Source organism: Streptomyces ardesiacus, assembly GCF_003112575.1.
Taxonomy (GTDB): Bacteria; Actinomycetota; Actinomycetes; order Streptomycetales; family Streptomycetaceae; genus Streptomyces; species Streptomyces ardesiacus.
On record NZ_BEWC01000002.1, the window covers coordinates 1,196,351 to 1,304,108 of the forward strand.

Sequence of the window (107,758 nt, forward strand, 5' to 3'; positions counted from 1 at the left end):
TGCGCGGCGACGCGGTGCTCGTCGGGGACGCCGCCGAGGTGGTCGAGCTGGTCGGCGCCATGGGAGAGCTGGCCCCGGAGCGGCGTGGACCGGTCCTGCCCACCGATCTCCTGGAGCCCCCCACCCGCCGGACACTGGCCGCACTCCCCGGGCGGGGAGCGGCGACGGCGGCCGAGGTGGCCCGCGGCGCGCAGACCACCACGGACGACGCGACCGCGAGACTGTACGAGCTTCGAGCGCTTGGTTACGTCGAACGACACGGCGACGGCTGGAAGTTGACACGCCAGGCGATGATCTCGATTCGCGGAGGTCGCAGCCCGCGCTGACGCACCGTGTTCGGCCGTCCGGGGGAAGCCCGACGCCCGTGGGGTTGGGGGCAGTTGAGGTATTCGAGTGATCACCGAGAGCGATCATCATCCCCCCTGCGGAGCGTTCAGCGGAACGTATCTGCGTAGGGTGGCCGCCCACTCCTTCGCACACCGCGACGGCCCAGTCACGCTACGCTCACGATGACCCCCACGCAGACGGCCGACAGCAGGTGACAACCAGAAAGCAGAACGGCGGCCTCACGCGCACGACATCACGGCAGAACGGCACTAGGCGACGAATGCCCCAGCACACCTCCGGGTCCGACCGGGCGGCGATCCCCCCAGCCGCCCGCGACGGTGGCAGCGTGCGACCGTCCGCCCCCTCGACGCTCGACGAGCTGTGGCGGTCGTACAAGGCGACCGGCGACGAGCGGCTGCGGGAACAGCTCATCCTGCACTACTCGCCCCTCGTGAAGTACGTGGCGGGCCGGGTCAGCGTGGGGCTGCCGTCCAACGTCGAGCAGGCCGACTTCGTCTCCTCCGGAGTCTTCGGACTGATCGACGCCATCGAGAAGTTCGACGTCGACCGCGAGATCAAGTTCGAGACGTACGCGATCACCCGGATCCGGGGCGCGATGATCGACGAGCTGCGCGCGCTGGACTGGATCCCGCGGTCGGTGCGGCAGAAGGCGCGCAACGTGGAGCGTGCGTACGCGACGCTGGAGGCACGGCTGCGCCGCACCCCGACGGAGAGCGAGGTCGCCGGGGAGATGGGGATCGCCGTGGAGGATCTCCACGCGGTCTTCAGCCAGTTGTCGCTGGCCAATGTGGTGGCCCTGGAGGAGTTGCTGCACGCGGGCGGCGAGGGCGGCGACCGGCTGAGCCTGATGGACACGCTGGAGGACACCGCCGCCGACAACCCGGTGGAGGTCGCCGAGGACCGGGAGCTGCGGCGGCTCCTGGCCCGGGCGATCAACACGCTGCCGGAGCGGGAGAAGACCGTCGTCACGCTCTACTACTACGAGGGCCTCACACTCGCCGAGATCGGCAACGTGTTGGGCGTGACCGAGAGCAGAGTCAGCCAGATTCACACCAAGTCGGTGTTGCAGCTCCGCGCCAAGCTCGCCGGTTTCGGCCGCTGACCTGGGCCTACGGCGCACGGGAGACCCGGCCGGCGCACCCGGCGGCGAGCGTCCGGCCGGTGCGTGACTCCCGTCCGGGGGGCCGCGTCCGTAAAGTGGTGACGTGCCAAGGATTCGAGCGGCCTCCGTGGCCGAGCACCGGTCGATGCAGCGTGCCGCCCTGCTGGACGCGGCACGCTCCCTGCTGTCCGACGGCGGAACGGAGGCCCTGACCTTCCCCGCCCTCGCCGAACGAACGGGTCTTGCCCGGTCGTCCGTCTACGAGTACTTCCGGTCCCGGGCGGCCGTGGTCGAGGAGCTGTGCGCCGTCGACTTCCCCGTCTGGGCCGCGGAGGTCGAGGCGGCGATGGAGCGCGAGACGGCTCCCGAGGCCAAGGTCGAGGCGTATGTGCGCACCCAGCTCGACCTGGTCGGGGACCGGCGGCACCGGGCCGTCGTGGCCATCTCCGCGAGCGAACTCGACGCCGGTGCGCGGGAGAAGATCCGGGCCGCGCACGGTGGTCTGGTCGCGATGGTCGTCGAGGCGCTGGGCGAACTGGGGCACGACCAGCCCCGGCTGGCGGCGATGCTCGTCCAGGGCGTCGTGGACGCGGCCGTCCGGCGGATCGAGCTGGGCGCGGCGGAGGAACCGGCGGCGATCACGGATGCGGCGGTCTCCATGGCGCTGCGGGGCGTGCGGGGCTGACGCCCGTGCGGCCGGGCAGCGGCACTCCGAGGACCGGGAGCAGCCTCGACGGGCTCCCGTTCAGCAGCCAGGGCGGGAGCAGGGACAGCGGGTTCAGGTAGACGTCGCCCCGCAGCAGGCCCCAGTGCAGGCAGTCCGGGCAGTGCGAGCCCGCCGGCCGCACCGTGCCGAGCACCTCGCCGGCCGCGACCTCGTCGCCCTTCTCCACCGTCGCCTCGACGGGCGTGTACGTCGTCCGCAGGGGTGGTTCGCCCGTCCCCGCCAGCTCCAGCGAGACCACGCCCCGGCCCGCGACCGGCCCCGCGAAGGACACCCGCCCGGCGGCCACGGCCCGCACCGGTGTCCCGCCCGCCGCGGCGAGGTCGACCCCGCGGTGGCCCGGCCCGTACGGGGTCGCCGGGGGCTCCCAGCCCCGCAGGACCGCGGGCCGGACACCGACCGGCCAACAGCGGGCCAGAGCCGGGACGGCCGGGGCCGGCGCCTTCCGCAGCCCCCCGCCCGCCGAAGCCGCCGAGTCCGCCTGGCCGGCCTGACCGGCCCGGCCGTCCTGACCGGCCGGACCCGTCCGCTCCCCGGGCACCGTCGCCGGAGCCGTCACCGCGGCCCCCGCCGACGTCGGACGCGGCGGCCCCGGGGTCAGAACGGCCAGAACGGCCAGAACGGCCAGGACGGTCCCGGCGGCCGGCAGGAGCGCCGGCCGGGCACACGCGCTCACCCATCGCCTCATTCGCATGCGGGCACCGTCCCGCACCAGGACCGATCCGCGCCGGGCCCTGTGGACCGCGCCCCGGTTGTGGACAGCCGCGTCACCCGGTACCCCTCGGGTCCCGTACACTTCTGGTGGCGATCCGGGTCACCGGGTCGACTTCGCACGCCCCGACACGAGGCCCGCACAGGTCCGTGTCAGCGCCCCTCGGTCCCTAGCGGCAGGCGCATCCGGGCGTCAGGCGCGGGAGCCGTCCGGCTCGCGCGGCACAACCGAGAAACTCGAGGAGATACGGCCATGGCCGTCGTCACGATGCGGGAGCTGCTGGAAAGCGGCGTCCACTTCGGTCACCAGACCCGTCGTTGGAACCCGAAGATGAAGCGCTTCATCTTCACGGAGCGCAACGGCATCTACATCATCGACCTGCTCCAGTCGCTGTCGTACATCGACCGCGCCTACGAGTTCGTCAAGGAGACCGTCGCCCACGGCGGCACGGTCATGTTCGTCGGCACGAAGAAGCAGGCGCAGGAGGCCATCGCCGAGCAGGCCACCCGCGTCGGCATGCCCTACGTCAACCAGCGCTGGCTGGGCGGCATGCTCACCAACTTCTCGACCGTCTACAAGCGCCTGCAGCGCCTCAAGGAGCTCGAGCAGATCGACTTCGAGGACGTGGCCGCCTCCGGCCTCACCAAGAAGGAGCTGCTGGTCCTCTCCCGCGAGAAGGCCAAGCTGGAGAAGACCCTCGGCGGTATCCGCGAGATGTCCAAGGTGCCCAGCGCCGTCTGGATCGTGGACACCAAGAAGGAGCACATCGCGGTCGGCGAGGCCCGGAAGCTCAACATCCCGGTCGTCGCCATCCTCGACACCAACTGCGACCCCGACGAGGTCGACTACAAGATCCCGGGCAACGACGACGCGATCCGCTCCGTCACCCTGCTCACCCGCGTGATCGCCGACGCCGTCGCCGAGGGCCTCATCGCCCGTTCCGGTGCCGCCGGTGGCGCCAAGGGCGAGAAGGCCGCCGGCGAGCCGCTCGCCGAGTGGGAGCGCGACCTGCTCGAGGGCGAGAAGGCCGAGAAGGCCGAGAAGAAGGACGACGTCGAGGCCGCCGAGAAGCCCGCCGAGGCCCCCGCCGCCGAGGCCGCCCCGGCCGCCGAGGCGCCCGCCGCCGAGGCTCCGGCCGCGGACGCCGAGCAGGCCTGACCCCTCACCCCTTCGGGTTCTGGACGGCGGGGGCCCACGAAGCCCCCGCCGTCCGGCCCGTAGATCTTCAGACTTCGAGAGAGATTCCGGAATCATGGCGAACTACACCGCCGCCGACGTCAAGAAGCTCCGCGAGCTCACCGGCGCCGGCATGATGGACTGCAAGAAGGCGCTGGACGAGGCCGAGGGCAACGTCGAGAAGGCCGTCGAGGCGCTCCGCATCAAGGGCCAGAAGGGCGTCGCCAAGCGCGAGGGCCGCTCTGCCGAGAACGGCGCCGTCGTCTCGATCATCGCCGACGACAACACCTCGGGTGTCCTCGTCGAGCTGAAGTGCGAGACGGACTTCGTCGCCAAGGGCGAGAAGTTCCAGAACGTCGCCAAGGCCATCGCCGAGCACGTCGCCAAGGCCGCCCCGGCCGACCTCGAGGCCCTGCTCGCCTCCGAGATCGAGGCCGGCAAGACCGTCCAGGCTTACGTCGACGAGGCCAACGCCAACCTCGGCGAGAAGATCGTCCTGGACCGCTTCGCGCAGTTCTCCGGCGGCTACGTGACCGCGTACATGCACCGCACGATGCCCGACCTGCCCCCGCAGATCGGTGTCCTCGTCGAGCTGGACAAGCCCAACGCCGAGATCGCCAAGGGCGTCGCCCAGCACATCGCCGCCTTCGCGCCGAAGTACCTCTCCAAGGAGGACGTCCCGGCCGAGGTCGTCGAGTCCGAGCGCCGCGTCGCCGAGGAGACCACCCGCGCCGAGGGCAAGCCCGAGGCCGCCCTGCCGAAGATCGTCGAGGGTCGCCTCAACGGCTTCTTCAAGGACGCCACCCTGCTCGGCCAGCCCTACGCCCTGGACAACAAGAAGTCCGTCCAGAAGGTCCTGGAAGAGGCCGGTGTCAGCCTGAAGCGCTTCACGCGCATCAAGGTCGGCATCTGAGTCCGTACCGCGACGGACGTACGACCCCGGTAGGGTCGACCGCAGTCGTCGGCGCCGTTCGCGTATGCCGTTGCGTACGCGCGCGTGGCGGCGGACGACAGCAGATCTGACGAGGAGGCCATTGCCGCGTATGGGATGCGAAACACGCCCCCACCGGCAGTGGCCTTCTTCGTGTGTGTGACCCACGTAAAAGAGGCGAGATCTCCATGACCACCAAGGCCGAGAAGAGCGACGACGGCAAAGTACGCGGCCGCTTCATGCTGAAGCTGTCCGGAGAGGCCTTCTCCGGCGGTGGGGGCCTGGGCGTCGACCCCGACGTGGTGCACGCCATCGCCCGTGAGATCGCCGCCGTCGTGCGGGACGGCGCGCAGATCGCGATCGTCATCGGCGGCGGCAACTTCTTCCGCGGCGCCGAGCTGCAGGTGCGCGGCATGGACCGCGCCCGCTCCGACTACATGGGCATGCTCGGCACCGTGATGAACTGCCTGGCCCTCCAGGACTTCCTGGAGAAGGAGGGCGTCGACTGCCGCGTGCAGACCGCCATCACCATGGGCCAGGTCGCCGAGCCCTACATCCCGCTGCGCGCCGTGCGCCACCTGGAGAAGGGCCGCGTGGTGATCTTCGGCGCCGGAATGGGCATGCCGTACTTCTCCACCGACACCACCGCCGCCCAGCGCGCCCTCGAGATCGACGCCGAAGCCCTGCTCATGGGCAAGAACGGCGTGGACGGGGTCTACGACTCCGACCCGAAGACCAACCCGGACGCCGTGAAGTTCGACGCGCTCGGCTACGGCGAGGTCATCACCCGCGACCTGAAGGTCGCCGACGCCACGGCCGTCACCCTCTGCCGCGACAACAGCCTCCCGATCGTGGTCTTCGAGCTGTTGAAGGAGGGCAATATCGCCCGCGCCGTCAAGGGTGAGAAGATCGGCACGCTCGTGGGGGACCAGGGCAGCCGGGACTGACCGGAGAACACCCCCCCCGTCCGCGGACGCCACCTGTCCGGGGGACGGACGGGACGGGACCGGGCCGGGGGATGGACAATGTCCCGCCGGTCGGGAACCGTGCAGGAAGAACGCGACGCAGCCGGCCGCAGCTCCGACAGGGGACCGCAGCCGGGCCTACTCAAGACACGCAGGAGCAAGTGGTGATCGAAGAGACCCTCCTCGAGGCCGAGGAGAAGATGGAGAAGGCCGTCGTGGTCGCCAAGGAGGACTTCGCCGCGATCCGCACCGGCCGTGCGCACCCGGCGATGTTCAACAAGATCGTGGCCGACTATTACGGCGCGCCGACGCCGATCAACCAGTTGGCCTCGTTCTCCGTGCCCGAGCCGCGCATGGCCGTGGTGACCCCCTTCGACAAGAGCGCCCTGCGCAACATCGAGCAGGCGATCCGCGACTCCGACCTGGGCGTCAACCCGAGCAACGACGGCAACATCATCCGGGTGGTCTTCCCCGAGCTGACCGAGGACCGCCGCCGCGAGTACATCAAGGTCGCCAAGGGGAAGGGCGAGGACGCCAAGGTCTCCATCCGCTCCGTGCGCCGCAAGGCCAAGGACGCCATCGACAAGATGGTCAAGGACGGCGAGGTCGGCGAGGACGAGGGCCGCCGTGCGGAGAAGGAGCTCGACGACACCACCGCCAAGTACGTCGCGCAGGTGGACGAGCTCCTGAAGCACAAGGAAGCCGAACTGCTCGAGGTCTGATGAACGACTCTTCCTGGGGAGCGCCGCCACAAGCCGGGTACTGGGGGCCGTCCGACCAGGGACCCGCCCAGGGCGCCGGCCCGGCGGGTCCCGCGTACGATGCGCACTACGCGCAGCAGACTCGCCCCATGCCCATCGTGCCCGACGTACCCGAACACGGCGGAGACCAGGACGACGACCAGGGGACCGCTCGGCTGAGCGGTCCCTTGTTCCGGGACGAGCCGTTCCACGACCAGCCCGGTCGCGACGAGCCGTATCGCGACCAGAACCCGTCGGCGCAGCCGTATGCGGTGGTGCCGCAGAATCCGGAGCCCATGCCCGTCGCCCCGCAGCCGGCGCAGCCGCAGCCGCCGCAGAAGAAGAGCGCGGGGCGCGACCTCGGGGCCGCGATAGGGGTCGGCGTCGGCCTCGGCGTGGTGATCATCGCCTCGCTGTTCTTCGTCAAGGCCGTCTTCGTCGGCGTGATCGCGGTCGCCGTCGTAGTGGGCCTGTGGGAGCTGACCAAGCGGCTGGAGGAGCGCAAGAGCATCAAGGCGCCCCTCGTCCCGCTCGCCGTCGGCGGCGCGGCGATGGTGGTCGCCGGGTACGCGCGCGGAGCCGAGGGCGCGTGGACCGCCATGGCGCTCACGGCGCTGGCGGTCCTGGTCTGGCGGATGACGGAGCCCCCCGAGGGCTATCTCAGGGACGTCACCGCGGGGGTCTTCGCCGCGTTCTACGTGCCGTTCCTGGCCACCTTCGTCGCCATGATGCTGGCGGCGGACGACGGCGCCTGGCGCGTCCTGGTCTTCCTGATACTGACGGTCGTCAGCGACACCGGGGCGTACGCCGTCGGCTGGCGCTTCGGCAGGAAGAAGCTCGCCCCGCGCATCAGCCCCGGCAAGACCCGCGAGGGCCTGCTCGGAGCGGTGGCGTTCGCGATGGCGGCGGGCGCGCTGTGCACGCAGTTCCTGATCGACGACGGCACCTGGTGGCAGGGCCTGCTGCTGGGCCTCGCGGTCGCCGTCAGCGCCACGCTGGGCGACCTCGGCGAGTCCATGATCAAGCGCGACCTCGGCATCAAGGACATGGGCACCCTCCTGCCGGGTCACGGCGGCATCATGGACCGGCTGGACTCGCTGCTGCCGACGGCACCGGTGGTGTGGCTGCTGCTGGTGATCTTCGTCGGGTCGGGTTGACAGCGATCAGGTAGTCTGGGAAGGGCCTGCGGCTTCCGGCCGCGGGCCCTTCCGTGTGTCCCCGCCGACGCGGGGGTCTTCCAGTGAGGTCTCCTGGCTCCGGCACGGCCCTGCCGTTGGCCCCGCAGACGCGGGGGGTTGCCACAGGCCCGCCGTCCTGAGGAGTTGTCCGACCGTGGCCCGTCCAGCCCCCGGTGAGCTGACCTTCGCCGCACCCCGCGGAGCGAAGCGGCCGCCGCGGCACCTTGCCGATCTCACGCCTGCCGAGCGCAAGGAGGCCGTCGCCGCGATCGGTGAGAAGCCGTTCCGTGCCAAGCAGCTCTCGCAGCACTACTTCGCGCGGTACGCGCACGCCCCCGAGCAGTGGACCGACATCCCCGCCGGCTCGCGCGAGGGGCTGCGCGAGGCGCTGCTGCCCGAGCTGATGACGGTCGTGCGGCACCTGTCGACCGACGAGGGGACCACGCGCAAGACGCTGTGGAAGCTGTTCGACGGGACGCTCGTCGAGTCCGTGCTCATGCGCTACCCGGACCGGGTCACCATGTGCATCAGCTCCCAGGCGGGCTGCGGCATGAACTGCCCCTTCTGCGCCACCGGCCAGGCCGGACTCGACCGGAACCTGTCGACCGCCGAGATCGTGCACCAGATCGTGGACGGCATGCGGGCGCTCAGGGACGGCGAGGTCCCCGGAGGTCCCGCACGGCTCAGCAACATCGTGTTCATGGGCATGGGCGAGCCCCTCGCCAACTACAACCGCGTCGTCGGCGCCGTCCGCCGTCTCACCGACCCCGAGCCCGACGGGCTGGGGCTCTCCCAGCGCGGCATCACCGTCTCCACGGTCGGCCTCGTCCCGGCGATCCACCGCTTCGCCGACGAGGGCTTCAAGTGCCGCCTCGCCATCTCCCTGCACGCGCCCGACGACGAGCTGCGCGACACCCTCGTCCCCGTCAACACGCGGTGGAAGGTGCGCGAGGTGCTGGACGCCGGGTTCGCGTACGCGGCGAAGTCCGGGCGCCGGCTGTCCATCGAGTACGCCCTGATCCGTGACATCAACGACCAGGCCTGGCGCGGTGACCGGCTCGGGCGGCTGCTCAAGGGCAGGCCCGTGCACGTCAACCTGATCCCGCTCAACCCCACGCCCGGCTCCAAGTGGACCGCGTCGCGGCCCGAGGACGAGAAGGCGTTCGTGGAGGCGATCGCGGCGCACGGTGTGCCGGTGACGATCCGGGACACCCGTGGGCAGGAGATCGACGGGGCGTGTGGTCAGCTCGCCGCGAGCGAGCGGTAACCTGACCGACGGAAGTACGTCCGCACAGTCACATCTTCATATTCCGACAGGGGAGCGCCACAGCGCTGAGAGTGCGGCACCGGCCGCAGACCCTCCGAACCTGGCCCAGGTCATTCTGGGTAGGGAGATCGGTCACCACTCGAGCTGTTGCGCCCTGCCCGGGCCCCTCGCCAGGGGTTCCGGGCGGGGCCGCGTCTTCTCCTGGTCACCCAGGAGGAATTCAGTGAGCATCACCAAGAAGGTCAGTGTCCTGGCCGTCGGGCTCGGCATGGTCGGCACGCTGGCCGCCTGCGGATCGTCCTCCGACGACGGGGGCGGCAGCGGCTCCGGCGGGTCCGGGACCGTGACGCTCGTCAGCCACGACTCGTGGGCGGCGTCGAAGGACGTCCTCGCGGCCTTCGAGAAGCAGTCGGGCTACAAGGTCAAGGTCCTGGAGGACGGCGACGCCGGGCAGGCCGTCAACAAGGCGATCCTCACCAAGGACAACCCGCAGGGCGACGTTTTCTTCGGCGTCGACAACACCCTGCTGTCCCGCGCTCTGGACAACGGCCTGTTCCAGCCGTACGAGGCCAAGGGCTCCGACCGGATCCGGCCCGAGTACCGGGCCGACCGGGACAAGCACCGGGTCACGCCCGTCGACACCGGCGACGTCTGCGTCAACTACGACAAGGCCTACTTCGCCAAGCACCGGCTGAGCCCGCCCAAGACCTTCGACGACCTGGCCAAGCCCGCCTACAAGGACCTGCTCGTCACCGAGAACGCGGGCAGTTCCTCGCCGGGCCTGGGCTTCCTGCTCGGCACCGCCGCCAAGTACGGGGACGACGGCTGGGAGGGCTACTGGAAGAAGCTCAAGGCGAACGGCGTCAAGGTCGTCGACAGCTGGGAGCAGGCGTACAACGAGGAGTTCTCCGGCTCGGCCGGCGGCAAGAAGGCGGGAGGCGACCGCCCGCTCGTCGTCTCCTACGCCTCCTCCCCGCCCGCCGAGGTCGTCTACGCCGACCCGCAGCCGGACACCGCCCCCACGGGCGTCGCCGACGGGACCTGCTTCCGGCAGGTCGAGTACGCGGGCCTGCTCGCCAACGCCAAGAATCCCGAGGGCGGCAAGGCGCTCCTGGACTTCCTGGTGAGCAAGACCTTCCAGGAGGACATGCCGCTGAACATGTTCGTCTACCCGGTGCGCAAGGACGCGCAGGTCCCCGAGGCGTTCGCGAAGTTCGGGCCGCAGGCCGAGGACCCGCAGACCCTCGACCCGGCGAAGATCGCCGGCCACCGCGACCCGTGGGTCAAGTCGTGGACCTCGCTCGTACTGAAGTGAGCCGGGAGGGCGAGCAGGCGGTGAAGGCGCCGGTGCGACGGGCGGGGAACGTGCGCGGGAGCGCGGCGCGGCTCGGTCTGATGGCCGTGCCGGTCGCGTTCTTCGCGGTGTTCTTCGCCTACCCCGTCGCGGCCATCGTCGCGCGCGGCCTGAAGGCCGACGGGGCCTGGCGGCTGGGGCGGATCGGGGACGTGCTCGCGCAGTCCGACGTGCGGCACGTCCTGTGGTTCACCACCTGGCAGGCGCTGGCGTCCACCGCGCTCACGCTGCTGGTCGCGCTGCCCGGCGCGTACGTCTTCGCCCGCTTCGAGTTCCCCGGCAAACAGGTGCTGCGGGCCGTGGTGACCGTGCCGTTCGTGCTGCCGACGGTCGTAGTCGGCACGGCGTTCCTGGCGCTGGTCGGGCGGGGCGGGCTGCTGGACGAGCTGTGGGGCCTGCGCCTGGACACCACGGTGTGGGCGATCCTGCTCGCGCACGTCTTCTTCAACTACGCCGTCGTCGTGCGCACCGTGGGCGGCCTCTGGGCGCAACTGGATCCGCGGCAGGAGGAGGCCGCGCGGATGCTCGGCGCCTCCCGGCTGCGGGCCTGGCGGCAGGTGACGCTGCCCGCGCTGGCGCCCGCCGTGGCCGCCGCCGCGCTGATGGTCTTCCTGTTCACCTTCACCTCCTTCGGCGTCGTCCAGATCCTCGGCGGGCCCACCTTCTCCACCCTCGAGGTGGAGATCTACCGCCAGACCTCCCAAGTCTTCGACCTGTCCACGGCCGCCGTGCTGACGCTGGTCCAGTTCGCGGCCGTCGCCGCCGTCCTCGCCGTGCACGCCTGGACGGTACGGCGGCGCGAGACGGCCCTGCGGCTGGTGGACGCGGGCACGACCGCGCGCCGGCCGCGCGGAGCGGGGCAGTGGGCGCTGCTCGCCGGGGTCCTGGGCGTCATCGTCGTCCTGCTGGTGCTGCCGCTCGCGGTGCTGGTCCAGCGGTCGCTGGGCGCCTCCGGCTTCGGCTACTACCGGGCGCTGACCCGCGAGGACGGCGGCACCTTCCTCGTCCCGCCGATCGAGGCGATCGGCAACTCCCTCCAGTACGCCGTCGCCGCCACCGCCATCGCCGTGGTGATCGGCGGCCTGGCCGCGGCCGCGCTCACCCGGCGCGACGCGGGCCGCTTCGTGCGCGGGTTCGACGCGCTGCTGATGCTGCCGCTCGGGGTGTCGGCCGTGACGGTCGGCTTCGGCTTCCTGATCGCGCTGGACGAACCCCCGCTGGACCTCAGGGCCTCGTGGATCCTGGTGCCGCTCGTGCAGGCGCTGGTGGGCGTCCCCTTCGTCGTACGGACCATGCTGCCGGTGCTGCGGGCGGTGGACGGGCGGCTGCGGGAGGCGGCGGCCGTGCTGGGGGCGTCGCCGTGGCGGGTGTGGCGGGAGGTGGATCTGCCGATGGTGCGGCGGGCGCTCCTGGTGGCGGCGGGGTTCGCCTTCGCCGTCTCGCTCGGGGAGTTCGGCGCGACCGTCTTCATCGCGCGGCCCGACAACCCGACGCTGCCGGTCGCCGTGGCGCGGCTGCTTGGACGGCCCGGGGACATGAACTACGGCCAGGCGATGGCCCTTTCGACGATTCTGATGCTGGTGTGCGCCGTGGCCCTGGTGGTGCTGGAGCGGCTGCGGACCGACCGGAGCGGGGAGTTCTGACATGCCGTCCAGCCTGCTGGGCCTCGAAGGCGCCACGGTCCGCTTCGGCGGGCGGGCCGTGCTCGACGACGTCGACCTGGCGGTCGCCGAGCACGAGGTGGTGTGCGTGCTCGGGCCCAGCGGCAGCGGCAAGTCGACGCTCCTGCGGGCGGTCGCCGGACTCCAGCCGCTGGACACCGGGCGGGTGACGCTGGACGGACGCGACCAGGCCGGGGTGCCCGCGCACAAGCGCGAGGTCGGGCTGATGTTCCAGGACCACCAACTGTTCCCGCAGCGCGACGTGGCCCAGAACATCGCCTTCGGGCCGCGGATGCGCGGCGCGACCCGGGCCGAACAGCAGGACCGGGTACGGGAGTTGCTGGAGCTGGTCGGGCTGCCGGCCGCCGGCCGCCGGTCCGTCGGCGCGCTCTCCGGCGGTGAACAGCAGCGGGTGGCGCTGGCCCGCGCCCTCGCGCCCCGCCCGCGGCTGCTGATGCTCGACGAGCCGCTCGGCCAGCTCGACCGCTCGCTGCGGGAGCGCCTGGTGGTGGAACTGCGGGAGCTGTTCGACCGGTTGGGCACCACGGTGCTGGCCGTGACGCACGACCAGGGCGAGGCCTTCGCGCTGGCCGACCGGGTGGTGGTGATGCGGGACGGGCGGATCGCCCAGTCGGGGACGCCCCTGGAGGTCTGGCGGCGGCCGGCGGACGCCTTCGTGGCCCGTTTCCTCGGTTTCGACAACGTGGCCGAGGCCTCCGTCGCCGGTCGGGCCGCGGACACCCCCTGGGGCAAGGTGCCGGTCCCCGAGGACGCCCCCCAGGGCACGCGGACGGTGCTCGTGCGGCCGGCCGGGGTGCGGGTCGTCGGGGCCGACGCGGGCCTGCGCTGCACGGTCGCGGCCCGCACCTTCCGCGGCACGCACGTCGCCGTGCACCTCCAGCCGGAGGACGCGCCCCGTCTGGAGGCGGCGTGCGCGCTGCGGGACGCGCCGGAGGTCGGGGACGCGGTCGGGGTGGAGTTCGACGCGGCGGAAATCGTGGTGCTCGGGTGATCGTCGCGCTCGTAGGGTGAGTGCATGACACTCCTCGCGCACGAGCGGTACTGCGACGAAATCGCCCACCAGGTGGGCGCGCTCAGGGCCGTGGTCACGTCCGGAGCCGACCTGGCCGGCACGGTACCGACCTGCCCGGACTGGTCCCTGGAGGATCTGGTGCGGCACGTGGGCCGGGCCCTGCGCTGGACCGGGCTGATCGTCCGCACCCGCGCCGAGGAGGAGGTGCCGCTGGACCGGGCGCCGGGCGCGGCGGGACCCGCGGCGCCCGGGGACGCGGCGGCGCTGGACGCGTGGCTGGCGGAGTCCGGCGAGGTGGTCGTCGGCGCGCTGCGGGAGGCCGGTCCCCACGCGCGTGCGTGGTCCTGGGCGGGCATCGACACGGCGGGCTTCTGGGCCCGGCGGATGACCCACGAACTGGTCGTCCACGGTGCGGACGCGGTACTGGCGGCGGGCCTGCCCGTCCGGCCGGTCGCGCCGGACGTGGCGGCCGACGCGGTCGACGAGTGGCTGGACATCGTGCGGTTCGTGCAGCGGGTGCTGCCCGGCGCGGCTGCGGACGACCTGCGCCGCCCGGGCAGCAGCATCCACCTGCACGCCACCGACACCCCGGCCGAGCTGAACGCCGAGTGGCTCGTCGAACTGCCCGACGACGGCATCACCTGGCGCCGCGGCCACGACAAGGCCGACGTCGCGCTGCGCGGGCCGCTCACGGACGTGCTGCTGGCCTTCTACGGCCGGCTGCCGCTGGACTCACCGGGACTCGACGTGCTCGGCGACCGCGAGCTGCTCGAACTCTGGCTGGAGAAGGCGACGTTCGGCTGACACGACGGTGGCCCGCCCCGGCCGGGACGGGCCACCGCGTGTGCACCGGTGTGCGGGCGTCAGCGGTTGCTGTTCGCTCCGCGACGGCGCAGGCCGAAGAAGACCGCGCCGCCACCGACGACGACCAGGGCCGCCGCGATACCGGCGATCATGCCGGTGTTGGAACTGGCGCCGGTCTCGGCGAGGTTGGACTCACCGGCCGCCGGGGACGGGGCGTTGTCGCCCGGGACGGCCGCCGGGGCGGTGCTCTCCGGCTGCGAGGGCGCCGGGGCCGACGTGGACGGCTCGGGGGCCGGGGACTCCGTCTCGTCGGACGGGGTCGAGGAGCTCTCCGACGGGGTCGGCGTCGGGGTCGGGGTGTCCTCCGTCTTGCACGGGGTCGACGGGGTCGTGACGTCCGGCTTGATGTACTCGTCGACGTACCGGTCGGCCTTGACGTGGACGCGGTACTCCGTGTTCGGCTGCCAGTCCACGGCGAAGGTGACGGTGGTGCCCTCCTTGGAGCCCTTGACCGTCTCCTGGCCGACCTGCTCGCCGGTGCTCTTCAGGGTGACGGTGACGGTGGCCGGGATGCCGGCGGGGTCCACGTCGGTGACGGAGATGACACCGTTGTCGCCGTCGCACTGGGCCTTGGCGGAGAACTCGTTGATGTTGCAGGCGAGGGCGGAGCCGGAGGCGCTGAGCGCGAGGGCCGCGGAGGCGGCGACGACGCCGAGGGCGCGGACGCCTCGGCGGGATGCCGTACGGCTGATTATGGACAGGGCTGCCACGTTTGTCCTTTACGGGAGCGCGGATGCGGGGGGTGGTGGGGTGCCGACGCCCGATGGCGCGGCATCAGCACACCCATGAGCCTCACTGGTCTATAAGCGCGGCGTAAGAAGTGTCAACGCATATGCCGGACACGGTCGTTGACTTTGCCGTCTTATTAAGCGCCGAGACGTTTCAGCGCCGCGGGAGCCTCATGGATCCGGCCAACAGGCGCGATTCGAGACTCCCGTGTCCGCCCCTCCATGAGCCGCGCACCCGGCTCCGGTCAGCCCTGGACCGCCGACGGGTCCATCCACACGACCTCGAAGGTGTGGCCGTCGGGGTCGTCGAAGGCCCGGCCGTACATGAAGCCGTGGTCCTGGGTCTCGCCCGAGACCGAGCCGCCCGCCGCGACCGCCCTGTCCACCAGCTCGTCGACCTTCTCGCGGCTCTCCGCGCTCAGCGCGATCAGCACCTCGCTGGTCTTCGTCGAGTCCGCGATCTCCTTCTTGGTGAACTGGAGGTACTTCTGCGGCGTGTGCACCATCACGACGATGGTGTCGCTCACCGGGAAGGACACGGTGCTGTCGTCGCTGAACCGGGCGTTGGGCTCCCACCCCAGTCCGGTGAAGAACTTCCTGGCGGCGTCGAGGTCGTTGGTGGCCAGGTTCACGAAGATCATCTGCTGGTACATGGAGGCTGCTCCCGTTGGCTGTGCCGCTGCGTCGCTGTGGTCGTGCGGTGCGTGTGTCGCGCCGTTCGAAGAGGTAGACGGAAGGCGGCCCCGGAACTCATCGCGAGTCCGGGGCCTTTTTCGAACAGTCCTGCGCGGCTCAGTGCTCCAGCGGCAGCGCGGCCAGCACCGCGACGAGCAGGGTCAGCGGACCGAACAGGGCGAGCAGGGCGGCGGCGCGTACGGCGGCGGCGCCGCGCAGGGTCGCCGGGGGCGCGCCCAGGCGCAGCAGGGCGTCCGTGGTGCCGGCGCGGGCGTGCCTGGCGGCGACGGCCGCGGTGAGGAGGGTGGCCACGGTGCAGCCGGCGACCAGGGAGGCGCCCAGGGTGGCGAGCGGGCCGAAGGCCGGTCCGTCGCCGTCGTACACCGTGGCGGCCACGTAGGCCGCGGCGGCGACGGCGGCGACGACGCCGAGGGGGCGGCCGACGCGGTGGGACTCCTCCATGAGGACGCGGCCGGCCAGCAGCCGCAGGGCGCCGGGGCGCACGGCCTGGAGCAGCCGGCCGCACAGGTGGGTGAGGCCCGGGCCGGCCAGGGCGAGGCCCAGGGCGGTGAGGGCCCAGCCGATCAGCACGCCGGCGGAGGGAGCGGTGCCGGGGGTGGGGGCGGCGGACGCGTTGCCGGTGTACGTCTCGACGGTGAGGCCTGCGGCGAGGACGGCGATGCCCCAGGGAAGGGCGGTGGTGTTCTGGGGCAGGGGGGCCGGCACGGTGTCCGCCGCCGTCGGGAGGGCCGCGTCCGGCGGCTCCGTGGCGCCGTCCGTCGGGGCCGGGTCCGGGGCCGGGGCCGGGGGTTCTCCGGACTGCGTCTGCAGGGTGCCGCCTGCGCCCACCAGTGCCGCCCCACCGGCATGACTGCCCGCAGCCGCGGGACGTGCCGCGGCCACGGCGGTCCGGGAGCCGAAGCGGCCGTAGGCGCCGAAGGTCTCGCGGGCCTTGCCCCAGCCGTAGGCGCCGAAGCGGCCGTAGCCGCGCGGGGCGGCGGACGGGGCGGGCCGGGGGTCGCGCGGGCGCAGCGCCTGGGCCACCGCGGCCGACGCGCAGGCCGGCACGAGGACCAGCAGGGTCAGGACGGCCGGGGCGGGCAGCGACTGGCCGACGGCCAGGGCGTCGGCGGCCACGCGCCCGGAGGGCGGACGCGAGGTCAGGTCGCCGCGCAGATGGAGGTAGGCGAGCAGGGCCGCCACGGAGCCGAGGGACGCGGACAGGGCCGTCGTCGTCGCCGACACGGCCATCAGCCGGCCCGGACCCAGGCCGATCGCCGACAGTCCCGAGCGGGGCCGGGTGCCGGGATCGGTGCGGGCCACGGCGACCGCGAGCTGCACCGCGGCGGCCAGCGGGGCCGCGCACCAGGCCAGGCGGAGCGCGGCGGCGCCGGGGGTGTCCGGGTGGCTCAGCGCGTGACCGAGGGCGCACAGCAGCAGGAAGCCCGTGCCCGCCGAGGCCACCGCGACCAGCAGGCGGCGCAGGTGGACGGCGAGGTGGGCGGTGCGGGTCAGGCGGAGAGCGAGCACGCCGCCCGGCCTTCCGTTCCAGGAGTCCCGGCGGCACCGTCGGCCACCGTGGTCTCGGCGAGCGGGGGCAGGTGCACGGTCCGCACCCGGCGTCCGTCGAGCAGCGCCACCGCGCGGTCCGCCAGGGCGGCGGTCTGCGTGTCGTGCGTGGCGAGCAGGACGGTGATGCCGTGCGAGCGGGCCGCGGTGGTGAGCGTCCGCAGCACCTGGGCGCGGTCGGCGCGGTGCAGGGGGGCCGTCGGCTCGTCGGCGAAGAGGACCGCCGGGGCGACGGCGAGGGCGCGGGCGATGCAGACGCGCTGCCGTTCGGCCTGCCGGAGTTCGTGCGGGCGCCTGCGGGCCCTGTCGCCGACGTCCAGGCGGTCCAGCCACTCCAGGGCGGCGGTCTTGGCCCGGCGGCGGCCCGTGCCGCGCAGCATGAGGGGGAGCGCGGCGTTCTCCCAGGCGTTCAGCTCGGGGACGAGCGCCGGGGCCGGGTCGATCCAGCCGAAGCGGTCGCGGCGCAGCCGTTCGCGGCTGAGCGGGCCCATGGTGTGCACCGGCACGCTGTTGAACCACACCTCGCCGCCCTGCGGCTTGACCAGCCCGGACAGGCACCGCAGCAGCGTGGTCTTGCCGCTGCCGCGCGGTCCGCTCACGGCGAGGATCTCGCCCTCGCGCACGCCGAGCGACACGCCCTGCAGCGCGGGGGAGCCGTCGTGGTGCTGGAAGTGCAGGGCGCGGGCCCAGAGCACGTCGTTGTCCGGCGGGGCCTCCATGGGCGTACACCTCGGTTCTGATCCGTATTTCCCCGGTCGGGTCGTCCCCCTTCCGGGGGAACGAAGACGGGGCCGATCGGTCACTGGGCACGCTAGGCAGTCCCCGCGCGGGGGCCGGTCAGCACGAGGCCCCGGGCCGCCGTGTCTCACTCGAACGGGCGGCGCCGGGGCCGGTGATGATCCTCTCGGCGGATGATCGGGACGATCAGAGCTTCGTCCACGCCTCCGTGAGCGTGGCGCGCAGGATCTGCTCGATCTCGTCGAAGGTCTCCTGCTGGGAGATCAGCGGCGGGGCGAGCTGGATGACCGGGTCGCCGCGGTCGTCGGCACGGCAGTACAGGCCGTTGTCGAACAGCTTCTTCGACAGGAAGCCGTACAGGACCCGCTCGGTCTCCTCCTCGTCGAAGGACTCCTTGGTGGTCTTGTCCTTGACCAGCTCGATGCCGTAGAAGAAGCCGTTGCCGCGGACGTCGCCGACGATCGGCAGGTCGTGCAGCTTCTCCAGGGTGGCGCGGAAGGCGCCCTCGTTGTCCAGCACGTGCTGGTTGAGGCCCTCGCGCTCGAACAGGTCGAGGTTGGCGATGCCGACCGCCGCGGAGACCGGGTGGCCGCCGAAGGTGTAGCCGTGCAGGAAGGTGTTGTCGCCCTGGTAGAACGGCTCGGCCAGGCGGTCGGAGACGACGCACGCGCCGATGGGGGAGTAGCCCGAGGTCATGCCCTTGGCACAGGTGATCATGTCCGGCACGTAGCCGAACTTGTCGCAGGCGAAGGTCGTGCCCAGGCGGCCGAAGGCGCAGATGACCTCGTCGGAGACGAGCAGCACGTCGTGGCGGTCGCAGATCTCGCGCACCCGCTGGAAGTAGCCGGGCGGGGGCGGGAAGCAGCCGCCCGCGTTCTGCACGGGCTCCAGGAACACCGCCGCGACCGTGTCCGGGCCCTCGAAGAGGATCTGCTGCTCGATCTGGTCGGCGGCCCAGCGGCCGAAGGCCTCGGGGTCGTCGCCGAAGAGCGGGGCGCGGTAGATGTTGGTGTTCGGCACCTTGTGCGCGCCGGGCACCAGCGGCTCGAAGGGGGCCTTGAGCCCCGGCAGGCCGGTGATGGACAGGGCTCCCTGCGGGGTGCCGTGGTAGGCCACCGCGCGGGAGATCACCTTGTACTTGGTGGGCTTGCCGGTCAGCTTGAAGTACTGCTTGGCGAGCTTCCAGGCGGTCTCCACGGCCTCGCCGCCGCCGGTGGTGAAGAAGACCTTGTTGAGGTCGCCGGGGGCCTCGTTCGCCAGGCGCTCGGCCAGCTCGACGGCCTTGGGGTGGGCGTAGGACCAGACGGGGAAGAAGGCCAGCTCCCGCGCCTGCTTCGCGGCGGTCTCCGCCAGCTCCTGGCGGCCGTGTCCGGCCTGGACGACGAACAGGCCGGCGAGCCCGTCGAGGTAGCGCTTGCCCTTGTCGTCGTAGATGTGGGTGCCCTCACCGCGGACGATGGTGGGGACGGGGGCGTTCTCGTACGACGACATGCGGGTGAAGTGCATCCACAGGTGGTCGTAGGCGGTGCGGCTGAGGTCCTTGGGGCTGTCGGTGCTCACGATTATCGGGTTCCCCACATGTAGGTCTGCTTCTTGAGCTTGAGGTAGACGAAGCTCTCGGTGGACCGCACCCCGGGGACGGCCCGGATGCGTCGGTTGATGACCTCCAGGAGGTGGTCGTCGTCCTCGCAGACGACCTCCACCATCAGGTCGAAGGAGCCCGCGGTCATCACCACGTACTCGCACTCGGACATGGCGGCCAGCGCCTCGGCCACGGACTCCACGTCGCCCTCGACGTTGACACCGACCATCGCCTGGCGCCGGAAGCCCACCGTGAGCGGGTCCGTGACGGCGACGATCTGCATCACGCCCTGGTCGAGCAGCTTCTGGACGCGCTGGCGCACGGCCGCCTCCGACAGGCCCACGGCCTTGCCGATGGCGGCGTAGGGGCGGCGGCCGTCCTCCTGGAGCTGCTCGATGATGGCGAGGGAGACGGCGTCCAACTGGGGACCGCCGTTCCGGGACTCGCGGGTGTCCTTCTGGTCTGCGCTTCGACTGGCCACGGCTTCACTGTGCACGACGTATCGACAGTTTCGCAAGGTCGCAGCGATGAAATTCGTTGTTTGAATAGCTTGAAGCTGCGGATATCGCAACCGCGAGGGGAGTGGGGGTGTTGAAAACGTCGGCACTCCGTCTAGGGTGGGTGTCTCAGTTACTGGACACCCGAACTTGGAGGGCCGGCAGTGAGCACCGAGCTGCGTCGTCTGCGCAATTACATCGACGGTGAGTTCCGGGACGCCGCCGACGGACGGACCACGGAAGTGGTCAACCCCGCCACGGGCGAGGCCTACGCGACCGCCCCCCTGTCCGGGCGGGCCGACGTGGACGCGGCCATGGCAGCCGCCGCCGCGGCCTTCCCGGCGTGGCGGGACACGACCCCGGCCGAGCGGCAGAAGGCCCTGCTGAAGATCGCGGACGCGTTCGAGGAGCGGGCCGAGGAGCTGATCGCGGCCGAGGTGGAGAACACGGGCAAGCCGATCGGGCTGACCCGCTCCGAGGAGATCCCGCCGATGGTCGACCAGATCCGCTTCTTCGCGGGCGCGGCGCGGATGCTCGAAGGCCGCGGCGCCGGCGAGTACATGGAGGGACTGACCTCCTTCGTGCGCCGCGAGCCCATCGGCGTCTGCGCGCAGGTCGCGCCGTGGAACTACCCGATGATGATGGCCGTGTGGAAGTTCGCCCCGGCGCTCGCCGCGGGCAACACCGTCGTCCTCAAGCCCTCGGACACCACCCCCGCCTCCACGGCGCTGATGGCCGACATCATCGGCTCCATCGTGCCCAAGGGCGTCTTCAACGTCGTCTGCGGCGACCGCGACACCGGCCGCCTCATGGTCGAGCACGAGACCCCGGCGATGGCCTCCATCACCGGCTCCGTGCGGGCCGGCATGTCGGTCGCCGAGTCGGCGTCGAAGGACCTCAAGCGCGTCCACCTGGAGCTGGGCGGCAAGGCGCCGGTCGTCGTCTTCGAGGACACCGACATCCCCAAGGCCGTCGAGGGCATCTCGGAGGCGGGGTACTTCAACGCCGGCCAGGACTGCACCGCCGCCACCCGCGTGCTGGTCCACGAGTCGGTCCACGACGAGTTCGTGAGCGCGCTCGCCAAGGCCGCGTCCGAGATCAAGACCGGACAGCCGGACGACGAGGACGTGCTCTACGGCCCGCTCAACAACCCCAACCAGCTCAAGCAGGTCTCCGGGTTCATCGAGCGGCTGCCCGCCCACGCCAAGGTCGAGGCGGGCGGCCACCGGGTGGGCGACAAGGGGTACTTCTACGCCCCGACCGTCGTCTCGGGCCTCAAGCAGGACGACGAGATCATCCAGCAGGAGGTCTTCGGCCCGGTCATCACCGTCCAGTCCTTCCGCGACGAGGACCAGGCCGTCGAGTGGGCCAACGGCGTGGAGTACGCGCTGGCCTCCTCGGTGTGGACCAGGGACCACGGCCGTGCGATGCGGATGTCCAAGAGGCTGGACTTCGGCTGCGTGTGGATCAACACCCACATCCCGCTGGTCGCCGAGATGCCGCACGGCGGCTTCAAGAAGTCCGGCTACGGCAAGGACCTGTCGGCGTACGGCTTCGACGACTACACCCGGATCAAGCACGTGATGACGTCGCTGGACGCGTGACCCCCACCGGTCGGGCGCGGCCCCGGACACAGGCGTGCGGCGCGTGTCCGGGGCCGCGGCGCGTCTTTGGCGCCCCGGCGCGTGCGGGGCGAACTCCGCGCGCTCGACAGGGTGTCGGGCCTGGCCGGGCCCGCTCGACGCAGCGTCGATTGTCCCGGCGGGCGCGCGACGGGATGCTCGTGCCATGCCCCTGCTCCCCAAGACGCCCCCGTTCTCCCGCCGTACCCTGCTGCGCGGCCTGGGCGGCTCCGCCGCGCTCGGCGCGCTGGCCGGCTGCGGTGTCCCCGCCGCGTATGTGGCCCCGGGCGACCGGGCCGCCCCCGACCGGTCCGCCGCCGAACCCAGGCTGACCTGGGCCAACTGGCCGCTGTACATCGACACCGACGACGAGCACCCGCGCCGGCGGCCCACGCTGGAGGCGTTCGAGAAGGAGACGGGGGTCTCCGTCGCCTACGTCGAGGAGATCAACGACAACGACGAGTTCTTCGGCAAGGTCAGCCCGGCCCTGATGAACCACCGGCCCACCGACCGGGACCTGATCGTCATCAGCGACTGGATGTGCGGGCGGTTCGTACGGCTGGGCTGGGTGCAGGAGATGGACCGGGAGCGCCAGCCGAACGTCGCCACGTACCTGGACCCGCTGCTGCGTTCGCCCGCCTTCGACCCCGGCCGGAGGTTCACCGTGCCCTGGCAGTCGGGCATCACCGGGATCGCCTACAACCGGCGCAGGCTCGGGCGGGAGATCCGGCACGTGTCCGACCTGTGGGCGGGCGACCTCAAGGGCCGCGTCACCCTGCTGTCGGGCATGGACGAGGCGTTCGCGCTGCTGATGCAGGGCAACGGCGTGGACATCACCGACTGGCGGTCCGACGACTTCCACCTGATCTGCGAGCAGGTGGAGCAGCAGGTCGCCAAGGGGCAGATCCGCCGCTTCACCGGCAACGACTACATCAAGGACCTCTCCAGCGGCGACGTCCTCGCCTGCCAGGCCTACTCCGGCGACGTGATCCAGCTCCAGGCGGACGACCCGGACATCGAGTTCGTCGTCCCGGAGGAGGGCGCCGAACTGTGGGCGGAGTCCCTCATGATCCCCGGCCTGGCCCGCCACAAGGCCAACGCCGAGCGGCTGATCGACTACTACTACCGCCCCGAGGTCGCCGCCGAGCTGGCCGCGTGGGTCAACTACGTCTGCCCGGTCCCCGCCGCCCAGGACGTGCTCGGCTCCTCCGACGACGAGGAGACCGCCGCCCTGGCCGAGGACCCGCTGATCTTCCCGGACGCGGCGATGCGCGAACGGCTCGCCATCGCCCGGGACATCTCGGCGGCGGAGCGGGCGGAGTTCGCGAAGCGGTGGAACGGGATCGTAGGGGTGTAGCAGACTGATCATGTGATGAATTCATCGAGTGAGGAAGAGGTGACGGCCGCGGTCACACTGGGGCTGCTCGCCGCCTGGGCCCTGCACGACCTCGAGGAACTGGCGACCGTGCCGGGCTGGTGGCGGCGCAACCTCCCCGCCCTGCGCGAGCGTTGCCCGACCGTGCCCCAGGCCGTGTGGCGGCGGGCCGGGTCGGTGGACGGACGGGAGTTCGCGGTCGCGGTCGGCGCGATGGCCGCCGTCGTGGCCGCCGCGTCCGTGGCGGGACGGCTGACCGGGGGCCGCTCGGCCGTGTACCAGAGCGCGCTCAACGCCTTCGGCCTGCACGGCCTCGTCCACCTCGCCCAGGCGGCGCTGGTGCGCGGCTACACGCCCGGGTCGGCCACCTCGCCGCTGATCGTCGTCCCCTTCACCCTGTGGGCCCGTCACCGGCTGCGCCGCGCCGGTGTCCTGCGCGCCACGCGCCCGCGCGACCTCGCCGTGGGCCTGGGCTTCGCGGGCGCGGCGACCGTCGCGGCGCACGCGGCGGCGCGGCGGCTGACGAAGGGCTGAGGAGCGGCGGGCGAACGAACGGCGAGCGGCCGACGGGCGGCTGCCGCGGCCGGGGCTACTTCAGCGCGGCCGCGGTGATCGCGTCGAGCACCGGGTTCCGCGCCGCGCTCTTGGCGTCCGTGGCGTTGACCGAGTAGACGAGCGTGCGGGACAGGTCGCGGGTGCCGCCCATGAGCGCGCTGTAGCCGTAGCGCGAGCCCGACTTGCCCCAGAAGACCTGGTCGCCCACCTTCTCGTACTCCAGCCCGGCGCTGCGGGTCGCGTCCGGGAGGCCCGCCGGGGTCGTGAACATCTCCTCCAGCTGCGGCTGGGGCACGATCCGCCCCCGGAAGAGCGAGGTGAGCAGGCGCTCCAGGTCGGCCGTCGTCGAGATCATGTCACCGGCCGCCCACCGGTCCGCCTGGTTCCACTCGGTGACGTCGAGCAGCTCCGTCGTCCCGTCCGGCCGCTCCACCGTCTGGTAACCCCGGTTGTGCGGGCCCCGGATGCGCGGGTCGGTGCCCGGGAAGTACGTGTGCGTCATCCCGGCCGGGCGCAGGACCAGGCGCGTGGCCTCGGCGGCGTAGGAACGTCCCGTCACCTTCTCGATCAGGAAGCCGAGGATCGTGTAGTTGACGTTGAGGTAGTGCTGCCGCTCGCCCGGGCCGGACTCCGGCCCCTTCGCGATCGCCGACGCCACGTCCTCCCGCGGGCTGAGGGTGTCGAAGCGGCGCGGGTACAACGCGGCGAAGTCGTCGCCGAGCCCGTCGCCCGCCGGGATGCCGCTGGTGTGGTTGAGGAGCTGGCGGACGCTGATCGGCTGGTCGAAGTCCTCCGTGAACAGGTCCGGGAGGTAGTCCTGCACCGCCGCGTCCAGGTCGACGTCGCCCTCCGCCGCGAGCCGCAGGACGGTGGCGGCCGTGACGACCTTGGTGATCGAACCGGCCCGGAAGGACGCGTTCGGGTACGCCGGCCGGCCACTGGCCAGGTCGCGGACGCCCGCGCTGCCGCGCCGGCTTCCGTTCGTGCCGCCGACCCGCACGAGGGCGGCCGTGGCGTGGTCCCCCGGCACCATGGCGAGGGCGGCGCGCAGCGCGTTCGCGGCCGGGTCCGGCGACCGGTGCGCGGCGGCGGCCCCGGTGGGCGGCGCGGCGAAGGAGGGGGCCGCCAGCGGCCCGGCGGACAGCGCGAGCACCAGGGAGGCGGCGAGGACGGAGGAGGTACGGACACGCATCGACGGCATCGACGACTCCGGGTTCGGGGCGGACGGTCGTTGATCATCCTCGTCGCGCCGCCCGGCACACCGGATCGTCACCGGGGAGGGTCCCGGCCCCGGCCCGGGGCTCGGGGAACTCCCCTAGGAGGCGCGGGAGTCGTCCGGGTTCGCCCCTACGGGCGGTGCGGCGCCCCGGTCGCGCAGCGCGCACAGCACGTCGATGCGGTTGGTGGTGACCGAGTCGACGCCCGACGCGATCAGCCGGCGCATCGTACGGCGGGTGTCCGGGGTCCACACCGACAGCAGCAGACCGTCGGCGTGGACCCGGTCCGCCAGGGCCCGGTCCACCAGCCCGAACCGGTAGTTGAGCCACCGGGGCCGGACCGCCGCCAGCAGCGCGGGCCGGGGAGGGGCCGCCGTCGTCCAGGTCAGGGCGATCTCGGCGGCCGGGTCGGCGGCCCGCACGGCGAGCATGGCGGCGGCACCCGCGGTGTAGTACACCCGGTCCCGCGCCCCGCACGCGCGGACCACGTCCACGATGCGCCGCACCGCCCGCTCGCCCGGCCCGCCCGGCAGGTCCAGCATCAGCCGGCCGCCGTCCGTGGCCGCCAGCGCCTCCGCCAGCGTCGGCACCCCGCCCGCCGTCAGTGCGCGCACCTCCTCGGCCGACAGGGAGCGCAGCGGCCGGTCGGGCCCCCACAGCCGCTTCAGCGTCTCGTCGTGCAGCAGCACCGGCACGCCGTCCCGGGTCAGGCGTACGTCGGTCTCGACCGCGTCCGCGCCGCGCTCCAGGGCGGAACGCAGCGACACGAGCGTGTTCTCGCGGTGCCGGTAGGGGTCGCCGCGGTGGGCGACGGCGGTCAGGGCGCGCGGGGTGTCCATACGGGCGGCAACTCTCAGGAGGCGAGCCAGGCGGCGGTGTACGTGTCGATCTCGTCGGTGATCCGGGCCTTGCCCGGCGCGTCGAGGAACGACGCCTCGACCGCGTCCTTCGCCAGGTCGGCGAGGCCGCGCTCGTCGAGGCCCAGGAGCCGGGCGGCGACGGCGTACTCGTTGTTGAGGTCGGTGCCGAACATCGGCGGGTCGTCGGAGTTGATCGTCACCAGGACGCCGGCGCGGACGAACTCCTTGACCGGGTGCTCGTCCAGGCTGCGCACCGCGCGGGTGGCGATGTTCGAGGTCGGGCACACCTCCAGCGGGATGCGCCGCTCGGCGAGGTGGGCCAGGAGCTCCGGGTCCCGCGCCGAGCTGGTGCCGTGCCCGATGCGCTCGGCGCGCAGGTCGGTCAGGGCGTCCCACACCGTCTGCGGTCCCGTGGTCTCACCGGCGTGCGGCACCGAGTGCAGGCCCGCGGCGATCGCCCGGTCGAAGTACGGCTTGAACTGCGGGCGCGCCACCCCGATCTCGGGACCGCCGAGCCCGAAGGAGACCAGGCCCTCGGGGCGCAGCCGGTCGTCGGTGGCCAGCCGCGTCGTCTCCTCGGCGGACTCCAGACCGGCCTCGCCCGGAATGTCGAAGCACCAGCGCAGCACGGTCCCGAACTCCGCCTCGGCCGCCTTGCGGGCGTCCTCGATCGCGTCCATGAAGGCGCCCTCGTCGATGCCGCGGCGGGTGGAGGAGAACGGCGTGATGGTCAGCTCGGCGTACCGCACCTGCTGCCGGGCCATGTCCCGGGCCACCTCGTAGGTGAGCAGCCGGACGTCCTCCGGGGTGCGGATCAGGTCGACCACGGACAGGTACACGTCGATGAAGTGGGCGAAGTCCGTGAAGGTGAAGTAGTCGACCAGCGCCTCGGGGTCGGTGGGGACCTTGGAGTCGGGGTGGCGCGCGGCCAGTTCGGAGACGATGCGCGGGGAGGCGGAGCCGACGTGGTGGACGTGCAGTTCGGCCTTCGGCAGTCCGGCGACGAAGGCGTGCAGGTCACGCGGGACGCCGGGATCGACGAGGTGCTCGGTCATGGGTTCCTCCCCAGGGCGGCGCCCGGGACCGCGCGAGGCGGAGGTGGGGCGCGGGTGATCGGCTGATCGGTCGTTCGGGGATCATCGTAGGCCGGTCGCACACCCGGCGGCCCGGGACCGTAGCATGGCGGCACGAACGACCCGGGGGGACGAGAGATGACGGACGCGATACGGCCCGACGGCGACCCCGCCGGCGGTCACGATCCCTGGGCGCCCCCGGAGAGCGGGCCGTCCCTGGACAAGGGCGCCGCGGCGGGACCGGCGCAGGAGCCGCCCCGGCCGCCCGCCTCCGACGGGCCGCCGCCCTGGCAGCCGCCGCCGGGCGTGCACGACCACGCCACGGTCACGTCGATGCCGGGTGCCGGGTTCACCGCTCCCGAGTCCGCGGTGCCGCCCCCGCCGGTCGCGCCCGACGGCGCCGGTGCCTCCTACGGGTACGGCTATCCCGGGTACGGCCACGGCTACGGCTGGCCCGGCATGCCCATGGCCCCGCAGAACGGCATGGGCACCGCGTCGATGGTGCTGGGCATCCTGGCCTGCGCCCTGTTCTGCATGTACGGCGTGGTCTCCCTGGTGCTCGGCGTCCTCGCCATCGTCTTCGGGGTCAAGGGCCGCAAGAAGGCGGAGCAGGGCCTGGCCAACAACCACGGGCAGGCGCAGGCCGGGTTCGTGATGGGCATCGTCGGCGTCGTCCTCGGCGTCGCCGTGATCGTGCTGATCGCCGTCGGCATCACCGCCGCGATCAACGACGACTCGTACGACGACGACCCCTACTACGGTGCCTCGCGCCCCGTGGCCGTCTCCGTGACGGCGGAAAGCTGAGGCCCTCCCCTCGGCCTTGCCTCTACGATGTCAGCCGCCAACGAGGGGAGAGCAGTTTCCATGTCGTACTCCAATCCCGGACCCGGGGGATACGGGCCGCCGCCGCAGCAGGGCCAGCCGCCCGGCGGGGGTTACGCATACCCGCAGTCCGCGCCCGGGTACGGCTACCCGAACCAGGGCCCGTCCTACCCGGCCGCCCCGCCCGTGGGCCATCCGCAGGGCCCCGGCTACGGCATGCCGATGCAGCCGAGCAACGGCTTGGGAACCACGGGACTGGTCCTCGGCATCATCGGCGTGGTGTGCAGTCTGACCTTCTTCCTCTGGTTCTTCGGCGTGATCCTCGGCATCCTCGCGATCATCTTCGGTGCGACAGGCCGCGGGAAGGCCAACCGGGGCGAGGCCACCAACAAGGGCTCCGCGACCGCCGGCCTCGTGCTCGGCATCATCGCCACCGTGATCCTGCCGTTGCTCGGATTCCTCGCCTTCGCGAGTCTGATGAGCATCGCCTGAGCCGGGCGGTGCCGGAAAGGGGGGCGGCTTCCGGGCCGCCCCCTTTCGCCGCTCAGGAGCCGCTCGGCGGTCACTCACACGTCGCCCGCGCGCAGCCGCTCGCGGGCGGCCATCAGCGCGAAGCCCAGCAGATTCGGCCCCCGCCAGCGCTCGGGGTCTGTCGCCGCCTCGTCGCCCGCGGCCAGACCGATGCCCCACACCCGGTCCACGGGACTCGCCTCCACCAGCACCCTGTCGCCCGTGTTCAGCAGGAACGCCCGCAGGGCCGCGTCCGAGGCGAACTTGTGGACGCTGCCGTCCACGACGATCTTGAACCGCTCCCGCTCCCACACCGTCTCGTCGAAGCCGCGGACCAGCCGGCCCGCCTTCTTCGCCTGAGCGGGGTGAGCCGCCGCCAGCACCCGTCGCTCGGCCTCCGGGTCCCGGAAGAGGCGGGCCTTGCCGGCCATCATCCAGTGCTCGGCCGTCCGGTACTCCACCCCGGCCACCGTGAACGGCGACGGCCACCACTGGCTCAGACAGCTCGGCCCGACCCGGCCGTCCGGGAGCGGCCGGTGCCCCCAGAAGCACAGGTACGTGATCCGCTCGCCCGCTCTGACCCGCGCGACCAGCGCTTCCCGGCTGTCGACGGCCCCCATGGCCACCCCCGCGCTCCGCCCGGCCCCCGTGATCTTCTCCATGCACGCGAGTGTGGCACGCGCCACTGACACTCCGTCCGTCCTTTTCCGTGGCGACTCGACACCTGGTCGACAGATTCCGTCGCGTAACCAAATGGCAACAACGGAATCACTTGTTGGCGTCCTAGTGCTCTGTCAGGATCGGCACTCACATCGAGCCTGAGCCACGCCGGCCCCCGCCACGGGGAGACCGAGGAGAGCCGACATGCACAACCCGGGCAACGCCACTTCGGACCGATTCCCGGCCCAGGACCGCTTCGCGGACGGGGCCCAGTACATCGCGGGCCGTCTCACGAAGGGCACCTCCGGACACACGCACACCGTCGTCGACCCGGCCACCGGCGAGGAGGTCCTGACCTACGAACTCGCCGGACCCGGTGACGTCGACGCGGCCGTCGCCGCCGCGCGGGAGGCCTTTCCCGGCTGGGCCGGCGCCACCCCCGCCGAGCGCTCCGACGCCCTGCACCGGTTCGCCGCCGTCCTCGCCGAGCGCGCCGAGGACTTCGCCCGCGCGGAGTCCCTGCAGTGCGGCAAGCCGCTGAAGCTGACCCGGGAGTTCGACGTGCCGGGCACCGTCGACAACGCGGCCTTCTTCGCCGGCGCCGCCCGGCACCTGCAGGGACAGTCGGCGGGGGAGTACTCCGGCGACCACACCTCGTACGTGCGCCGCGAGCCGATCGGCGTCGTCGGGTCGGTCGCGCCCTGGAACTACCCGCTCCAGATGGCCGCCTGGAAGATCCTCCCGGCGATCGCCGCGGGCAACACCGTCGTGCTCAAGCCCGCCGAGGTCACCCCGCTCACCTCCCTGATGTTCGCCCAGGCGGCCACGGAGGCCGGCCTTCCGGACGGTGTGATCAACATCGTCAGCGGCACCGGGCGGGAGGCCGGCGAGCACCTCGTCGCCCACCCCGACGTCGCCATGACCTCCTTCACCGGCTCCACCGCCGTCGGCAAGCGCGTCGCCGAGGTCGCCACCGCCACCGTCAAACGCCTCCACCTGGAACTGGGCGGCAAGGCCCCCTTCCTCGTCTTCGACGACGCCGACCTCGACGCCGCCGTCAACGGCGCGGTCGCGGGCGCACTCATCAACACCGGCCAGGACTGCACGGCCGCCACGCGCGCGTACGTGCAGCGGCCCCTGTACGAGGCGTTCGTCGAGCGGACCGCCGCGCTCATGGACACCGTCCGCGTCGGCGACCCCTTCGCCGACGGCACCGACCTCGGACCGCTGGTCAGCCACGTCCAGCGGGACCGCGTCGCCGGGTTCGTCGACCGGGCCCGCTCCTACGCGCGCGTGGTGACCGGCGGCGAGGCACCGCAGGGCGACCTCAAGGAGGGCGCCTACTACCGGCCCACCCTCATCGCGGACGCCGCCCAGGACAGCGAGGCCGTCCAGTGCGAGATCTTCGGGCCGGTGCTGGTCGTCCTGCCCTTCGACACCGACGACGAGGGCATCCGGCTGGCCAACGACACGCCGTACGGGCTCGCCGCCTCCGCCTGGAGCCGGGACGTGTACCGGGCGAACCGCGCCACCCGCGAGATCAAGGCGGGCTGCGTGTGGATCAACGACCACATCCCGATCATCAGCGAGATGCCGCACGGCGGTTACCGGGCGTCCGGCTTCGGCAAGGACATGTCCGCCTACTCCTTCGAGGAGTACACGCAGGTCAAGCACGTCATGTTCGACAACACCGCGGTGGCGGCCAAGGACTGGCACCGCACCGTCTTCGGGGACCGGTAGTCACGACGAGAGGCCGCCGACCACGGCCGACCCACCCGAAAGGGCAACCACGCGCATGGAGCAGTACGAGCCCGACCGCCTCTCCCCGGCCCAAGTGGCCGCCATGCGGCGCTCACTCAGGAGCGGCAGGGCCGCCCTCACCCGCCGTTCGCTGCTGCGCGCCGCCACGGGCACCGCGCTCGCGGCCGGGGGAGCCGGCCTGCTGAGCGGCTGCGGCATCCCGGCGGCCGGCAAGACCGAGGGCGGCGTCTCCGCCGAGGACCACTCCCAGTCGGAGAAGCAGGTGCGCTTCTCCAACTGGACCGAGTACATGGACGTCGACGAGAGCGGCAGGCGGCACCCCACACTGGAGGCGTTCACCGAGCGCACCGGCGTCAAGGTCACCTACACCGAGGACATCAACGACAACAGCGAGTTCTTCGGCAAGATCCAGCCGCAGCTCGCCGCCGGCCAGGAGACCGGGCGGGACATCATCGTCCTCACCGACTGGCTGGCCGCCCGCCTGATCCGCCTCGGCTGGGTCCAGAAACTGGACCCGGCCAACCTGCCGCACGCCTTCGCCAACCTCTCGCCCCAGTTCCGCAGCCCTGACTGGGACCCGGGCCGCGCCTACTCCTACCCCTGGCAGGGCATCTCCGCCGTCATCGCCTACAACCGCAAGGCCCTCGACGGCATCGAGGTCAAGACGGTCTCCGACCTGCTCGACGATCCGAAGCTCAAGGGCCGGGTCGGCTTCCTCACCGAGATGCGCGACACCATGGGCATGATGCTGCTCGACATGGGCAAGGACCCGGCCCGCTTCGGCGACGACGACTACGACGCGGGCATCGACCGGCTCCAGAAGGGCGTCGACCGCGGCCAGATACGCCGCTTCACCGGCAACGACTACACGTCCGACCTCAGCAAGGGCGACCTGGCGGCCTGTCTGGCCTGGGCCGGCGACGTGGTCCAGCTCAAGGCGGACAACCCGGACGTCGACTTCGTCATCCCGGACAGCGGCTACGTCACCTCCAGCGACAACCTGCTGATCCCCAACAAGGCACGGCACAAGACGAACGCCGAACGGCTCATCGACTACTACTACGAGCCGGGCCCGGCCGCGGAACTCGCCGCCTACATCAACTTCGTCTGCCCGGTCGACGGCGTGAAGGACGACCTGGCGAAGATCGACGAGGACGCGGCGAACAACCCGCTGATCATTCCCGACCGGGCCATGCAGGCCAAGTCGCACTCCTTCCGCTCCCTGAGCCCGAAGGAAGAGACCGCATACGAAGAGAAGTTCGCGAAGCTCACCGGGGCGTGACGACGATGACGACGCATACGACGACGAACCAGACGGCCGCGACGGACGGCGGCGGCGACGTCCGCCTCACCGGCATCAGCAAGGACTACGGCTCCTTCACCGCCGTGCACCCGCTCGACCTGACCGTGCCCCAGGGCTCCTTCTTCGCCCTGCTCGGCGCCTCCGGCTGCGGCAAGACCACGACCCTGCGCATGATCGCCGGGCTGGAGGAACCGAGCGCGGGCACCGTCCACCTCGGCGACCAGGACGTGACCGCGCTGCCGCCCTACAAACGGCCGGTCAACACCGTCTTCCAGTCCTACGCCCTCTTCCCGCACCTCGACATCTACGAGAACGTCGCCTTCGGCCTGCGCCGGCGCGGCATCAAGAGCGTGAAGAAGCAGGTCGGCGAGATGCTCGACCTGGTGCAGCTCGGCGAACAGGCCCGCAAGAAGCCGCACCAGCTCTCCGGCGGCCAGCAGCAGCGCGTCGCCGTGGCCCGCGCGCTGATCAACCACCCCAAGGTGCTGCTCCTCGACGAACCGCTCGGCGCCCTCGACCTCAAGCTGCGCCGCCAGATGCAACTGGAGCTCAAGCGCATCCAGACCGAGGTCGGCATCACCTTCGTGCACGTCACCCACGACCAGGAGGAGGCCATGACCATGGCCGACCGGGTCGCCGTGATGAACGCGGGCCGCGTCGAGCAACTGGGCGCCCCCGCCGACCTGTACGAGAACCCGCGCACCACCTTCGTCGCCAACTTCCTCGGCACCTCCAACCTCATCGAGGCCGAGGTCGACACCCGCAGCGGCGACGACGTCGTCGTCAAGGCGGCCGGCGACAAGCTGGTGCTGCCCGGCGCCCGGTGTTCCGCGCCCGCGAAGGCGGGCGGCAAGATCCTGGTCGGGGTCCGTCCCGAGAAGATCGGACTCACCCACGCGGACGACGCGGGCACCCTTCCCGAGGGCCGCAACCGCGTCACCGGCACGATCAGCAGCACCAGTTTCATCGGCGTCTCCACCCAGTACGTCGTCGACTGCGCGGCCTGCCCCCAGTTCGAGGTCTACGCCCAGAACATCGACCGCGACCCCCGCCTCGTGCCCGGCGCCGAGGTCGTCCTGCACTGGAACCCGGCGCACACCTTCGGACTCGACGCCGCCCAGTCCGTGCTCGCGGGGACGGCGGGCGACGCCGGTGCGGCCGAGGGCGAGGCCGTCTGATGTCCACCCTCACCGAGGCGCCACCGCCCCCGGCCCCGACCGGGACCGAGCCGAAGCCCCCGCGCAGGAGGGGCCGCTGGACGCCGTACTGGCTGCTGCTGCCCGGCATCCTGTGGCTGGTCGTGTTCTTCGCGGCGCCGATGGTCTACCAGGCCTCCACCTCCGTGCAGACGGGCTCGCTGGAGGAGGGCTACCAGGTCACCTGGCACTTCGCCACCTACTGGGACGCGCTGTCCGCGTACTGGCCGCAGTTCCTGCGCTCGGTCGCCTACGCGGCCTCCGCGACGGTGCTGTGCCTGCTGCTCGGCTATCCGCTCGCCTACCTCATCGCCTTCCGTGCGGGACGCTGGCGGAACCTGATCATGATCCTGGTGATCGCGCCGTTCTTCACGAGCTTCCTGATCCGCACCCTGGCCTGGAAGACGATCCTCGCGGACGGCGGCCCGGTCGTCGGCGCCCTGAACACGCTGCACGTCCTGGACGTCACCGGCTGGCTCGGCTGGACCTCCGGCGACCGCGTGCTGGCGACCCCGCTCGCCGTGGTCTGCGGCCTGACGTACAACTTCCTGCCGTTCATGATCCTGCCGCTGTACACCTCCCTGGAACGCATCGACGGCCGGCTGCACGAGGCGGCGGGCGACCTCTACGCGAAGCCGTCCACCGTCTTCCGCAAGGTCACCTTCCCGCTGTCGATGCCGGGCGTCGTCTCCGGCACCCTGCTGACCTTCATCCCGGCCACCGGCGACTACGTCAACGCCTCCCTGCTGGGCTCGGCCGACACCGGAATGATCGGCAACGTGATCCAGTCGCAGTTCCTCAGGGTCCTGGACTATCCGACGGCCGCCGCGCTCTCGTTCATCCTCATGGCCGCGATCCTCGCCATGGTCACCCTCTACATCCGCAAGTCCGGGACGGAGGACCTGGTTTAAATGGCCCTCGTCACCTCTTTCAAGAACTGGCTCAAACGCCATCTGGTCGTCATCGCCGGACTGCTGACCCTCGCCTATCTGCTGCTGCCCAACGTCGTCGTCACGGTCTTCTCCTTCAACAAGCCGAACGGGCGCTTCAATTACGAATGGCAGCAGTTCTCCACGGACGCCTGGAGGGATCCGTGCGGCGTGGCCGGGCTGTGCGGCTCGCTCTCGCTCAGCCTCCAGATCGCCCTGTGGGCGACCCTCGGCGCCACCGCGCTCGGCACCGCGATCGCCTTCGCGCTGGTCCGCTACCGCTTCCGCGCGCGGGGTGCGATCAACTCGCTGATCTTCCTGCCGATGGCGATGCCCGAGGTCGTGATGGCCGCCTCGCTGCTCACCCTGTTCCTCAACATGGGTGCTCGGCTGGGCTTCTGGACCATCCTGATCGCCCACATCATGTTCTGCCTGAGCTTCGTCGTGACGGCCGTCAAGGCGCGCGTGATGTCGATGGACCCGCGCCTGGAGCAGGCGGCGCAGGACCTGTACGCCGGTCCCTTCCAGACCTTCGTCCGGGTCACCCTGCCCATCGCCGCCCCCGGCATCGCGGCCGGCGCGCTGCTCGCCTTCGCGCTGTCCTTCGACGATTTCATCATCACCAATTTCAACGCGGGTTCCACCGTCACCTTCCCCATGTTCGTGTGGGGCTCGGCCCAGCGCGGAACGCCCGTTCAGATCAATGTCGTCGGTACGGCCATGTTCGTCGTCGCCGTACTGTTCGTCCTGGCCTCCATGGCCGTCGGCAACCGTCGCCATCGCCGCAAGGCATGAGCGCGCCAGCAGTATGCGTAGGGAGTTGAAATCATGGCCCCTGGAGCCATGAGCCGCAGCAACGACTGGACGAAATCCCTTTCCGACGCGCAGCCGGTCCCGTACTGGCTGGACGACCCCGGCCGCCCCCGCCCCGAGGCCGCCCTCACGGGTGCCGAGACCTGCGACCTGCTGGTGGTCGGCGGGGGCTACAGCGGACTGTGGACCGCGCTGATCGCCAAGGAGCGCGACCCGGACCGGGACGTGGTGCTGGTCGAGGGCCGCGAGGTGGGCTGGGCCGCCTCCGGGCGCAACGGCGGATTCTGCGCCGCCTCCCTCACCCACGGGCTGTCCAACGGCCTCACCCGCTGGCCGCGGGAGATCCACAGGCTGGAGGAGCTGGGCGCCCGCAACCTCGACGCGATCGAGGAGGCGGTCGCCCGCCACGGGATCGACTGCGGCTTCGAGCGCACCGGCGAGATCGACGTGGCCACCGAGCCCCACCAGGCCCGGGAACTGGAGGACTGGTACGGGGAGATCCGCGCCAAGGGCCTCGCCGGGGGCATCGAGTACCTGGACGCCGACGCGGTGCGGGAACAGGTCGACTCACCCACCTTCCGGGCCGGCCTCTGGGACCGGCGGGGCGTGGCGATGGTCGACCCCGCCAAGCTGGCCTGGGGCCTCAAGCGCGCCTGCCTCGCGCTCGGCGTCCGCCTCTACGAGCACACCCCCGCGCTCACCCTGCGGCCGTACGGCGCCGGCATGGCCGTCCGCACGCCCTACGGCGGGGTGCGCGCCCGCACGGTCGCGCTCGGCACCAACGTCTTCCCCAGCCTGGTCCGGCGGGTGCGTCCTTACACCGTTCCCGTCTACGACTACGCCCTGATGACCGAGCCGCTCTCCGACGCGCAGCTCGCCTCGGTCGGCTGGCGCAACCGGCAGGGCCTCGGCGACAGCGCCAACCAGTTCCACTACTTCCGCCTCTCCCAGGACAACCGGATCCTGTGGGGCGGTTACGACGCGGTCTACCCCTACGGCGGCCGGGTGCGCGCCGAGTACGACCACCGCCCCGAGACCTACGCCAAGCTCGCCGGGCACTTCTTCACCTGCTTCCCGCAGTTGGCCGGCGTCCGCTTCACCCACGCCTGGGGCGGCGCCATCGACACCTGCTCGCGCTTCTCGGCGTTCTTCGGCACCGCCCACCGGGGCAGGGTGGCGTACGCGGCCGGGTACACCGGCCTCGGTGTGGGCGCGACCCGGTTCGGCGCCGAGGTGATGCTCGACCTGCTGGCGGGAGAGCGCACCGAGCGGACCGGGCTGGAGATGGTGCGCAGCAAGCCGCTTCCCTTCCCGCCCGAGCCCTTCGCCTGGACCGGCATCGCCCTCACCAAGTGGTCGCTGGCCCGCGCGGACGCCCGGGACGGCCGGCGCAACCTGTGGCTGCGGACGATGGACCGGCTGGGGCTCGGCTTCGACAGCTGAGCCGGGCCGGCCGGCGGGCCTGTGACCCGGTTCACTCCAACGGGTTGCGGCAACCCGCGTAATGCCGCCGGGAGACCTCCCTCTCCCTCATGACGCACCCCGCGTCGAGGAGTGAAAGGGAGGTTTCACATGCCTGGTGCGAAGACGGCGGTCGCGTGGCTGGCATCCGTCGCGCCGGATCCCGAGTCCTGCCGCCGGGACTGGGAGCGCGACCCCTCGGGCGTCGCGCTGCTGCCCGCGGGCAAGGCCTGGGACGTGCTCATCCTGCCGTCCAGGCTCGGCTATCCGACCCTGGACGTGCTCTCGCGCGTCCTGGACCAGCCCGGCCCGGTGCTCGCCGACTTCGGCGACGCGCGCACGGGCTTCTTCGTCCCCGCCGGCACCGCGGCCCGCTGGGTCGGCACCGGCGTCCGGACGGCCGGGCCCGGCACCTGGATCGTGGTGCCGTACCCGGGCGGACTGTCGACCGGCGGCACCCGCTGGCTGATCCCGCCGGATGGCAGCGGCACCCTCACCGATCCCGCGCTCCTGGAGCTGGCGATGCACGAGGCGGCGGCGGCCCTCGCGGTGGAGGAGGGCGAGGGCCGCCGGGAGTGAGGTGCGCGAGGGGTTGACAACAGAATTGGTCTGGACCAAATTGGGCGCGCTCCGCCCTCCCCATCTCCCCCATGTCCGGAGGCACTTGTGGAACGCGCCAGCGCCAGACCTCTCACCCGTCGCCCCCTCGTCACCCTGCTCACGGCCGCGGCCCTGGCCGCGTCCGGCCTGACCGCGCTCACGTCGGCCGCCCGTGCGGCCGACGCGGACCTCGCCCGCAACGGCGGCTTCGAGTCCGCGCTCGACGGCTGGACCTGTACGGCCGGCACCACCGTGACCTCGCCCGTGCACGGCGGCACGGCGGCCCTGAAGGCCACCCCGGCCGGAGCCGACAACGCCCGCTGCGCGCAGACGGTGTCCGTGAAACCGGACTCCCAGTACACGCTCTCCGGCTACGTCCAGGGCACCTACGTCTACCTCGGCGCGAGCGGCACCGGCACCACCGACGTCTCCACCTGGGCCCAGTCGGCCCCCGACTGGAAGCAGCTGACGACCACCTTCCGCACCGGCCCGTCGACCACCAAGGTCACGATCTACACCCACGGCTGGTACGGCACCGGCGCCTACCACGCCGACGACATCTCCCTCACCGGCCCGGGCGGCGAGACGGGACAGCCCCCGGCCGTCCCCGGCGGCCTGAAGACCGGCTCGGTGACCTCTTCCAGCGTCGCCCTGTCCTGGTCACCGGTGCCGGGCGCGACGGGGTACGCCGTCTACCGCGACGGCACCAGGGTCAGCACGGTCACCGGCACGTCCACCACCGTGTCCGGCCTGACCCCGTCGACGGCGGACTCCTTCCAGGTCACCGCCGTCAACGACGCGGGCGAATCGGCGCGCTCCGCCACGGTCACCGCGACCACAGCCCAGCGCCCGGACGACGGCGGCGGCTCCTCCGGCCTCCCGGCCCACGCCCTGGTCGGCTACCTCCACGCCAGCTTCGCCAACGGCTCCGGCTACACCCGCATGGCCGACGTGCCCGACAGCTGGGACGTCATCGACCTGGCCTTCGGCGAGCCCACCTCGGTCACCTCCGGCGACATCCGCTTCGAGCGCTGCCCGGTCACCGAGTGCCCGAACGTGGAGAGCGACGCCGAGTTCAAGGCCGCGATCAAGGCCAAGCAGGCGGCCGGCAAGAAGGTGCTGATCTCCATCGGCGGCCAGAACGGCCAGGTGCAGCTCACCACCGCCGCCGCCCGCGACACGTTCGTCTCCTCCGTCTCCGCGATCATCGACGAGTACGGCCTGGACGGCCTCGACATCGACTTCGAGGGCCACTCCCTCTCCCTGAACGCCGACGACACCGACTTCAAGAACCCGAAGACCCCCGTCGTCGTCAACCTCATCTCGGCCGTGAAGACCCTCAAGGCCAAGTACGGCGAGCGCTTCGTGCTGACCATGGCGCCCGAGACCTTCTTCGTCCAGCTCGGCCACCAGTACTACGGCACCGGCAAGTGGGGCGGCCAGGACCCCCGGGCGGGCGCCTACCTGCCGGTCATCCACGCCCTGCGCGACGACCTGACCCTGCTGCACGTCCAGGACTACAACTCCGGCCCGATCATGGGCCTCGACAACCAGTACCACTCCATGGGCGGCGCCGACTTCCACATCGCCATGACCGACATGCTGCTCACCGGCTTCCCCGTCGCGGGCGACGCCGGCAACGTCTTCCCGCCGCTGCGCCCGGACCAGGTCGCGATCGGCATGCCGGCCTCCACCCAGGCGGGCAACGGCCACGTCTCCCCGGCCGAGGTCACCAAGACCCTGAACTGCCTGACGAAGAAGACCGACTGCGGTTCGTACGCCACCCACGGCACCTGGCCCGCCCTGCGCGGCCTGATGACGTGGTCGATCAACTGGGACCGGTACGCGAACTGGGAGTTCCAGAAGAACTTCGACGCGTACTTCGGCTGACGCCCGGCGGGGTCCGGCGGACCGCCGACCGGACCCCGGCCAGCAGGACCGTCCCCAGGCACCAACTGGCCACCACGTCCAGCGGCCAGTGGTACCCCCGGCGCACCAGCCCGTAGGAGGTGCCCAGCACCAGCACGGCGCAGAGCACGGCCAGCGTCCGGCGTGCGGCGGCCGAGCGCAGGAGCGGGAACAGCAGCAGCGTCGCGGCGCCGTACGCGACGAGGGCCGTGGCGGTGTGGCCCGAGGGGTAGTAACCGACCGCGGGCGGCACCGCCGGGGTGCCGGGGCGGTCGGTCCACTCCTTCAGCGGGACGACCAGCACCGGCACCAGGACCATCGCCAGGGCTCCGGCGAGCGGCGGCAGCCACCAGCGGTCCACGCCCGCCGCCCGCCCGCGCCACGCCGCCCACGCCAGTGCCACGGCGAGGACGGGCACCGCCACCTGCACATTGCCCAGGTCGGACAGCAGCTCGGAGAGCCGGTCCGGGTGGACGAGCACCCCGCTCAGCCGCTCGTCCGCCCCGGCCAGCGGGCCGTCGGCGACGATCTGCCAGGTGATCAGCGCGAAGACGAGCACGCAGAGCCCGACGAGGGCGGGCAGGACGCGAGGGCGGGCGGAGAGCGGCATGCGGCCCAGCTTCGCAGGCCCGCCGTCGCGTAGTCTCACCGCCCGTGACGACCATACGAACGGCACGGGACAGCCAGTGGGAAGAGACCTTCTCCCGGTTGCGGACCATGACCAGGGAGGGCCGGTACGAGGAGGTCGAGGCCGAGGCGCGGGCCCTGGCCGCCCTCCCGCGACGCCCCTGGCGCAGGCGTCCGCCGCACTGGGAGGCACGGGTGCTCGCCACGGGAACGGCCGTCATGCACGGCCGGCCGGCCGAGGCGCTGGACGAACTGGACGCGCTGATCGCGGAGCTGGAGCCGGTCGGCCTCAACTCGCAGATGCTGCGGCTGATCGCCCGCAGTCATCGCGTGGTGGCCCTGTCCGGGCTGCGGCGGTACGCGGAGGCGGAGACCGAGGCGCTCGCCGTCCTGGGCGAGCTGACCCGGATCGCCCACCGCGCCCCGGTGTCGGGGCTGGAGGTGAACACCCTGGGGCACCTGGCCGCCGTGCTGTGCGGGCTGGCCCGCTACCAAGAGGCGGAGGCGGTGGCCCGCGGCAACCTGCACCGCGCCGACGGACCCGCCGTCGCCGTCCTGCACACCACGCTGGCGCGCAGCCTGACCGGGCAGGGCCGCCACGAGGAGGCGCTGACCGAGCTGGGCCGGAGCCTGCCGCAGCCGCCCCGCCACGCCGCCGGGTACCTGGACCTGGCCACCGCCGAGGCCCTGTACGGCCTGGGACGCCGCGCCGAGGCGGAGGACGCCGTACGGCGGGCGCTGGCCGCCTGCGAGGGGCGGCTGCACCCGGCGCATCCGCGCACCGCCGAGGCCCGTGCCCTGCTCGCCCGTGTCACCGGGGGCGAGCAGGACGCGGCGTCCGGAGAAGGAGGAGATCCAGGAGATCCGGGGGAGTGACACCGAAGGGCCGGCACAAGGGGGGGAGTGTGCCGGCCCTTCGGTGAACCACCGTCCCGGGTGCCGGGGCGGTCGTCCTGACCGGAACGCCGCGCGCCCCGGGGGGTTTGGGGCGGGCGACCGTCCGATCGGTGAGGAAGCCGGAGCCCGTGGACTCCGGTTGTGTGCGCGAGGCACGACCAGGTCGAAGCTGGGGAGGCTCCGTCCTGATGATCCGCCCACAGTCCCCTGTGGGCGGGTCCATCTCTCATCTGCGTAGAACCTACGGCAGGGGGTCGGCTCAGGACAGGCTCATCGGCGTCCTGACATCCACCCCGCACACCTTCTTCACACGCTCTGCCGGTCGTCCCGCCAGGCGTGCGAAGCGCAGCTCAGATGCGCGTTCGATCCCTCGCGCAGACACTCGCCCCGGTCCTCGCGCCCGCCCTCGTTCAGATGCCGGCGAGGGCCTGCTCGATGATGTCGAGACCCTCGCCGAGCAGGTCGTCGCCGATCACCAGCGGGGGCAGGAAGCGCAGCACGTTGCCGTAGGTGCCGCAGGTCAGCACCAGCAGGCCGGCCTGGTGGCACGCCTTGGCGAGCGCGGCGGTGGCCTCGGGGGCCGGCTCCTTGGTGGCGCGGTCCTTGACCAGCTCGATCGCGATCATCGCGCCGCGGCCCCGGACGTCACCGATCACGTCGAACTTCTCCGCCATGGCGGACAGGCGGGACTTCATGACCGCCTCGATGGTCCGCGCCCGGGCGTTGAGGTCCAGCTCCTTCATCGTCTCGATGGCGCCGAGCGCGCCCGCGCAGGCCACCGGGTTGCCGCCGTAGGTGCCGCCGAGGCCGCCGGAGTGCGCGGCGTCCATGATCTCGGCGCGGCCGGTGACGGCGGACAGCGGGAGGCCGCCCGCGATGCCCTTGGCCGTCGTGATCAGGTCCGGGACGATGCCCTCGTCCTCGCAGGCGAACCACTGGCCGGTACGGCAGAAGCCGGACTGGATCTCGTCCGCGACGAAGACGATGCCGTGGTCCGAGGCGAACTCGCGGATCGCGGGCAGGAAGCCCTTGGCCGGCTCGATGAAGCCGCCCTCGCCGAGCACCGGCTCGATGACGATCGCGGCCACGTTCTCGGCGCCGACCTGCTTGGTGATCTGGTCGATCGCCTGGGCGGCGGCCTCCGGACCGGCGTTCTCGGCGCCGGTCGGCCAGCGGTAGCCGTAGGCGACCGGGACCCGGTACACCTCGGGCGCGAACGGGCCGAAGCCGTGCTTGTACGGCATGTTCTTCGCGGTCAGCGCCATCGTCAGGTTGGTCCGGCCGTGGTACCCGTGGTCGAAGACGACCACGGCCTGCCGCCCGGTGTGGGCCCGCGCGATCTTGACGGCGTTCTCGACGGCCTCGGCACCGCTGTTGAACAGGGCCGACTTCTTCGCGTGGTCGCCCGGCGTCAGTTCGGCCAGCGCCTCGGCGACGGCGACGTAGCCCTCGTAGGGCGTGACCATGAAGCAGGTGTGGGTGAAGTCGGCGAGCTGCGCGGACGCCTTGCGCACGACGGCCTCGGCGGAGGCGCCGACGGAGGTCACCGCGATGCCGGAACCGAAGTCGATCAGGCGGTTGCCGTCGACGTCCTCGATGACGCCGCCGCCGGCCCGCGCCACGAAGACGGGCAGCGTGGATCCCACACCCTGCGCGACCACGGCCGTACGGCGGGCCTGCAGCTCCTGCGACTTCGGGCCGGGGATGGCGGTGACGACGCGGCGCTCCTGCGGAAGTGCGGTCATGAGGGCTCCTGGGGATCTTGCGGACGAACGCTTGCCTTCTTTCTCGCAGGCTAGGACCGGCGGTGGGGGGTGGGCATGCTCCATGTGGGCGTTGTCCGGACGGCCCCTTGTCCGCCGTGGACAGGTGGCCGGAACCGGCGGCACGGGGAAACGTCGGGACGGGCCCGGCCGCGTAAGCGGTGAACTCCCCTTGCGAGGGCGTTAGATTGGCTCGCTGATGGTGGACGGAGCGGCTGGTCAGGGGGCAAGGGCGATGGACGGCGACGGGACGCGGGACGCGCGGGGCACGCATGCGAATCCGGTACCGCGCCCGGCGGGGCCTCCCGAGGTGCCCCCCGCGCCGCCCCCGGTACCGCCCGCCGTGCCTCCCCGGCCGGCCGGCGTGCCGGGCGCGTCCGCCGTGCCCGAGCACACCCCCCGGTCCGGGTCCGCCGTCGCCACCTGGCTCGACACCGAGCGGCCGGCCGCCCGTCCCGGGATCTGGCGGTTCGGATACCGGCCCCCCGAGGAGGCTCCGCAGCGGGTCGCCCCCGTGACGGTCGTCGGCATGCTGGTTCCGCTCGGCCTGGCGATGCTGGTCTGGTCGCTGTGGCAGCGCGGTGTCACCTCGTACCAGTACGCCCTCCTGCGCCTGTTCACGCCGGACGACTGGTGGTGGGGCGGCACGCTCGCCTCGCCCAAGGTGTTCGAGGGGCGGAACGTGCCGGCCCCGGGGGCGGAAGCCCTGGTGATCTACGAGGGCCTCGCCTTCGCCGCGCTCGTGCTGCTGGTGGCGGTGCTCGGCAGCTGGCGCGCCGTCGTGAGCCACTACGTGACCCGCAGGCCCCAGCCCGCCCGCGCCCTGCTCGCGGCGCTGCTGGCCCTCCTGGCCCTGAGCTTCGTCTTCCCCGACGCCTTCCCGGTCGTCGGATGGTCCCCGGTGCCGGTCGTCGATCCCCTCCTGTCCTTCACGGTGCTCGTCTCGGACGGCTACGACCTGATGGCGTCCCGTCTGTACACGGACACGCTGTACACGGTCGTCACCCTGCTCGTGCTGTGGCCGTTCGCCCGTCTCGGCGGCTGGCTGCCGTACGCGCGGACACTGCTCGCCGCCCGCCGGGCCGTCCCCGCCGCCGTCACCCCGGCCGCCCGCCCCCGCTCGCAGTGGCCCGCGCTGCGGGACACCGGACAGCACGAGGCCGCCGACCTGCTCACCGGCGAGGTCGCCCGCGGCGGCGTGAACGACGTCGACTGCGCCCGGGTCGAGAACGCCTTCTCCGCCGCCCGGCGCGGCGCCACGCTGGACGCGTTCCGCGACACCGTGCTGCGCCGGGGCGGTGCGGCCTGGACCCACCCGTCCGGTGCCCGGGACCTGCGGCGCCGGACCGCCCGCCACGACCTGCTGACCGGGCAGGTGCGCATCGGACGCTGGGCGGCCGTCGAGCAGACCCCCCTGCCCTACCGGGACGCCGGGGCAGCCCTCGACCCGGAGGTGCTCGGCACCTCGCTGCTGGCCGTGGGCCCTCCCGGGTCCGGCAAGACCCGCGGCCTGGTCGAGCCGGTGACCGAGGCGCTCGCGCTGCAGGCGCTCACCGGGACCTGTGCCGTCGTGGCCGTGTCCGCGCCGGGGTCCCCCCTGTGCGACGACGACGCGTTCGACGTGATCGTCCGCATCGGTGACCGGTCCTCGGTGCACGACCTGGACCCGTACGCCGAGTCCGACGATCCGGACGACGCGGCCGCGATCCTCGCCGAAGCCCTGGTGGGCGACCTCGACACGGTCGGAGCACAGGGCGCCGTCACGGCCCTGGCGCAGCTGCTCGGCCCCTTCCGGGCGGTGCACGGCCGTTTCCCCTCCCTGCCGGAACTGCACGCGCTGCTGGAGGGCGAGGAGACGGCGCTGTCCCGGCTGGGGGAGGCGCTCGCGGCGAGCGGGAACGACGTCATGCGCCGCGAACTCGACGCACGCGTCCGGCAGACCGGCGCCCCGGGCGACGCGGGCCGGGCCCTGGCGGACCGGCTGGCCCTGCTGAACCGGCCGGTGTTCGCCGACTTCTTCGGCGGCCGCGGAAAGGCCCGCCCGTTCTCCCTGCGGGCGGTCGCCCACCATCCGCTGCGGGTCCGGATCGACGTCCCCGAGCGCGGGCACGACGAGGCCTCCCGGCTGATCACCCGGCTGATCCTCGCGCAGTTCCACGCCGTGGTCAGGGAGGGCCGCCGGGAGCACTTCGTCGGCCTGGTCCTGGACGACGCGACGGGCGCCGTCACGCGGCAGTCCGTGCGCCGCATCCAGCGGCTGCGCTCGCAGAACGCGGGCGTGCTGCTCGCCCTGCGGACCGTCGGCGACGTACCGGAGGCACTGCACGGCCCGCTGTACGGCGCCGTGGGCTGCCGCATGGCCTTCTGCGGCGTCTCCACCTGGGACGGCGGCCGGTTCGCGCAGGCCTGGGGCACCGAGTGGGTGGAGACGACCGAGGTCGCCAAGCACACGGTCTTCGCCGACCAGCCGATGACGAGGTTCTTCCACGCCGTGCGCAAGCTGGTGACGGGCAAGGCGGTGACGACGGACGCGGTGACCGTCCGCCAGGTCGAGCGGGAACGCTGGTCGGCCTCCGAGCTGGCGCACGCCGTGCCGGCCGGACACGCCGTGCTGTCGCTGACCAGCGTCAAGGGGGAGCACGCGCCGCCGCTGCTGGTGAACCTGCGCGGGTGAGCCCCGGGGGCTGCCAGGGGCGGGCACGCCGGCACCCGGGCAGCCCCGGAGCCGGGCAACCCCGGAGCCGGGCGCCCGGCACCCGGGCACCCCGGGACTTGAGGGCCCGGGGACCGTACAGTGAGGCAGAATCGACACACGCCGTTCATACGCGACGGCCAAAAGATCACAGCGACTCCACACCGACCCCGCAACCGGCCGCACCCAGGCCCCCGCCTCTGACGCAGACCCGAAGGCCAAGGCACCCATGCCCCCGACGCTCGCCTCGCTCGTCCACCACTCGGCGCTCAAGCTGGCCGTGCGCGCCGGCGAGGACCGCCTCGACGTGCCGGTGCGCTGGGCCCACGTCAGCGAACTCGCCGACCCCGTGCCCTACATGGAGGGCGGCGAACTGCTGCTGATCACCGCCCTCAAGCTGGACGCCGAGGACCCCGAGGCGATGCGCCGGTACGTGAAGCGGCTGGTGGGCGCCGGAGTGGTGGGCCTCGGATTCGCCGTCGGCGTCAACTACGACGACATCCCCGGGGCCCTGGTGGAAGCGGCCCGCGAGGAAGGCCTGCCGCTCCTGGAGGTGCCGCGCCGCACCCCCTTCCTCGCGATCAGCAAGGCCGTGTCCGCCGCGATCGCCGCCGACCAGTACCGCGCGGTCACCGCGGGCTTCGCCGCCCAGCGCGAGCTGACCCGGCGGACCCTGGCCGACGGCCCGGAGGGCCTGCTGGCCGCGCTCGCCGCGCAGGTCGACGGCTGGGCGGCCCTGTACGACGCCTCGGGCGCCGTCGTCGCCAGCGCGCCGGAGTGGGCGGGCCGCAGGGCCGCGCGGCTCACCGCGGACGTGCAGCGGCTGCGCGAGCGCCCGGCGCCGGCCTCGTCGGTGGTCGCCGGCGCCGGGAGCCCGGACCACCCCGAGAACGCCGACCGGGTCGAGCTGCACACCCTGGGCACCTCCCGCCGGCCCCGCTCCGCGCTCGCCGTCGGCACGGCCGCCGCCCTCGGCACCGCCGAGCGGTACGCCGTCCACTCCGCCATCGCCCTGCTGACCCTCACCACGGAACGCTCCCGCTCCCTGCACGAGGCCGGGCTGCGCATCGACGCCGCCGTCCTGCGCATGCTGCTGGCCGGCGAACCCGACCACGCGCGCACGGTCGCCGGGGACCTGTACGGCGGCCTGCTGGACGCGCCGTTCCGCATCGTCGTCGCCGAGTCGGCGGCCAGGGCCAGGGCCTCCACGGCCGCACGGGCCGGTGACCCGGGCGGCGAGACGGGCGACGCCCTCGGCACCCTCACCGAGGTCGTGGAATCCGCGGCGGCCCACGCCGGCGAGGCGGTGCTGGTCGTCCCCGAGGGCGAACGCCTGGTGATGCTGGCCACCGACCGGGGCGCGGCCGTCGCCGCCTGCGCCGAGTACGCCTCGGCCCTGGAGGCCGCCCGCCCGGCCTCCGACTCCCTCGCGGGCGGCGACGAGGAGAGCCTGGTCGTCGGCCTGTCGGCGCCGTCCGGGCCCATCGCCGCGTCCGCCGCCTACAAACAGGCCGAACAGGCCCTCTCGGTGGCCCGCCGGCGCGGCCGGGTCTGCGTGGAGCACGAACACCTGGCGGCCGGGTCCCTCGTGCCCCTCCTCGCGGACGACGCGGTACGCGCCTTCGCCGACGGTCTCCTGCGGGCGCTGCGCGACCACGACGCCACCGGCCGGGGCGACCTGGTGGCCTCCCTGCGCGCCTGGCTCTCCCGCCACGGCCAGTGGGACGCGGCCGCCGCCGACCTCGGGGTCCACCGCCACACCCTGCGCTACCGGATGCGCCGGGTGGAGGAGATCCTCGGCCGCTCCCTGGACGACCCGGACGTCCGCATGGAGCTGTGGCTGGCCCTGAAGGCAACGGCACCCGAGTAGGCCGTCCGGCGCGGCCGTCCGGCGTTTGTGGCCACCGCGTCGAACAGGCCACGCCCACCACTACACCCCGGACAAACGCCCCCCGCCCCGCCCCGTCCTACCGTGGACGCGCACCCGCAATCACCACCACACGACCCCCAACGCGGAAGGGCCGGGACTCGACAATGACTTCCACCCACGCCTTCTGGCTCGCCGGCCGCCAGGCCACCGGCGAGACCGGCTTCGACGTCACGTCCCCCTGGGACGGCACCACCGTCGGCACGGTGAGCCTCCCCACCGACGCCCAGGTCGAAGAGGCCGTGGCCGCCGCGTACGCCGTCCGCGAGGACTTCGCCGCGACCCCCGCCCACACCCGTGCCGCCGCCCTCGACCACGTCGGCCGCCGCCTGTCGGAGCGCGCCGAGGAGATCGCCCGCCTGATCTCCGCCGAGAACGGCAAGCCCGTCAAGTGGGCCCGCGGCGAGGTCGGCCGCGCCGTCTCGGTGTTCCGCTTCGCCGCCGAGGAGGCCCGCCGCTTCAACGGCGGCGAGGCCCAGCGCCTCGACACGGACGCCGGCGGCCAGGGTCGCCTCGCCCTCACCCGCCGCTTCCCCAAGGGCGTCGTCCTCGGCATCGCGCCCTTCAACTTCCCCCTCAACCTGTGCGCCCACAAGATCGCCCCCGCGATCGCGGCCGGTGCCCCCATCATCCTGAAGCCCGCCCCCGCCACCCCCCTCTCCGGCCTGATCCTCGGGGAACTCCTCGCCGAGACCGAGCTGCCCGCCGGCTCCTGGAGCATCCTTCCGGTGCCGAACGACCGCATGCCCGCCCTCGTCCAGGACGAGCGCCTGCCGGTCATCTCCTTCACCGGCTCGGAGACCGTCGGCTACGCGATCATGGACTCGGTGCCCCGCAAGCACTGCACCCTCGAACTGGGCGGCAACGGCGCGGCGGTCGTCCTCGGGGACTGGGCGAGCGACGAGGACCTGGCGTGGGCCGCGTCCCGCATCGCGACCTTCTCCAACTACCAGGGCGGCCAGTCCTGCATCTCCGTGCAGCGCGTCATCGCCGACGCCGCCGTCTACGACCGGCTGCTGCCCCGCATCGTCGCCGCCGTCGAGGCCCAGGTCACCGGCGACCCGAACGACGACGCGACGGACGTCGGCCCGCTGGTCAGCGAGGCCGCCGCCGAGCGCGTGGAGTCCTGGGTCGAGGAGGCCGTCGCCGCGGGCGCGAAGCTCCTCACCGGCGGCAAGCGCGACGGTGCCGCCTACGCCCCGACCGTCCTCACCGACCTGCCCGCCGGCACCACCCTCGCCCGCGAGGAGGTCTTCGGCCCGGTCCTCAGCGTGCAGAAGGTGACCGGCGAGGCCGAGGCGTTCGCCGCCGTCAACGACTCCAAGTACGGCCTCCAGGCAGGCGTGTTCACCCATGACCTCCAGGCCGCCTTCCGTGCCCACCGCGCCCTGGAGGTCGGCGGCGTCGTCATCGGCGACGTTCCCTCCTACCGCGCCGACCAGATGCCGTACGGCGGCGCCAAGCAGTCCGGCGTGGGCCGCGAGGGCGTGCGGTTCGCGATGGACGACTACACCTACGAGCGGGTGCTGGTCCTCACGGGGCTGGCGCTCTGACGTCCGGTCCCGTCCTGAGTCGAGCCGGTGGCCCGCCCGGACGTACGTCTCGGGCAGCAGGCCGGTGACGGGGACCGCGCGGATGCGGTCCCCGTCAGAACCTGGCGGCGCCGGCCACACGGCGGGACGCCCCCGTCCCTGGTCGCCGCCGGTGACCCGGCAGGCGTAGGCGGCCGTGACGGCCCGGCCGTCACGGGCACGGGCCGGGGCCGCCGGGGTGCGGTCGTCGCCGCGGCAAGGAGTGCCGGGCCGCGTGCCCGGGGTCGCCGGCCGATCCGCGGACTCGTACGGTTCGCCGCCGGTCGTGCGGTGGTGCTCCGCTGCCCGGACGATCGGCACACGCCTGGACGGCCGAGCCCGACGCGGCGCGTCCCGCCTCCCCGGGACGAAGGGAGGAACGGCAGGCCGTAGCGGCACCGGTGCCGAGCAGCCGGCCCACGTCCACCGACGTCACCCTGGTGACCGGCAGGACCACGCACCACCCCGGGGGCCGGGCCGGCGGCGAGTCGGGGGCCCGGTGCCGGTGGTCACCGGTGCCGGGCCCCGTCCCCGTGCCGGGCTTCTCCGGACCCTCAACCGGTGAAGCCGACGTGCGCGAGCCGCAGTGAGCCGCGCAGTCCGACGCGGAGGTCGTGGACGCCCCCGGCGGTGAAGGCGCCGTCCACCTCCACGTAGTCGTACGGTCCCGCGGTCGGCGCGGCCGGTGACAGCGCCGCCGTCCACGGGCCTCCGTCGAGGGCCAGCTCGACCGTGCCCTCGCCCGCCACCGAGACCGTCACCCCGGTCGTACCGGAACCGAAGTCGCAGGCACGGTAGACCAGTTCACCGGTGCCACCGGCCACCGGCGTCACCGCGTCGCCCGTCGTCCTCGTCCGGTCGACGATCTCCGTACCGCTCTGCTCGTCGAAGTCGGCCGCGTCCAGGCCGCGTTCGCGGACCGGGCGGGGTGCCGCGGGCTCGCCGTCGACCGTGACGGTCGTCGACAGGCGCACGTCCTCGCTCGACGCGCCCACCAGCAGGGCGTACGCGCCCGGCTCCAGCCGCCACCGGCCCTGCGCCACGTCCCAGAACGCGAGGGCGGACAGCGGGACGTCGAAGGAGACCCGGGCCGACGCGCCGGGCGCGAGGGGCAGCCGGCGGTGGGCCAGCAGTGCGCGGCGCGGCCGCGGGACCGACGGGGACTCGGCGCGGACGTAGAGCTGGGCCACCTCGTCGGCGGCCACCTCCCCGGTGTTGGTGACCGTGAAGGACACCGAGACCGCTTCCTCCCCCACCTCCGCCGTCAGGTCCGCGTACCCGAAGGACGTGTAGGACAGGCCGTGCCCGAACGGGAACAGCGGCGTCCCGTCGAAGTAGAGGTAGGTCTGCCGGCCGCCGATCACGTCGTAGTCGAGGAGAGCGGGCAGGTCGGCGTCGTCGGCGTACCAGGTCTGCGGGAGCCGGCCCGCCGGGGAGACGTCCCCGGCGAGGACACGGGCCAGCGCCGTGCCGGCCGCCTGGCCCCCGTGCGCGGTCCACAGCACCGCCGGGAGCGCCTCGACGTCGACCGCGTACGGGTAGGCCGACACCAGCGCGAGCACGGTCGCCGGGTTGGCGGCTCGGGCCGCGCGCAGCAGCCGTTCCTGGTGGGCGGGCAGGCGCAGCGTCGTACGGTCCTCGGTCTCGCGGCCGTTGATGTGCGGGTCGTTGCCCGCGACCACCACGACCAGGTCCGCCTCGGCCGCCGCCCGCGACACCGCCTCCTCACCGCGCTCGGCGACGACCAGCCCGAAGACCTCGCCGTCCGGGTCGTCCCCGTCGGCGGCGGCAACCTTCACGCCGTCGGCGGCGACCTGGACGAGGCGGCCCGTACCCGTGTGCCTCAGGAGGTGACCGTCGCCGTGGGGTTCCAGCCGGAACGTCTCCTGCACGACCCAGCCGCCGGGCTGGTCGGCGGCGGCGCGCACGAAGCCGTCCTCGGCGACGGACAGGTAGCGGCCGTCGGGCGCGCGCAGGGTGAGCACGCCCTCGCCCCAGTCGACGAGCGCCAGTTCGGTGCCTGCCGCGTCGGTGGTCAGGGGCGGCAGGTCGGTGCGGCCGGCGAGCAGGGCCGGATCGAGGGCGGCCTCCGTGCCGAGCCCCTCGGCGGGGGCGTCGTCCGACGGCAGGACGTGCAGGAAGGTGCCGTCGGACGTGCGGAGCCTGACCCGGTCCACGCCTTCCGCGAAGCTCACGCGGTCGGCGCCGAACCGCTCGTACAGGCCCTCCAGCGGGGTCGAGCGGTGGATGAGCGTGCCGCTGTACCAGTCGAGCTTGCACTCGTCGGCGAGCAGCCCGACGACGGCGACGCGGGCGTCGGGCGCCGACGGCAGGAGGCCGTCGTTCTTGAGCAGGACCACCGCCTGCTCGGCCGCCTCCCGCGCCAGCGCCCGGTGTTCCGGTGTGTCGAAGTCCCGTACGTCCGCGTACGGGTCGTGTTCCGGGTCGAACTCGCCGAGCCGGAAACGGACCGACAACTGCCGCCGCACGGCCGCGTCCACGTCCGCCTCCGTCAGCAGGCCCTGCTCCAGGGCGCCCCGGACCCGCGCGACGGTCTTCGAGGGGTCCGTGCCGTGGTCGGTGAAGCTGTCGACCCCGGCCCGCAGCGCGGCGGCGGTGGCCTCCTCGTGGGTGTCGAAGTAGTGCTCCGAGTCGACCAGGTTGGAGGGGGCGCCGGCGTCGGAGCAGACCAGGAGGTCCTCCTCGGTCCAGGTGCGCAGATGGCGGCCGAGGTGGGGCGAGAGGTGGTTGGGGCGGCCGTTGACCAGGTTGTAGGCCGGCATCACCCCGGCCACCGCGCCCGCCTCGACCGTTTCGCGGAAGGCCCGCAGGTCGTACTCGTGCAGCACGCGCGGGCGGACCGAGGACGAGGAGGTGTCCCGGGCGGTCTCGTTGTTGTGCGCGAGCCAGTGCTTGAGGACCGGCGCGGTGCGCCAGTAGACCGGGTGGTCGCCGCGCAGGCCCCGGGTGTAGGCGGTGGCGATGGCCGAGGTCAGCTTCGGGTCCTCCGAGTAGCCCTCCTCGTTGCGGCCCCACAGGGGGTGGCGCAGCAGGTTCACGGTCGGCGACCAGACGTTGAGGCCGACGCGCTCGTCCCGCGCGCGCATCGCCCGGGCCTCCTTGGAGACCGCCTCGCCGACCCGGTGCACGAGGTCCTCGTTCCAGGTGGCGCCGAGCCCGACGGCCTGCGGGAACACGGTCGCCGGGCCCATCCAGGCCACGCCGTGCAGTGCTTCCTGACCGGTGCGGAAGGCGGCGATGCCCAGACGCTCGACCGCGGGCGCGAACTGGTGCAGGAAGGCGGTCTTCTCGTCGAGCGTGAGCCGCGACATCAGGTCGTCGACGCGCTTCGCGAACGGCAGGTGCGGATCACGGAACGGCGGCGTGGGTGCGGTCACGAGGTGGTCCCCTTGCGGATGGTTCGGGCAGGACGTCGAAGCGCTTCGATGCTCAGTGCAGCCCAGGGCGGGTGTCAAGACGCCGCGGCGGATTGCGCCGTGACCCGGGCCGCGCCGCAACGGGGACTCGCCGTGGAAAGGAGGAGTGTGGTCAAGACCTTTCCCGGGGGTGCCGACCAGGAATCTTGGAAACGACTCTTGTGCCCCCCGGGGGGTTAACTTAACCTCGCTGCAACATCGAAGCGCTTCGACACGAACTGGTCCCAGTTCCCTCAAGACACCGCACCCGACGGCCGCCGTCGGGTGTCCCGGTGCGCCACGAAGGCACGAAGGGTTGACGCACATGACGCCGAACGCCGCCTCCGGTCCCAGCCGGAGAAGTTTCCTCGCCTCCACCGCGGTGGCCACCGCAGCGGTGGCGGGAGGCCTGCCCCTGCTCTCCGCCTGCGGCGGATCCGACGGAGGCTCGCGCGACGGCACCACGTCGGGCAAGGACGCCAAGAAGATCCTTCCCGCCTACGTGGCGAGCAACGTGGTCACGCCCGACATCCCCAGCAAGAACGGTTCCGCGGTCGGCTTCACCGGCAAGCTCGACCTGGCGGGCCTGAAGACCTCGGTGCCCGAGAAGCTCGGCAAGGGCGGCGAGGTCACCGTCATGTCGCCGTTCTGGGGGTCCCCGCCCAAGGAGGACAACGCCTACTACCGGGCGATGAACGACCTCATCGGCGTCGACGTGGTCTGGCAGAACCAGGACGGCAACACCTACGACCAGAAGCTCGGCGCCGTCCTCGCCTCCAGCGAGGTGCCCGACGTGGTGGTCGTGCCCGGCTGGAACATGACCGGCAAGATCCCCAGCGCCATCATCGGCAAGTTCGCCGACCTCGGCCCCTACCTCTCCGGCGACGCGGTCAAGGAGTACCCGAACCTCGCCGCGATCCCCACCGACGCCTGGCAGCGCTCCCTCTTCGGCGGCAAGCTGCGCGGCCTGCCGATGCCGTCCTCGTACGTCCCCGCGATCGTGCCGTTCTACCGCCAGGACATCTTCGAGAAGGAGGGCTACGAAGTCCCCCGCTCCTGCGACGAGTTCATGGCGCTGGCCAAGGAGGCCACCAACGCCAGGGCCAAGCGCTGGGCCTGCCTGGACATGAAGTGGACCGCCTTCAACGCCTTCGGCGTGCTCTCCGGCAACGAGAAGTCGCTCGGCTGGAACGAGGTCGACGGCAAGCTGGTCTACCGCATCGAGACCGACGAGTACCTCGAGGCCCTGGAGTGGACGCGCAAGCTGTTCGCCGCCGGCGTCGTGCACCCCGACGCCAAGCTCGGCAAGTCCAACGCCGCCGACCCCGGGCCCAAGTTCGCCGCCGGCGAGTTCCTGATCTACAACCAGGACATGTCCCAGTGGTGGAGCCGCACCGCCGAACAGGCCGTGCAGAACCCCGAGTTCAAGATCTGGGGCATGGACCTCTTCGGCCACGACGGCGGCGCCCCCACGCTGTGGGCGCAGAACCCGGCGAGCATCTTCGCCTTCGTCAACAAGAAGGCGTCCGAGGCCGTGATCCGTGACGTGCTGGCCGTCGCCAACGTCACCGCCGCGCCGTACGGCACCAAGGAGTACATGGCCACCAACTACGGTGTGGAGGGCACCCACTACACGGTCAAGGACGGTGTGCCCACCAAGACCGACCAGGGCAACATCGACGTGATGAACGCCTACGTGATGGTGGCGAGCCCCGCCGCGACCATCGCCCACCCCGACTTCCCCGCGGTCGCCAGGGGACAGGTCGAGTGGCAGCAGCGCATGGGCGCCGTCACGAAGAAGCCCGCGTTCTACGGCATGCAGATCACCGAGCCGGCCCGCTGGACCAACCTCTCCAACGACTTCGAGCAGCTGGAGGACGACGTCGTCCGCGGCCGCAAGAAGATCGGCGACGTGCAGCAGGCCGTCTCCGACTGGAAGAGCAAGGGCGGGGACAAACTCCGCGACTGGTACCGGAAGATCCTCGACGAGAACGGTCCGGCGGCCGGCTGACCGGGTACCGAGGCAAGGAGAACCGCCGTGTCCCACAGCACGGTGCCTCGGACCGACACCGAGGCCGAAGTCAAGAAGAACCCCCCGCGGGGGCACGGCGGCGACACCGCGGCCGCGAGGAAACCGCCCGCCGGAAAGCTGAGCCTGCGGCTGAGGTTCCGGCGCGACCGCGTCCTGCTCCTGATGACGCTGCCGGCCGTCCTGCTGCTGCTGGTCTTCAACTACGTACCGATCCTCGGCAACGTCGTCGCCTTCCAGGAGTACGACCCCTACCTCAGCGACAACGGCGTCGTCTCCATCCTGCACAGCCCGTGGGTGGGCCTGGAGAACTTCCAGCGGATCTTCGCGGACTCCGCCTTCTGGAACGCGGTCCAGAACACCCTCGTCCTCTTCGTCCTCCAGCTCCTGCTGTACTTCCCCGTCCCGATCCTGCTCGCGCTGCTCATCAACAGCGTGGTCAGGCCCCGGGTGCGGGCGGTCGCGCAGGCCGTCCTCTACCTGCCGCACTTCTTCTCGTGGGTGCTGGTCGTCGCCGTCTTCCAGCAGCTCCTCGGCGGCGCCGGGCTCCTCTCCCAGCTGCTGCGGCAGCACGGGTACGACGGGCTCGACATCATGACCGATCCCGAGACCTTCAAGTTCCTGATCACCGCGCAGAGCGTGTGGAAGGACGCCGGCTGGGGGATCATCGTCTTCCTCGCCGCCCTCGCCTCGGTCAGCCCCGACCTCTACGAGGCGGCCGCGATGGACGGCGCGAACCGCTGGCGCCGCATGTGGCACGTCACCCTGCCCGCCCTGCGGCCGGTCGTCGCCCTGCTGCTGGTGCTCCGCGTCGGCGACGCCCTCACCGTCGGATTCGAACAGATCCTCCTGCAACGCGGCGCCGTCGGACCAGGCGCCGCCGAGGTCCTGGACACCTTCGTGTGGTGGAACGGCGTACGCAACCAGGACTTCGGCTACGCGGCCGCCGCCGGCCTCGTCAAGGGCGTCATCAGTCTCGGCCTGGTCCTCGCGGCCAACAAGGTGGCCCATCTCATGGGCGAGCAGGGGGTGTACAAGAAGTGACCGCCGTACGAGAGGCGACGGCCCCGGCGGCCGACGAGCCGGTGCGCGCACCCGGCCGGTGGGCGGCCCCGCCCCGGCCCGTGTGGGAGGAGGAACCCAGCCGCGCCGGACTGGCCGGCAAGGGGCTCGTGCTGCTCCTGGCCTGCCTGGGCATCCTGTTCCCGCTGTGGATCGTCGTCGTCACCAGCCTGTCCAGCCGCAAGACCATCGACGAGGCCGGCGGCCTGGTGATGATCCCCAAGGACATCACCTTCGTCGCCTACCAGGAACTGCTCAGCGGCGGTCAGGTCACCCGCGCCGCGCTCGTCAGCGTCGGCATCACGCTCGTCGGCACCCTGTTCTCCATGGCGGTGTCCGTGCTGTGCGCCTACGGGCTCTCCCGCAGCGGCTCGCTGGGGCACCGGTGGATCCTCATGGTGCTGCTCGCCACCATGTTCTTCAGCGCCGGACTCATCCCCACCTACCTGCTGGTGCAGTCCCTGGGCCTCACCGACAGCTACCTCGCGCTGATCCTGCCGAGCGCGATCAGCGTCTTCAACATCCTGGTGCTGCGCGGCTTCTTCATGGGCATCTCCCAGGAACTCGTCGACAGCGCCCGCATCGACGGGGCGGGGGACCTGCGCATCCTGTGGCAGATCGTGCTGCCGCTCTCCCGTGCCGTCGTCGCGGTGATCACGCTGTTCTACGCCGTCGGCTACTGGAGCGCCTGGTTCAACGCCTCCCTCTACCTCAACGACCAGGACATGCTGCCCCTGCAGAACGTCATGATCCAGCTGGTGCAGAAGCAGGAGGCACCGGTCGGGCTCGGCCAGGCCATCAAGACCGGTGAACTGTCCGGGCTCGCCGTGCAGATGGCCGTCATGGTCATGGCCCTGCTGCCGGTCGCCGTCCTGTCGCCCTTCGTCCAGCGCCACTTCAAGAAGGGCATTCTCACCGGGGCGGTGAAGGGCTGATGCCGGACCTGTCGGACACCACCCGGCGCCGCATCCTCTACGGCGGCGACTACAACCCCGAGCAGTGGCCCGAGGAGACCTGGCCCGAGGACGTCCGGCTCATGAAGGCCGCCGGCGTCAACTCCGTCACCCTCGGCGTCTTCTCCTGGTCCAGGCTCGAACCGCGCCCCGGCGTCCACGACTTCGCCTGGCTGGACCGGCTCATGGACCTCGTCCACGAGGCCGGCATCGGTGTCGTCCTCGCCACGCCCACCGCCTCGCCCCCGCCCTGGCTGGGCCGCCTCCACCCTGACACCCTGCCCCGCGACGAGGACGGCCGCACCGAGTGGTGGGGCGGCCGCCAGCACTTCTCCCACTCCAGCACCGTCTACCGCCGCCACGCCGCCGCCATCACCGAGGCCCTGGCCGCCCGTTACGCGGACCACCCGGCCCTGACCATGTGGCACATCAACAACGAGTACTGCACCTACGACCACGGCGACGAGGCCGCCGCCCGCTTCCGCCGCTGGCTCCGGGACCGCTACGGCACCCTCGACGCCCTCAACACCGCCTGGGGCACCGCCTTCTGGAGCCAGGGTTACGGCGACTGGGAGGAGATCCTGCCGGCCCGCCGCACCCACTACCTCAAGAACCCGGCGCAGGTCCTGGACTTCCGGCGCTTCACCTCCGACATGCTGCTGGAGTGCTTCACCGCCGAGCGCGACATCGTCCGCCGCCACACCCCGCACCTCCCGGTCACCACCAACTTCATGCCGCTGTGGTCGGGGCAGGACGCCTGGCGCTGGGCCGAGGAGGAGGACGTCGTCTCCGTCGACCTCTACCCCGACCCGTGCGACCCGTCCGGCGCCCAGCACGGCGCCCTCGTCCAGGACATGACCCGCTCCCAGGCACGCGGCCCGTGGATGCTCATGGAACAGGCGGCCGGAGCCGTCAACTGGCGCGACGTGAACCGGCCCAAGCCGCGCGGCCTCCACCGCCTCTGGTCGCTCCAGGCCGTGGCCCGCGGGGCCGACGCCGTCTGCTGCTTCCAGTGGCGGCAGTCCCGGCAGGGCGCGGAGAAGTTCCACTCCGGGATGGTCTCCCACGCGGGCGAGCAGGGCCGCACGTACCAGGAGGTGAAGCAGCTCGGCGCGGACCTGGCCCGGATCGCCCCGCACGTCAGCGGCGGCGCGGTCGCCGCGGACGTCGCCGTCCTGCACGACTGGCACTCCTGGTGGGCCGGCGACCAGGAGGCCCGGCCCTCCCGCGAGGTCGACTACCCGGACGTCCTCGGCGCCTGGCACCGGGCGCTCTGGCAGGCCGGCCTCACCACCGACTTCGCCCGTCCCGACCACGACCTGACCCGCTACCGGCTCGTCGTCGTCCCGCAGCTCTACGCCCTCACCGACGCCGCCGTCGACAACCTCCTCGCGTACGTGCGCGGCGGCGGCACCCTCGTCTGCGGCTTCCTGACCGGCGTCGCCGACCAGGACGACCGGGTACGGCCCGGCGCCATGGACGCCCGGCTGCGCGAACTGTTCGGCATCCGCACCCTGCACGAGTGGTGGCCGCTGCGGCCGGGGGAGAGCGTCGCGTGCGAGGGCGGCCTGCGCGGCACCCTGTGGTCCGAGGAACTGGAGCCCGACGGTACCGCCGACGAGACCGTGGCGTACCGGGGCGGGGAACTCGACGGGCTCCCGGCCGTCCTGCGCAAGGGCCGCGCCTGGTACGTCTCCACCCTCCCCGAGCCCGAAGCGCTGCGCGCGCTGCTGGCCCGCGTGGCCGGCGGCGCGGGCGTCCGGCCGGTGCTCGACGGACTCCCGGACGGCGTCGAGGCGGTCCGGCGCGGCGGCGTGCTGTTCCTGCTCAACCACGGCCGCGAACCGGTCACCGTCGGCCTCCCGGGCACCCACCACGACCTGCTGACGCGGACGCGGAACTCCGGCCGGATCACCCTGGACCGCTACGGCGTGGCGGTGCTGAAGCCATGAGCGCCACGCCCGTCCACGGCACCTGGGAGCCCGAGCCCGCCGCCCGCTGGGAGGACGCCTTCCTGAGCGGCAACGGCCACCACGGCGCCCTCGTGCACGGCGACCCGGACAGCGACCGGGTGATCGTCACCCACCACACCCTCGTCCGCCCGGACGGCGACGACGAGCACCGCCGCCCACCCGCCCTCGCCGCCGGACTCCCCGCCCTCCAGGACCGCCTGCTGGCCGGGGAGTGGACGGCCGCCGAGGACTTCACCGACGGCCGCCCGCTGCGATGGGTGCGCCCCTTCCACCCGGCCTTCCAGCTCCGCCTGGACCGGCCGCTCCCCGACGACGCGCACGCCCCCTACCGCCGCGCCGTCGACTTCGCCACCGGCGAGACCACGGCCACCCGCGGAAGCTGGACCAGCCGCGTCTTCGTCTCCCGCGCCGACGACGTGATCGTCCAGCACGTCACCGCCCCGCACCTCACCCTCGAACTGTCCCTCGACCCCCGCCTGCCCGGCGCCCCCGCCGGTCTCGGCATCGGCCACGGCGCCGTCCTCACCCCCGAGGGCGCCCTGCTCACCCTGCGTGCCCGCTACCCCGGCAGCGACCTCGCCTACACCGGCGTCACCCTGGTCGCCGTCACCGGCGGCACCACGAAGCTCGTGCCGCCCGGCGTCCTGGCCGAGGGCGCCACGGGGGTGCTGCTGCTCACCCGGGTGCACCGCCACACCGGCGAGCTGGACGCGGTCGCCGAGGGCCGTGCCCTGCGCGGGCTGCTGCACGAGGCCCCGTACCCGGCCTCGTACGACGACCTCCTCGCCCGGCACCTGGACCGGCACCGCACCGCCTACGACCGCGTCACCCTCGACCTCGCCGCCGACCCCGCCGAACGCGCCCTGCCGGGCTCCGAGCTGCTCGCCCGGCCGCACAGCCCCGCCCTCCTGGAACGCCTCTTCGCCGCCGGCCGCTACCACCTGCTGTCGGCGAGCGGCCTGCTGCCGCCCCGCCTCACCGGCCTGTGGACCGGAGACTGGAACACCGCCTGGTCCGGCGCCTTCACCACCAACGCCAACCTCAACCTCCAGACCGCCTCCGCCGCGGCCGCCGCGCTTCCCGAGGTCACCGAGGCCCACGCCGCGCTGGTCCACCGCCAGCTCCCGCACTGGCGCGACAACGCCCGCGCGATCTTCGGCACCCGGGGCGCGGTCGCGCCCTCGCACACCGACGGCGCGTGCGGCCACACCTGCCACTTCAACCGCGAGTACCCGCTGCACCTGTGGACCGCGGGCGCCGACTGGCTGCTCAAGCCCCTGGTCGACCACGACGAGTGCCACGGCGTCCAGGACCCGCGCACCACCGCCGCGCTCGCCGAAGCCGCCCTGTTCTACGAGGACTTCCTCACCCGGACCGACGACGCGGGACACCTGGTCGTCGTCCCGTCCTACTCGCCCGAGAACCGTCCCGCCAACGCGAGCTGGGGCGCCCTCAACGCGGCCATGGACCTCTCTGCCGCCCGGCACGCCCTGCTGACCGCCGCCGACCGCCACCCCCGGCACGCCGACCGCTGGCGCGCCCTCGCGGACCGCCTCCCCCCGCACCGGACCAACGCCGACGGCGCCCTCGCGGAATGGGCGTGGCCCGGCCTGGAGGACACCTACGACCACCGCCACCTCAGTCACCTCTACGGCGTCTGGCCGCTCGACGAGATCAACCCGTACGACACGCCCGGCCTCGCCCGGGCCGCCCACCGCGCCCTCGAACTGCGCGGCGCCGAGAACGACTCGGCCCACGGCCACCTCCACCACGCCCTGGTCGCGGCCCGGCTGAGGGACGGCGCCCGGGTCGCCCACGCGCTCGGCCGGGTCCTCGGCGGCGACTTCTTCCACGCCTCCCTGATGAGCGCCCACTACCCCCACCGCGACGTCTACAACGCGGACGCCGCGCACGCCCTGCCCGCCGTGCTCGTCGAGATGCTCGTGCAGTCCACCCCCGGCCGTCTGGTCCTGCTGCCCGCCCTCCCGGACTCCTGCCCGCGGGGCGAACTCAGGGGCGTGCGGACCCGGTTCGGGGCGTCGCTCGACCTCACCTGGACGCCGGACGGCGGCGCGACGGCCGTCCTGCGCCCGGACCGCACCCGCCGCATCGAACTGAGGACTCCCTCCGGCGCCGAACCGCTCGACCTCGTCGCCGGGGAGGACCGCGTCATCAGCGTCAAGGCGCGGTAACACCAGCGCACGTCCCCCCACCCATGGAAGGAAACGCCATGGCACCACGCACGCGCACCACCCGCACCCGCACCCTGACCGCGCTCCTCGCCCCGGCCCTCGCGCTCGGCGCCACCGTCGGCCTCGCCTCCGCCCCCGCCCAGGCGGCCGTCTGGAACTCCTGCGACCAGTGGGGCAACACCACCCTGAACGGCTACACCCTCTACAACAACATCTGGGGCTCCGGCGCCGGCAGCCAGTGCGTGTGGGCCAACTCCGGCACCAACTGGGGTGTCTGGGCCGACCACCCCAACACCGGCGGCATCAAGTCCTACCCGAACGCCAAGAAGGTGATCAACAAGCCGATCTCCTCCCTCACCTCGCTCACCAGCAGCTACGCCGTCACGGTCCCGTCGTCGGGCGCGTACAACACGTCGTACGACATCTGGGACACGGACTACGACTACGAGATCATGCTCTGGGTCAACGACAACGGCGCCGTCGGCCCCCTCGGCACCTCGCAGGGGACGGTCGGCCTCGGCGGCCACACCTGGAACGTCTACAAGGGGGACAACGGCGCCAACGAGGTCTTCTCGTTCCTGCGCACCTCGGACTCGGACTCGGGCACGGTGAACATCCTCCCGATCCTGAAGTGGATCAAGGACACCAAGGGCTGGATGGGCGACGAGACCATCGGTGACGTGCAGTTCGGCTACGAGATCACCTCGTCCGCAGGCGGCCTGGACTTCCGCACGGACCACCTGACGGTCAGCGGCGGCTGACCGGGGCGCCCGCGCACCACGACGCAGGGACAGGTCCCCCCGTCGTGGTGCGCGGGCGGGCCCTACGGCCGGGCGGGCGCCGGTCCCGAACTGGCCCGGACGGTCAGCTCCGGCGCGAGCAGGACGACCTCGTCGCTCCCGCGGCCCTCGAGCTTGGCGACCAGGTGCTCCACGGCCCGCCGGCCCATCTCCTGGGCGGGGACCGCGACCGAGGTGAGCCGCACCGATGCCTGGGTGGCGACCTGGTCGGGGCAGACCGCGACCACCGACACGTCCTCCGGCACGGCCCGGCCCTGCTGGCGCAGCAGCGCGAGCAGCGGCTCGACCGCCGCCTCGTTCTGGACGACGAAGCCCGTGGTGCCGGGACGCTCGTCGAAGACACGGGCCAGGGTCACGGCCATCGCGTCGTACCCGCCGTCGCAGGGCCGGTGCAGCAGCCGCAGTCCCAGTTCCCGGGCGCGGGTGCGCAGGCCGTCGAGGGTGCGCTCGGCGAAGCCGGTGTGCCGTTCGTAGACGGCGGCGGCCTCACCGATGACGGCGATGTCGCGGTGGCCCAGCTCCGCCAGATGCTCGACGCACAGCGCTCCGGTCGCCCGGAAGTCCAGGTCGACGCAGGTCAGTCCCTCGGTGTCGGCGGGGAGGCCGATGAGCACGGAGGGCTGGTCGGTGCCGCGCAGCAGGGGGAGCCGCTCGTCGTCCAGTTCGACGTCCATGAGGATCATCGCGTCGGCGAGACCGCTGCCCGTGACGCGGCGCACCGCGTCCGGGCCCTCCTCGCCGGTGAGCAGCAGGATGTCGTAGCCGTGGGTGCGCGCGCCGGCCGCGACCGCGATGGCGATCTCCATCATCACCGGCACGTACATGTCGGTGCGCAGCGGGATCATGAGGGCGATGATGTTGGATTTGCTGCTGGCCAGTGCGCGGGCGCCCGCGTTCGGGTGGTAGCCGAGCTTCCGGATGCTCTCCTCGACCCGCTGCCGGGTGGTGGTGGAGATGGACCGCTTGCCGCTGAGGACATAGCTCACCGTACTGGCCGAGACTCCGGCGTGCCGGGCGACCTCGGCGAGAGTGACCATCCGGCTCTCCAAGCTTGTGAAGCGCTTCGACAGCGCGCGGGACCAATAGGGGTGGGCGAGGGTGTTCCGACAGTAACTCGCAGTGCGGACGGCTGTCCATAGGGCGTCGAAGCGCTTCGACTGCTTTCTCCTGCGAGGGTCTGTCGTCCGGCCTTCCCGAGCAGTATCGGCCGAACGGCCGCGCGGTCTGGCCGGGGCGCCCGATATCGGGTACATACGATCGAGTAGCGCCGACAAATATCGAGTAGCGCCGACAAATAACGTACGTCCGCACGTGCGTGCCGGACGAATCGTGGCGAGGTGAGCCTCATGCCCGCACCACCCACCCCTTCCTCCCCCTCCCGACCCACCGTCAGCGAACGTGAGGCCCGCCAGGTCGCGGAGGCGGCCCGGGAACAGGACTGGCGCAAGCCCAGTTTCGCCAAGGAGCTCTTCCTCGGCCGCTTCCGCCTCGACCTCATCCACCCCCACCCGCTCCCGGCCGACGAGGACGTCCAGCGGGGCGAGGAGTTCCTCGCCAAGCTGCGCGACTTCTGCGAGACGAAGATCGACGGCGCGGTGATCGAGCGCGACGCGCGGATCCCCGACGACGTGATCACCGGGCTGAAGGAGCTGGGCGCCTTCGGCATGAAGATCGACACCAAGTACGGCGGCCTCGGCCTGACCCAGGTCTACTACAACAAGGCGCTCGCCCTGGTCGGCTCCGCGAACCCGGCGATCGGCGCGCTGCTCTCCGCCCACCAGTCGATCGGCGTGCCGCAGCCGCTGAAGATGTTCGGCACCCAGGAGCAGAAGGACACCTTCCTGCCGCGCTGCGCCCGCACCGACATCTCGGCCTTCCTGCTGACCGAGCCGGACGTCGGCTCCGACCCGGCCCGCCTGGCCACCACCGCCGTCCGGGACGGCGACGACTATGTCCTCGACGGCGTGAAGCTGTGGACCACCAACGGCGTCGTCGCCGACCTGCTCGTGGTCATGGCCCGCGTCCCGAAGTCCGAGAACGGCAGGGGCGGCATCACGGCGTTCGTGGTCGAGGCCGCCTCCGAGGGCATCACGGTCGAGAACCGCAACGCCTTCATGGGCCTGCGCGGCCTGGAGAACGGCGTCACCCGCTTCCACCGGGTCCGCGTCCCGGCCGCCCACCGCATCGGCCCCGAGGGCGCGGGCCTGAAGATCGCCCTGACCACGCTGAACACCGGTCGCCTCTCCCTCCCGGCGATGTGCGTCGGGGCCGGCAAGTGGTGCCTGAAGATCGCCCGCGAGTGGTCGGCGGTGCGCGAGCAGTGGGGCAAGCCGGTCGCGCTGCACGAGGCGGTCGGCTCCAAGATCTCCTTCATCGCGGCGACGACCTTCGCCCTGGAGGCCGTCCTCGACCTCTCCTCCCAGATGGCCGACGAGGACCGCAACGACATCCGCATCGAGGCCGCCCTCGCCAAGCTCTACGGCTCCGAGATGGCCTGCCTGATGGCCGACGAGCTGGTCCAGATCCGCGGCGGCCGGGGCTTCGAGACCGCGGCCTCCCTCGAAGCCCGCGGCGAACGCGCGGTCCCCGCCGAGCAACTCCTGCGGGACCTGCGCATCAACCGCATCTTCGAGGGCTCCACCGAGATCATGCACCTGCTGATCGCACGCGAGGCCGTCGACGCCCACCTCTCCGTCGCGGGCGACCTGATCGACCCCGACAAGACCCTGTCCGACAAGGCGAGGGCGGGCGCGCAGGCGGGAGTCTTCTACGCCAAGTGGCTGCCGAAGCTCGTCGCCGGACCCGGCCAACTCCCGCGCTCGTACGCGGACTTCCACCCCGCGGACCACCGGGACCTGTCCGGGCACCTGCGCTACGTCGAACGCAGCGCCCGCAAGCTCGCCCGCTCCACCTTCTACGCCATGTCCCGCTGGCAGGGCCGGATGGAGACCAAGCAGGGCTTCCTGGGCCGGATCGTCGACATCGGCGCCGAGCTGTTCGCGATGAGCGCCGCCTGCGTGCGCGCCGAGCACCTGCGCGCCGGGGGCGACCACGGCCGCGAGGCCTACCAGCTCGCCAACGCCTTCTGCCGCCAGTCCCGCATCCGCGTCGAGGAGCTCTTCGGCCGCCTGTGGACCAACACCGACGACCTGGACCGCAAGGTCGTCAAGGGCGTGCTGGGCGGCGCGTACGAGTGGCTGGAGCAGGGCGTCGTCGACCCGTCCGGCGAGGGCCCGTGGATCGCCGAGGCGACCCCGGGGGAGTCCCGGCGGAAAAACCTCCGCCGCGCCATCGGCTGAGCCGGAAACCCGGCCCCCGGAGCCGGCACCGCGCCGCGCTCCCGGGGCCGGCCCGGCCCGTCGGAGCGGGGGCCCGAACGCGGGAGCGGGACCGCCGGCTGTCGGCGGCGCCCGTCCGCGCCCTGAACAGCGCCGGACGCCGCCGCGGACGCCGAGCAGTGCCCCGGCAGGTCCGGGCGGTCCGTGCCGTCGCCCGGCGTCGGTGCCGGCCCGGCCGGGCATCATGCCGGTGGCGCTCGCTCCCTGCGGCCCGTCGGGGTGCGCTCCCCGCGGATTCCGTTTCCTGGCCGGTGCGGGCACGCAGGCGGCGGCCCCCGCTTCCCGGCCGGTGCGGGCACGCAGGCGGCGGCCCCCGCTTCCCGGCCGGTCCGGGCACGCAGGCGGCGGCCCCCGGTTCCCGGCCCGGCCCCCGGCGGGAGGCGACCGGGAGGGTGCCCCGGCCTTCCTCCGTGTGTGCAGGGCGACACCCGACCGAGGGACGCGCTGTCCTCCCGGAGGGCCGTTGCGGACACAATGGGGGAATGAGCGACAGTCCAGCCCCACTCGCCGACCCCCACCTCGTCTACGACCCGGTGGCGGGCGACGGCCCGAAGGACGTGGTGATCCTCGGGTCCACCGGGTCGATCGGGACCCAGGCCATCGACCTCGTGCTGCGCAACCCGGACCGCTTCCGGGTCACCGCCCTGTCCGCCCACGGCAGCCGGGTCGCCCTCCTCGCCGAGCAGGCGTACCGGCTGAGGGCGCGGACCGTCGCCGTCGCCCGCGAGGACGTCGTACCGGCGCTGCGGGAGGCGCTCTCCGCCCAGTACGGGGCGGGCGAGCCGCTCCCCGAGATCCTCGCCGGACCGGAGGCGGCCACCCACCTCGCCGCCTCCGACTGCCACACCGTGCTCAACGGCATCACCGGCTCCATCGGACTCGCGCCCACCCTCGCCGCCCTGGAGGCGGGCCGCACCCTGGCGCTGGCCAACAAGGAGTCGCTCATCGTCGGCGGCCCGCTGGTCAAGGCACTGGCCAAGCCAGGACAGATCATCCCGGTCGACTCCGAGCACGCCGCCCTCTTCCAGGCGCTGGCCGCCGGCACCCGAGCCGACGTGCGCAAGCTGGTCGTCACCGCCTCCGGCGGCCCGTTCCGGGGCCGTACGAGGGACGAGCTGGCGGCCGTCACCGTCGAGGACGCCCTCGCCCACCCCACCTGGGCCATGGGGCCGGTGATCACGATCAACTCCGCCACCCTCGTCAACAAGGGCCTGGAGGTGATCGAGGCCCACCTGCTCTACGACATTCCCTTCGACCGCATCGAGGTGGTCGTGCACCCGCAGTCGTATGTCCACTCGATGGTCGAGTACACGGACGGATCGACGCTGGCGCACGCCACGCCCCCCGACATGGGCGGGCCCATCGCCGTCGGCCTCGGCTGGCCCGACCGTGTCCCCGACGCCGCGCCCTCCTTCGACTGGAGCAAGGCCTCGACCTGGGAGTTCTTCCCGCTCGACAACGAGGCCTTCCCCTCCGTCGACCTGGCCCGGCACGTCGGACAGCTCGCGGGCACGGCCCCGGCGGTGTTCAATGCCGCCAACGAGGAGTGCGTCGAGGCGTTCCGCTCCGGCGCGCTGCCGTTTCTCGGGATCATGGAGACCGTCACACGGGTGGTCGAGGAGCACGGCACCCCCCGTACGGGAACCTCACTCACCGTCGCGGACGTCCTCGAAGCGGAGACCTGGGCGCGCGCCCGGGCCCGGCAACTGGCGGCACAGACGGCGGAGGCCCGTGCATGACGACCCTGATGTTCATCCTCGGCATAGTCCTCTTCGCCGTCGGCCTGCTCTTCTCCATCGCCTGGCACGAGCTGGGCCACCTGTCCACGGCCAAGATGTTCGGCATCCGGGTCCCGCAGTACATGGTGGGCTTCGGGCCGACGCTGTTCTCGAGGAAGAAGGGCGACACCGAGTACGGGGTCAAGGCCATCCCGTTCGGCGGCTACATCCGCATGATCGGCATGTTCCCGCCCGGCGCCGACGGGCGCCTGGAGGCACGCTCCACCTCGCCCTGGCGCGGGATGATAGAGGACGCCCGCTCGGCCGCCTTCGAGGAACTGCAGCCCGGTGACGAGAAGCGCCTCTTCTACACGCGCAAGCCGTGGAAGCGCGTCATCGTCATGTTCGCCGGCCCGTTCATGAACCTCGTCCTCGCGGTGGTGCTCTTCCTCACCGTCCTGATGGGCTTCGGCATCTCGCAGCAGACCACCACCGTCAGCTCCGTCTCGAAGTGCGTCATCTCGCAGAGCGAGAACCGCGACGACTGCACCAAGTCCGACCCGGCCTCCCCGGCCGCCGCGGCGGGCCTCCGGGCCGGTGACAAGATCCTCGCCTTCGACGGCGTACGGACCGACGACTGGGACAGGCTGTCCGACCTGATCCGCGCCAACCCGGGCAAGGACGTCCCGGTCGTCGTCGAGCGCAAAGGCCAGGAGGTCACCCTCCACGCGACCATCGCCACCAACAAGGTCGCCAAGAAGGACTCCCACGGCCAGATCGTCCAGGGCGAGTACGTCACCGCCGGCTTCCTCGGCTTCAGCTCCGCCACCGGCGTGGTGAAGCAGGACTTCGGCCAGTCCGTGACCTGGATGGGCGACCGGATCGGCGACGCGGTCGACAACCTCGCCGCCCTGCCCGGCAAGATCCCCGCCCTCTGGGACGCGGCCTTCGGCGACGGACCGCGCGAGGCGGACTCCCCGATGGGCGTCGTCGGCGCAGCCCGCGTCGGTGGCGAGATCGCCACCCTGGACATCCCGCCCACCCAGCAGCTCGCCATGTTCGTCATGCTGGTCGCCGGGTTCAACCTCTCCCTGTTCCTCTTCAACATGCTCCCGCTGCTGCCGCTCGACGGCGGTCACATCGCGGGCGCGCTGTGGGAGTCGCTGCGCCGCGGCGCGGCCAGGGTGCTGCGCAGGCCCGACCCCGGGCCCTTCGACGTGGCGAAGCTGATGCCGGTGGCCTACGTGGTGGCGGGCGTCTTCGTCTGCTTCACCCTGCTCGTGCTGGTGGCGGACGTCGTCAACCCGGTGCGCATAGGCTGACGCCCGGACGGGCCGCGGAACGCGGGGCGACGACCCGACCTGCGGACTGTCCGACCGATCCGATGAGAAGCCTGGTCCGGAGAGCATGTCCCTCCGGACCAGGCTTCACTCCGCTCGCCCGGCAGAAGGACGCCAAAGGGTGCATCTGCCGTACGCCGCGTGCCCGGCGTTCATGTCGGTGCCGTAATCTCGGATGCCGGAGCCCGCCGCTGAACGGGGCCGGACCTTGATCCACGACTTGGGGTTGCACAGCAGATGACTGCGATTTCTCTCGGCATGCCGGACGTTCCGACCAGGCTCGCGGAGCGCCGCAAGAGCCGGCAGATCCAGGTCGGGCCCGTGGCGGTGGGCGGCGACGCCCCCGTGTCCGTGCAGTCCATGACCACGACCCGCACCTCCGACATCGGCGCCACCCTCCAGCAGATCGCCGAGCTGACGGCGTCGGGCTGCCAGATCGTCCGGGTGGCCTGCCCCACCCAGGACGACGCCGACGCGCTGCCGGTGATCGCGAAGAAGTCGCAGATCCCGGTGATCGCGGACATCCACTTCCAGCCGAAGTACGTCTTCGCGGCGATCGAGGCGGGCTGCGCGGCGGTCCGTGTGAACCCGGGCAACATCAAGCAGTTCGACGACAAGGTCAAGGAGATCGCCAAGGCGGCGAAGGACCACGGCACGCCCATCCGCATCGGCGTGAACGCCGGCTCCCTCGACCGCCGCCTGCTGCAGAAGTACGGCAAGGCGACCCCCGAGGCACTGGCCGAGTCCGCCCTCTGGGAGGCGTCGCTCTTCGAGGAGCACGACTTCCGGGACATCAAGATCTCGGTCAAGCACAATGACCCGGTCGTGATGGTCGAGGCCTACCGCCAGCTCGCCGCCCAGTGCGACTACCCCCTCCACCTCGGCGTCACCGAGGCCGGCCCCGCCTTCCAGGGCACCATCAAGTCGGCCGTCGCCTTCGGCGCGCTGCTCTCCCAGGGCATCGGCGACACCATCCGCGTCTCCCTGTCGGCCCCGCCGGTCGAGGAGATCAAGGTCGGCATCCAGATCCTGGAGTCGCTCAACCTCCGCCAGCGCGGCCTGGAGATCGTCTCCTGCCCGTCGTGCGGCCGTGCCCAGGTCGACGTCTACAAGCTGGCCGAGGAGGTCACCGCCGGCCTGGAGGGCATGGAGGTCCCCCTGCGCGTCGCCGTCATGGGCTGCGTGGTGAACGGCCCCGGCGAGGCCCGCGAGGCGGACCTCGGCGTCGCCTCCGGCAACGGCAAGGGCCAGATCTTCGTCAAGGGCGAGGTCATCAAGACCGTCCCCGAGTCGAAGATCGTGGAGACCCTCATCGAGGAGGCCATGAAGATCGCCGAGCAGATGGAGAAGGACGGCGTGATCTCCGGCGAGCCCTCGGTCTCCGTCGCGGGCTGAGCCGCCCGCGCATGCCGCGTCGCCCTGGGGGCGGCGCGGCATATGCACGACAGGTACAGTGCGGAGACCAGCAGATCTCAGGGTGAGGCCCCCGCACGTGTTGACGCAGACCACCTCCCGCGTGCTCGAACCGAGCGACCTGGACGCCGCGCTCGCCGTCCTCGACCGCGAGCCGGTCGCCAACGCGTTCGTGACCGCGCGCGTCCAGATCGCCGGACTCGACCCCTGGCGTCTGGGCGGCGAGATGTGGGGCTGGTACGAGCACGGCATGCTCACGTCCTTGTGCTACGCGGGCGCCAACCTCGTCCCGATCTGCGCCACTCCGCGCGCCGTCCGCGGTTTCGCCGACAGGGCCCGGCGGGCCGGCCGCCGCTGCTCCTCGATCGTCGGCCCGGCCGAACCGACCGCCCAGTTGTGGCGGTTGCTCGAACCGGGCTGGGGCCCGGCCCGCGAAGTCCGCGCCCACCAGCCCCTCATGGTCACCGACCGCCTGCCCGACGACATCGCCCCGGACCCGTACGTCCGCCGCGTCCGCAAGGACGAGATGGAACGGATCATGCCGGCCTGCGTGGCGATGTTCACCGAGGAGGTCGGCATCTCCCCGATGGCCGGCGACGGCGGCCTGCTCTACCAGGCCCGGGTCGCCGAACTCGTCGGCTCCGGCCGCTCGTTCGCCCGCTTCGACGCCGACGGCAAGGTCGTCTTCAAGGCCGAGATCGGCGCCGCCACCGACCGCGCCTGCCAGATCCAGGGCGTGTGGATGCACCCCGAGTACCGCGGCAAGGGCCTGGCGGCACCGGCCATGGCGGCGGTGCTGCGCCACGCCCTCGCGGACTTCGCCCCGGTGGCGAGCCTCTACGTCAACGACTTCAACACGGCGGCGCGACGGACGTACCTGCGGGTCGGGTTCCAGGAAGTGGGCGCCTTCATGAGCGTGCTGTTCTGAGACCCGTGTGCCCTCAGGTGCACCACCCGCACCGTCCACCCCGGCCGGAACACCCCTGTAGGCTCCCCGGCATGGACCTCGTGATCGGCCCACTGGACCTCTCCGCGCACGTGGACGAGGCGCTGGCCGTCCAAGCCGTCGCGTTCGGCCTCGGCCCCGACGAGGTGGCCGTCCGACGCCAGATCGTCCTGCGCCACATGACCTACCCGGGCGCCAGGGCCCTCGGCGCCACCGTGCGGGGCCGGCTCGTCGGCTTCGTCTACGGCATGCCCAACGACCGCGCCCACTGGTGGTCCACCGTCGTCGAGCCCTGTCTGCGCGCCGAGGGGACCGAGGCGTGGCTCGACGACTCCTTCGTCATCACGGAACTCCACGTCCACCCGGCCCACCAGAACCGCGGCGCGGGCCGCGCCCTGATCACCACGATCACCGACGCCGCCACCGAACCCCGCTCGATCCTCTCCGCGATCGACACCGAGAGCCCCGCCCGCGCCCTCTACCGCTCCCTCGGTTACCGGGACCTCGCCCGCCAGGTCCTCTTCCCCAGCGCCCCGAAGCCGTACGCGGTGATGGGCGCCACGCTGCCCCTGCGCAGGCCGTCGGCCGGTCGATAACCGATTTCCACCGCACCGGACCACCCGGCTAACCTCCTAGCACCACCCTTACGCAGCAGGAGACACGAGAACCATGGCCAACGCACCGGTCCAGCGCATGTCGAAGTTGATGGCGAAGACGCTGCGCGACGACCCGGCGGACGCCGAGGTCCTCAGCCACAAGCTGCTGGTCCGCTCCGGCTACGTGCGCCGCACCGCCGCCGGCCTGTGGAGCTGGCTGCCGCTCGGCAAGAAGGTCCTCGGCAACATCGAGCGCATCGTCCGCGAGGAGATGGACGCCATCGGCGCCCAGGAGGTCCAGCTCCCCGCCCTCCTGCCGCGCGAGCCGTACGAGGCCACCGGCCGCTGGGACGAGTACGGTCCCGAGCTGTTCCGCCTCCAGGACCGCAAGGGCGGCGACTACCTCCTCGGCCCCACCCACGAGGAGATCTTCACCCTCCTCGTCAAGGACCAGGCGTCCTCCTACAAGGACCTGCCGGTCATCCTCTACCAGATCCAGAACAAGTACCGCGACGAGGCCCGCCCCCGGGCCGGCATCCTGCGCGGCCGCGAGTTCCTCATGAAGGACTCCTACTCCTTCGACGTCGCCGACGAGGGCCTCGCCGAGTCCTACGCCCTGCACCGCGCCGCCTACCAGCGCATCTTCGAGCGCCTGGGCCTCGACTACCGCATCGTCGCGGCGACCGCCGGGGCCATGGGCGGCTCCAAGTCCGAGGAGTTCCTGGCCCCCGCCGAGGCGGGCGAGGACACCTTCGCCGACTGCCCGAACTGCGACTACGCCGCCAACACGGAGGCGATCACCTACGCGCTCACCCCGGTGGACGCCACGGACGTCCCCGCGGCGGAGGACATCCCGACCCCCGACACCCCCACCATCGAGACCCTGGCCGCCTCCCTCGGCGTACCGGCCTCGGCCACGCTCAAGAACCTCCTGGTCAAGGTGGACGGCGAGATCGTCGCCGTGGGCGTCCCCGGCGACCGCGAGGTCGACATGGACAAGGTCGAGGCGCACTTCGCCCCGGCCGCCGTCGAGCTGGTCACCGCCGAGGACTTCGTCGGCCGCACCGACCTGGTCCGCGGCTACGTCGGCCCGCAGGGCCTGGGCGAGAAGGTCACGTACATCGCCGACCCCCGCGTCGCGCCCGGCACCGCGTGGATCACCGGCGCCAACAAGGCCGACACGCACGCCAAGAACGTGGTGGCGGGCCGCGACTTCGAGGTCGACGAGTACGTCGACGTCGTAGTGGTCCGCGAGGGCGACCCCTGCCCGAACTGCGGCACCGGCCTGAAGCTGGACCGCGCCATCGAGATCGGCCACATCTTCCAGCTCGGCCGCAAGTACGCCGACGCCCTCAAGCTCGACGTCCTCGGCCAGAACGGCAAGCCGGCCCGCGTCACCATGGGCTCCTACGGCATCGGCGTCTCCCGCGCGGTGGCCGCCCTCGCCGAGCAGCACGCCGACGACAAGGGCCTCGTCTGGTCCAAGGAGGTCGCCCCGGCCGACGTCCACGTCGTCGCCGCGGGCAAGGCCCTGCAGACCGAGCTGGCCCTGGAAATCTCCGACAAGCTGGCCGCGGCGGGCGTCCGCGTCCTGGTGGACGAACGCGCGGGCGTCTCTCCCGGCGTGAAGTTCACCGACGCGGAACTCATCGGCGTCCCCCAGATCCTGGTCGCCGGCCGCCGCTCGGCGGAGGGCGTGGTCGAACTCAAGGACCGCCGCACGGGGGAGCGCGAGGAGGTAACGGTCGAGGAGGCACTGAGCCGCCTCACGAACTGACGACCACGGCAGCCGACCCCGGAGTGCCCTTGGGCACGCCGGGGCCGGGCCGCGAGCCCGGCGCAGCGGGGTGCCGCTGCGCCCCACCAGCTGGGGGGCGTGGCAACTGCCCGCAGCCGGTGGAGGGCGACGCGGCGGGGCAGCCGCGTACGGCGAGAAGGGGACGTGTCGGGGGGTGTCCGCCCGCAGCGGTTGGCGCGTCAACGGAGTCCACTTCTGTGGCCCACCGATTCCGCGCCGTTCCGAGGACGGACACCCCCCGACGCGGCCCCGACCCTCAACGCACCCCACCGCGCTACGCGCACCCCCACCCACCCCGCACAGGCGCCGCAGGCACCCCGCGCCGGACGCACCGTCACAGCCAGCCCGCGAACTCCAGCAACAACTCGGCGTCCTGCTCCCGCCCCACCCGCCGGGCCCGCACCCCCGACTCCACCGCCCGGAACAGCGTCCAGCCGCGCAGCCGTTCCTGATCGACCTCCAGCGACTCCGCGAGCCGCTTGATCCGCCGCCGAGTCGTGGACGCCCCCGACGGCTGGGCGATCAGGTCCTCCACCCGGTCCCGCACCAGCCGCGCCAGATCGAACGCGCTCTCCCCGACCACCGGATCGGGCCCCACCGCCAGCCACGGCATCCGGTCCCCGGCGAGCACCTTGCTCTGCCGGAACGTCCCGTGCAGCAACCGCCGCTCCGGCGGCTCGGCCAACAGCTCTGCACGCACCGCCAGCGCCGCGTCGACCAGCGGCGCCACCTGGCCGTCGGCCGCCGCGCCCGCCCGCATCGCCTCGGCCTGCCGCCCGGTCCGCTCGGCCACCGTCTCGAAGACGTGGGAGGCAGGCGGCTCCACCCACAGCCGCCGCAACGTCCCCGCCGCCTCCAGCAACGCCTTCGCCTCCGGCAACGACCGCACCGACACGTCCGGATGCAGCCGCTCGAGCAGCAGCACCCCCGCCTCGGCGTCGCCGGCCGCGCCCGCCGCGTCCGCCGCCCCGGCCCCGTCCTCGCGCACCTGCACGGCACCCAGCCCACCCCAGTGCACGAGCGCGGCCCGCTCACTCTCCGGCCGCGCCCGCCCCGGCGCGAGCTTCAGCACCGCGGGGGAACCCCCGGCCGTCCGCACCAGCACCACCAGGCTGCTGCGCCCGCCGGGCACCTGCACCCGCTCCACGGTCAGCCCACGCACCGCCACGGCCCGTTCCACCGTCTCGGGCAGCTTCGCCAACCAGTCGTCACCGTCCGGTGCCGTCTCGCCGAGCGCTCTGACCAGACGCCGCGGCGGTTCGAAAGCCATGCGCGAGCCGTTCCCTTCCCGTACGGAAAGCCGTACGCGTTACGCGGTAGGTGAAGCCGTCGACGGTGCCGTCGCCGTGCCGGAGGCACCCGGAGCGGACCCCCGCCCGGCCGGAGTGCCGGCCCGCTCGGCGAGCCCAGGGAAGGCTACGCTCCCGCCCCGCCAGCGCGCCGCACGGACCGCGGCCTCGCGCAGCGCCCCGGCCGCCGTGGACCGCCCGGCACCCTCGGCCGCCCGCACCAGGTCGGAGTAGACCCCGGCCACCCGGTCCTCCAACTCGGCCGCCAGCCGCACCGCCGCCGCCGAGTCCGGCACCGAGAAGGGGAGCGCGTACCCCGCCGCCGCGGCGACCGGCTTCCCGCCCAGCCCCCGCACCTCGCGCGCCAGCGCGTCCCGCCGCGCCCGATGCGCGTCGTACGCCGCCCGCGCCTCGGTGCGCCGGTCGTCGCCGATCCGCCCGCCGACGACGCCGTAGCCGTACACCGCCGCGTGCTCCGCCGCCAGCGCCGCCTGGAGGGCGTCCAGCCGCCCGTCCTCCGCCTTGCTCACCCGTCACCCTCCGTCAGCAGAAACACGTGCGCCGCCCCGGCCGCCGCGACCGAGGCCAGCAGCCGGGCCGACTCGCCCGGCACGTCGAGCAGCGCCCCGGCCCGCCGGTCGGCCAGCTTCCGCTCGGCGTCGGCGAGCAGGGCCAGGGCCCCCTTCTCGTCCGCCGGCACCGCGGCGGAGTCACGGGCAGCGGGCCCGGCGGCACGCGCGGAGGCCGACGGCGCCCCGGAAGGCGGCTCCGAGGGCGCGGCCGGGGGCGAAGCGGCCCGCACACCACCGAACGCCTCCGCGTGCCGTACGACCTCCTCCCGCAGCGGCGCCAGCCGTGCCGCCAGCCCGGGATGGGCCGCGATCACCGCCGCGTACCGGTCGGCCAGCACCTCGCTGTCCCGGGCCGCACGCGCGCGTACCCGGTCGGCGGCCGACGGACCGCTGCCGGGGCTCTCGGCGTCCGGCCCGCCGGTGCAGCCGGCGAGCAGGGCGGCCCCGGCCCCGGCGGCCGACGCGAGCAGGCTCCTTCTGCGCGGCCCCCGGGGCGGGCGCGGCGATACGGAAAGCGACACGGCAGACGTCCTCGACAGGCTCGTACGGGAAGCGGCGGCAGAACGACGGGCGACGACGGACACCCGCAGTGCGGCCTGCGGCCCGCCCGTGATCACGGTACCCGTGCCCCGCCCGGCCACCACTCATCGGCACCACGGGGCACCCACGGCCCCGGACCGGCGCCCCCGCCCCGCCCCACCGGGGTGGACGGCAACACCCCCGGCGACCGGATACCCTTTGACCAGACACGCGCACCGTCCCACAACAGCACACGCGGCCGAGGAGTCACCCGGATGAGCACCACCCAGAGCGAGAGGCTGCGAGAGCTGCTGGAGCCGCTCGTCGCCTCCCAGGGACTGGACCTCGAAGAGATCGCGGTCGACTCGGTCGGCCGCAGGCGTGTGCTGCGCGTGGTCGTCGACTCCGACGCCGGGGCGGACCTGGACCGGATCGCCGATGTGAGCCGCGCGCTCTCGGCGAAGCTCGACGAGAGCGACGCGATGGGCGAGGGGGAGTACACCCTCGAGGTCGGCACCCCCGGCGCGGAGCGCTCGCTCACCCAGCACCGCCACTACGTGCGCGCCACCGACCGCCTGGTCCGCTTCCAGCTCCACGAGGGCGGCGAGCTGGTCGCCCGGATCCTCGCCGTGGACGAGGAGGGGCTCGACCTCGAGGTGCCGGGCGTCAAGGGCCGCAAGGCCACCACCCGCAGGCTGCCCTTCGGCGACATCGACAAGGCACGCGTCCAGGTCGAGTTCAACCGCAAGGACGACAGCACGGCGGCCACCAAGAACGACGCGAACGCCAAGAGCACCAAGACCAACACGAACACCAAGAACAACAACACGAAAGAGGAGGAGGCGTAGCCGTGGACATCGACATGAGCGCCCTGCGGGGCTTGGTACGGGAGAAGGAGATCTCCTTCGACCTGCTGGTCGAAGCGATCGAGTCGGCCCTCCTCATCGCCTACCACCGCACCGAGGGAAGCCGCCGGCACGCGCGCGTGGAGCTCGACCGGAACACCGGACACGTGACCGTGTGGGCGAAGGAGGACCCCGACGACCTCGAGGAGGGCCAGGCGGCCCGCGAGTTCGACGACACCCCCTCCGACTTCGGCCGCATCGCCGCCACCACCGCCAAGCAGGTCATCCTGCAGCGGCTGCGCGACGCCGAGGACGACGCGACGCTCGGCGAGTACGCCGGCCGTGAGGGCGACATCGTCACGGGCGTGGTCCAGCAGGGCCGCGACCCGAAGAACGTGCTGGTCGACATCGGCAAGCTGGAGGCCATCCTGCCGGTGCAGGAGCAGGTGCCGGGCGAGGAGTACCCCCACGGGACGCGCCTGCGGTCCTACGTGGTCCGCGTCGCCAAGGGCGTGCGCGGCCCGTCCGTGACGCTGTCGCGCACGCACCCCAACCTGGTGAAGAAGCTCTTCGCCCTCGAGGTGCCGGAGATCGCCGACGGCTCCGTCGAGATCTCCGCGATCGCCCGCGAGGCCGGCCACCGCACCAAGATCGCCGTACGCTCCACCCGCTCCGGCCTGAACGCCAAGGGCGCCTGTATCGGCCCCATGGGCGGCCGGGTGCGCAACGTCATGGGCGAGCTGAACGGCGAGAAGATCGACATCGTCGACTGGTCGGACGACCCGGCCGAGATGGTGGCGAACGCGCTCTCCCCGGCCCGCGTCTCCAAGGTGGAGGTCGTGGACCTGGCGGCCCGCTCCGCGCGCGTGATCGTGCCCGACTACCAACTGTCGCTGGCCATCGGCAAGGAGGGCCAGAACGCCCGGCTCGCCGCCCGGCTGACCGGCTGGCGGATCGACATCCGCCCGGACACCGAGCAGCCCGACGACCAGCCTGCGCAGTAGGCGCCGGAGCAGCCGCGGGAATAGATCCAAGCCGCACGCCGCTGAGATCACGACAGCTTTGCGTGCGGCACGTGTTCGATTCTTGCCCCGGAGGGGTGAGGTCGGTCCGGGGAGGTAGACTTAGGAGTGTCTGGCCGGACGCGTACCCGAGTATGCCCCGAGCGCACCTGCGTGGGGTGCCGGGGGCGAGCGGTCAAGAGCGAGCTGCTGCGCACCGTCGCGGTCGAGGGTCAATGCGCCCCCGATCCACGCGGTACGCTGCCCGGCCGGGGTGCGTACGTCCACCCCGTGCCGGTCTGTGTCGACCAGGCAGTGCGCCGCAAGGCGTTCCCGCGGGCGCTCCGCGTCCCGGGTCCGCTCGACGTAAAGGCGTTGCGCCACTACGTCGAGCAGGCACAAGGTTGCGACAGGGCTGCTGACGGCAGCATGTGAGCAACGTGGTAAGGAAGACGGTGCCGCACGGAACCCCGCGCGGCCTGGTACCTCGCGAGTCGAAAGCAGGTCGAGATTGCGATGAGCACTCGATGAGTACGCGATGAGTACGCCCATGAACTAGCGACGGTCCGGACGCAACCCGGACCTCAGAGGAGCGAAGTGGCTAAGGTCCGGGTCTACGAACTCGCCAAGGAGTTCGGTGTCGAGAGCAAGGTCGTCATGGCCAAGCTCCAGGAACTCGGTGAATTCGTCCGTTCGGCGTCTTCGACGATCGAAGCGCCCGTAGTACGCAAGCTGACAGACGCCTTCCAGCAGGGTGGCGGCAACGGCCGGGCAGCCGGTCGTCCCGCGGCCCCGAAGAAGGCTGCCCCCAGGCCGTCGGCGCCCTCCCCGGCGCAGGCGGCCCGCCCGGCTGCGCCCCGTCCGGGTCCGGCGGCTCCCAAGCCCCCGGCCGCCCAGCAGCCCGCGGCGCCGTCCGCCCCGACGCCGGGCCCGCGCCCGACGCCGGGTCCCAAGCCCGCGCCCGCGCCCCGTCCGGCCCCGGCCGCCCCGGAGTTCACCGCTCCGCCGGCCGCACCCGCCGCTTCGTCCCCGGCTCCGGCCGGTCCGAAGCCCGGTGGCGCGCGTCCCGGTGCTCCCAAGCCCGGCGGCGCCCGTCCGTCCGGTCCGGGTCAGGACCGCGGCCAGCAGGGCGGCCAGGGCCGTCCCGGTGGCCAGCGTCCCGCCGCCCCGGGCCAGCGCCCCGGCGGCCGTCCCGGCGGTCCGCGTCCGGGCAACAACCCCTTCACCTCCGGCGGCAACGCCGGCATGGCGCGCCCGCAGGCGCCCCGTCCGCAGGGCGGTCCCCGTCCGGGCGGCCCCGGCGCTCCCGGCGGCGGCCCGCGTCCGCAGGGTCCCGGCGGCCAGGGCGGCGGTCCCCGTCCCCAGGCTCCGGGCGGCAACCGCCCGACGCCGGGCTCGATGCCGCGTCCGCAGGGCGGCCAGGGCGGTCCCCGTCCCGGCGGTCCGCGTCCGAACCCCGGCATGATGCCGCAGCGTCCGGCTGCCGGCCCGCGTCCCGGCCCCGGTGGCGGCGGTCGCGGTCCCGGCGGTGCCGGTCGTCCCGGCGGCGGCGGTCGTCCCGGTGGCGGCGGCTTCGCCGGCCGTCCCGGTGGCGGCGGCGGTCGTCCCGGTGGTGGCGGCGGCGGTTTCGCCGGCCGTCCCGGCGGTGGCTTCGGCGGCGGCGGTGGCCGTCCCGGCTTCGGCGGCCGTCCCGGCGGTCCCGGTGGCCGCGGTGGCACGCAGGGCGCCTTCGGCCGTCCCGGCGGTCCCGCGCGTCGCGGTCGCAAGTCGAAGCGGCAGAGGCGCCAGGAGTACGAGGCCATGCAGGCCCCGTCGGTCGGCGGCGTGATGCTGCCTCGCGGCAACGGCGAGACCATTCGCCTGTCGCGCGGTGCCTCGCTCACCGACTTCGCGGAGAAGATCAACGCCAACCCGGCGTCGCTCGTCGCGGTCATGATGAACCTCGGCGAGATGGTCACCGCGACCCAGTCCGTCTCCGACGAGACGCTCCAGCTCCTCGCCGACGAGATGAACTACACGGTTCAGATCGTCAGCCCGGAGGAGGAGGACCGCGAGCTGCTCGAGTCCTTCGACCTGGAGTTCGGCGAGGACGAGGGCTCCGAGGAGGACCTGGTCGTCCGTCCTCCGGTGGTCACCGTCATGGGTCACGTCGACCACGGAAAGACCCGACTGCTCGACGCCATCCGCAAGACGAACGTCATCGCGGGCGAGGCCGGCGGCATCACCCAGCACATCGGTGCCTACCAGGTCGCGACCGAGGTCAACGACGAAGAGCGCAAGATCACCTTCATCGACACCCCGGGTCACGAGGCGTTCACCGCCATGCGTGCCCGCGGTGCCCGGTCGACCGACATCGCGATCCTGGTCGTCGCGGCCAACGACGGCGTCATGCCGCAGACGGTCGAGGCGCTCAACCACGCCAAGGCGGCCGAGGTCCCGATCGTCGTCGCGGTCAACAAGATCGACGTCGAGGGTGCCGACCCGACCAAGGTGCGCGGTCAGCTGACCGAGTACGGCCTGGTGGCCGAGGAGTACGGCGGCGACACCATGTTCGTCGACATCTCCGCCAAGCAGGGTCTGCACATCGACTCCCTGCTGGAGGCCGTGGTCCTCACCGCGGACGCCTCGCTCGACCTGCGGGCCAACCCGAACCAGGACGCGCAGGGCATCTCCATCGAGTCCCGTCTCGACCGCGGCCGCGGTGCCGTGGCGACGGTCCTCGTGCAGCGAGGCACCCTGCGGGTCGGCGACACGATGGTGGTGGGCGACGCCTACGGCCGCGTCCGCGCCATGCTCGACGACAACGGCAACAACGTCGCCGAGGCGGGCCCGTCCACGCCGGTCCAGGTGCTGGGTCTGACCAACGTGCCGGGCGCCGGTGACAACTTCATCGTGGTCGAGGAGGACCGTACGGCCCGCCAGATCGCGGAGAAGCGCGCCGCCCGCGAGCGCAACGCCGCGTTCGCCAAGCGCACGCGCCGCGTGTCGCTGGAGGACCTGGACAAGGTGCTGAAGGCCGGCGAGGTCCAGCAGCTCAACCTGATCATCAAGGGCGACGCGTCCGGATCGGTCGAGGCGCTGGAATCCTCCCTGCTCCAGCTGGACGTCGGCGAAGAGGTCGACATCCGCGTCCTGCACCGCGGCGTCGGTGCGGTCACGGAGTCCGACATCGACCTGGCGATGGGCTCCGACGCCATCGTGATCGGCTTCAACGTGCGCGCCGCCGGGCGTGCCGCGCAGATGGCCGAGCGCGAGGGCGTGGACGTCCGGTACTACTCGGTCATCTACCAGGCGATCGAGGAGATCGAGGCGGCCCTCAAGGGCATGCTCAAGCCGGAGTACGAAGAGGTCGAGCTGGGCACGGCGGAGATCCGCGAGGTCTTCCGCTCCTCCAAGCTGGGCAACATCGCGGGTGTCCTCATCCGCTCCGGCGAGGTCAAGCGCAACACCAAGGCGCGCCTCCTGCGCGATGGCAAGGTCATCGCGGAGAACCTCAACATCGAGGGTCTGCGTCGCTTCAAGGACGACGTCACCGAGATCCGCGAAGGCTTCGAGGGCGGTATCAACCTCGGAAACTTCAACGACATCAAGGTCGACGACGTCATCGCGACGTACGAGATGCGCGAGAAGCCGCGGGTGTAAGCACCGCGTCTTCCGGGAGTGACCGGTCCGGGGCCGGTCGGCGGAGCACAATATCCGTCGATCGGCCCCGGCCGTTCGTTGTACGGTTCTGGTGTCCCCGCCCGTTCGCGGCGGGGCCATCGATCCCGGACCGGCGGGTGAACCGGTTGCACATGTATGTGGGGACGCTGTCCTTCGACCTCCTCCTCGGCGACGTACATTCGCTGAAGGAGAAGCGCTCCGTCGTCCGTCCGATCGTCGCCGAACTCCAGCGGAAGTACGCGGTGAGCGCGGCGGAGGTGGAGCACATGAACCTCCATCGCCGGGCGGTCGTCGGCCTGGCCCTGGTGTCCGGCGACGCGGGCCACCTCAGCGACGTACTCGACCGGTGCGAACGGCTGGTGGCCGGCCGCCCCGAGGTGGAACTGCTGTCGGTGCGACGGCGCTTCCACGGCGACGACGACTGACCAGATCGGGCAGAAGACCAGATCAGGCAAGAGAAGAAAGAACGGGAGACGGACCAGTGGCCGACAACGCGCGGGCGAAAAGGCTGGCGGACCTCATCCGAGAGGTGGTGGCCCAGAAGCTGCAGCGCGGGATCAAGGACCCGCGGCTCGGCTCGCACGTCACCATCACGGACACCCGGGTCACCGGTGACCTGCGGGAGGCGACCGTCTTCTACACGGTCTACGGGGACGAGGAGGAGCGCAAGGCCGCCTCGGCGGGCCTGGAGAGCGCCAAGGGCATCCTGCGCTCCGAGGTCGGCAAGGCGGCGGGCGTGAAGTTCACGCCGACCCTGACCTTCGTCATGGACGCCCTGCCGGACACCGCCCGCAACATCGAGGACCTCCTCGACCGGGCGCGCCAGTCCGACGAGAAGGTGCGCGAGGCGTCCGCGGGCGCCTCGTACGCCGGTGAGGCGGACCCGTACCGCAAGCCGGGCGAGGACGAGACCGATACCGAAGGCGCCGTCGAGGCCGACGAGACGGACGACACCGCTAAATGACCGAGAAGCACACCACGCCCGACGGCCTTGTCATCGTCGACAAGCCGTCGGGCTTCACTTCGCACGACGTCGTCGCCAAGATGCGGGGCATCGCCCGCACCCGGCGCGTCGGGCACGCCGGCACGCTCGACCCGATGGCGACGGGCGTCCTGGTCCTCGGGGTGGAGCGGGCGACCAAGCTCCTCGGGCACCTCGCCCTCACCGAGAAGGAGTACCTGGGCACCATCCGGCTCGGGCAGACGACGCTGACCGACGACGCCGAGGGCGAGATCACGGGGTCGCAGGACGCCTCGAAGGTCACCCGGGAGGCGATCGACGCCGGTGTCGCCAAGCTCAGCGGCGACATCATGCAGGTGCCGTCCAAGGTCAGCGCCATCAAGATCAAGGGCGTGCGCTCCTACAAGCGGGCGCGCGAGGGCGAGGACTTCGAGATCCCCGCCCGCCCCGTCACCGTCTCCTCCTTCGCGGTGTACGACGTCCGGGACGCCGTCGCCGAGGACGGCACCCCGGTGCTCGACCTGGTGGTCTCGGTGACCTGCTCCTCCGGCACCTACATCCGGGCCCTGGCCCGCGACCTGGGCGCCGGCCTCGGCGTCGGCGGGCACCTCACGGCGCTGCGCCGCACCCGCGTCGGACCGTACAAGCTGGACGGCGCCCGGACGCTGGACCAACTGCAGCAGGAACTGACCGTCATGCCCGTCGCGGACGCGGCGGCCGCCGCCTTCCCGCGCTGGGACGTGGACGCCAGGCGGGCCCGGTTGCTCACCAACGGCGTACGGCTGGAGATGCCCGAGGAGTACGCGGGCGCCGGGGCCGTGGCCGTCTTCGGCCCCGAGGGACGCCTCCTCGCCCTCGTGGAGGAACACCGGGGCAAGGCGAAGAGCCTGGCCGTCTTCGGCTGAGCCGGCCCGCCGTCGGGTCCGCCCGTGGAGCGGCGATCACGGGGACTGACACGGTCGCCGCTCCACGGGCCCCCCTCGGTTCCCCCTCGACTCAGGATGTATCCGACCGACCCCTTCTGTTCACCCGTCCGGACGGGCGCTCGGAGTGAACCGGGGGAGTGGAAGGGGGCGCTTTCGCCAGGAGATCTGTCCCGCTGATCATCACGCGCCTACCGTCGAACGCACAGCACGGTGCGGGTGTACGGCGGGGAGGTTCGGCGATGGCGTCGAGGAACCGGTCCCGGGGGGCGACGGGCGGCACGGAGGGGGAGCGGCCCGGGAGCCGCCCCCGGGAGACGCGGGGCGAGCCCGCGGTCCTCCGGGAGGATCCGGCGGGGCAGGCGCCCGACGCCGCCCTGATCCGCTTCCACGACCTCGCCGGCCGCCCCCGCGGCACCGGGTTCGCCGCCGACCACCACGGCACGGTGCTCACCAGTCACGAGGCCGTCGACGGCCTGTCCCGGCTCGTCCTGAGCACCGCCGGGGACCGTCGCCTCGTCGTGGCCGCCGCCGACGTGACGCCGCTGCCCGACCTCGGCCTGGCCCTCGTCCGCACCAGGGGCCTCGGCGTCGACCCGCTGCCCCTCACCACGCGGGACCGCGTCGAGGCCGGGACCTACGTCCGCATCGCCGCCGGCGGCTGGCGCGAGGCCCGGGTCCTGGGCGCCACCGACGTCACCTACGCCGCCACCGACCGTTTCCACCTCCTCGGCGACGCCCTGGAACTCGCCGTCGGCACGTCCGGGCGGGACGCCCTGCGACTGGGCGGCGGCGCGGCCGGCGGCCCGGTCCTGGACGTGACGACCGGCGCCGTCCTCGGCGTCCTCGGCACCGCCCTCAGCTCCGGCCACAGCGACGTCGGCTTCGCCGTACCGCTGCGCCCCGCGGCCACGGGCCCGCTCGCCGGCCTCCTCGCCGAGAACGCGGCGACGGTCCCGGCGTACGGGGCCGACCTCAACCTGGCCGGTGTGCTCGCCCTCACGGCGACCTCGGTCACGGAGGGGGACCCCGCCGCCGGTCCGGGCGGCGCGTCCGGCGCCGTCGAACCGGTCGAACGCGCGGCGACGGTCCGCGAGTTCGCCGCCTTCGCCGCGAGCCCCGCCTGCGTCCTCGGCCTGGTCGGCGCGCCGGGCAGCGGCCGGACGACCGAGCTGGCGGCCCTCGCCGCCCGCCGCTCCGCGGGCACGGAAGCGGCGCCCACGCTGTGGCTGCGCGGGGCCGACCTGCACGACGACGACATGTCGCTGGCCGACGCGGCCCGCCGGACGCTGGCCAGGGCGGCCCGCATCGTGGCCGCCTCGGACCCCGCCCGCCCCGCCGGCCTCGGCGACGTCGCGCCGGAACGCCTCGCCCACCTGGCCCGCACCTCCAGCCGGCCCCTCCTGGTCCTCCTCGACGGCCCCGAGGAGATGCCGCCCGTCCTGGCCCACCGCCTCCCCGAGTGGACCGAGGGCACGGCCACCTGGCTCCGGGAGACAGGAGCCCGGCTGGTGGTGGCCTGCCGCGCGGAGTACTGGGAGCACGCGGGGGCGGAGTTCCCGCGGGAGCTGTTGTACGGGTCGTACGGGTTGTACGGGTCCGACGCCGGGGCGCGGGGGCCGGCGCGGAATGCCGCCGGGGCGGGTGGCCGGGCGGCGAGGCCCGGGGGAGAGGGACGGCCGCCGGGGGCGGCCGGGAGTGTGCCGGGTGCCGGGGCGTCGGTGTCGGGCCCCTCGGCGGGGGAGTGGCCGGCCGGGGACGTGCCTGGGATCCGGGTGTCCCCGCCCGGGGCGGCCGGAGGTGCGCCGTCGTTCGGGGCGGTGGGCGGAGCATCGGTGACCGGTGCCTCGGGTGCCTCGTGGGCCTCGTGGGCAGAGTGGCCGGCCGGGGACGTGCCGGGGGGAATCCGGGGGGCGGTGCCCGAGATGTCCGGTATGTCGTGGGCGCTCGAAGCGCCCGGGGACGTGACGTCGGCCGGGGCCGTGGGCCGGGCGGTAGGGGACGGGACCGGCGGGGGAGCGTCGGCCCCCGGGGAGCGCGGCCGGGAGGCGTTCCCGCCGCTTACCGTCGGTGGGGCGGGGACGGAGCCGATGCCCGGCACGACCGCCGGGCTCCCGCCCTGCGTCCGCCTGCCCGACCTGCGCGGCGACGAGGCCCGCGAGGCGCGCGCACGGTACGGCGTGCCGGACGGCGTCCTGGCGGAACCGGATGCCGGGCACCCCCTCACCCTCCGCCTGCTCGCGGAGGTCCGCGCCGCCCTCCCCGGAGTCCCGGCCCCGGTCCCCGTCACCCGGGACGCGGTCTTCGCGGCGTACCTGGACCTGATGTGTCTGCGCGTCGCCACCCGCCTGGCCGGGGAGAACGGCCTGCACGGCACGCCCGTGCGACGCCTCGCGGCCAAGGTCTCCGGGCAGGTCCACGAGGCGGCCCGGCGCAGCCTCGGTCCCGGGCAGGGCGGACTGGACCGGGAGACCTTCGAGGCGCTGTTCCCGTGGGGACCGGCCCCTGCCCGGCTGGGCGGCGGCACCGGCTGGGCACCGGCCGTGCTCGCCGAGGGCCTCTTCGTCCCCGCGGGCCGCGGCTACCGCTTCGCCCACGAGGAGCTCGCCGACTGGATCCAGGGCACCCACCTGGATCTGGACGAGGCCCTGCGCGCCCTCGTCCACCGCCGCGACACCCCGCACGGCACCCGCACCCTCCCGGTCCCGCACCACCGCATCGGCTCCGTCGTCGAGGCGCTCCTGCTCCTCGCCCGTCAGCACGGCGTCCCCCAACTCGCCCTGACCCTCGAGGAGCTGGTGCACGCCCTCGACCTCGACCCGCACTCCTGGTGGGCCGCCCGGCTGCTCGCCGAGGTGCTCACGCGCCTGTCCGACGCGACGCCGTACACGGAGGTACTGCGGCTCCTGGCCGACACCGTCGCGGAACGGCGGGGGGAGGGCCGGCCGGCGCCCCAGGTCTTCGGGCCCGGGTTCTGGACGGCGCTGCGCGTGCCGGAGACCGTCCGCCTGGACCTGCTGCGCCGCCTGGTCCTCGCCGACGGGCCCCCGCACGAGCCGGGGCCGCGCCACCTCGACACGGTGGCCGGGCTGCTCACCGCGGACCCCGCGGCCGTACAACCGCTCCTCGTGCGGTGGTTCGACGACGAGCGGCCGCTGCCCGCCACTCCGCACGCCACCGTGGCGACGGCCGCGCAGGCGCTGCTGCACACCCACCGCCACCGCGGCCTGGACGGTCTCACCGAGGTCCTCGTCGACAGCGCGCACCGGCGCGCCGACGAACTGCTCGCCGTCCTCGCCGAGGAGGAGCCGTCGGCGCTGTGCCGCGCGGTGGAGCGGTGGGCGCGCGACGAGCGCCCGGCACGGCAGGCCGCGGCGGTCACCCACGGCCTGCGCACCGCCCCGCACGCGCGCACCGCCGCCGACCGCACCCTGCTCCGCCACGCCGCGCTGGTCCTGCTCGCCGGTCCCTCCGGCAGCCCTCTGCGGGGCGGCGCGCTCGCCCTGCTCGTCCAGGACCCGGGCTGCCGCGACCGCCACCTGCCCAGAGCCCTCGACCACTTCGCCGCCTGCGACCCCTACCTCCCGCCGAGCGCGGTGGCCACCGCCCTGCCGACCCACCCCGAACCGGTCCTGGAGGCCTTCCGGGCCCGCCTGCTCGGCCCGGACGCCGGTGAGGCGCTGCGCAGTCTCGCCGACGCCACCACGCCCGCGCTGGCGCACCGGGTGGCCGACCTCGTGGGGCGGGCCGTGGCGGAGCGCCCCGAGACCGCCGGGCACCTGGCCGCCTACGTCGACCGGCGCCTCGACCGGGACCCCGTGCCCCGCGCCGTGCTCCTCCCGCTGGCCACCCGCCTCCTGGACGCCGGTCCCGAGCCGGTGCGGGCCGCGCTGGCCGCCGTGCTCGCCGCCGACGGGACCACGGCCGGCGCCCCGTGGCGCCGCGCGCTGCGGGAGCACCTGTTCGCCCACGAGCACGAGCCCGCCGTCCTGGACGCCCTGCTGCACGCCGCCGCCCGGTGCGCCGGGGACGAACTGCGGGCCCTCGTCCACCGGACCGGGCTGCTCCTCGTCCGCACCCCCGACGGCGCCACCCGCTTCGACCGAGGACTGGTCGACCTGGCCCGCCACCTCCCGGGTTTCGCCACCCGCCTGACCGGCTGGCTCACCGACGCGCCCGAGGACTGGGCCGTGCTGGTGGGCCCGAGCACCCGCCGCACGATCGAGCACCTGGCGGGCGTCCGCGTCCCCGCCTGACCCGGTCCGCACGCGGAGTCGGGTGCACCCGGTCACAGCGCCGATGCCGATGCGGGCCGGAGCCGGAGGGCATGGCACCCTTAGACCTGCGTAAGGGTCACCACGGAAACCATGGACACCACGGAAGCACCGAGGAGCGGACACAGTGCAGCGCTGGCGTGGCTTGGAGGACATCCCCGAGGACTGGGGACGCAGCGTCGTCACCATCGGCTCCTACGACGGCGTTCACCGCGGGCACCAGCTCATCATCAGCCACGCCGTGGACCGCGCCCGGGCGCTGGGCGTCCCCGCCGTCGTCGTCACCTTCGACCCGCACCCCAGCGAGGTCGTCCGCCCCGGCAGCCACCCGCCGCTGCTCGCCCCGCACCACCGCCGGGCCGAACTGATGGCGGAGCTGGGCGTGGACGCGGTGCTGATCCTCCCGTTCACCAAGGAGTTCTCGAAGCTCTCCGCGGCCGACTTCGTGGTCAAGGTCCTGGTCGACCGGCTGCGCGCCAAGGCGGTCGTCGAGGGCCCCAACTTCCGCTTCGGCCACAAGGCCGCCGGCACCGTGGACTTCCTCGTCGACCAGGGCAAGGTCTACGACTTCGAGGTCGAGGTCGTCGACCTGTACGTCACCGGCGAAGCGGGCGGCGGCGAGCCGTTCTCCTCCACCCTGACCCGCCGCCTGGTCGCCGAGGGCGACGTGGCGGGCGCCGCCGAGATCCTGGGCCGTCCCCACCGCGTGGAGGGCGTGGTCGTGCGCGGCGCCCAGCGCGGCCGGGAGATGGGCTTCCCGACGGCCAACGTCGAGACCCTCCCGCACACCGCCATCCCGGCCGACGGCGTCTACGCCGGCTGGCTGCACGCGCAGGGCGAGGCGATGCCGGCCGCGATCTCCGTCGGCACCAACCCGCAGTTCGAGGGCACCGAGCGCACGGTCGAGGCATACGCCATCGACCGCGTGGACCTCGACCTGTACGGCCTGCACGTCGCCGTCGACTTCGTGGCCTTCGTGCGCGGACAGGCGAAGTTCGAGACCCTGGACGCGCTGCTGGCGCAGATGGCCGAGGACGTCGACCGGTGCCGTGAGATCACCGCGGCGGAGGCCGCCGGGTCCTGACGGCGCCCTTCGCCCTCGGAGTCAGCCCGGCCGGCCGGCCGCGGGCCGCCGCACCCGCGCCCAGTGGCAGGCGACCTGGGACTCGCCGCCGCCGCGCAGGATCTCCAGCTCCCCGTTCCGGCAGGCGTCCGCGACCCCGGCCCGTTCGGCCTCGCCGTCCGCCAGTACCGGGCAGCGGACGTGGAACCGGCAGCCGCCGGGGATGTACGACGGGTCCGGGGGCTCGCCGGTGAGCACCACCGGGGTGCCGGGCGCCTCCGGGAGCACGGACAGCAGGGCCCGCGTGTAGGGGTGCCGCGGGGCCGTCAGCACCTGCTCCACCGCGCCGGTCTCGACGATCCGGCCGAGGTACATCACCGCGACCCGGTCGGCGATGTTCCAGGCCAGCCCCAGGTCATGGGTCACCACCAGCGCGGCCAGCCCCAGTTCGGAGCGCAGCCGCAGCAGCAGCGCCAGGATCTCGCCGCGCACCGACGCGTCCAGGGAGGCCACCGGCTCGTCGGCGACGAGGAGTTCCGGCTGCAGGACCAGCGCGCCCGCGATGACGACCCGCTGGCGCTGACCGCCGGACAGCTCGTGCGGGTAGCGCAGGAAGAACCGCTCCGGCGGCCGCAGTCCGGCGCGCGCCAGCGCCTCGGCGACCGCCGTCCGCTCGTCCCCGGCGTGACCGTGGATGCGCAGGCCCTCGGCGACGATGTCGTACACCGTGTGCCGCGGGTTCAGCGAGCCGCTCGGATCCTGGAGGACGAGCTGGGCCCGCCTGCGGTACGCCTTGAGCGCCCGGGCGGAGTACGCGAGGGGAGCGCCGTCGAAGGCCACGCGCCCCCCGGTCGGCCTGACGAGGCCGAGCAGCGCACGGGCGAGGGTCGTCTTCCCGCAGCCCGACTCGCCGACCAGCGCGACGATCTCGCCGCGCCGGATGTCGAGGTCCACCCCGTCCACGGCCCGCGCGTCGGCAGCCCCGCGCCACCCGGGGAACGTGACGTGCAGCCCCTGCACGCTCAGCAACGGGGGAGCGCTACCGGTGGTGCCGCTGGGCGTGCCGCTGCTCATGAGGTACTGCTCCTCACTCCGTCGTCCTGCGCGGACGCGCCTTCGCCCGCACGCTCGCCGTCGTCCTGCGCCTCGGCATCCGCCTGGCCTCCGGCCGTTCCGGGTGCCCGGTCAGCGGTGGCTTCGGCATCCGCCCGGCCCCCGGCCGTTCCGGGTGCCCCGTCACCGGCGGGCTCGCCGCCCTCGCCGGGAGCCCCGTCGCCGACGGCGGTGCCGTCCCCGGCGGGGCGGTGGCCGCCCGGGACGGCACCGGTCCGGGTCTCGCCAGGCGTACCGTCGCCCGCCGCCCCCACGTGCACGCACGCCGCCCGGTGCCGTGGGCCCGTCCGCCGCAAGGGCTGGTCCTCCGTGGCGCACAGGTCCAGCGCGACCGGGCAGCGCGGGTGGAACGCGCACCCGGGCGGCACCGCGGACGGGTCGGGAGGGTCGCCCGGAAGGCCGCGCGGGGCGAACCGCGAGGCGGGGTCGCCGATCTTGGGGAACGCCCCCGACAGGGCCCGGCCGTAGGGGTGCCGGGCGTCGTCGTAGACCTGTCGGGCCGGGCCCTCCTCGACCACGCGGCCCGCGTACATCACCGCGAGCCGGTCGCAGGTGTCGGCCAGCACCGCGAGGTCGTGGCTGATCATGATCAGGCCGACGTCCTGCGCGCCCACCAGGCCCTCGATCAGCCGCAGGATCTGCGCCTGGATCATCACGTCGAGCGCCGTGGTCGGTTCGTCGGCGACGATCAGACGCGGGTCGCAGGCCAGCGCCATCGCGATCATCACCCGCTGGCGCTGGCCGCCGGACAACTCGTGCGGGTAGGCCCGCGCCCGCGCGCCCGGCAGTCCCACCTGCTCCAGCAGCTCCCCGACCTTCCTGCGCGCACCGGCCGCCGTGGCCCTGCGGTGCAGCAGGATCGGCTCGGCGATCTGGTCGCCGACGCGGTGAACGGCGTTCAGCGAGTGCATCGCGCCCTGGAAGACGATCGACGCCCCCGCCCACCGCACCGCCCGCAGACGGCCCCACTTCATCGCGAGCACGTCCTCGCCGTCCAGCAGGATCTCCCCGCCGACCCGCGCCCCGGGCGGCAGCAGCCGCAGCAGAGCCAGGGCCAGCGTGGACTTGCCGCAGCCCGACTCGCCCGCGACGCCGAGCTTCTCGCCCGCGTCCAGCACCAGGTCGACCCCGCGCACGGCGGCCGCATCGCCGGGATACGTCACCTCCAGACCCCGCACCTCGAGCAGACTCAACGGGACACCCCCAGCCTGGGATTGAGCACGGCCTCCATCGCACGCCCGCACAGCGTGAACGCCAGCGCCACCACCGCGATCCCGATGCCCGGCGGCACCAGGTACCACCAGTCGCCGGCACTCACCGAGCCCGCCTCCCGCGCGTCCTGCAGCAGCCCGCCCCAGGACACCACCATCGGATCCCCGAGCCCGAGGAAGGCCAGGGTCGCCTCGGCCAGGATCGCCGAGGAGATGATCAGGGTGGTCTGGGCCAGGATCAGCGGCATGACGTTGGGCAGCACGTGCCGCGACATGATGTGCCAGTGCCCGCCCCCGAGTGCCTTCGCACGCTCGATGTACGGCCGGGACTCCACCGCCAGCGTCTGTGCCCGCACCAGGCGCGCCGTCGTGGGCCAGGTGGTCACGCCGATCGCGAGCACGATCGTGCCGAGCGACCGGGACAGCACCGTCGCCAGCACGATCGCGAGCACCAGCGTCGGCATCACCAGGAACCAGTCCGTGATCCGCATCATCACCGTGGCGTACCAGCCGCGGAAGTGCCCGGCCGTGATCCCGATGAGCGCGCCGATCAGCACCGACAGCGCCGCCGCCAGCAGCCCGACGAGCAGCGAGACCCGCGAGCCCCAGACCAGCAGGCCCAGCAGATCCCGCCCGAACTGGTCGGTGCCCAGCGGGAACCGGCCGCTCGGGCTCTCCAGCGGCTGCCCGGGCGCGTCGGTCACGCTGTCCACGTCCGACCCGACGGTCAGCGGCGCGGTGAGCGCCACCAGCACGAACAGCACCAGCGCGGCCAGCCCGAACACCCCCGCGCGATGCTTGCGGTACTCCTTCCAGAAGCGCGCCACGGAGGCGCGGCGACGCCGCCGGGCGAGGGCGCGCGGACCCGGCCCACCCGGCTTCACTGAAGGCTCGGCGGTCTCGGCGGTCATCGGCCCACCCTCGGATCGAGCATCGGATACAACAGGTCGGCCAGCGTGTTCATGAGGATCACCGCGGCGGCGAAGACGAAGAACAACCCCTGCACCAACGGGAGATCGGGCACGCTCAGCGCCTGGTAGAACAGCCCGCCGAGACCCGGCCACGAGAAGACCGTCTCGACGAGGACGACACCCGCCACCGTCCGCCCGAGATTGACGAAGACCAGCGTCACCGTCGGCAGCAGCGCGTTGGGCACCGCGTGCCGGCGCCGTACCAGGTCGTCCCTGAGCCCCTTGGCCCGCGCGGTGGTCAGGTAGTCGCCGCCCATCTCGTCCAGCAGCGCCGACCGGGTGACCAGCAGCGTCTGCCCGTACTCCACGGCGACCAGCGTCACCACCGGCAGGACGAGGTGGTGCGCCACGTCGAGCACATGGGCCAGGCCCTCCTCCCGGCCCGACTCCATCCCGCCGGTCGGGAACAGACCCGGGACCGGATCCACGCCCACCGACAGCACGACGATGAGCAGCAGCCCCAGCCAGAAGGAGGGAATGGAGTAAAGGGTCAGCGCCAGGCCGGTGTTGAGCCGGTCGCCGAGCCCGCCGTGCCGCCACGCCGACCGGGTGCCGAGGAAGGCACCCAGCGCGGTGTACAGCACGAAGGCGGTGCCGGTCAGCAGCAGCGTGTTCGGCAGCGCCTCGGTGATCTTGTCGACGACGGGCGCGTGGAACTGGTACGACGTGCCGAGATCCCCGCTCAGCGCCTTACCGCAGTAGTCCGTGAACTGTTGCCACAACGGCAGGTCGAGTCCGAACTCTTCTCGGTAGGTGGCCAGTTGCTCGGCGGAGACCGGGCGGCCACCGGTCATGAACTTCACCGGGTCGCCGGGTATCAGCCGGAAGAGGAAGAAGCTCGTGACCAGGACGGCGAACAGGGAGACGGCCGCGCCCGCCAGCTTGCCCGCCACGTACCTCGGGTACCCGCTGCGGGAGCGGCCCCGCGGTGCCTCGGCCGGCCGCTTGCCGAGGGCCGAGACGCTCGCGGGGCCGGCCGCGCTACTCACGGTCGTCGGCCGTCGCACGCCGGCGGACGGTGAAGAGCACGCCGAGGCCGACGAGGACGACGACGCCCGCGACGATCCCGATCACGGTCCCGGTCGACGACGAACTCCCCGAGGAGTCACCGGAGTCCGCCGGCACCGCCGACCACCAGCTCCAGTAGCCGTCCTGCCCGTAGATGTTGCCCGCGGCGGACGGCATCGTCGTGATCGACCCGATCTGGTCCGTGCGGTAGGCCTCGACCGCGTTCGGGTAGGCCATGACGTTCATGTACCCGGTGTCGTACAGCCGGGACTGCAGCCGCTTGACGATCTCCGCGCGCTTGCCGGGGTCGTACTCGGCCAACTGCTGTGCGTACAGCTCGTCGTACTGCTTGTCGCAGATGAAGTTGTCGGTGCCCCCGGTGTCCTTCGGCGTCGCCGGGAGCGCGTCGCAGGTGTGGATGGAGAGCGCGAAGTCCGGGTCGGGGTTGACGGACCAGCCGTCGAAGGCGAGGTCGTACTTGCCGGCCAGCCACGGGTCGGTCACGTTGTCCAGGCAGTCGAGGGTGACCGAGATGCCCAGCTCGCCCCACCACTCCTGGAGGTACTTGCCGACCGCCTTGTCGTTCGGATCGGTGGCGTGGCACAGGACGCGGTAGTCCAGCGGCTTGCCGTCCTTGCCCAGGCGCTTGCCGTCGGCGTTCTTCCGGTATCCCGCCTCGTCGAGCAGCTTGGCGGCCGCTGCCGGGTCGTGGGCGAGCTTCTGGCCGGCCGACGGCTCGAAGAAGTACGAGGAGAAGCGCGGCGGGACGTACCCCGACCCCTCGACCGCATGGCCCCGGAAGACCTTGTCGACGATCGCCTTGCGGTCCACCGCCATGAACAGCGCGTGGCGCACCCGCTGGTCCAGCAGGGAGGGGTCGCCGTCACCGAACTTCGTGCCGTCCTTCGCCCGCGCGCCCGGATTGGTGGCGAGGGCGTAGAAACGGCGGCCGGGGGCGTCGTTGACGCGGATGTTCTCCTGGCCCTTCAGCGAGTCGGCCTGGGCCGGTGTCAGCGACGGCGACCCGGCGACGAAGGACACCTCGCCCTTGCGCAGCGCGGCGACGGCGGCGTCCTGGTCCTTGTAGTACCGGAAGACCAGTTCGTCGAACTTCGGCGCGCCCCGCCAGAAGTCCTTGTTGGCCTTCAGCCGCACATAGCTGTCCGGCTTGTAGTCGGTGAGCACGAACGGCCCGTTGCCGACGACCGGGAAGTCCTTGTCGTTGTTGAACTCAGAGAAGTCGTCGACCTTCTCCCACACGTGCTTGGGCACGATCGGCACGTCCAGCGCCGTCATCGTGGCCTGCGGCTTCTTCAGCCGGATCACCAACCGGGTCGGGCTGGGCGCGGTGACCTCCGCGAAGTTGCCGACGAAGCTGCCGTTGGCGGTGGCGGCACCCTGGTCGGTCATCATCTTGTTGAACGTCCACGCCGCGTCCTCGGCGGTGGCCTGCTCGCCGTCCGACCACGTGGAGTCGGAGCGGATCGTGTAGGTCCACGTCAGCTTGTCCGGAGAGGACTTCCACTCGGTGGCGAGCCCGGGTATGACGTGGTTGTCCTTGGCGTCGTAGTTGGTCAGGTACTCGTACGTCAGCCGGTGGATGCTCGTGCTGAGCAGCCGTACGGCCAGGAAGGGGCTGAGCGAGTCCACGCTCTGCGCCACCGCGACGGTGAGCACCTTGTCGCCGCCGTCTCCGTCCTTCGTGGCGGCCGCCGAGGCCGCCGAGGGGGCGACCGTCCCGGACGCGAGGAGGAGTGCGCCGGCGCCTGCTGCCGCGAGGAGGCGGGTTCTCCAGGGCCGGTGACCGGTCCGTCCGTTGTCGTGCTGGTCCTTTGTGTTCATGACTACCTGACCTCGCGTCATCGCACACGCGGACGCCGGGCGTCCTCGTGCGGGGCGGGCTCGAACGGTGGTGAACGCGGAATGAAGTGTGTGTCTACCAGCGGCAGTCTGCGCGCGTCAACGGTGTGTCAAACCCCATGTGGCCTGCGGGAACGCCCAGTTGGCCAAGGTGTGACCCTCATTGGCACAGACCACTGGTGCCTTCCTGGTGAGAGAGTGACGGCAGGGACGGACGTTGTCGTTCGCCCAGGCTCGAACATGCTTGAAGGCCCGCACCGTCGAGGACGGTGCGGGCCTTCAAGGGTGGACGGAGCTACTGCTGCGGCGGGGGAGGGGGCGTCTGCCCGGGTTGCCCCGGCTGTCCCTGCGGGTATCCGTAACCCGGCTGGGGGTAGGGCTGCTGACCGTACCCCGGCTGCGGCGGGTACGGCTGCCCCGGCGCAGGCTGCCCCGGCTGCGGTTGCGGCTGCTGCGGGTACGGCTGTCCCGGCACTGGTTGGCCGGGCACCGGCTGGCCCGGCATCTGCTGGCCGGGCATGGGCGGGGCGGCGACCGGCGGCGGGTTGCCGTCGGACGTCCACAGACCGTGCGACTGCTGGTGGCGGACGAAGTCCTCGGCGACCATCGCCGCGAGGTTGAAGTACGCCTCCCGCACCTTCGGCCGCATCATGTCGAGGTCGACCTCGGCACCGGCCGCCAGGTGCTCGTCGAACGGCACCACGACCACGCCACGGCACCGGGTCTGGAAGTGCCCGACGATGTCCTCCACCTTGATCATCTTGCCTGTCTCGCGGACCCCCGAGATGACGGTGAGAGACCGGGAGACGAGGTCGGCGTACCCGTGCGCCGACAGCCAGTCCAGCGTCGTACTGGCGCTGCTGGCACCGTCGACGGACGGGGTGGAGATGATGATGAGCTGGTCGGCGAGGTCGAGCACACCGCGCATGGCGCTGTAGAGGAGACCGGTGCCCGAGTCGGTGAGGATGATCGGGTACTGCTGCCCCAGCACGTCGATCGCGCGCCGGTAGTCCTCGTCGTTGAAGGTCGTCGACACGGCCGGGTCGACGTCGTTGGCGATGATCTCCAGACCGGAAGAGGCCTGCGAGGTGAACCGCCGGATGTCCATGTACGAGTTGAGGTACGGGATCGCCTGGACGAGGTCACGGATGGTGGCCCCGGTCTCCCGTCGCACCCGGCGGCCGAGCGTCCCGGCGTCCGGGTTGGCGTCGATCGCGAGGATCTTGTCCTGCCGCTCGGTGGCGAGCGTGGAACCGAGCGCGGTGGTCGTGGTCGTCTTGCCGACGCCGCCCTTGAGGCTGATCACGGCGATGCGGTAGCAGGACAACACCGGGGTGCGGATCAGGTCCAGCTTCCGCTGCCGCTCGGCCTCCTCCTTCTTCCCGCCCAGCTTGAAGCGCGAACCGCCGGCCGCCGGACGGCTGCTCTTCGCCTTCTGCCGCTTGTTGTTGAGCAGCCGGTCCGAGGACAGCTCCACGGCCGCCGTGTAACCGAGCGGCGCGGCCCCCGGGTTGGTGGGCTGCCGCTGGTCGTGCTGCATGGGCTGCGGCCAGGCGGCCCCGACCCGGGGATCGGCGGGCTGCGGCGCCTGCGGCGGGTGGGGCTGCTGCGGCTGGTGGGGCTGGGGCGGGTACTCGGGCTGCTGCTGCCCGGGCTGCTGTATCGGCTGGTGGGCCGGGGGTGCTTGGGGGGCCGCCTGGGGCGAGCCGGGTGCCTGGCCGGGCTGGCCGGGATGTCCGGGCTGGGCCGGAGGAGCCTGCTGCGGCTGCTGCGGTGCCGGCTGGGCCTGCTGCGGCACGCCCGGGTACGGCTGCTGCGGTGCCGGTCCGTGCGGTGCCTGGGGGAAGCCGTACCCGCCGGGCTGGGCGGGGGAGTGCGGCTGGGCCGGGGGCTGCGGCTGGGGCTGGGCACCGGACTGGGGGAAGCCGTAACCGGTTCCCGGGGCCGGCGGAGCGGACGCCGCTGCGGGCTGGTTCCACGCGGCGGGCGCCGGCTGCGGGGCCTGCGGCTGGAAGGGAGGCTGCGGGGCCGGGACCGCCGGCTGCTCGGGAGCGGCGGGGGCGGGCTGCGGCTGCGCGGGCCACTGCTGGGCCGGCGCGGGCGCGACCGGCGGGTAGGACGGGGGCAGCGGCGGCATCCCGCCCGGCGTCGGCGCCGGGGGCGGTGCGTCCTGCGGAACGGCGTCCTGAGGCGCGCTGTCGGCCGGCGGCACGGCGCCGGAGGGCACCGCGTCCTCGGGCTCGTCCTTCGCCGGAAGGCTGTCCGCGGGCTCGGGGGCCGATTCGGGCTCGGGATCGGGGTCGGGGTCGCGTACGACGGTCAGCGCGACCGGCTCCGGCTCCGGTTCTGGTTCCGGCTCGGCGTCCCGGACCGGCCCGTCGGGACGGAGGCCGTCCACGTCGCCGTCCCCGGCACCGGGAACCTCGTCGGCAGCGTCGTCGGAGTCGGAGACCTTCTCGGAAACGGCCTCGGTGTCGTCGTCGTCCGCCCCGGTGGACACCGGACCGTCGGTGCTCTCGGCCCCGGGGGCGTCGTCGGCCGGCCCGGACACCTCGTCCGGAGCCTTCTCGGCTGCGCCGGAACCGGTGGCCGGCTCCTCCTCGGCGGTGTCCTCCGCGGCAGCCCGTTCGGCGATCTGACGCTTGAGAGCGAGCGCGGAGAAGCGCATGGTGGCGCCGCTTTCGAGGTCGCCGTTGCCGAAGTCCTCCGAACCCCCCGAGCCGGCCCCGGGCTCGGCGACCGCCTCGGGCTCCTCGGCCGGCGGCGGCGGAGCGGGAGCCTGGAGCTGGAACCCACCGGCCGGAAACGAAGGCAGGGCCGTGGGGGACGCGAGATCCGCGGCAGGCGCCGGGTCGGTCTCCGGCTCGGGCTCCGGCGTCCGGTCCTCCGGCTCGGCTTCGGACGCGGGCGGCGCCGACGGCTGCGGCGCGGGCGGCTGAGGCTGCGGCTCGAACCCGCTGCCCACCGGCAGCCGGGGCACCCCGACCGGACCCGCGCTCGGCGGCGCGGGCGGCGTGAACGGCGCACCCGGCCCCGGCGGCGGAGGCGGCGTGAAGGCGGCGCCCGGAGCGGGAGCCGGTGGCGGCGGCGTGAACGGTGCCCCCGGAGCGGGAGCCAGAGCGGAGGAAGCCCCGTGGGGCGTCGCGTGCGGCGGCGGAGTCAGGCCGGGCAGCGGCGGAACGGGCCCACGAGGTGCAGCCGGACCAGCCGGACCAGCCGGACCAGTCGCAGCAGCCGGCCCGGAAGGGGAGGAATCGGCGGGCGAACCGGAAGACGACCCGGCTCCCTCTTCGTCCTCCCCCTCTTCCTGGTCCTGCGCACCGCCCCCGGACGCGTTCTGCGTGTACCAGGCGGGCGGCGCGTAGTCGATGGTGAACTCGCCGGTCGTCTCGACGGAGGACTCCGCGTCGGGCTGGTCATCGCCGGGTGAAGCCCAGCCCCCGCGGATCCCGTCCCGATCGCTGCTCACAGTTCCTCCTGGTGTGGTCGAGCACCCTCAAGCCGTGCTGGGGCGACCCTTGCTCGTCGTCCGAAGTTGTCCGAGGTCGTCCGATCCACCGGTTCTCCCCCTGTGACGCCGACGCCCGCTCACGGGTTCCGGGCGTCGCGCCCGACACCAGCCTAATCACCACGCCCCGCGCCCCGGCAGCCCCCGCCCTCCCCCGGAGACCCGCCCGTGCGACACGGGCGGGCGGGTGCGGAGCCGTGACAGCGACGGGCCCGGGGGACACCTCCTCCTCGGCGTCGAGGCCGCGGACGGTCCCGCCGGCACCCGGACGACCTACCCGGCTCCGTTCCCGCCTTCCCGCGGCGCCGGCTCCAGGTCGAACTCCCCGTCGCGCGCGCCCAGGACGAACGCCCGCCACTCCGCCTCCGTGTACCGCAGCACGGTGTCCGGGTCGAGGGAGGACCGCATGGCGACGGCGCCCTCCGGGAGGTAGGCGATCTCGACCCGTTCCTCATGGGCCTCGGTGCCGGGCGCGCTGTGCCACTCGACGCCGGAGATGTCGAGGGCGTAGAGCTCGTCCCGCTCCCGGTCCTTGCGTGCGCGGAGTTCCTTGTCCTCGGCATCGGCCATCGCGGCATGGGTCCTTCCTGCTGTGCCAACGAACTGTGCGGTCACCATACTTGTCCTCGTTCTTCCAGCTCAGCGGTTCACTCAGGGAGGCACCGGTACGGGGGACGGGCCGAGGCGTCCCTACGGGCTGGTAGGCTGTGTGACGGCCGTTTGTGTACGCGCCCCCGGAGCGGTGAGCCCTGGAGGTCGCGCCCAGCGGATCCCCGCCTTCCGAGTCGTGGAAGATCCCCCGAGACGTAGACCGGGGGCACTCGGTGGCCAGTCACAGACCAAGAGGAGTACGCGTGTCGCTCGACGCCGCAGTGAAGAAGCAGATCATCACCGAGTTCGGTACCAAGGAGGGCGACACCGGCTCCCCCGAGGTCCAGGTCGCTCTGCTGTCCCGTCGGATCTCCGACCTGACCGAGCACCTCAAGACCCACAAGCACGACCACCACTCCCGCCGTGGTCTGCTCATCCTGGTCGGCCAGCGCCGCCGGCTGCTGCAGTACCTCGCCAAGAAGGACATCCAGCGCTTCCGTGCGCTGGTCGAGCGCCTCGGCATCCGCCGCGGTGCGGCGGGCGCCCGATAGCACGCCGTGAAGGGAGCGGTTCCCAACGCAAGGGGGCCGCTCCCTTTGCTGTACGTGCGCGCTGTCGCCGCCCCTTTGTAGTGTGGTAACAGACAAGACGCACGACGTACGAACGAGGAGGAGCGGACCTCACGCCGCCGCCGGTCCTCGGTAGTGGCCCCCGGGGGCAGATCCCCGGGTGCTTCGATCGAAGACCGGCCCGCATTGCACGGAACGCTTCTCCGGCACCGTCCCCGCCGCCACACGGGCGGCGCGGGACAAAAGACGACAAGCATCGGAGAAATCACTAGTGGAGAACGAGACCCACTACGCCGAAGCCGTGATCGACAACGGCGCCTTCGGCACCCGCACCATCCGCTTCGAGACGGGCCGCCTGGCCCGTCAGGCCGCCGGTTCCGCCGTGGCGTACCTGGACGACGACACCATGGTGCTGTCGGCCACCAGCGCCTCCAAGAACCCGAAGGACCAGCTCGACTTCTTCCCCCTCACGGTGGACGTCGAGGAGCGGATGTACGCCGCCGGCAAGATCCCCGGCAGCTTCTTCCGTCGCGAGGGCCGGCCCTCCGAGGACGCGATCCTCACCTGCCGCCTGATCGACCGCCCGCTGCGCCCGTCCTTCAAGAAGGGCCTGCGCAACGAGATCCAGGTCGTCGCCACGGTCATGGCCCTCAACCCCGACCACCTGTACGACGTCGTGGCGATCAACGCCGCCTCCGCGTCGACCCAGCTGGCCGGCCTGCCCTTCTCCGGCCCGATCGGCGGCGTCCGCGTCGCGCTGATCCGCGGCCAGTGGGTGGCCTTCCCGACGCACACCGAGCTCGAGGACGCCGTCTTCGACATGGTCGTCGCGGGCCGCGTCCTGGAGGACGGCGACGTCGCGATCATGATGGTCGAGGCCGAGGCCACCGAGAAGACCGTCAAGCTGGTCGAGGGCGGCGCCGAGGCCCCCACCGAGGAGGTCGTCGCCGCCGGTCTCGAGGCCGCGAAGCCCTTCATCAAGGTGCTCTGCCGCGCCCAGGCCGACCTCGCCGCCAAGGCCGCGAAGCCGACCGGCGAGTTCCCGATCTTCCTCGACTACCAGGACGACGTCCTGGAGGCGCTGACCGGCGCCGTCAAGCCCGAGCTGGCCCAGGCGCTCACCATCGCCGGCAAGCAGGAGCGCGAGGCCGAGCTGGACCGCGTCAAGGGCATCGCCGCCGAGAAGCTCCTGCCGGAGTTCGAGGGCCGCGAGAAGGAGATCTCCGCCGCGTACCGCGCGCTGACCAAGTCCCTGGTCCGCGAGCGCGTCATCAAGGAGAAGAAGCGCATCGACGGCCGCGGTGTCACCGACATCCGCACCCTGGCCGCCGAGGTCGAGGCCATCCCGCGCGTGCACGGCTCCGCCCTGTTCGAGCGCGGCGAGACCCAGATCCTGGGCGTCACCACGCTGAACATGCTCCGCATGGAGCAGCAGCTCGACACCCTCTCCCCGGTGACGCGCAAGCGCTACATGCACAACTACAACTTCCCGCCGTACTCCGTCGGCGAGACCGGCCGCGTCGGCTCCCCGAAGCGCCGCGAGATCGGCCACGGCGCCCTCGCCGAGCGCGCCATCGTGCCGGTGCTGCCGACGCGCGAGGAGTTCCCCTACGCGATCCGCCAGGTGTCCGAGGCCCTCGGCTCCAACGGCTCGACGTCCATGGGCTCGGTCTGCGCCTCCACCATGTCGCTGCTGAACGCCGGTGTGCCGCTCAAGGCCCCCGTCGCCGGTATCGCCATGGGCCTGATCTCCCAGGAGATCAACGGCGAGACGCACTACGTCGCCCTCACCGACATCCTCGGTGCGGAGGACGCCTTCGGCGACATGGACTTCAAGGTCGCCGGCACCAAGGAGTTCGTGACCGCCCTCCAGCTCGACACCAAGCTGGACGGCATCCCCGCCTCCGTCCTGGCCGCCGCCCTCAAGCAGGCCCGTGACGCCCGCCTCCACATCCTCGACGTGATGATGGAAGCGATCGACACGCCGGACGAGATGTCCCCGAACGCGCCGCGGATCATCACCGTGAAGATCCCCGTCGACAAGATCGGTGAGGTCATCGGCCCCAAGGGCAAGATGATCAACCAGATCCAGGAGGACACGGGCGCCGACATCACGATCGAGGACGACGGCACCATCTACATCGGTGCCGCCGACGGTCCGGCCGCCGAGGCCGCCCGCGCCACGATCAACGGCATCGCCAACCCGACCATGCCCGAGGTCGGCGAGCGCTACCTGGGCACGGTCGTCAAGACGACCACCTTCGGCGCGTTCGTCTCGCTGCTGCCCGGCAAGGACGGTCTGCTGCACATCTCGCAGATCCGCAAGCTCGCCGGCGGCAAGCGCGTGGAGAACGTCGAGGACGTCCTCGGCGTGGGCCAGAAGGTCCAGGTCGAGATCGCCGAGATCGACTCCCGCGGCAAGCTCTCCCTGATCCCGGTCGTCGAGGGCGAAGAAGGCGACGAGAAGAAGGACGACGCCGACAAGTGACGTCCCGTAACGCCAGGGCGACGGCCCGCACCTCCTCGGAGGCGCGGGCCGTCGCCCGTACCCAAACCCTGATCAAGGGCGAGCACGGCATCGGCACGGTCCGCAGGACGACCCTCCCCGGCGGTCTGCGCATCGTCACCGAGACGCTCCCCTCGGTCCGCTCGGCGACCTTCGGCATCTGGGCCCACGTCGGCTCCCGCGACGAGACCCCCGCGCTGAACGGCGCCACCCACTACCTGGAGCACCTGCTCTTCAAGGGCACCCGCAGGCGCAGCGCCCTGGACATCTCCTCCGCCGTCGACGCGGTCGGCGGCGAGATGAACGCGTTCACGGCGAAGGAGTACACGTGCTACTACGCACGCGTCCTCGACACCGACCTGCCGCTCGCCATCGACGTCGTCTGCGACATGCTGACCGGCTCGCTGATCCAGGAGGAGGACGTCGACGTCGAGCGCGGCGCGATCCTCGAGGAGATCGCGATGACCGAGGACGACCCCGGCGACTGCGTGCACGACCTGTTCGCGCACACCATGTTCGGCGACAACGCGCTGGGCCGTCCCGTCCTCGGCACCGTCGACACGGTCAACGCCCTCACCGCCGACCGCATCCGCCGCTTCTACAAGAAGCACTACGACCCGACCCACCTGGTGGTCGCCGCGGCCGGGAACGTCGACCACGCCAAGGTCGTCCGCCAGGTCCGCGCCGCCTTCGAGAAGGCCGGTGCCCTGAAGGACCCGGGCGCCCAGCCGCTCGCCCCGCGCGACGGACGGCGCACCGTCCGCGCCGCGGGCCGCGTCGAGCTGATCGGCCGCAAGACCGAGCAGGCCCACGTCATCCTCGGCATGCCGGGCCTGGCCCGCACCGACGAGCGCCGCTGGGCGATGGGCGTGCTCAACACCGCCCTCGGCGGCGGCATGTCCTCGCGGCTGTTCCAGGAGGTCCGGGAGAAGCGCGGGCTGGCCTACAGCGTGTACTCGTACACCTCCGGCTTCGCCGACTGCGGCCTCTTCGGCGTGTACGCGGGCTGCCGGCCCTCGCAGGTGCACGACGTGCTCCGGATCTGCCGCGACGAACTGGACCACGTCGCCGAGCACGGCCTCACGGACGACGAGATCGGCCGCGCGATCGGCCAGCTCCAGGGCTCCACGGTCCTCGGCCTGGAGGACACGGGCGCGCTGATGAACCGCATCGGCAAGAGCGAGCTGTGCTGGGGCGAGCAGATGTCGGTCGACGACATGCTGGCCCGGATAGCCTCGGTCACGCCGGACGACGTCCGCGCCGTCGCCCGCGACGTCCTGGGCCGCCGACCGTCCCTGTCGGTCATCGGCCCGCTCAAGGACAAGCAGGCGTCCCGGCTGCACGACGCCGTCGCCTGACCCCTCCGGCCCGACCTCCCGTAAGGAAAGCGAACACAAGATGAGCAAGCTGCGCGTGGCCGTCCTCGGTGCCAAGGGCCGCATCGGCTCCGAGGCGGTACGGGCGGTCGAGGCCGCCGAGGACATGGAGCTGGTCGCCGCCCTCGGCCGGGGCGACAGCCTGGAGACGCTGGCCGGGTCCGGCGCCCAGGTCGCGGTCGAGCTGACCACCCCGGCCTCGGTGATGGACAACCTCGAGTACTGCGTACGCCACGGCATCCACGCCGTCGTCGGCACCACCGGCTGGACCGACGAGCGCCTCGCCCGGCTCACCGCGTGGCTCGACGCCTCCCCGGAGACCGGCGTGCTCATCGCGCCGAACTTCTCCATCGGCGCCGTCCTGACCATGAAGTTCGCGCAGCTCGCCGCCCCGTACTTCGAGTCCGTCGAAGTCGTCGAGCTGCACCACCCGAACAAGGTGGACGCCCCCAGCGGCACCGCCACCCGCACCGCCCAGCTCATCGCCCGGGCCCGGCAGAAGGCAGGCTCCGCACCGGCGCCCGACGCCACTGCCACCGCCCTGGACGGCGCCCGCGGCGCGAACGTGGACGGGGTCCCGGTGCACGCGGTCCGGCTGCGCGGCCTGCTGGCCCACCAGGAGGTGCTGCTCGGCGGCGAGGGCGAGACCCTCACCGTCCGGCACGACTCCCTGCACCACAGCAGTTTCATGCCGGGCATCCTGCTGGGCGCCCGCCGGGTGGTGAGCACCCCGGGCCTCACCTTCGGCCTGGAACACTTCCTGGATCTGAACTGACACCATGCGCGCCAAGATCACGTACCTCGTCACGGCCGCCGTCCTGGTCTTCTACTTCGTCCTGGTCGGCAGCCGCGGCGTGCTGCTCATCAAGACCGGCACCCTGCTCACCGTCACCTTCGGCGTCGCGGTGCTGATCCTGCCGGTGATCGGCCTGTGGTTCCTGTGGAAGAACACCCAGTTCGTCCGCAGGGCCAACCAGCTCGCCGCCGAGCTCCACGCCGAGGGCGGGCTGCCCGTGGACGAGCTGAAGCGCACCCCCAGCGGCCGGGTCGACCGGGAGTCCGCCGACGAGGTCTTCGCCGTGCGCAAGGCCGAGACGGAGGACCGTCCCGGCGACTGGCGCACCTGGTTCCGTCTCGCCGTCGCCTACCACGACGCCCGCGACACCCCGCGCGCCCGCAAGGCGATGCAACGGGCGATCGCCCTCCACGACGGCAAGCAGATCGAGACCGCCTGAGCAGGCGGAGGCCGAAGGGCCGGGGACCGGACCGCAGCGCGCGGTCCGGTCCCCGGCCCTTCGGCCTCCCTCGGGCGCTCAGTCCCGCCGGTACTCGTCGGCCCACGCCTCCACCGCGTCGGCCGCCCGGTTGAAGGCACCGTCGCGCGCGAGGAAGTCGGCGTTGTGCGTGGTCAGCAGCGGGGCCATGGGCTCCGCGGAGCGCCCCTTGCGGACGAGCAACAGCGCCTGTCCCTGCACCGTGCGCGGCAGCCCGAGCCAGCGCACCGGCTGCTGCACCGTACGCACGCTGGCGACCTGCTGCCAGGCCACCGTGCGCGTGGTGAAGAAGGCCACGTGACGCACCCCGTGGGCGCTCACCCACGCGCCCATGCGCAGCATCCGCAGGGCACAGACGATCACGACGACCGCGATGCCGAAGACCACCGCGGCGGAGGACGGCCCGCCGGTCGCCGCGATGATGACCGCCGCGAACAGGACGAACGACGCCAGCAGCAGCATCAGCGCCGCCGTCCCCACGCGCCACGGCCCCGGCCGGTAGGGCCGGCGCCAGAGGTCGCGGTCGTCGTAAGGCAGCGCGACGTCGTCGGCCGTGTCAAAGGCGCGGTCGGCCGTCAGGAAGGGCAGGGGCACGGCTGGTCCTCACTCGTTCCATGGCAAGTGTTGTGCCCGGTGAGGCTACCGACCTGTGTCTCCCGTCACCACCTTCGGGGGTCCGTACGGAGGCCGGGTCGCCGCGTCGCCCGCAGCTCAGCGCCCCTCGGACGCCTGTGACGGCTGCTTGTGCGAGGACGGCTGGTCGGCCGAGAGAGCGGGCATCCCGAGCACCAGGGAACCCACGAGCCCGGCGACGACGGTGACTCCGAGGAGCCAGCGTCCGGCCAGCTGCCCGAAGGACGCCCGCTCGCGCGGCGGCGGTGTGACATTGCTGCGGAACCTGTCGGCCTCGGCGACGAAGGCGAACGGCACGGGTTCACGCCGGCGGATCATAGGGGCTGCGTCTCCCTTCAGGGACTGGAATGAAGTGCTGTTACTCATACAGACGATCGAACGCCCCTCAAGGTGCCCTGTTTCGCCGACTTCATTGCGGCACGGCACCGATCGCCCGATTCGGCGGGCCGCGACCCGGCCGCCGTAGAGTGGCTCCGCCCCGCCAGGCGACGAGACGGGCGCCAGGCGACGAGATGGGAAGGCCCTCCACACCGTGACCGACACCCCCGCCGACGATTTCAAGATCGACCTCCGCAGCGACATCACCGTCGAGCTGGTCAAGAGCGCCGCGACCGACGCCGACGTGCTGTTCGCCGCCCGTGTCTCGACCGCCGGGGAGCAGTCCCTGGACGAGCTGAAGAAGGACCCGGAGCGCTCCAAGGGCCTGATCAACTACCTGATGCGGGACCGGCACGGCAGCCCGTTCGAGCACAACTCGATGACCTTCTTCGTCAGCGCCCCGATCTTCGTCTTCCGCGAGTTCATGCGGCACCGCGTCGGCTGGTCCTACAACGAGGAGTCGGGCCGCTACCGCGAGCTCCAGCCGGTCTTCTACGTGCCGGACACCGACCGCAAGCTGGTGCAGCAGGGCCGCCCCGGCAAGTACGTCTTCGTCGAGGGCACCCCGGAGCAGCACGAACTGGTCGGCGGCGCCATGGAGGACTCCTACCGCCAGGCCTACGCCACGTACCAGAAGATGCTCGCCGCCGGCGTCGCCCGCGAGGTGGCCCGCGCGGTGCTCCCCGTCGGCCTGTACTCGTCGATGTACGCCACCTGCAACGCCCGCTCGCTGATGCACTTCCTGGGCCTGCGCACCCAGCACGAGCTGGCGAAGGTGCCCTCCTTCCCGCAGCGGGAGATCGAGATGGTCGGCGAGAGGATGGAGGCCGAGTGGGCCCGCCTCATGCCGCTCACCCACGCCGCCTTCAACGCCAACGGCCGCGTGGCGCCGTAAGGGCCCGTCCCCGCGCCGTCCCGGCCGGGCACAGATGTACGCATCAACCATCTGAAGTGTCCGGATTGCGGCGTTTGGAGAAGTTCATCTAGCCTGATCAAAGGGACCCGGCACTGCTTGAACCCCCGAGCAGGCAGTGCCGGGCTCCACTTCCGTTCCGACCTGCCGCCTCCCCCGAGGGCAGACCTGGCCCTGAGCAACGAGTAGCGTGTAACCCATGGCTCCGACCTCCACTCCGCAGACCCCCTTCGGGCGGGTCCTCACCGCCATGGTCACGCCCTTCACGGCGGACGGCGCACTCGACCTCGACGGCGCCCAGCGGCTCGCCGCCCACCTGGTGGACGCAGGCAACGACGGCCTGATCATCAACGGCACCACCGGCGAGTCCCCCACCACCAGCGACGCGGAGAAAGCGGACCTCGTACGGGCCGTAGTGGAGGCCGTCGGAGACCGTGCCCACGTCGTCGCCGGAGTCGGCACGAACAACACCCAGCACAGCATCGAGCTGGCCCGCGCCGCCGAGCGCGTCGGCGCCCACGGCCTGCTGCTCGTCACGCCGTACTACAACAAGCCCCCGCAGGAGGGCCTGTACCAGCACTTCACGGCCATCGCCGACGCCGGCCGGCTCCCGGTCATGCTCTACGACATCCCCGGCCGCAGCGGCGTCCCGATCAACACCGAGACCCTGGTCCGCCTCGCGGAGCACCCGCGGATCGTCGCCAACAAGGACGCCAAGGGCGACCTCGGCCGGGCCAGCTGGGCCATCGCGCGCTCCGGCCTCGCCTGGTACTCGGGCGACGACATGCTGAACCTCCCGCTCCTCTCGGTCGGCGCGGTCGGCTTCGTCTCCGTCGTCGGCCACGTCGTCACCCCCGAGCTGCGCGCCATGGTGGACGCGTTCGTCGCGGGCGACGTGCAGAAGGCGCTGGAGATCCACCAGAAGCTGCTCCCGGTCTTCACCGGCATGTTCCGCACCCAGGGCGTCATGACCACCAAGGCCGCGCTCGCCCTCCAGGGACTGCCCGCCGGACCGCTGCGCGCCCCGATGGTGGCGCTCACGGCCGAGGAAACCGAACAGCTCAAGATCGATCTTGCCGCCGGCGGGGTACAGCTCTGACATCAGACTTCGCACCACCGCACGACCGGACGGACTTCACAACTGAATACGCGGGCCACCGGTGCCCGCACCCCACAACGACAACTGCTTCTGCACGAACGTCACGCGCGCCACGTGCCACCGGTACGTGGCGCGCGTGGTGAGGAGAGTCTTTTGAGTCATCCGCATCCTGAACTGGGCCGGCCCCCGGCGCTTCCCAAGGGCGGCCTGCGGGTCACGCCCCTGGGAGGCCTCGGCGAAATCGGCCGCAACATGACGGTCTTCGAGTACGGCGGCCGTCTGCTGATCGTCGACTGCGGCGTGCTCTTCCCCGAGGAGGAGCAGCCCGGCATCGACCTGATCCTGCCGGACTTCTCGTCCATCCGGGACCGCCTCGACGACATCGAGGGCATCGTCCTGACCCACGGCCACGAGGACCACATCGGCGGCGTCCCCTTCCTCCTGCGCGAGAAGCCGGACATCCCGCTGATCGGCTCCAAGCTGACCCTCGCCCTCATCGAGGCCAAGCTCCAGGAGCACCGCATCCGCCCGTACACCCTCGAGGTGGCGGAGGGCCACCGCGAGCGCGTCGGTCCCTTCGACTGCGAGTTCGTCGCGGTCAACCACTCCATCCCGGACGCGCTGGCCGTAGCCATCCGCACCCCGGCGGGCATGGTCGTCCACACCGGCGACTTCAAGATGGACCAGCTTCCGCTGGACGGCCGCCTCACCGACCTGCACGCCTTCGCGCGGCTCAGCGAGGAGGGCATCGACCTGCTCCTCGCCGACTCGACCAACGCCGAGGTGCCGGGCTTCGTCCCGCCCGAGCGGGACATCTCGAACGTCCTGCGGCAGGTCTTCGCCGGAGCCCGCAAGCGGATCATCGTGGCGAGCTTCGCCAGCCACGTCCACCGCATCCAGCAGATCCTGGACGCCGCCCACGAGTACGGCCGCCGGGTCGCCTTCGTCGGCCGCTCCATGGTCCGCAACATGGGCATCGCGCGAGACCTCGGCTACCTGAAGGTCCCGCCGGGCCTGGTGGTCGACGTCAAGACGCTCGACGACCTGCCCGACAGCGAGGTCGTCCTGGTCTGCACGGGTTCCCAGGGCGAACCGATGGCCGCCCTGTCCCGCATGGCCAACCGCGACCACCAGATCCGCATCGTCAACGGCGACACGGTGATCCTGGCCTCGTCCCTCATCCCGGGCAACGAGAACGCGGTGTACCGCGTGATCAACGGCCTGACCCGCTGGGGCGCCAACGTCGTCCACAAGGGCAACGCCAAGGTCCACGTCTCGGGTCACGCCTCGGCCGGCGAACTGCTGTACTTCTACAACATCTGCCGCCCGAAGAACCTGATGCCGGTCCACGGCGAATGGCGTCACCTGCGAGCCAACGCCGAACTGGGCGCCCTCACCGGCGTCCCGCACGACCGCATCGTCATCGCCGAGGACGGCGTGGTCGTCGACCTCGTCGAGGGCAAGGCGAAGATCACCGGCAAGGTCCAGGCGGGATACGTCTACGTCGACGGCCTCTCGGTCGGCGATGTCGGCGAACCGGCCCTGAAGGACCGCAAGATCCTCGGCGACGAGGGCATCATCTCGGTCTTCGTGGTCATGGACTCCTCCACCGGCAAGATCACCGGTGGGCCCCACGTCCAGGCCCGCGGCTCGGGCATCGACGACTCGGCCTTCTCCGCGGTGCTCCCCAAGATCACCGAGGTACTGGAGCGCTCGGCCCAGGACGGCGTCGTCGAGCCGCACCAGCTCCAGCAGCTGGTGCGCAGGACCCTCGGCAAGTGGGTCTCGGACACGTACCGGCGCCGGCCGATGATCCTGCCTGTGGTCGTGGAGGTCTGACGGACCGTCGGACCCCCGGCAGCGTCAACCTGGAGCGGGGCGCCTCGATTTGCATCGGGGCGCCCCGCTCCAGTACGTTTGCATCTCCGCTCGGACGGGCACCCCAACCACTTCGTGGTTCGGAAGCCGCCCCGGAGGGTGGAAATACCGACTCAGAATCTCTGATAAAGTCGGAACCGCCGGAAAGGGAAACGCGAAAGCGGGAACCTGGAAAGCACCGAGGAAATCGGATCGGAAAG

87 protein-coding genes and 1 riboswitch (1 of these 88 only partly in view) are annotated in these 107,758 nt (G+C 72.5%); of the genes, 60 read left to right on the forward strand and 27 right to left on the reverse strand.

All coding sequences use genetic code 11. The features are described 5' to 3' along the window. The 3 genes from dprA to Sdi02f_RS12495 form a co-directional block, all read left to right on the forward strand. Nucleotides 1-326, forward strand: partial view of a DNA-processing protein DprA gene (gene dprA, locus Sdi02f_RS12485; protein ID WP_037825039.1) — the final stretch only. 805 nt of this gene lie to the left of the window's left edge; only the last 326 of its 1,131 coding nucleotides appear in the window; the start codon falls outside the window, past its left edge; the stop codon is at nucleotides 324-326. A gap of 281 nt (nucleotides 327-607) precedes the next feature. Next, nucleotides 608-1,450, forward strand: a complete 843-nt coding sequence (whiG, locus tag Sdi02f_RS12490; RefSeq protein WP_031087639.1) for an RNA polymerase sigma factor WhiG — start codon at nucleotides 608-610, stop codon at nucleotides 1,448-1,450. Nucleotides 1,451-1,577: 127 nt separating this feature from the next. Continuing rightward, the gene (locus tag Sdi02f_RS12495) at nucleotides 1,578-2,135 is read left to right on the forward strand and encodes a TetR/AcrR family transcriptional regulator (protein ID WP_030402296.1); all 558 of its coding nucleotides are present in this window, start codon (nucleotides 1,578-1,580) and stop codon (nucleotides 2,133-2,135) included. Here the strand turns inward: Sdi02f_RS12495 and Sdi02f_RS12500 are convergent. Further along, nucleotides 2,089-2,868: a murein hydrolase activator EnvC family protein gene (locus Sdi02f_RS12500; protein ID WP_245962178.1), complete on the reverse strand. Its 780-nt coding sequence runs from the start codon at nucleotides 2,866-2,868 to the stop codon at nucleotides 2,089-2,091. The genes Sdi02f_RS12495 and Sdi02f_RS12500 overlap by 47 nt on opposite strands. Before the next feature lie 270 nt (nucleotides 2,869-3,138). On the opposite strand from Sdi02f_RS12500, the gene rpsB reads away from it, so the two are divergent. The 10 genes from rpsB to Sdi02f_RS12550 all read left to right on the forward strand — a co-directional run bounded on the left by rpsB (nucleotide 3,139) and on the right by Sdi02f_RS12550 (nucleotide 13,995). Then, on the forward strand, nucleotides 3,139-4,044 hold the full coding sequence (gene rpsB / locus Sdi02f_RS12505; protein WP_053662616.1) for a 30S ribosomal protein S2: 906 nt from the start codon (nucleotides 3,139-3,141) through the stop codon (nucleotides 4,042-4,044). 94 nt (nucleotides 4,045-4,138) lie between these two features. After that, complete coding sequence (gene tsf, locus Sdi02f_RS12510; protein WP_030402293.1) at nucleotides 4,139-4,975, forward strand: translation elongation factor Ts; 837 nt, start codon at nucleotides 4,139-4,141, stop codon at nucleotides 4,973-4,975. Nucleotides 4,976-5,181: 206 nt separating this feature from the next. After that, entirely contained in the window at nucleotides 5,182-5,940 is a 759-nt protein-coding gene (gene pyrH / locus Sdi02f_RS12515; protein ID WP_007444937.1) for a UMP kinase, read from the forward strand. A 182-nt stretch (nucleotides 5,941-6,122) separates the two neighbouring features. Continuing rightward, nucleotides 6,123-6,680: a ribosome recycling factor gene (frr, locus tag Sdi02f_RS12520; protein WP_030402292.1), complete on the forward strand. Its 558-nt coding sequence runs from the start codon at nucleotides 6,123-6,125 to the stop codon at nucleotides 6,678-6,680. After that, on the forward strand, nucleotides 6,680-7,855 hold the full coding sequence (locus tag Sdi02f_RS12525; protein ID WP_037799495.1) for a phosphatidate cytidylyltransferase: 1,176 nt from the start codon (nucleotides 6,680-6,682) through the stop codon (nucleotides 7,853-7,855). The genes frr and Sdi02f_RS12525 overlap by 1 nt, the downstream gene beginning before the upstream one ends. 175 nt (nucleotides 7,856-8,030) lie before the next feature. Then, nucleotides 8,031-9,143 carry a dual-specificity RNA methyltransferase RlmN gene (gene rlmN / locus Sdi02f_RS12530; protein ID WP_030402290.1) on the forward strand — a complete coding sequence of 371 codons (1,113 nt, stop codon included), beginning with the start codon at nucleotides 8,031-8,033 and terminating at the stop codon, nucleotides 9,141-9,143. Between the two features lie 38 nt (nucleotides 9,144-9,181). Continuing rightward, a riboswitch (TPP riboswitch) is annotated at nucleotides 9,182-9,287 on the forward strand. A 79-nt stretch (nucleotides 9,288-9,366) separates the two neighbouring features. Next, on the forward strand, nucleotides 9,367-10,458 hold the full coding sequence (locus Sdi02f_RS12535) for a thiamine ABC transporter substrate-binding protein (RefSeq protein WP_053637704.1): 1,092 nt from the start codon (nucleotides 9,367-9,369) through the stop codon (nucleotides 10,456-10,458). Next, entirely contained in the window at nucleotides 10,434-12,140 is a 1,707-nt protein-coding gene (locus Sdi02f_RS12540; RefSeq protein WP_167458156.1) for an ABC transporter permease, read from the forward strand. The genes Sdi02f_RS12535 and Sdi02f_RS12540 overlap by 25 nt, the downstream gene beginning before the upstream one ends. 1 nt (nucleotide 12,141) lies before the next feature. Then, the gene (locus Sdi02f_RS12545; RefSeq protein WP_108933238.1) at nucleotides 12,142-13,170 is read left to right on the forward strand and encodes an ABC transporter ATP-binding protein; all 1,029 of its coding nucleotides are present in this window, start codon (nucleotides 12,142-12,144) and stop codon (nucleotides 13,168-13,170) included. A 24-nt stretch (nucleotides 13,171-13,194) separates the two neighbouring features. Further along, the gene (locus Sdi02f_RS12550; protein ID WP_108933239.1) at nucleotides 13,195-13,995 is read left to right on the forward strand and encodes a maleylpyruvate isomerase family mycothiol-dependent enzyme; all 801 of its coding nucleotides are present in this window, start codon (nucleotides 13,195-13,197) and stop codon (nucleotides 13,993-13,995) included. 59 nt (nucleotides 13,996-14,054) lie between these two features. On the opposite strand, the gene Sdi02f_RS12555 is transcribed toward Sdi02f_RS12550, so the two are convergent. The 6 genes from Sdi02f_RS12555 to Sdi02f_RS12580 form a co-directional block, all read right to left on the reverse strand. Beyond that, nucleotides 14,055-14,765, reverse strand: coding sequence for an LAETG motif-containing sortase-dependent surface protein (locus Sdi02f_RS12555; protein ID WP_030402285.1), 711 nt, complete (start codon nucleotides 14,763-14,765; stop codon nucleotides 14,055-14,057). A 263-nt stretch (nucleotides 14,766-15,028) separates the two neighbouring features. Continuing rightward, entirely contained in the window at nucleotides 15,029-15,436 is a 408-nt protein-coding gene (locus Sdi02f_RS12560) for a VOC family protein (protein WP_030402284.1), read from the reverse strand. A 139-nt stretch (nucleotides 15,437-15,575) separates the two neighbouring features. Then, nucleotides 15,576-16,988, reverse strand: a complete 1,413-nt coding sequence (locus Sdi02f_RS12565; RefSeq protein WP_108933240.1) for a hypothetical protein — start codon at nucleotides 16,986-16,988, stop codon at nucleotides 15,576-15,578. Beyond that, nucleotides 16,970-17,746 carry an ABC transporter ATP-binding protein gene (locus tag Sdi02f_RS12570; protein ID WP_030402282.1) on the reverse strand — a complete coding sequence of 259 codons (777 nt, stop codon included), beginning with the start codon at nucleotides 17,744-17,746 and terminating at the stop codon, nucleotides 16,970-16,972. The genes Sdi02f_RS12565 and Sdi02f_RS12570 overlap by 19 nt, the downstream gene beginning before the upstream one ends. A 205-nt stretch (nucleotides 17,747-17,951) precedes the next feature. Then, complete coding sequence (locus Sdi02f_RS12575; protein ID WP_031185389.1) at nucleotides 17,952-19,325, reverse strand: aspartate aminotransferase family protein; 1,374 nt, start codon at nucleotides 19,323-19,325, stop codon at nucleotides 17,952-17,954. Nucleotides 19,326-19,327: 2 nt separating this feature from the next. After that, nucleotides 19,328-19,843, reverse strand: coding sequence for an Lrp/AsnC family transcriptional regulator (locus Sdi02f_RS12580; protein WP_030402280.1), 516 nt, complete (start codon nucleotides 19,841-19,843; stop codon nucleotides 19,328-19,330). Nucleotides 19,844-20,008: 165 nt separating this feature from the next. On the opposite strand from Sdi02f_RS12580, the gene Sdi02f_RS12585 reads away from it, so the two are divergent. From Sdi02f_RS12585 to Sdi02f_RS12595, 3 genes are all read left to right on the forward strand, one after another. Next, nucleotides 20,009-21,448 (forward strand): gamma-aminobutyraldehyde dehydrogenase, encoded by a 1,440-nt coding sequence (locus Sdi02f_RS12585; protein WP_030402279.1) that lies wholly within the window; start codon nucleotides 20,009-20,011, stop codon nucleotides 21,446-21,448. 184 nt (nucleotides 21,449-21,632) lie between these two features. Continuing rightward, nucleotides 21,633-22,823 (forward strand): extracellular solute-binding protein, encoded by a 1,191-nt coding sequence (locus Sdi02f_RS12590; RefSeq protein ID WP_108933241.1) that lies wholly within the window; start codon nucleotides 21,633-21,635, stop codon nucleotides 22,821-22,823. Between the two features lie 12 nt (nucleotides 22,824-22,835). Next, nucleotides 22,836-23,375, forward strand: a complete 540-nt coding sequence (locus Sdi02f_RS12595) for an HXXEE domain-containing protein (protein ID WP_037799491.1) — start codon at nucleotides 22,836-22,838, stop codon at nucleotides 23,373-23,375. Between the two features lie 55 nt (nucleotides 23,376-23,430). Here the strand turns inward: Sdi02f_RS12595 and Sdi02f_RS12600 are convergent, their stop codons facing one another. The 3 genes from Sdi02f_RS12600 to Sdi02f_RS12610 form a co-directional block, all read right to left on the reverse strand. Further along, on the reverse strand, nucleotides 23,431-24,588 hold the full coding sequence (locus tag Sdi02f_RS12600; RefSeq protein WP_108933290.1) for a serine hydrolase domain-containing protein: 1,158 nt from the start codon (nucleotides 24,586-24,588) through the stop codon (nucleotides 23,431-23,433). 123 nt (nucleotides 24,589-24,711) lie between these two features. After that, complete coding sequence (locus tag Sdi02f_RS12605; protein ID WP_031185385.1) at nucleotides 24,712-25,452, reverse strand: glycerophosphodiester phosphodiesterase; 741 nt, start codon at nucleotides 25,450-25,452, stop codon at nucleotides 24,712-24,714. Nucleotides 25,453-25,466: 14 nt separating this feature from the next. Further along, nucleotides 25,467-26,528, reverse strand: coding sequence for an adenosine deaminase (locus tag Sdi02f_RS12610; RefSeq protein ID WP_030402274.1), 1,062 nt, complete (start codon nucleotides 26,526-26,528; stop codon nucleotides 25,467-25,469). Between the two features lie 156 nt (nucleotides 26,529-26,684). On the opposite strand from Sdi02f_RS12610, the gene Sdi02f_RS12615 reads away from it, so the two are divergent. Both Sdi02f_RS12615 and Sdi02f_RS12620 read left to right on the forward strand, forming a co-directional pair. Further along, nucleotides 26,685-27,350 (forward strand): DUF4190 domain-containing protein, encoded by a 666-nt coding sequence (locus tag Sdi02f_RS12615; protein ID WP_031087421.1) that lies wholly within the window; start codon nucleotides 26,685-26,687, stop codon nucleotides 27,348-27,350. 60 nt (nucleotides 27,351-27,410) lie between these two features. Then, nucleotides 27,411-27,860: a DUF4190 domain-containing protein gene (locus Sdi02f_RS12620; protein WP_030402272.1), complete on the forward strand. Its 450-nt coding sequence runs from the start codon at nucleotides 27,411-27,413 to the stop codon at nucleotides 27,858-27,860. A gap of 74 nt (nucleotides 27,861-27,934) precedes the next feature. On the opposite strand, the gene ybiA is transcribed toward Sdi02f_RS12620, so the two are convergent. Then, entirely contained in the window at nucleotides 27,935-28,540 is a 606-nt protein-coding gene (gene ybiA / locus Sdi02f_RS12625; RefSeq protein ID WP_174843333.1) for a riboflavin biosynthesis intermediates N-glycosidase, read from the reverse strand. 202 nt (nucleotides 28,541-28,742) lie between these two features. On the opposite strand from ybiA, the gene Sdi02f_RS12630 reads away from it, so the two are divergent. From Sdi02f_RS12630 to Sdi02f_RS12665, 8 genes are all read left to right on the forward strand, one after another. Next, complete coding sequence (locus Sdi02f_RS12630) at nucleotides 28,743-30,278, forward strand: gamma-aminobutyraldehyde dehydrogenase (RefSeq protein WP_053662601.1); 1,536 nt, start codon at nucleotides 28,743-28,745, stop codon at nucleotides 30,276-30,278. 55 nt (nucleotides 30,279-30,333) lie between these two features. Next, complete coding sequence (locus Sdi02f_RS12635) at nucleotides 30,334-31,581, forward strand: ABC transporter substrate-binding protein (protein ID WP_030402269.1); 1,248 nt, start codon at nucleotides 30,334-30,336, stop codon at nucleotides 31,579-31,581. 5 nt (nucleotides 31,582-31,586) lie between these two features. Then, the gene (locus tag Sdi02f_RS12640; protein WP_031185381.1) at nucleotides 31,587-32,780 is read left to right on the forward strand and encodes an ABC transporter ATP-binding protein; all 1,194 of its coding nucleotides are present in this window, start codon (nucleotides 31,587-31,589) and stop codon (nucleotides 32,778-32,780) included. Continuing rightward, complete coding sequence (locus Sdi02f_RS12645) at nucleotides 32,780-33,709, forward strand: ABC transporter permease (protein WP_030402267.1); 930 nt, start codon at nucleotides 32,780-32,782, stop codon at nucleotides 33,707-33,709. The genes Sdi02f_RS12640 and Sdi02f_RS12645 overlap by 1 nt, the downstream gene beginning before the upstream one ends. After that, nucleotides 33,710-34,522 (forward strand): ABC transporter permease, encoded by an 813-nt coding sequence (locus tag Sdi02f_RS12650; RefSeq protein ID WP_108933242.1) that lies wholly within the window; start codon nucleotides 33,710-33,712, stop codon nucleotides 34,520-34,522. It abuts the gene before it with no gap. 33 nt (nucleotides 34,523-34,555) lie between these two features. Beyond that, nucleotides 34,556-35,983 (forward strand): NAD(P)/FAD-dependent oxidoreductase, encoded by a 1,428-nt coding sequence (locus Sdi02f_RS12655; protein ID WP_031087409.1) that lies wholly within the window; start codon nucleotides 34,556-34,558, stop codon nucleotides 35,981-35,983. A 129-nt stretch (nucleotides 35,984-36,112) separates the two neighbouring features. Then, nucleotides 36,113-36,580 carry a hypothetical protein gene (locus Sdi02f_RS12660; RefSeq protein ID WP_030402264.1) on the forward strand — a complete coding sequence of 156 codons (468 nt, stop codon included), beginning with the start codon at nucleotides 36,113-36,115 and terminating at the stop codon, nucleotides 36,578-36,580. Between the two features lie 87 nt (nucleotides 36,581-36,667). Next, a complete protein-coding gene (locus Sdi02f_RS12665) occupies nucleotides 36,668-38,491 on the forward strand; it encodes a chitinase (protein ID WP_108933243.1) in 1,824 nt (607 codons plus the stop codon). Here Sdi02f_RS12665 and Sdi02f_RS12670 read toward each other — a convergent pair. Next, nucleotides 38,430-39,119, reverse strand: coding sequence for a phosphatase PAP2 family protein (locus Sdi02f_RS12670; protein ID WP_167458157.1), 690 nt, complete (start codon nucleotides 39,117-39,119; stop codon nucleotides 38,430-38,432). The two genes, Sdi02f_RS12665 and Sdi02f_RS12670, sit on opposite strands and share 62 nt — an antisense overlap. A 44-nt stretch (nucleotides 39,120-39,163) precedes the next feature. Here Sdi02f_RS12670 and Sdi02f_RS12675 point away from each other — a divergent pair, with 44 nt between their 5' ends. Continuing rightward, nucleotides 39,164-40,012 carry a tetratricopeptide repeat protein gene (locus Sdi02f_RS12675; RefSeq protein ID WP_245962179.1) on the forward strand — a complete coding sequence of 283 codons (849 nt, stop codon included), beginning with the start codon at nucleotides 39,164-39,166 and terminating at the stop codon, nucleotides 40,010-40,012. Between the two features lie 431 nt (nucleotides 40,013-40,443). On the opposite strand, the gene gabT is transcribed toward Sdi02f_RS12675, so the two are convergent. Beyond that, the gene (gene gabT / locus Sdi02f_RS12685) at nucleotides 40,444-41,778 is read right to left on the reverse strand and encodes a 4-aminobutyrate--2-oxoglutarate transaminase (protein ID WP_030402260.1); all 1,335 of its coding nucleotides are present in this window, start codon (nucleotides 41,776-41,778) and stop codon (nucleotides 40,444-40,446) included. A gap of 253 nt (nucleotides 41,779-42,031) precedes the next feature. On the opposite strand from gabT, the gene Sdi02f_RS12690 reads away from it, so the two are divergent. From Sdi02f_RS12690 to Sdi02f_RS12700, 3 genes are all read left to right on the forward strand, one after another. Beyond that, nucleotides 42,032-44,470, forward strand: a complete 2,439-nt coding sequence (locus tag Sdi02f_RS12690) for a type IV secretory system conjugative DNA transfer family protein (protein ID WP_031087400.1) — start codon at nucleotides 42,032-42,034, stop codon at nucleotides 44,468-44,470. A gap of 247 nt (nucleotides 44,471-44,717) precedes the next feature. Beyond that, complete coding sequence (locus Sdi02f_RS12695; RefSeq protein WP_108933246.1) at nucleotides 44,718-46,358, forward strand: PucR family transcriptional regulator; 1,641 nt, start codon at nucleotides 44,718-44,720, stop codon at nucleotides 46,356-46,358. A 164-nt stretch (nucleotides 46,359-46,522) separates the two neighbouring features. Next, nucleotides 46,523-47,968: an aldehyde dehydrogenase family protein gene (locus Sdi02f_RS12700; RefSeq protein ID WP_030402257.1), complete on the forward strand. Its 1,446-nt coding sequence runs from the start codon at nucleotides 46,523-46,525 to the stop codon at nucleotides 47,966-47,968. 572 nt (nucleotides 47,969-48,540) lie between these two features. Here Sdi02f_RS12700 and Sdi02f_RS12710 read toward each other — a convergent pair. Then, a complete protein-coding gene (locus Sdi02f_RS12710; RefSeq protein ID WP_108933247.1) occupies nucleotides 48,541-51,384 on the reverse strand; it encodes a glycoside hydrolase family 3 C-terminal domain-containing protein in 2,844 nt (947 codons plus the stop codon). Nucleotides 51,385-51,727: 343 nt separating this feature from the next. Here Sdi02f_RS12710 and Sdi02f_RS12715 point away from each other — a divergent pair, with 343 nt between their 5' ends. From Sdi02f_RS12715 to Sdi02f_RS12740, 6 genes are read left to right on the forward strand one after another with little or no spacing between them, the layout of a single operon-like run. Continuing rightward, complete coding sequence (locus Sdi02f_RS12715; RefSeq protein WP_108933248.1) at nucleotides 51,728-53,413, forward strand: extracellular solute-binding protein; 1,686 nt, start codon at nucleotides 51,728-51,730, stop codon at nucleotides 53,411-53,413. 27 nt (nucleotides 53,414-53,440) lie between these two features. Beyond that, entirely contained in the window at nucleotides 53,441-54,475 is a 1,035-nt protein-coding gene (locus tag Sdi02f_RS12720; protein WP_108933249.1) for an ABC transporter permease, read from the forward strand. Continuing rightward, a complete protein-coding gene (locus Sdi02f_RS12725; RefSeq protein WP_108933250.1) occupies nucleotides 54,472-55,428 on the forward strand; it encodes a carbohydrate ABC transporter permease in 957 nt (318 codons plus the stop codon). Before Sdi02f_RS12720 ends, Sdi02f_RS12725 begins: the two co-directional genes overlap by 4 nt. Beyond that, a complete protein-coding gene (locus Sdi02f_RS12730) occupies nucleotides 55,428-57,398 on the forward strand; it encodes a beta-galactosidase (RefSeq protein WP_055469431.1) in 1,971 nt (656 codons plus the stop codon). The genes Sdi02f_RS12725 and Sdi02f_RS12730 overlap by 1 nt, the downstream gene beginning before the upstream one ends. Beyond that, on the forward strand, nucleotides 57,395-59,611 hold the full coding sequence (locus Sdi02f_RS12735) for a glycosyl hydrolase family 95 catalytic domain-containing protein (protein WP_108933251.1): 2,217 nt from the start codon (nucleotides 57,395-57,397) through the stop codon (nucleotides 59,609-59,611). The genes Sdi02f_RS12730 and Sdi02f_RS12735 overlap by 4 nt, the downstream gene beginning before the upstream one ends. Nucleotides 59,612-59,649: 38 nt before the next feature. Next, the gene (locus tag Sdi02f_RS12740) at nucleotides 59,650-60,372 is read left to right on the forward strand and encodes a glycoside hydrolase family 12 protein (RefSeq protein ID WP_053662576.1); all 723 of its coding nucleotides are present in this window, start codon (nucleotides 59,650-59,652) and stop codon (nucleotides 60,370-60,372) included. Nucleotides 60,373-60,434: 62 nt separating this feature from the next. Here Sdi02f_RS12740 and Sdi02f_RS12745 read toward each other — a convergent pair whose 3' ends face one another. Beyond that, complete coding sequence (locus Sdi02f_RS12745) at nucleotides 60,435-61,448, reverse strand: LacI family DNA-binding transcriptional regulator (protein WP_030402249.1); 1,014 nt, start codon at nucleotides 61,446-61,448, stop codon at nucleotides 60,435-60,437. 309 nt (nucleotides 61,449-61,757) lie between these two features. Between Sdi02f_RS12745 and Sdi02f_RS12750 the strand changes: the two genes are divergently transcribed. From Sdi02f_RS12750 to Sdi02f_RS12780, 7 genes are all read left to right on the forward strand, one after another. After that, nucleotides 61,758-63,710 (forward strand): acyl-CoA dehydrogenase family protein, encoded by a 1,953-nt coding sequence (locus tag Sdi02f_RS12750; protein WP_108933252.1) that lies wholly within the window; start codon nucleotides 61,758-61,760, stop codon nucleotides 63,708-63,710. 521 nt (nucleotides 63,711-64,231) lie between these two features. Continuing rightward, on the forward strand, nucleotides 64,232-65,488 hold the full coding sequence (gene dxr / locus Sdi02f_RS12755) for a 1-deoxy-D-xylulose-5-phosphate reductoisomerase (RefSeq protein ID WP_030402247.1): 1,257 nt from the start codon (nucleotides 64,232-64,234) through the stop codon (nucleotides 65,486-65,488). Next, a complete protein-coding gene (locus Sdi02f_RS12760; RefSeq protein WP_167458158.1) occupies nucleotides 65,485-66,789 on the forward strand; it encodes a site-2 protease family protein in 1,305 nt (434 codons plus the stop codon). The genes dxr and Sdi02f_RS12760 overlap by 4 nt, the downstream gene beginning before the upstream one ends. Before the next feature lie 255 nt (nucleotides 66,790-67,044). Next, entirely contained in the window at nucleotides 67,045-68,202 is a 1,158-nt protein-coding gene (ispG, locus tag Sdi02f_RS12765) for a flavodoxin-dependent (E)-4-hydroxy-3-methylbut-2-enyl-diphosphate synthase (RefSeq protein ID WP_053637720.1), read from the forward strand. A gap of 97 nt (nucleotides 68,203-68,299) precedes the next feature. Further along, complete coding sequence (locus Sdi02f_RS12770; protein WP_031088318.1) at nucleotides 68,300-69,148, forward strand: GNAT family N-acetyltransferase; 849 nt, start codon at nucleotides 68,300-68,302, stop codon at nucleotides 69,146-69,148. Between the two features lie 71 nt (nucleotides 69,149-69,219). After that, nucleotides 69,220-69,762, forward strand: a complete 543-nt coding sequence (locus Sdi02f_RS12775) for a GNAT family N-acetyltransferase (protein WP_053637721.1) — start codon at nucleotides 69,220-69,222, stop codon at nucleotides 69,760-69,762. A gap of 73 nt (nucleotides 69,763-69,835) precedes the next feature. Further along, the gene (locus tag Sdi02f_RS12780) at nucleotides 69,836-71,539 is read left to right on the forward strand and encodes a proline--tRNA ligase (RefSeq protein ID WP_108933253.1); all 1,704 of its coding nucleotides are present in this window, start codon (nucleotides 69,836-69,838) and stop codon (nucleotides 71,537-71,539) included. 355 nt (nucleotides 71,540-71,894) lie between these two features. On the opposite strand, the gene Sdi02f_RS12785 is transcribed toward Sdi02f_RS12780, so the two are convergent. The 3 genes from Sdi02f_RS12785 to Sdi02f_RS12795 are packed head-to-tail and all read right to left on the reverse strand — an operon-like array spanning nucleotide 71,895 to nucleotide 73,942. Continuing rightward, nucleotides 71,895-72,830: an aminoglycoside phosphotransferase family protein gene (locus Sdi02f_RS12785; protein ID WP_053637722.1), complete on the reverse strand. Its 936-nt coding sequence runs from the start codon at nucleotides 72,828-72,830 to the stop codon at nucleotides 71,895-71,897. Nucleotides 72,831-72,869: 39 nt separating this feature from the next. Beyond that, complete coding sequence (locus tag Sdi02f_RS12790; RefSeq protein ID WP_030404970.1) at nucleotides 72,870-73,379, reverse strand: ferritin-like domain-containing protein; 510 nt, start codon at nucleotides 73,377-73,379, stop codon at nucleotides 72,870-72,872. After that, nucleotides 73,376-73,942, reverse strand: coding sequence for a hypothetical protein (locus tag Sdi02f_RS12795; protein ID WP_108933254.1), 567 nt, complete (start codon nucleotides 73,940-73,942; stop codon nucleotides 73,376-73,378). The genes Sdi02f_RS12790 and Sdi02f_RS12795 overlap by 4 nt, the downstream gene beginning before the upstream one ends. A 273-nt stretch (nucleotides 73,943-74,215) precedes the next feature. Between Sdi02f_RS12795 and rimP the strand changes: the two genes are divergently transcribed. The 9 genes from rimP to Sdi02f_RS12840 all read left to right on the forward strand — a co-directional run bounded on the left by rimP (nucleotide 74,216) and on the right by Sdi02f_RS12840 (nucleotide 86,691). Next, nucleotides 74,216-74,788 (forward strand): ribosome maturation factor RimP, encoded by a 573-nt coding sequence (gene rimP, locus Sdi02f_RS12800; protein WP_108933255.1) that lies wholly within the window; start codon nucleotides 74,216-74,218, stop codon nucleotides 74,786-74,788. Nucleotides 74,789-74,790: 2 nt separating this feature from the next. After that, complete coding sequence (nusA, locus tag Sdi02f_RS12805; protein ID WP_030404967.1) at nucleotides 74,791-75,789, forward strand: transcription termination factor NusA; 999 nt, start codon at nucleotides 74,791-74,793, stop codon at nucleotides 75,787-75,789. Between the two features lie 126 nt (nucleotides 75,790-75,915). After that, a complete protein-coding gene (locus Sdi02f_RS12810) occupies nucleotides 75,916-76,221 on the forward strand; it encodes a YlxR family protein (protein WP_108933256.1) in 306 nt (101 codons plus the stop codon). Between the two features lie 162 nt (nucleotides 76,222-76,383). Beyond that, nucleotides 76,384-79,428: a translation initiation factor IF-2 gene (gene infB / locus Sdi02f_RS12815; RefSeq protein WP_030404966.1), complete on the forward strand. Its 3,045-nt coding sequence runs from the start codon at nucleotides 76,384-76,386 to the stop codon at nucleotides 79,426-79,428. Nucleotides 79,429-79,580: 152 nt separating this feature from the next. Next, nucleotides 79,581-79,874, forward strand: a complete 294-nt coding sequence (locus Sdi02f_RS12820; protein ID WP_003973319.1) for a DUF503 domain-containing protein — start codon at nucleotides 79,581-79,583, stop codon at nucleotides 79,872-79,874. Nucleotides 79,875-79,930: 56 nt separating this feature from the next. Continuing rightward, nucleotides 79,931-80,413: a 30S ribosome-binding factor RbfA gene (gene rbfA, locus Sdi02f_RS12825; RefSeq protein ID WP_030404965.1), complete on the forward strand. Its 483-nt coding sequence runs from the start codon at nucleotides 79,931-79,933 to the stop codon at nucleotides 80,411-80,413. Further along, nucleotides 80,410-81,315 carry a tRNA pseudouridine(55) synthase TruB gene (gene truB / locus Sdi02f_RS12830; RefSeq protein ID WP_108933257.1) on the forward strand — a complete coding sequence of 302 codons (906 nt, stop codon included), beginning with the start codon at nucleotides 80,410-80,412 and terminating at the stop codon, nucleotides 81,313-81,315. Before rbfA ends, truB begins: the two co-directional genes overlap by 4 nt. Before the next feature lie 260 nt (nucleotides 81,316-81,575). Beyond that, complete coding sequence (locus Sdi02f_RS12835; protein WP_108933258.1) at nucleotides 81,576-85,589, forward strand: trypsin-like peptidase domain-containing protein; 4,014 nt, start codon at nucleotides 81,576-81,578, stop codon at nucleotides 85,587-85,589. A gap of 145 nt (nucleotides 85,590-85,734) precedes the next feature. Next, complete coding sequence (locus Sdi02f_RS12840; protein ID WP_030404962.1) at nucleotides 85,735-86,691, forward strand: bifunctional riboflavin kinase/FAD synthetase; 957 nt, start codon at nucleotides 85,735-85,737, stop codon at nucleotides 86,689-86,691. Between the two features lie 21 nt (nucleotides 86,692-86,712). On the opposite strand, the gene Sdi02f_RS12845 is transcribed toward Sdi02f_RS12840, so the two are convergent. The 7 genes from Sdi02f_RS12845 to Sdi02f_RS12875 form a co-directional block, all read right to left on the reverse strand. After that, nucleotides 86,713-87,744, reverse strand: a complete 1,032-nt coding sequence (locus Sdi02f_RS12845; RefSeq protein ID WP_108933259.1) for an ABC transporter ATP-binding protein — start codon at nucleotides 87,742-87,744, stop codon at nucleotides 86,713-86,715. After that, nucleotides 87,741-88,976: an ABC transporter ATP-binding protein gene (locus Sdi02f_RS12850; RefSeq protein ID WP_108933260.1), complete on the reverse strand. Its 1,236-nt coding sequence runs from the start codon at nucleotides 88,974-88,976 to the stop codon at nucleotides 87,741-87,743. The genes Sdi02f_RS12845 and Sdi02f_RS12850 overlap by 4 nt, the downstream gene beginning before the upstream one ends. Next, the gene (locus Sdi02f_RS12855; protein ID WP_030404959.1) at nucleotides 88,973-89,905 is read right to left on the reverse strand and encodes an ABC transporter permease; all 933 of its coding nucleotides are present in this window, start codon (nucleotides 89,903-89,905) and stop codon (nucleotides 88,973-88,975) included. The genes Sdi02f_RS12850 and Sdi02f_RS12855 overlap by 4 nt, the downstream gene beginning before the upstream one ends. Beyond that, nucleotides 89,902-90,954 carry an ABC transporter permease gene (locus Sdi02f_RS12860; protein ID WP_030404958.1) on the reverse strand — a complete coding sequence of 351 codons (1,053 nt, stop codon included), beginning with the start codon at nucleotides 90,952-90,954 and terminating at the stop codon, nucleotides 89,902-89,904. The genes Sdi02f_RS12855 and Sdi02f_RS12860 overlap by 4 nt, the downstream gene beginning before the upstream one ends. Further along, nucleotides 90,947-92,815, reverse strand: coding sequence for an ABC transporter substrate-binding protein (locus Sdi02f_RS12865; RefSeq protein WP_108933261.1), 1,869 nt, complete (start codon nucleotides 92,813-92,815; stop codon nucleotides 90,947-90,949). Before Sdi02f_RS12865 ends, Sdi02f_RS12860 begins: the two co-directional genes overlap by 8 nt. 313 nt (nucleotides 92,816-93,128) lie before the next feature. Next, nucleotides 93,129-96,302: an SCO5717 family growth-regulating ATPase gene (locus tag Sdi02f_RS12870; protein ID WP_108933262.1), complete on the reverse strand. Its 3,174-nt coding sequence runs from the start codon at nucleotides 96,300-96,302 to the stop codon at nucleotides 93,129-93,131. 312 nt (nucleotides 96,303-96,614) lie between these two features. Beyond that, nucleotides 96,615-96,911: a DUF397 domain-containing protein gene (locus Sdi02f_RS12875; protein WP_030404955.1), complete on the reverse strand. Its 297-nt coding sequence runs from the start codon at nucleotides 96,909-96,911 to the stop codon at nucleotides 96,615-96,617. A gap of 284 nt (nucleotides 96,912-97,195) precedes the next feature. Here Sdi02f_RS12875 and rpsO point away from each other — a divergent pair, with 284 nt between their 5' ends. The 5 genes from rpsO (at nucleotide 97,196) to Sdi02f_RS12900 (ending at nucleotide 102,618) form a co-directional block, all read left to right on the forward strand. Continuing rightward, on the forward strand, nucleotides 97,196-97,483 hold the full coding sequence (gene rpsO / locus Sdi02f_RS12880) for a 30S ribosomal protein S15 (protein WP_003973291.1): 288 nt from the start codon (nucleotides 97,196-97,198) through the stop codon (nucleotides 97,481-97,483). Nucleotides 97,484-97,772: 289 nt separating this feature from the next. After that, nucleotides 97,773-99,989, forward strand: a complete 2,217-nt coding sequence (locus tag Sdi02f_RS12885) for a polyribonucleotide nucleotidyltransferase (RefSeq protein ID WP_030404954.1) — start codon at nucleotides 97,773-97,775, stop codon at nucleotides 99,987-99,989. Further along, the gene (locus tag Sdi02f_RS12890) at nucleotides 99,986-101,365 is read left to right on the forward strand and encodes a M16 family metallopeptidase (RefSeq protein WP_030404953.1); all 1,380 of its coding nucleotides are present in this window, start codon (nucleotides 99,986-99,988) and stop codon (nucleotides 101,363-101,365) included. The genes Sdi02f_RS12885 and Sdi02f_RS12890 overlap by 4 nt, the downstream gene beginning before the upstream one ends. A gap of 40 nt (nucleotides 101,366-101,405) precedes the next feature. Further along, complete coding sequence (dapB, locus tag Sdi02f_RS12895; protein ID WP_108933263.1) at nucleotides 101,406-102,158, forward strand: 4-hydroxy-tetrahydrodipicolinate reductase; 753 nt, start codon at nucleotides 101,406-101,408, stop codon at nucleotides 102,156-102,158. Between the two features lie 4 nt (nucleotides 102,159-102,162). Further along, a complete protein-coding gene (locus tag Sdi02f_RS12900; RefSeq protein ID WP_030404951.1) occupies nucleotides 102,163-102,618 on the forward strand; it encodes a tetratricopeptide repeat protein in 456 nt (151 codons plus the stop codon). A 78-nt stretch (nucleotides 102,619-102,696) separates the two neighbouring features. On the opposite strand, the gene Sdi02f_RS12905 is transcribed toward Sdi02f_RS12900, so the two are convergent. Continuing rightward, on the reverse strand, nucleotides 102,697-103,251 hold the full coding sequence (locus Sdi02f_RS12905; protein ID WP_030404950.1) for an SCO5741 family PH domain-containing membrane protein: 555 nt from the start codon (nucleotides 103,249-103,251) through the stop codon (nucleotides 102,697-102,699). A gap of 117 nt (nucleotides 103,252-103,368) precedes the next feature. Further along, a complete protein-coding gene (locus tag Sdi02f_RS12910; protein WP_030404949.1) occupies nucleotides 103,369-103,608 on the reverse strand; it encodes a hypothetical protein in 240 nt (79 codons plus the stop codon). Between the two features lie 214 nt (nucleotides 103,609-103,822). Between Sdi02f_RS12910 and thyX the strand changes: the two genes are divergently transcribed. The 3 genes from thyX to Sdi02f_RS12925 all read left to right on the forward strand — a co-directional run bounded on the left by thyX (nucleotide 103,823) and on the right by Sdi02f_RS12925 (nucleotide 107,519). Then, nucleotides 103,823-104,563, forward strand: coding sequence for an FAD-dependent thymidylate synthase (thyX, locus tag Sdi02f_RS12915; protein ID WP_030404948.1), 741 nt, complete (start codon nucleotides 103,823-103,825; stop codon nucleotides 104,561-104,563). A gap of 217 nt (nucleotides 104,564-104,780) precedes the next feature. Further along, nucleotides 104,781-105,680 carry a 4-hydroxy-tetrahydrodipicolinate synthase gene (gene dapA, locus Sdi02f_RS12920; protein ID WP_031087810.1) on the forward strand — a complete coding sequence of 300 codons (900 nt, stop codon included), beginning with the start codon at nucleotides 104,781-104,783 and terminating at the stop codon, nucleotides 105,678-105,680. A gap of 153 nt (nucleotides 105,681-105,833) precedes the next feature. After that, on the forward strand, nucleotides 105,834-107,519 hold the full coding sequence (locus Sdi02f_RS12925; protein ID WP_108933264.1) for a ribonuclease J: 1,686 nt from the start codon (nucleotides 105,834-105,836) through the stop codon (nucleotides 107,517-107,519). Nucleotides 107,520-107,758: the final 239 nt, after the last annotated feature.

Bases quoted from the DNA above. Each gene is read 5' to 3' on its own strand.
- ybiA (WP_174843333.1), bottom strand. From the start codon at position 28,540: ATGGAGAAGATCACGGGGGCCGGGCGGAGCGCGGGGGTGGCCATGGGG.
- Sdi02f_RS12500 (WP_245962178.1), bottom strand. From the start codon at position 2,868: ATGCGAATGAGGCGATGGGTGAGCGCGTGTGCCCGGCCGGCGCTCCTG.
- Sdi02f_RS12545 (WP_108933238.1), top strand. From the start codon at position 12,142: ATGCCGTCCAGCCTGCTGGGCCTCGAAGGCGCCACGGTCCGCTTCGGC.
- Sdi02f_RS12650 (WP_108933242.1), top strand. From the start codon at position 33,710: ATGGCCCTCGTCACCTCTTTCAAGAACTGGCTCAAACGCCATCTGGTC.
- Sdi02f_RS12845 (WP_108933259.1), bottom strand. From the start codon at position 87,744: ATGAGCAGCGGCACGCCCAGCGGCACCACCGGTAGCGCTCCCCCGTTG.
- Sdi02f_RS12740 (WP_053662576.1), top strand. From the start codon at position 59,650: ATGGCACCACGCACGCGCACCACCCGCACCCGCACCCTGACCGCGCTC.
- Sdi02f_RS12630 (WP_053662601.1), top strand. From the start codon at position 28,743: ATGCACAACCCGGGCAACGCCACTTCGGACCGATTCCCGGCCCAGGAC.
- Sdi02f_RS12560 (WP_030402284.1), bottom strand. From the start codon at position 15,436: ATGTACCAGCAGATGATCTTCGTGAACCTGGCCACCAACGACCTCGAC.
- Sdi02f_RS12620 (WP_030402272.1), top strand. From the start codon at position 27,411: ATGTCGTACTCCAATCCCGGACCCGGGGGATACGGGCCGCCGCCGCAG.
- Sdi02f_RS12820 (WP_003973319.1), top strand. From the start codon at position 79,581: ATGTATGTGGGGACGCTGTCCTTCGACCTCCTCCTCGGCGACGTACAT.
- Sdi02f_RS12855 (WP_030404959.1), bottom strand. From the start codon at position 89,905: ATGACCGCCGAGACCGCCGAGCCTTCAGTGAAGCCGGGTGGGCCGGGT.
- Sdi02f_RS12635 (WP_030402269.1), top strand. From the start codon at position 30,334: ATGGAGCAGTACGAGCCCGACCGCCTCTCCCCGGCCCAAGTGGCCGCC.
- Sdi02f_RS12760 (WP_167458158.1), top strand. From the start codon at position 65,485: ATGACGACCCTGATGTTCATCCTCGGCATAGTCCTCTTCGCCGTCGGC.
- Sdi02f_RS12690 (WP_031087400.1), top strand. From the start codon at position 42,032: ATGGACGGCGACGGGACGCGGGACGCGCGGGGCACGCATGCGAATCCG.
- rimP (WP_108933255.1), top strand. From the start codon at position 74,216: ATGAGCACCACCCAGAGCGAGAGGCTGCGAGAGCTGCTGGAGCCGCTC.
- Sdi02f_RS12610 (WP_030402274.1), bottom strand. From the start codon at position 26,528: ATGACCGAGCACCTCGTCGATCCCGGCGTCCCGCGTGACCTGCACGCC.
- Sdi02f_RS12715 (WP_108933248.1), top strand. From the start codon at position 51,728: ATGACGCCGAACGCCGCCTCCGGTCCCAGCCGGAGAAGTTTCCTCGCC.
- Sdi02f_RS12750 (WP_108933252.1), top strand. From the start codon at position 61,758: ATGCCCGCACCACCCACCCCTTCCTCCCCCTCCCGACCCACCGTCAGC.
- rpsB (WP_053662616.1), top strand. From the start codon at position 3,139: ATGGCCGTCGTCACGATGCGGGAGCTGCTGGAAAGCGGCGTCCACTTC.
- Sdi02f_RS12605 (WP_031185385.1), bottom strand. From the start codon at position 25,452: ATGGACACCCCGCGCGCCCTGACCGCCGTCGCCCACCGCGGCGACCCC.
- Sdi02f_RS12525 (WP_037799495.1), top strand. From the start codon at position 6,680: ATGAACGACTCTTCCTGGGGAGCGCCGCCACAAGCCGGGTACTGGGGG.
- Sdi02f_RS12730 (WP_055469431.1), top strand. From the start codon at position 55,428: ATGCCGGACCTGTCGGACACCACCCGGCGCCGCATCCTCTACGGCGGC.
- whiG (WP_031087639.1), top strand. From the start codon at position 608: ATGCCCCAGCACACCTCCGGGTCCGACCGGGCGGCGATCCCCCCAGCC.
- Sdi02f_RS12745 (WP_030402249.1), bottom strand. From the start codon at position 61,448: ATGGTCACTCTCGCCGAGGTCGCCCGGCACGCCGGAGTCTCGGCCAGT.
- tsf (WP_030402293.1), top strand. From the start codon at position 4,139: ATGGCGAACTACACCGCCGCCGACGTCAAGAAGCTCCGCGAGCTCACC.
- Sdi02f_RS12865 (WP_108933261.1), bottom strand. From the start codon at position 92,815: ATGAACACAAAGGACCAGCACGACAACGGACGGACCGGTCACCGGCCC.
- pyrH (WP_007444937.1), top strand. From the start codon at position 5,182: ATGACCACCAAGGCCGAGAAGAGCGACGACGGCAAAGTACGCGGCCGC.
- Sdi02f_RS12875 (WP_030404955.1), bottom strand. From the start codon at position 96,911: ATGGCCGATGCCGAGGACAAGGAACTCCGCGCACGCAAGGACCGGGAG.
- ispG (WP_053637720.1), top strand. From the start codon at position 67,045: ATGACTGCGATTTCTCTCGGCATGCCGGACGTTCCGACCAGGCTCGCG.
- Sdi02f_RS12590 (WP_108933241.1), top strand. From the start codon at position 21,633: ATGCCCCTGCTCCCCAAGACGCCCCCGTTCTCCCGCCGTACCCTGCTG.
- Sdi02f_RS12615 (WP_031087421.1), top strand. From the start codon at position 26,685: ATGACGGACGCGATACGGCCCGACGGCGACCCCGCCGGCGGTCACGAT.
- dapA (WP_031087810.1), top strand. From the start codon at position 104,781: ATGGCTCCGACCTCCACTCCGCAGACCCCCTTCGGGCGGGTCCTCACC.
- Sdi02f_RS12775 (WP_053637721.1), top strand. From the start codon at position 69,220: ATGGACCTCGTGATCGGCCCACTGGACCTCTCCGCGCACGTGGACGAG.
- Sdi02f_RS12640 (WP_031185381.1), top strand. From the start codon at position 31,587: ATGACGACGCATACGACGACGAACCAGACGGCCGCGACGGACGGCGGC.
- Sdi02f_RS12785 (WP_053637722.1), bottom strand. From the start codon at position 72,830: ATGGCTTTCGAACCGCCGCGGCGTCTGGTCAGAGCGCTCGGCGAGACG.
- Sdi02f_RS12735 (WP_108933251.1), top strand. From the start codon at position 57,395: ATGAGCGCCACGCCCGTCCACGGCACCTGGGAGCCCGAGCCCGCCGCC.
- dapB (WP_108933263.1), top strand. From the start codon at position 101,406: ATGAGCAAGCTGCGCGTGGCCGTCCTCGGTGCCAAGGGCCGCATCGGC.
- Sdi02f_RS12600 (WP_108933290.1), bottom strand. From the start codon at position 24,588: ATGCGTGTCCGTACCTCCTCCGTCCTCGCCGCCTCCCTGGTGCTCGCG.
- gabT (WP_030402260.1), bottom strand. From the start codon at position 41,778: ATGACCGCACTTCCGCAGGAGCGCCGCGTCGTCACCGCCATCCCCGGC.
- Sdi02f_RS12570 (WP_030402282.1), bottom strand. From the start codon at position 17,746: ATGGAGGCCCCGCCGGACAACGACGTGCTCTGGGCCCGCGCCCTGCAC.
- Sdi02f_RS12695 (WP_108933246.1), top strand. From the start codon at position 44,718: ATGCCCCCGACGCTCGCCTCGCTCGTCCACCACTCGGCGCTCAAGCTG.
- Sdi02f_RS12700 (WP_030402257.1), top strand. From the start codon at position 46,523: ATGACTTCCACCCACGCCTTCTGGCTCGCCGGCCGCCAGGCCACCGGC.
- Sdi02f_RS12550 (WP_108933239.1), top strand. From the start codon at position 13,195: ATGACACTCCTCGCGCACGAGCGGTACTGCGACGAAATCGCCCACCAG.
- Sdi02f_RS12655 (WP_031087409.1), top strand. From the start codon at position 34,556: ATGGCCCCTGGAGCCATGAGCCGCAGCAACGACTGGACGAAATCCCTT.
- dxr (WP_030402247.1), top strand. From the start codon at position 64,232: ATGAGCGACAGTCCAGCCCCACTCGCCGACCCCCACCTCGTCTACGAC.
- Sdi02f_RS12780 (WP_108933253.1), top strand. From the start codon at position 69,836: ATGGCCAACGCACCGGTCCAGCGCATGTCGAAGTTGATGGCGAAGACG.
- Sdi02f_RS12645 (WP_030402267.1), top strand. From the start codon at position 32,780: ATGTCCACCCTCACCGAGGCGCCACCGCCCCCGGCCCCGACCGGGACC.
- Sdi02f_RS12910 (WP_030404949.1), bottom strand. From the start codon at position 103,608: ATGATCCGCCGGCGTGAACCCGTGCCGTTCGCCTTCGTCGCCGAGGCC.
- truB (WP_108933257.1), top strand. From the start codon at position 80,410: ATGACCGAGAAGCACACCACGCCCGACGGCCTTGTCATCGTCGACAAG.
- Sdi02f_RS12670 (WP_167458157.1), bottom strand. From the start codon at position 39,119: ATGCCGCTCTCCGCCCGCCCTCGCGTCCTGCCCGCCCTCGTCGGGCTC.
- Sdi02f_RS12660 (WP_030402264.1), top strand. From the start codon at position 36,113: ATGCCTGGTGCGAAGACGGCGGTCGCGTGGCTGGCATCCGTCGCGCCG.
- Sdi02f_RS12835 (WP_108933258.1), top strand. From the start codon at position 81,576: ATGGCGTCGAGGAACCGGTCCCGGGGGGCGACGGGCGGCACGGAGGGG.
- Sdi02f_RS12900 (WP_030404951.1), top strand. From the start codon at position 102,163: ATGCGCGCCAAGATCACGTACCTCGTCACGGCCGCCGTCCTGGTCTTC.